This is a genomic window from Dyella japonica (genome assembly GCF_040545895.1).
GTDB classification, from domain to species: Bacteria; Pseudomonadota; Gammaproteobacteria; order Xanthomonadales; family Rhodanobacteraceae; genus Dyella; species Dyella japonica_D.
The window spans coordinates 1-112604 of the sequence record NZ_JBEPMU010000007.1 but is presented as its reverse complement, the minus strand read 5'-3'; the positions used below and the strand labels follow the sequence as shown (position 1 = coordinate 112604).

The window sequence follows — 112604 nt, the reverse complement described above, 5'->3', positions numbered from 1 at the left end:
CACCGACGCCATCGGCGACGAGTTGCAGCGTCGAGGCGTGCTCTACGCTCCCGACTACGCCGTGAACGCCGGTGGCGTGATGAACGTGTCGCTGGAAATCGACGGTTACAACCGCGAGCGCGCGATGCGCATGATGCGCACCATCTACTACAACCTGGGCCGCATCTTCGAGATCTCCAAGACCGAAGGCGTGCCGACCTACAAGGCGGCCGATCGCCTGGCTGAAGAGCGCATCGAAGCCATCGGCAAGATCAAGCTGCCGAGCATGGGCCACCACGGCCCGCGCTTCGCTGGCCGCATGCGCGGTCAGTAAGCAACCTTGTTCGTTCGACGAAAACGCCGGCCCTGGGCCGGCGTTTTCTTTTGCGGATGCCGCCATAACGAAGCCGTGCGTACCGACGGGAACGCGGCCATCGTATGCTCACACCATGCTCACTTCCCTCGCCTACCGCTGGCGCCGCCTGCGCGGCTCCGATCGCTACGCCGAATGCCTGCGCGTGCTGCTGGCCCTCGGCGGAGCCGTGGCATGGTGTTTCGGCACCGGCCGCATCGACGCGGTGGTTTCGGTGCTGCTCGGCATCATTGCCTGCGCGCTCGCCGAAACCGAGGACCACTGGCGCAACCGCCTCACCACGTTGCTGCTGACGCTGGCCTGCTTCGCCATCTCCGCGTTCTCGGTGCAATGGCTGTTTCCCTATCCAGCAGTCTTTGCCGTCGGCTTGACGCTATCGACCTTCGCGCTGGTGATGCTGGGCGCCGCCAGCGAGCGCTACGCGACCGTGGCAGGCGCCACGCTGCTGCTCGCCGTCTACACCATGATCGGCGCCGATCAGCCGCAGGTCGGCTCCTGGTGGTATCAGCCTTCGCTGCTGCTGGCCGGCGCAGCGTGGTATGGCGCGCTGTCGCTGTTGTGGAGCGTGCTGGCGCCGCAACAGGCCGTGCGCCTGTCGCTGGCGCGGCTGTTCGACGCGCTGGCCGATTACCTGGAAGGCAAGGCTGCGATGTTCACGCCGGTGCACGGCGTGGATCGCGAAGCCATGCAGTGGTCGCTGGCCATGCAGAACGAACGCGTGGTGGACGCACTCAACGACACGCGGCTGGTGCTGGTCGACCGCATCGGGGCCCGCCGCCCCCGTGGCGCCACCGCCGAACGCCTGCAGTTGTACCTGATTGCGCAGGACATCCACGAACGCATCAGCTCCGCGCATTACCCGTACGATGAACTGGCCGAAGCGCTGTTCCACAGCGACGTGTTGTTTCGCTGCGAACATCTGCTGCGGCTGGAAGCGCGTACCTGTCGCCAGCGTGCCGATGCGTTGCGCATGCACACCACGCCGGCCGCGAATGCCACCAGCGAGGCGACCATGGCCGACCTGAGCAGTGCGCTGGACGCCTTGCGCGAACAATCCCATCCGCCGGCGGCACACCTGCTGCGCGCGGTCGACGCCCTGGTGCGAAACATCGGCGCGATCCAACAGCAACTGGCGGGCCAGGTTCCGCACGAATGGCGCGGGCGGCAGGCCGGGCTGCTGCAAGACCCGGGCCCCCAATCGCTGCGCGATGGCTGGGATCGCATTCGTATCCAACTGACGCCACGCTCGTTCCGCTTCCGCCACGCGCTGCGTTTGTCATTGGCGCTGCTGGCGGGCTATGTCGTGCTGCACGTGATGCATCCACGGCACGGCTATTGGATACTCCTGACCACGCTACTGGTCTGCCAACCGAGTTACGGCGCGACGCGGCTGCGGCTGATGCAGCGCGTGGCAGGCACGGTGGCGGGACTCGTGCTCGGCTGGGTCACGCTCAAGCTGCTGCCGTTCGGCCCGTGGCAGATGCCGTTGGTGGTGTTCTCCGGCGTGGTGTTCTTCGCCGCGCGACACCGGCGCTACACCATCGCCACCGCCGCCATCACGCTGTTCGTGGTGCTGTGTTTCAACCAGGTGGGCAGCGGTTACGACGTGATGCTGCCGCGTCTGCTGGACACCTTGATCGGCACGGCCATTGCGGCGCTGGCCATGCGCCTGGTGCTGCCCGACTGGCAGGGCCGTCGTTTCGACGAGGTGCTGGCAGACACCGTGCGCAGCGACGCGCGCTATCTGGAACGCATCCTGGCCCAGTACACCACGGGACGCCGCGATGACCTGGACTATCGCATCGCCCGTCGCGACGCGCACAACGCGAACGCCGCACTGAGCGCCGTGCTCGCCAACATGTTGCGCGAACCTGGTCAGCATCAACGCGGCACGGAAACGCTGCTGCGTTTTCTTTCCGCCGCCCACGCGCTGCTGGGGCAACTTTCGGCGCTTGGCGCCAACCGCCAGGTCATTGCGTCTCCCGCGGCTCGCGATGCGGTGGCGCACGCGGGCACCGCCACCGTCAACGCGTTGGCCCAACTGGGTGATGCCCTGGCCAACGGTCTCACCGCACAAGCCACCACGGACGACACGGTGCTGCTGGAACCGTTTATCGCCAGCGCCGATGACGACACGGCCCGGCTCGTGCTGGGCCAGCTTTCGCAAATGCTGGTTCAACGTCACCGGCTTGCTGAACTGGCGAACGCGCTGAGCGCGTCCTGATCTTCCTCCCGCGGTTTTCGGGCCTTGTGCGTCGCGCAACGGCTTGTTAAGGCCTGCGCGGTACCATGGAGGCCTTCTGCATTGGTGGAGTTTGAAGGCATGCGTCCGTTCCCGCTGGGTGAAGAGATCGATCTGCTGCGCGACACCGTGCACGCGTTCGCCGAGAAGGAGATCGCTCCTCGCGCCGACCACATCGACCGTGAAAACCTGTTCCCGGCCGACCTGTGGCGCAAGTTCGGCGACATGGGCCTGCTCGGCATCACCATTCCGGAAGAGTACGGCGGCAGCAACATGGGTTTCCTCGCGCACCTGGTGGCGATGGAGGAAATCTCGCGCGCGTCCGGTTCGGTCGGCCTTTCCTACGGCGCGCATTCCAACCTGTGCGTGCAGAACATCTTCCACAACGGCAACGAAGCGCAGCGTCGCAAATACATTCCCAAGCTTTGCTCGGGCGAGTACGTCGGTGCGCTGGCGATGAGCGAACCCGGCGCCGGGTCTGACGTGGTCGGCTCGATGAGCTGCAAGGCGGAGAAGAAAGGCGACGTGTGGGTCGCCAACGGCTCCAAGATGTGGATCACCAACGGCCCGGATGCCGACGTGCTGCTGGTCTACATGCGCACCGCGCCGCGCGTGGCAGGCAGCCGCTGCATGACGGCCTTCATCGTCGAGAAAGGCATGAAGGGTTTCAGCACGGCGCAGAAACTCGACAAGCTTGGCATGCGCGGCTCCAACACCTGCGAACTGGTGTTCGAGGATTGCGAGATTCCCGAAGAGAACATCGTCGGCGAAGTCAACGAAGGCGTGCGCGTGCTGATGAGCGGCCTCGACACCGAGCGTCTGGTGCTGTCGGGCGGCCCCATCGGCCTGATGCAGGCCGCGCTGGATATTTCCCTGCCCTATGTGCGCGAACGCAAGCAGTTCAACGCGCCCATCGGCACCTTCGGCGTGATGCAGGCGAAGATCGCGGACATGTACACCGCGCTGCAGAGTTCGCGCGGCTTCGCGTACATGGTAGCGCAGCAGTTCGACAACAACGTGAAGTCACGCATCGACCCCGCCGCCTGCCTGCTCAATGCCTCGCAGAACGCGGTGAAGGTAGCGCTGGAAGCGATCCAGACGCTGGGCGGCAACGGCTACATCAACGAGTTTCCTGCGGGTCGCCTGCTACGTGATGCGAAGCTGTATGAGATTGGTGCAGGCACCAACGAGATCCGCCGCATGCTGATCGGTCGCGAGCTGTTTCACGGCAAGGCGTGATGGATCGCACTTCCGAAAAAGCAACGACGTACTTCTAACGCCAGTCGCAAGATTGGCCCTTCACCACCATCAAGGTGGCATTGCCCAAATCCTCCTCTCCCGTAGGAGAGAAGGAGAAGTGCTATGCAAAGAAAAGTGACTCGATCGGCGGCAGCCGATCGAAACGCCCGCCGCGCAGGGCCAGATCGCGAAAACGCGACTACTGAAGACCGATCAAGCTATGTCCCGGCCCTTACCTGAATAACTCGCGAAAGCAAGCTCAGAACGAGAGTCGATAAGCCAGCGTATCCATCTTCCCGTGCTCATGCTCGGCGACGTACTGATCCATGCCCAGCGACAAGCTGGAACGCCGCGATATCGTCCAGTCCAGGCTCAGCCCGGCCTCGCCGCCATAACGCGACAAGCCGATGCCGCTCACCGGCGCCCACTGGTTGAGCACCGCGAAGCTGGCGTCGAGCACATCGCCGCGCATGCTGAAGGCGCGTTGCCATAGCAGGTGGGCCTGCACGCTCAGATGGCTGCCACCGGAGAACGACCAGTCGCGGCCCGCGCGCAGGCCGGCGCCGCCTTGCCAGCGTTCGATGGACTGCGCATCGGCCTTCAATCCGAAACCGGCGCCGCCGAGTTCGTCGAATCCGTCAGTGCGGATGTTGGCGTACTGCAGGTTCACGTATGGCGTGATGTGCAGGCCGCCCCACTGCATGCGGTAGCCGCTTTCGCCATAGGCGATGTCGTAGGTGCCGTTGGTGTTGCTGGCCACGCTTTCCACGTCGCTGCCCAGTTCAAGGTGGCGACGCATGTCTTCGCGATACGAGCCCATGCCCAACCGGCCCATGGCGTACCACTGGTTCTGCACGATGCCGCCGTACAGCATGCCTTCCACGGCTCGGCTGCGTCCCTGGTCGGCGAATTCGTCCAGGCGTCCCAGATCCTGGCTCTGGCTGACCGCAAAGCCGATGACACCGTTGCCGCCCAGGCGGCGATCCTGTCCCACCATCCAGCCGTTGAGGTCGTAGCCCACGCTGTCGTAGCCGCTGCGATTCATGCTGCCGTAGCTGCCGAGCGTCTGCGTCCACCCGCCTGCGCCATACACGTCGCCCAACTGGTCGAAGCGCTTGGACAGCGCGCGCGTGCCGGCGTCCATGGCATCGAACGTCATAGCCGCGCTTGCGGCATGCAGCTGGCCCGACAGCGAACTCAACGACTGCTGCAGCGCACTCACTGTCGCCGTCTGCTGCAGGCTCGCTGCGCCGTTTATGAAGGATGTCGGCAACGGGCCACCCGTCACCGTCGTGCCCGAACCTATCTGGGTGTTGATCTGGTTGAACGCGCCGTCGATGCGCTGGGCCGCGCCGAACGATGCCGGCGTATACGTCATGCCCGTCACCGCCGAGGCCTGCACCTGGCTCACGTTCAACCAGGCCTCGGTGCTGCTGTAACCGAACGTCGCGCTAAGCAGCACACCCGTCGCCACGTTGAGCGAGGAAAACGTGCCCGAGAGTCCGGCGTTGGCCGTCAGCACATCGGTATGCGCATTGGCCGCGTAACCCTGGTTGATACCCGTGACGTAAAGGTCGCCGCCCGTGAGCGCCGCCGTGCCGTTGACACGCAAAACCGATCCCAGCGACACCGCAAGCCGACCCGCACCCTGCTGCGTGTAATTGCCGCCGACGGTGACATCGGCACCGGCCACCGCCAGCACGCCGGCGTTGGTCACCGATCCGCCGATCGACGGCGTGCCGCTCAGCACGCCCTGCGCGCCGATGCTCACGCTCGATGCCAGCGACTTGGCCACCAACATGCCGCCCTGTACCTGCGTCAATCCGGTGAAGCTCGATGGCTGCGTCAGCGTCAGCGTGCCGGTGCCTTGCTTGATCAGCCCGCCTGCGCCGGAGATGGGATTGTTCCAGCTGGAGCTGCCGCTGAAGCTGACGGTGACGTCGCCCCAGTTGAATTGCTCTGGTCCATTGACCGCCTTGCCGACATCGAGCTCGCCGTAGCCGAACGTGGGGTTGGGTTGCGAGCCGCCCAAAGGGTCAGCCGTACCCAGCAAGGTCTGACGCACCAGGTCGTTGGTGAAGTACGGATAGGCCTGCCACACCAGCGCTGCTGCGCCGGAAACCTGCGGCGCAGACAATGAGGTGCCCTCGACGATCCAGTAGGTTTCGTTGGCGGTGCTGGTGTCGCTCTTGCCGCTCACGATCACGTCGCCCGGTGCAGCCAGGCAATAGTTCATCGCGATGCCGCACTGGTTCGAATAGCTCTCCAGTTGCGTGGGTGCGTTGCTGTTGGTGGCCACCACGGTGAGCCAGCCCTTCTGCAGGTCGGGCGCCAGGCTCGGCAGCGCGGCGATGGTGCTGGGATTCACCTGCGAATCGTTGCCCGCGGCAAACACCACGAGGCCGCCCCAGCTGTTGATGAAGGGGCTGTATGCGTCGTGGAAACCCTTCGTGGTCGCTGTGTCGCTCGAACTCCAGCTGATGCCGCCCCACGAGTTGTTCATCACCTTCACGCCGCTGTTGATCAGGTCCGCGTTGACCTGGCCCAGCGGTACCGCGTCGGACGAGGTGACCGGCGCCGGCGGCGTGGAGCCGTTATCGTCCGGCGCGCTGTCGCTGATGATGCGCGCCGACACGATGTTCGCGCCGGTGGCGATGCCGCCCACGAACTGGCCGAACGGTTTGCCCGCCGCGATCTCGGCTACGTAAGTACCGTGGCCGTTGACGTCATCGACCTTGAGGTTGTTGGTGGTCGGATTGACGTAGGTCAGCTCCTGGATCACGCGCCCGGCCAGGGCTGGATGCGTGGAGGTGACGCCGGTATCGACGATGCCGATGGTGACGCCCGCACCGGTATAGCCAGCGCTGTGAGCGGCATTGGTGTTGGTGAGCGTCAGCTGGGCATCGATCGGCGGCGGAGGCACCGTGGACGATGACGGTGGCGGCGGCGGAGCCGGTGGTGGTGCCGGCGGTGGCGAGGGGCGGGTATTGCCTCCGCCGCCTCCCCCGCAGGCAGCGAGTCCCAGCGCCAACCATACCAATACCGCACCACGGCGGTACCGCAGACCTCGCATCACCGTATTCATTAGGCCCCCGCCCGTTGAACTGCACGCTTCATAACGGCCACGCGCGCGACTCCCCTGGCATCGGCCGCGCGCGCCTCCATATTTGCACAACGAAATCGCAACTAAATACCGCCAAGATCCTGCTGTAGGCGCAAAGGCGGCCGGTTTGCCCCGGTTGAGGGGGGGCTGCGATAATCGATGGACTAAACCGGGGCGTTGCCCCATCAAGTACTTGCGGAGATCTCCATGTCGGACGTCAGCGTTGTCATCGCCGGTGCCAAGCGCACCGCCATTGGCTCCTTCCTCGGCCAGTTCACCGGCGTACCCACCCCCACGCTGGGTGCCACCGCCATTCGCGCCGCGCTGGAGCAGTCCGGACTGGCTCCCACCGATGTAAGCGAAGTGATCATGGGCTGCGTGCTGCCCGCCAACCTCGGCCAGGCCCCTGCCCGCCAGGCCTCGCTCGGCGCCGGCCTGCCGGTCGCAGCCGGTTGCACCACCATCAACAAGGTGTGCGGTTCGGGCATGAAGGCCATCATGCTGGGCCATGACCTGATCAAGGCCGGTTCGGCCTCGGTGGTGGTTGCCGGCGGCATGGAGTCGATGACCAACGCGCCGCACATGGTCAATGCGCGCTCGGGCATTCGCTACGGCGACGGCACGCTGGTGGACCACATGGCGTGGGACGGCCTGACCAACCCGTACGACGGCAAGGCCATGGGCGTGTTCGGCGAACTGTGCGCGGACAAGTACCATTTCACCCGCGAAGAGCAGGACACCTACTCGAAGGAATCGGTGGACCGCGCCAAGGCCGCGCAGGAAAAGGGTGCGTTTGCCGACGAGATCGTTCCGGTCACCGTGTCCAGCCGCAAGGGCGACATCAAGGTCGACACGGACGAGCAGCCGGGCCGATCGGACACCAGCAAGATCTCCTCGCTGAAGCCCGCCTTCCGCAAGGAGAACGGCACCATCACGGCAGCCAGCTCCTCCAGCATTTCCGATGGCGCCGCCGCCCTGGTGTTGCTGTCGGCTGACGATGCCAAGAGCCGCGGCCTCCAGCCGCTGGCCCGCATCGTGGCGCACGCCACCCATTCGCAGGAGCCGGAGTGGTTCACCACGGCACCCGTGGGCGCACTGCACAAGGTGCTGGAGAAGGCCGGCTGGAAGGTGAGCGACGTCGACCTGTTCGAAGTCAACGAAGCCTTCGCCGTGGTGGCCATGGCCGCCATGCGCGAGCTGGACATTGCGCGCGACAAGATCAACGTCAATGGCGGCGCCTGCGCGCTTGGCCATCCGATCGGCGCCAGCGGCGCGCGCGTGGTGGTGACGCTGCTCAACGCACTGAAGACCCGCGGTCTCAAGCGTGGCGTGGCATCGCTGTGCATCGGCGGCGGCGAAGCCACGGCCGTGGCCATCGAACTGCTCTGATGCTATGGGTCGGCGGCCATCCATTGGCCGCCGATGAAAGCCGGGTTAACCGGTTTTTGGCCGTTTCAGACAAAGATGTGGCGCATTTCCCGCGAAAGCGCTATTAATACGCCCGCCAAACGGCATTCCACGGCAAAGGAGATTCAACATGAAGTTCACGCGTACCCTTCTCGCCTCTGCGCTCGTCGCGCTGCTGGCGGCTTGCAGCAACGGCGCGCAGGATTCCGCGCAGGACGCTCAGAAGTCGGCTGACCAGGCTCAGCAGGCTGCTGACCAGGCTCAGAAGGCTGCTGCTGCTCCGGCAGAGCAGGCTCCGGCCGCAGCTCCCGCTTCGACCGCTGCTGCTCCGGCCGAACAGCCGGCGCCGACCCCGGCTTCGACCGCTGCTGCTCCGGCTGCTGCTTCGACCGCTGGTCACTAAGTACCCTCGTGTACTTCTGAAAACCGGCCGCCTCTGGCGGCCGGTTTTTTTGTGCTCTTGAAAAACAGCGGCCTTCTCTGGAGGCCGGTTTTTTGTGCTCATGAAAAGCGGCGGCCTTCTCTGGAGGCCGGTTTTTTTGTGCTTATGAAAAGCGGCGGCCTTCTCTGGAGGCCGGTTTTTTTGTGCCTGTGAAAAGCAGCGACCGGCTCTGACTGCCAGTTTCACAGCCTCGATATGTTGCGACGCCGATTTAGCCCTCGATCACGGGCCGCTATCATCGACGCTCCCCACGAACGGCAGCCTTAGCCCATGAGTGTCATCGCGTCGCAGATCGATCCCCGCGCTACGGACTTCCAGGCCAGCAGCGCGCAGCTGAAGGGGCTGGTGGACGACCTGCACCGCGAACTGGCCCGCAGCGCCGAAGGCGGCGGCGAGAAGGCCCGCGAGAAACACACGGCCCGCGGCAAGCTGCTGCCACGCGAACGCATCCGCGCCCTGCTCGATCCCGGCTCGCCCTTCCTGGAACTGTCGCCGCTGGCCGCGCACGGCATGTACGACGACGCGGCGCCCGCGGCCGGCATCATCACCGGCATCGGTCGCGTCAACGGCATCGAGGTGGTGGTGGTCGCCAACGATGCCACCGTCAAGGGCGGCACCTATTTCCCGATCACGGTGAAGAAGCATTTGCGTGCGCAGGAAGTGGCGCTGGAGAATCGCCTTCCCTGCATCTACCTGGTCGATTCGGGCGGCGCCTTCCTGCCGTTGCAGGATGAGGTCTTTCCCGACAAGGAACACTTCGGCCGCATCTTCTACAACCAGGCGCGCATGTCCGGCCTGGGCATTCCGCAGATCGCCGTGGTGATGGGCTCGTGCACCGCCGGCGGCGCCTATGTGCCGGCGATGAGCGACGAGACCATCATCGTGCGCGACCAGGGCACCATCTTCCTGGGCGGCCCGCCGCTGGTGAAGGCCGCCACCGGCGAAGTGGTGGACGCCGAGGCGCTGGGCGGCGCGGACGTCCATACGTCCGTGTCGGGCGTGGCGGACCACTATGCCGAGAACGACGCACATGCGCTCTCCATCGCGCGCGACATCGTGGCCAGCCTCAACCGCAAGAAGGACATGCCATTGGCGCTGCGCGCCCCGTCCGAACCGCTGTACGCGGCTGAGGAACTGTACGGCGTGATTCCGCAGGACAACCGTCGCCCGTTCGACATCCGCGAGGTGATTGCGCGCATCGTCGACGGCTCGGAGTTCCACGAGTTCAAGGCGCGCTACGGCAAGACGCTGGTGTGCGGCTTTGCGCATATCCACGGTTACCCGGTGGGCATCATCGCCAACAACGGCATCCTGTTCTCAGAGTCCGCGCTCAAGGGCGCGCACTTCATCGAGCTGTGCAACCAGCGCAACGTGCCGCTGGTGTTCCTGCAGAACATCACCGGCTTCATGGTGGGCAAGAAGTACGAGAACGCCGGCATCGCCAAGGACGGTGCGAAGATGGTCACCGCCGTGGCCTGTTCGCACGTGCCCAAGTTCACCGTGGTGATCGGCGGCAGCTTCGGCGCCGGCAATTACGCCATGTGCGGCCGCGCCTACGGCGCGCGCTTCCTGTGGATGTGGCCCAACGCCCGCATCAGCGTGATGGGCGGCGAACAGGCTGCCTCGGTGCTGGCGACCGTGCGCCGCGACGGCATCGAGGCCAGCGGCAAGTCATGGAGCGCGGAGGACGAGGAAGCGTTCAAGGCGCCGATCCGCGACCAGTACGAACGCCAGGGCCACCCCTACTACGCCAGCGCGCGCCTGTGGGACGACGGCATCATCGATCCGGCCGATACGCGCCGGGTAGTCGGCCTGGCGATCTCTGCGTCGCTCAACGCCCCGATCGAGCCGCAGCGCTACGGTGTGTTCCGCATGTAAGCACAGGCGCTTCGCCTGTTCATACAGCCGAAGCGCTCAACCAGGGGAGTTCAGCGCGGAACGCGCAACGAGGACTCGCGCAATGCGGTCTCGTGATCCACCTCGTCGTGCCCGGCGATGTCGAGGGTGTCGGCCACGTTGTGGCCTGCCGGGTGGTGCACATGCGTGGGCGATGTGGTGACGTCGGAGAGATCGCCGTCGGGCACGGCCGTCTCGGTGTTGGGCGTGTGCTGCATGGGTGGCTCCTGTGGGATCGGCGGATTCTAGCCGCGAATCGTCTCAGCCGTGCTGGGCCAGCCCCGGGCAAGCGTGTCAATTCCGCGTGTACACTCCGGACAGATTTTCAGGGGCGTCAGGAATGATCGTCGGCATCGATTTGGGCACCACGCATTCGCTTATTGGTACCTATGGGGAAGACGGCCCGCGCCTGTTTCCCAACGCACTGGGAGAAAGCCTCACCCCCTCCGTGGTGAGCGTCGACGACGAAGGCCACGTCATCGTGGGCCGCGCCGCGCGCGACCGCATGGTCAGCCATCCCGAGAGCAGCGTGGCCACGTTCAAGCGCTGGATGGGCACGGCGCGCGAAACGCGCCTTGGCGAGCACACCTTCCGGCCCGAGGAACTCTCGGCGCTGATCCTGCGCTCGCTGATCGCCGACGCGGAAGCCGCGACCGGCGAGAAGGTGACCGAGGCCGTCATCAGCGTGCCTGCGTATTTTTCCGATGCGCAACGCAAAGCCACGCGCGCCGCCGGCGAACTGGCCGGCATCCGCGTCGAACGCCTGATCAACGAACCCACCGCTGCCGCCCTCGCCTACGGCCTGCAGGAAAATCGCGAAGGCTCACGCTTCCTCGTGTTCGATCTGGGCGGCGGCACCTTCGACGTGTCGGTGCTGGAAATGTTCGACGGCGTGGTGGAAGTGCATGCCAGTGCCGGCGACAACTTCCTTGGCGGCGAGGATTTCCTCGACGTGCTCCAGACGGCGTTCTGCGCCGAGCACCAGTTGTCCGCCGATGCGCTGACGCCGCAGGAGCGCGGGCAACTGCGCCGGCGCCTGGAACAGGCCAAGCGCGAGCTGGGCAGCCATGCCAGCGTCGCCGTCGAATGGCGGCAGGGCGAACGAACGCTGAGCTGGCAGATCGACGAGGAACACTTCGCGCGCCTGGCCGAACCGCTGGTGCACCGCATGCGCGCGCCGCTGGAACGCGCCATGCGCGACGCGCGCCTGCAGCCGACGCAGCTCGACGAGATCGTGCTGGTGGGCGGCGCCAGCCGCATGCCGCTGGTCGCGCGGCTGGTGTCGCGCATGTTCGGGCGGCTGCCGCTGCGGCATGTGAATCCCGACGAGGCCATCGCGCTGGGCGCGTGCGTCTCGGCCGGATTGAAAGCGCGCGACCAGCGCCTGGATGAAGTGATCCTGACCGATGTGTGTCCCTACACACTCGGTACGAAAGTGTCGCACCGCGATGAACAGGGACGGGAGCAGGCCGGTTTTTTCGCACCCATCATCCACCGCAATAGCACCGTGCCGGTGAGCCGCGAAGGAACGTTTCAGCCTTTCCGCGACAATCAGACCGAGCTCACGTTGGAGGTCTACCAGGGTGAACACCCCATGGCGAACCACAACATCAAGCTGGGCGAATTGCAGATTCCCCTCACACCGCATCGCCGCGCGAACGAAAATGCGGTGAGCTTGCGCTTCACCTACGACATCAATGGTGTGTTGCAGGTCGAGGCGACGATCCTGGCCACCCACGAGCGCCACGAGCTGGTGCTTGAACAGAATCCGGGATTGCTCTCGCCGGCGGAGATACGTTCGCGCTTGCAGTCGCTCGCAAGCATCAAGATTCACCCGCGCGAGAAGCATGAAAATATCGCCATGCTCGCGCGTGCCGAACGACTTTATGAGGAATACATCGCCGCACGTGCGCAATTGCAGCAATGGATCGCCAGGTTCCGCAGCGTGCTTGATACGCAGGATGATCACCTCATCCGCGAACATCGCCGCCAGTTGGGCGAGGCGCTCGACATGTTGGAAGCACAGGCATGATCACGCCACTGGCATGGTTCGGCCTGCCTGAAAATGCGGACGAAAATGCACTAAAGCGCGCCTATGCGAAACGACTGAGGGATACGCGCCCCGATATCGACCCCGAAGGCTTTCAGCATTTGCGGGAGCGATACGAGGAGGCACTCGCATTCTGCAGGCGTGATGTACCCCGTGACGTCACACCAACGACTGGCGTACAGACACCGCCTGCCGCAACGGCCGAGAAGGACATATCGCCTCCGCCCATCCCGCTCACCGACCCGGCGTGGCACGTCGTGCACTTCGACGAGGCACACGCTGCTGCCGTGCAGGCGCCTACACCATTCGACGCCGAAAACTTTGCGAGCGCGTGTCGCGATCTCGCCATGACCACGGACGCAGCGACCCTGTCCCTATGGCTACGCGAACAGCCCGAGCTGTGGTCGCTGAGCGTTCAGCAGGAAGCTGGACAGCAGGTGGTTCGGATGCTGTTCCGCGATCAACCGCCGGTCAGCGCTGATGGTTTCGACGCGATGCTTCAATTCTTCGGTCTTGACCACGCCTTGACTGGGCTCGATCCATTTCAGCTTCAACAGTTACGCAAGAGCCTCGACGAGCGGCATGCGCTGATAGCTAGGTTCGAGCCTGCTGTGGCTGCATGGAACACCGAGTCCGCGGACGTCAATGCCGAAACGGTTTTTCGATGGTTTTGCGCTTTTGCGCGCGACCATGCGCCTGAACCCGTCGTTGCCGCCCTTCACGCGCAACCGTCATTGCGGACCTGGAAGGTACGAGAGCAACTCGCACAAGAGCTGCTGGAACTGGTGGTGCGCGAACGACCACCGATACCTGCAGGCTCTGCCTTGACGCTGTTTCACTATTTCCGGCTTCCGGAATTGGCGGCAAGTCGAGGCGTTTCTTTGCAAGATCTGCCTAACCAGCTTGAAATTCGTTGGCTGATGCTCGCGGAGAATACGCCCAAGCTCGCCATGCGCGTGCGTGATGCCAAGAAGCCCTTTGGCGAAGTGAAGAAAGCCGAGCGGTACCTTCGCTGGGTACAGCGCCCCTTTCACGGGTGGTGGATCGTGCTTGCGTCACTGATGCCAGGCCTACCCACGGCGCTTGGCCTATTTCTATGGCGCCTGTCCGACGCCAGCCCGGCCCGACTTCCGCTAACTATCGATCCGAAACTCGTGCGCTTCTGCATCGCTGCAGCGAGTCGCCATCTCGTATCGGGTCCGCGCGTGCTAATCGGTGCCATCCGATGCGCGATCCTGCTGGTACTTGGCGCCTTGCTGGACGCGCTGTGGTTCGTCGTTCTTCAGGAACCCTATGGCGAACCGGGCTCAGCCAGTCTGCTCATAGCTGCGCTTGTTATCACTGCCACCTGGGCGGCCTACCTGCTTTTCGTCGCCCTCTTGCTCTGGCAACGCCAACCTGAAGAGCCAATGCAGCCGCGCCCGTGGCTCCGCCTGCTCTTCGTGCCAGGTTTTTGCGGCTTCGGGCTTCTCGTGTGGTGGGCTGGCGGCAGCTCTGTCGTAACAGTGTGCCTACTCTTGCCTGCAGCATCGCTCGCCTATGGCCGTTTTCGCGGCCGCAATCCATTGCCTTCCAAGCAGGAACGGTCACGCTGGTCTTCGGTGCCCGATACCATGTTTTTCATCGCCCTCTGGATATCGCTCCACTGGGCACCCTTGATGGCATTGCCCGCACTGGCCGCCTGGGTAGCAGACCTGTGGTGTCAACGTGAGCGACTGCGTCTGCGCCCGGCTCCTCGACCGACGCTCGCTTCCTCCCAGAATAGCTAAGGCATCATTTAACCGAACGGTTGACATTCATTGACCGGAAGCAGATATTCAACTACATGGTTGAATATCTGCCGCCCGCACTGGATACCGTTTTCCAGGCCCTCACCGACGCCACGCGCCGCGCCATGCTGCGCAGCCTGGCCGAGGGCGACCGCAATATCGGCGAACTGGCCGCGCCCTTTGCCATGTCCCTGGCGGCCGCCTCCAAGCACGTGAAGGTGCTGGAGCGCGCCGGACTGGTGCGTCGCCTGGTCAAGGGTCGCACCCACGTATGCCGCCTGGAGCCCGCCCCGCTCGCCGCCGCCGATGAATGGCTGCGTTTCTACGAGCACTTCTGGAACCGCAAACTCGATGCGCTGGACGCCCTGCTCAAGGCCGACGACGGCGCCCCCACCGAAGGCAAGCCGCGATGACCACCGCTCTCCGCTCCCTGCGCATCACCCGCCATTTCGACGCCAGCCCGGAACGCGTCTTCGACGCATGGCTCGACCCCGCCACCGCCGGCCGCTGGCTGTTTTCCGCGCCAAACGGCGAAATGGTGCGCGTGGACATCGACGCACGCGTGGGCGGCCGCTTCTGTTTTTCCGATCGGCGCGATGGTGAGGATGTCGATCACGTCGGCGAGTACCTGGAGATCGATCGTCCGCGGCGACTCGTCTTCACCTTTGCGGTGCCCAAGTATTCGGCGGCGACCACGCGCGTCAGCATCGACATCGTCCCGGCCGGTACCGGCTGCGACCTCACCCTGCTGCACGAAGACGTGCTGCCCGAATGGGCGGACGCCACGCAGGAAGGCTGGGGCGGCATCCTGGCGAATCTGGAACAGAAGCTGCAGCGCGCACCTGCGCGCCAACTGCTTGCCGCCGACACCGTGCGCTTCGAACGCCTGCTGCCTGGCCCACTCGAACGCGTGTGGTCGTTCCTCACCGAATCAGACAAGCGCGGCCAGTGGCTGGCCAGCGGTGCGATGGAGCAGCGCGTGGGCAGCGATTTCCAGTTGCACTTCCATCACACCGACCTGTCGCAGACGCCGACCTCGCCACCCGAACGATTCAAGGCGCTCGCGGATGGCAAGACCACGCATCACCGCGTCATCGCCTGCGAGCCACCGACGTTACTCGCGATCAGCTGGGGCGGCATGGATGAACCGTCGGAGGTCACCTTCGAACTCGCTCCCGTGAACGAGCAGGTGCGGCTCACCGTGACGCACCGCAGACTCAAGCCGGAGGATGTCGCCGGGGTCAGCGGCGGCTGGCACACCCACCTGAACATTCTTGCGGATCGTCTGGACGGCCATTTACCGCAAGCGTTCTGGCCGGTCTTCGGTCATCTTCTGGCACGGTACGAACAACTGCCGTCGCGTTGATACGGCGCACGAACCGACGGGGCGGCCCGTTTCCGGCTGGCTCCCTCGCAATTGCCCAGCGCCCGCATTGGGAGTAATTTCGTTTCGCTGCCTTACCCAAGCAGACGATGCGAGGTGTCGCCATGACCGTGCGAAATCACCTGATGCAGCTACCGTTGTATGCAATGTTGCTGGCCGGGTGGGCGTTCTGTCCCGCCCTCCAGGCCACGGACACCACGCTGCCGACCATACCCATCGACACGCAGTCGCCGCCGCCGAAAGTGGTGAGCTACAAGGCGACGCCGGACGTTCCCACCAGCCGTACCGATCCGTTCAACCGGCCCGAAGACGATGGGCGCCCGGGCGAATACTTTTTCTATCTCGGTGCGCTGGCCAACCAGAAGCACGATTACGAGCACGCCATCGCGATGTACAAGGTGTCGGCGTCATGGGCTTACAAGCCCGCCGAATACAACCTGGGCGTGATGTATCTCAATGGCCACGGCTCGCCGGTCGACTTGCCGCGTGCGATGGCCTGGTTCGCGCTGGCGGCCGAACGCAACGAGACCCAGTACGTGTACGCCAAGCAGCTGCTGTATGCGCATCTGACGCCAGAGCAGTTCGAGCAGGCGAACGTGATCTGGCGCGAGCTGCTGCCGACCTACGGCGATGCCACGGCGCTGGTCCGCGCCAAGGCACGCTGGCGCGAGGTGCTCATTTCCGCCACGGGTTCACGCGTGGGCTCGGCTGCGCCCCATCTCGTCGTGGGCGGCACCACCGGCAGGAACAGCCACGAGTCGCCCCTCAACTACGATGTCGGCATCGGCGGCATGCAGGCCTTCACCGCCGGTGAGATCACGGGCGTGCACCAGACCGATGGCGTCATTGCCTACCAGCAGCTGCGTGCCAGCGATAATCCCTACGATCCCAAATTCGAGTCGTACCTGCTCTCGGGCACGGTGACGGTGGGCATACTCACGCCGGTGAAGCCGGGCGATCCACAGATGCGCAAGATCAATCCGCCGATGGATCTGCCACCGTCGGATCGTCAGTAAGCCACTCGCGTCATTTGCCGCGCGGACGGAATTCCAGGGGATGCACGTCGCGCGCGGCCGCTGGCGGCTTCGGGCCGCAGGCACCGCAGGTGTCGCAGCCATCGCTGCAGTTGCCGGTGGCCTGCTTGGGTTGCAGGCGGTGCGCGAGCGAGCGCTGCCACGATGCACTGTCCTTGCGGTCAAGACGCAGCGCCAGCGACGCCAGCCAACGGCTGGTCAGCTTTGGTGCCAGCTTGCGCAGCGTGATCCACGCGCTGATCAGCACGATTACGCCGATGACCACGTACTGCAGGAGCAAGCCGTTACTCATACAAGCCAACTCGTGATCTGGTACGTGAGGAAGGAGGCGATGTACGCCACCACGAACATGTAACCGAACGAGATGCCCACGTTGCGCCACGAGTTGGTCTCGCGGCGGATCACCGCCAGCGTGGACATGCACTGCGGTGCAAACGCGAACCACACCAGCAACGACAACGCACTGGCCAGCGAGAAGTTGGCCGCCAGCGCCTGCGCCAGGCCCGCACCCTCGGCACCCTCACCGCCCACCGCATACACGGTAGCGAGCGCCGCCACGGCGGTTTCGCGCGCAGCGAACGCGGGAATCAGCGACACGCTGATCTGCCAGTTGAAGCCCAGCGGCGCGAAGATGAACTGCAGGCCGCGGCCCATGTAGCCGGCAAAGCTGTAATCGATGGCCGGGCCGGTGGCGCCGGCCGGCGGCGACGGAAAGGTGGAGAGGAACCACATCAGTACCGTCAGGCCGAGGATGATGCCGGTCAGTCGCTTGAGGAAAATCGTGCCGCGCTCCCACAGGCCGAGCGCAACGTCGCGCACCTTGGGCAGGCGATACGAGGGCAGCTCCATCAGCAGCGCGTGCTCGCTGCGATCGCGGCGCATCTTCTTCATCACCCAGCCCACGGCCATGGCGCCGAGCACGCCGGCCGCATAGAGCGCGAACAACACCAGGCCCTGCATGTTGAAGATGCCGAACACGCGCCGCGTGGGAATGAAGGCGCCGATCAGCAATGCGTACACCGGCAGACGCGCCGAACACGTCATCAACGGCGCCACCAGGATGGTCGAGAGGCGATCGCGCGGATCGGTGATGCTCCGCGTGCCCATGATGCCGGGGATGGCGCAGGCGAAGCTGGAAAGCAGCGGAATGAACGAGCGCCCGGTGAGGCCCACCGACACCATCAGGCGATCCAGCAGGAAGGCCGCACGTGGCAGGTAGCCCGATTCCTCCAGCACCAGGATGAAGAAGAACAGCACCAGGATTTCCGGCAGGAAGCCGATCACGGTACCCAGGCCACCGAACACGCCATCGACCAGCAGGCTCTGCAACGGCCCGGCCGGCATCCACGACGTGGCGTGCTCACCAAGCCAGCCGAAGCCGTCGCCGATCAGGTCGGTCATCGGCTTGCCGGCGGCATACACCGCCTGGAATACCAGGAACATCACCACGGCGAGAATCGCCAGGCCGAACACGGGATGCAGCGCCCAGCGATCGAGCGCGTCGTCGATCTCTGCCGTGGCACGCGGCATGGTTACGGTGGCCGCCATCAGCGCGCGAACTTGTGCGTGCAGATCAGCGCGGCTTTCGGCGTCATCGGCTTGCGCGGGAGAAGCCTGAGGAATCTCGCCGTCCACCTGGGCAATCAGCGCCTTCACGCCGTCGCGCTTCACCGCGATGGTTTCCACCACGGGAATGCCGAGGCGATGCGCCAGTTCCGGCACATCGATGACGATGCCGCGGCGACGCGCGGCATCCATCATGTTGAGCGCCAGCACCACCGGACGACCCAGCCGCTTCACTTCCAGCACGAAGCGCAAATGCAGTCGCAGGTTGGTGGCGTCGGCCACGCACACGATCAGGTCCGGCACGGCCTCGCCCGGATAATTGCCTTCCAGCACGTCGCGCGTGATCTGCTCGTCGGGACTGGTGGCATCGAAGCTGTACGTGCCCGGCAGGTCGAGCAGTTGCAGCACGCGTCCGGAAGGCGCCGTGAAACGGCCTTCCTTGCGCTCCACCGTCACGCCCGCGTAGTTCGCCACCTTCTGGCGACCGCCGGTGAGCTGGTTGAACAGTGCGGTCTTGCCGCAGTTGGGGTTGCCGACCAGGGCAATGCGCAGCGTGCCCGCACTCATCCAGCGTTCTCCGCGTTGACCTGTACGCGCTCCGCCTCTTTACGGCGCAACGCGAAGCGCGTCGAGCCGATCTGGATCAGCAAGGGATCCGCTCCCAGCGGGCCCTGCGCCACCACCCGAACCGGCTCGCCCGCCACGAAGCCCAGGTCGCGCAGGCGCTGCGCGATCGGGTCGGAAGCATGAGCATCGTCCACTCGGTCCACCACGGCAGTAGCCCCTTTCGGAAGATCGGACAGGCGCACTGGTCACCAACTCAAATAAGAATGGTTCGCATTGTACATGAGCCATCCAGGGACTGCAGCGCGACCTGATGCCGCCGCCGTGCTCCGGATACCGCAAGAACATGGAGCTGAACCGCCATCATCGCTGCCGCCTTGGAACTGACGGCAGGCGCCCCGATAGCAATCAGGCAGCCCATCGCAGGCCGCCCTGCGATGACCAACCCCATCGATACCGAGGTCCACATGGCTTTATTCGCCCGACACGCGAACGGGTTACGGCTCGAGCGCATGCAAGCGTCCGCGCAATACGGCGGCGAAAGCTTCGTCAACACCTATCCCTCCAGCACGCCACGCGCGGAAGACGACAAACCTTCGCTGGTCGACTTCATCTTCCGCGGCGAAGGACGCACGCCGCCCAAACCGCTGCCCTCCATCGACCCGCGCGCCGCCTGGACGCGCCCCGTCGATACCGGGCTGCGCACCACTTGGCTCGGCCATTCCACCGTGCTGTTGGAAATCGACGGCGTGCGCGTGCTTACCGATCCGGTATGGGGCGAACGCGCCTCGCCGTTCTCGTTCATGGGCCCCAAGCGCTTCCAGCCGGTGCCGGTGAACATCGCGGCACTGCCGCCGCTGGATGCCGTGCTGATCTCGCACGATCACTACGATCACCTGGACTATCCGAGCATCCGCGAACTGGCCAAGCTGCAGGTGCCTTTCATCACCTCGCTTGGCGTGGGCGTGCATCTGGAAGCGTGGGGCGTGCCGGCCGAGCGCATCGTCGAACTCGACTGGTGGGAAAGCCACACGCTGCCACGCGGACTCACCCTCACGGCCGCGCCTTCGCATCACTTCTCCGGCCGCAGCCTGCATGACCGCAACGCCACGCTGTGGTCGTCGTTCGTGTTGCGCGGCGAACGCCACTCGGTGTTCTTCAGCGGCGACACCGGCCTCTCGCCGCATTTCAGCGAGATCGGGCAGCGACTGGGTCCGTTCGACCTGGTGATGATCGAAGTGGGCGCATTCCATCCCTCGTGGGGCAGCGTGCACCTGGGCCCCGACAACGCCATCAGCGCGTGGCGCCAGCTGGGCAGCGGACGTTTCCTGCCGGTGCACTGGGGCACCTTCAACCTCGCCATGCATCCATGGGCCGAGCCTGCCGAAGTGTTGCTGGCCCGCGTGCCGGAAGGCCTGGTGATGCCACGCCTGGGCGAAGTGATCGAGCCGGCGCGATTCGAGAGCGTGGAACCGTGGTGGCGCGAGATAAGCGCCGAGCGCTCGAAGGGCTGCGCGCGGCAAGCCGCGGAATTCCTCGTGCTTCCTGCCAAGGACTGAGCACCGCATCCCCGGCGCGCGCCGCCGGGGATGGTTGGGTTTACGATGGCGCTCCCCAGCCGGAGCTTCCCATGACCCGCAGCATCCAGATCGCCGACCAGGGCAGCGTTCGACGCATCGCGCTCAATCGCCCGCAGGTGCACAACGCCTTCGATGACGGCCTGATCGCGGAACTCACCGCCGCACTGGAGCAGGCCGGCAAGGACAACGCGGTGCGCGCGGTGGTGCTCACCGGCGAAGGCGCCAGCTTTTCCGCCGGAGCCGATCTGAACTGGATGCGCGGCATGGCCAGCGCCAGCGAAGCAGAGAACCGTGAGGATTCATTGCGCCTCGCCACGCTCATGCGCACGCTGCAATACCTGCCCAAGCCCACCATCGCACGCGTCAATGGCGCCGCGTACGGCGGCGGCGTGGGGCTGGTGGCGTGCTGCGATATCGCCATCGGCGTGGAGTCGGCACGCTTTGGCCTCACCGAAGTGAAACTCGGCCTCGTGCCGGCCGTGATATCGCCGTACGTGATCCACGCCATCGGCCTGCGCCAGGCGCGCCGCCTGTTCGTTACCGGCGAATTGTTCGATGCGCCCACGGCATTGCAGATTGGCCTGTTGCATCAATGCGTGCCGGCGGAGCAATTGGATGACGCCGTCGATACCGCACTTGCCCTGCTCTCCAAGGCGGGCCCTGTAGCGCAGGCACAAGCCAAGCAACTGGCCTTGCGCATGGCCGGCGCCCACGAAACGCACGCCGAGGCAATCGATCGCGAGAACGCGGCGTTGATCGCGCGCCTGCGTGTATCGGAAGAAGGCCAGGAAGGGCTTGGCGCTTTCCTGTCCAAGCGTCCTGCGGCGTGGTCCACGGCGAGCTGATCGCACACACTTCACGGGGAGCGAAACGATGATCGACCACGTTGGATTATTGGTTTCCGGTTACGAACGCAGTCGCGAGTTCTATCGCACCGTGCTTGCACCGCTGGGCGGCGAACTGCTGATGGAAGTGACCGCCGAGCAAACCGGCGACGGTTCGCACGCCGGCTTCGGCATGAACGGCCGGCCCACGTTCTGGATCGACACCTCGCAGAACACTCACGCCAACGGCGCGGTGCACGTGGCGTTCACGGCGCCCGATCGGTCTGCCGTGAGGACATTTCATCGCCTCGCGCTCGAAGCCGGCGCCACGGACAACGGCGCGCCCGGCCTTCGTCCGCACTATCACCCGCACTACTACGGCGCCTTCGTGCTCGATCCGGACGGCCACAACATCGAAGCCGTCTGCCATTCGCCGGAATGATGCACGCCGCACGCGAATCCCACGCCACGGAGATCACGCCATGACGTATCCCATCATCAATATCGCCGATGTCGAATTGCAGCCGTTTCCGCCGGGCATGGGGCCCAGCGGCGAAACCGCCGAGCGTTTCGAGGCACACATGGGTCGCTTTTCCGCGCAGATCGGTGCGAAGAAGCTGGGCTACAACATCACCGTCGTGCCGCCGGGCAAGCGCGCGTTTCCGCTGCATTGCCATCGCGTGAACGAGGAGATGTTCTTCATCATCGAAGGCAGCGGCGACGTACGCATCGGTGAGGAACGCTACCCGATCCGTGCAGGCGACGTGATCGCCTGCCCGCCGGGCGGCCCGGAAAAAGCCCACCAGATCATCAACACCGGCACCACCCCGATGCGTTACCTCGCGGTGAGCACCAAGGAATCGCCCGAGATCTGCGAATACCCCGATACCGGCAAGATCGGCATTCTCGCCGAATACCCGCCGGCGGCCGACGGCTCGCCGCGTGGCTTCCGCATGGTGACGCGCACGGACATGCAAGTGGGCTACTGGGACGAGGAATAAGCCACCTGCGCCCGCGCCAAAATGCTGCGCCGCGCATCGGCGGCGGCGCGGCAATCTGCTAGTTTTGGCAGCTTCGCATCATCCCCGGAAGCCGCATGTTCGAGCGTGTACTCATTGCCAACCGTGGCGAGATCGCCTGCCGTGTCATCCGCACCTGCCGGCGCCTGGGGATCCACACCATCGCGGTGTATTCGGAGGCCGACGCCAACGCGCAGCACGTGCGTCTGGCCGATGAGGCATGGCCCATCGGCGGCCCGCGTCCCACCGAGTCGTACCTGCGTGGCGACGTCATCCTCGAGGTGGCGCGCAAGAGCGGCGCGCAGGCGATCCATCCCGGTTACGGATTTCTTTCCGAGAACACGGCCTTTGCGCGCGCCTGCGCCGGTGCCGGCATCGCCTTCATCGGCCCGCGCCCGGAAAGCATCGACGCGATGGGTTCGAAAGCCGCCGCCAAGGCGCTGATGGAACAACACCAGGTGCCGCTGGTGCCCGGCTATCACGGCGAAGACCAGGCCGCCGACGTGCTCGCCGAGCACGCGCGCCGCACGGGTTTCCCGCTGATGATCAAGGCTGCAGCCGGTGGTGGCGGCAAGGGCATGCGCATCGTGCGCAGCGACGCCGAATTTGCTGATGCGCTGGCGTCCGCGCAGCGTGAAGCGGCGAGTTCGTTCGGCGACACGCGAGTGATCCTCGAACGCTACGTGGAGCATCCACGCCACATCGAGTTCCAGGTGTTCGGCGATACGCAGGGCAACGTCATCCACCTCAACGAGCGCGAATGTTCGGCGCAACGTCGTTACCAGAAAGTGCTGGAGGAAACGCCCTCGCCTTTCCTTGACGATGCGCGCCGCGCGGCCATGGGCGCTGCCGCCGTCGCCGCTGCCAGGGCGGTGAGCTACGTCGGCGCGGGCACGGTGGAATTCATCGTCGCGCAGAACGGCGAGTTCTTCTTCATGGAGATGAACACGCGCCTGCAGGTGGAACATCCGGTCACCGAGGAAACGTTGGGCCTGGACCTGGTGGAATGGCAACTGCGCGTGGCCGCGGGCCTGCCGCTGCCGCTCGGGCAGGAGCAGATCAAGGCGCACGGCCACGCCATCGAAGTGCGCCTTTACGCGGAAGATCCCGATCAGAATTTCCTGCCCGGTTCCGGCAAGCTGGTGAAGCTGCGTTTGCCTGCGCCCTCGCGCCACGTGCGCCTCGATGGCGGCGTGATCGAAGGCGACACCGTCACCATCTTCTACGACCCGATGATCGCCAAGCTGATCGTGTGGGACGTCGATCGCCCACAGGCCTTGCAACGACTGCGCGATGCCTTGCAGGCCAGCGAGATCGTGGGGCCCAAATCCAACATCGCGTTCCTCGAACGCCTCTCGCGTCATCCCGTGGTGATCGAAGGCCGCATCGACACCGGCTACCTCGACCGTCACCTCGATGAGTTTCTCGCCGGCGACGCGGCACCCGCATCACAGGTGCTGTTTGCCGCCGCCGTCGCTTCGCTGATGCACGACGAGGGCAGCGTGACCTCCAGCGTCAGCGATCCGCATTCGCCGTGGTCGCGCGCCGATGCGTGGCGCGTGGGCCACGCGGGCAAGCGCATCGTGGCCTTGTCACTGCACGGCCAGCGCCACGAAGTGGAAGCGCATGGCCATGACGGCGACTACCAGCTTCGTTTCGGCGATACGTCCTGCCACGTGAGTGGCGCACGTCTCGATGGCGATGCCTTGAGCGCGCGATTCGATGGCGAAGCCCTGCGCGCGCCAGTGCGCATCGACACGGCGCGCGTCACCGTGCATGACGCACAAGGTTTCCGGCATACCTTCGAGCGTGCGCCCGCGTTCGCATGGGCATCGAAGGAAGCCGCTGGCGGCAACCAGATCGTGGCACCCATGCCTGGCCGCATCGTGCTGGTGAAAGCCCAGCCCGGCGACACCGTCGAGGAAGGCCAGGAACTGCTGGTGATGGAAGCGATGAAGATGGAGCTGGCGCTGAAGGCACCGCGCGGCGGCAGCATCGCCAGCGTTCACGCTACGCAGGGCGACTTCGTCGAAGCGGATACGGTGCTGCTGCGTTTCGCCGATTGAATGGCGGGATTGACGCCGCGTCCACAAGACAATCCCGACGCTTGACCCATCGCCCGGGCTGTTGCCCGGACCTGGGGAGAATCCATGCTCGCGCGTCTTCGCTCGTTGCAGTCGGCCATGTGGCTCACCCTTATCACCATCCCGCTACTCACCGCGTGCGGCAAGCACGCCGGTGACGAAACATCGGCAAGCGGACAGGAAAGCGCTCAGGCCGACGAGGCGAAGCTGGCGCAGGAAGAGGCCGAATCCACCGCCAAATGCGCCGACAATCCCCTCGCGCAGGCGCTGCCTCCCAAGGACGCCATTGCCGGCCTGCCGTTCCGTTCGTGGGACTGCACGCCTACCAGCATCCACGCCGTCTACGGCAACCGCGGCGGCAAGCAGGTCGACATCACCGTGACCGATACGCGTCCTTCCAACACGGGCGTGCAGCCGGGCATGGATGACGTCAATCGACGCACGCGCGACATGCAACGCTCCGTCACGCGATCGGCCATCGAACTGTTGACCACCATGACCGATCCCCTGCGAACCAACGCGGATTCCCTTCGCTCGCTCGGCGGCCCGGCTTATGCGCCCATCCTCGTGCCGACTTCCACGCCCGATGCGTTCGTCATCCATGTCACCGCCCAGAGCGAAGTGGGTCCTGCCGAAGCAGTTGCGCTGTTCGGCGACCGCCACGTCGTCACCCTGCAGTCCACTGACCATGGCAGCGCCCTCACCGGCCTCACCACGCCGCAGGCCCAGGCGCTCTACCTGCCCTTCATCCAGCAGTTCCATGCCGAGCGACTGCCGTAAACGGTGCGTTTGCGCCGTGCCTGGCGGTAACGCGCTATGCTGATCGGCATGAGCACGAACCATGTCCGCATTGTCGAAGTCGGTGCGCGCGACGGCCTGCAGAACGAAAAGACGCTGCTGCCCGCCGACGTGAAGATCGCGTTGATCGATCGCCTCTCCAGCACCGGCCTCAAGACCATCGAAGCCACCAGCTTCGTCAGCCCCAAATGGGTGCCGCAACTGGCCGACGCCGCCGAGGTATTCCAGGGCATCCGCAAAGTGCCTGGCGTGAGCTATCCGGTGCTGGTGCCGAACGAACAGGGCTACGAACGCGCGCGCGCTGTCGGCGTCAGCGAGATCGCCGTGTTCACCGCGGCATCCGAAGCGTTCAATCGCAAGAACATCAACGCGTCGATTGACGAATCCATCGAACGCTTCCTGCCGGTGATGAAGCGCGCCAGGGAAGACGGCGTGAAAGTGCGCGGCTATGTTTCCACCGTGCTGGGCTGTCCGTATCAGGGCGAGGTGCCGGTCAGCGACGTCGTGCGCGTCGCGCGCCGCCTGCACGAGGTGGGCTGCTATGAAGTGTCGCTGGGCGACACCATCGGCGTCGGTACACCGGCCAAGGCGCGCGCCATGCTGGAGGCCGTGGCGCAGGAAGTACCCATCGCTGCACTCGCCGTGCATTTCCACGATACCTACGGGCAGGCGTTGGCCAACATCCTCGCCTGTCTGGAAGAAGGCGTCCGCGTGGTCGACAGCGCCGTGTCCGGCACGGGCGGCTGTCCGTATGCCAAGGGCGCCACCGGCAACGTGGCCAGCGAAGATGTGGTCTACATGCTGCACGGGCTGGGCATGGAAACCGGCATCGAGCTGGACATGCTGGTGGCCACCGGCGCCTGGCTGGCCGGCCAGCTGCACAAGGAAACGGCCAGCCGCGTGACGCGCGCGCTCACCGCGGCCTGAGCCCTCGGCGCCCTCGCGGCGCCTGGACGGCCGATTTTCATCCCCGCCCCGGGCCGTTTCGTCGCCCGCAGGGCCGGTTCCGTCGAAAAACGCGCGCCAGCGGCAGACCGGCTGGTTATTCTCCGACGCATCCCACTCATGGATGTCCTCGTGATGAAGAGCGTGTTCTTCGTAGCCCGCCTGGTCGTGTTCTGGTTCTTCGTGCTGCTGTTCGTGGTGCTGCTGCTCGCCAACAGCCCGCCGCTGCGCTACAGGGACACGGCGTCGATGTTCGTGCTGATCATCTTCCTGATCCTGATGATGGTGGTGACCAGCGCGGTGACGCACCTGCGACGCGTGCGCCTGATCGCCGGCCATCTCGACGACAGCACCATGGGCAACCGCCAGCGGCGGCAGATCGAGATTCCGCTGGAAGCCGGAGAAGCGTTCGACCTGCTCGACGCCGCTATCCGCGAACTGCCGCGCAGCGAGGACGTGGAAAGCGCACGCGACAGCCTGCAGATCCGCGCCAAGGTGCAGCGTCCCAAGGCCTACGGCACCAATCCGTTCGAACGTCTCGACCCGTCGCTGTGGTTCGGCCACGTGCGCAACCAGATCTTCGCCACGGTGACGCCGCGCGAGGGTTCCGGCAGCGTCACCCTGATCTGCGAACCGGAAGCCGGCGCATGGACCGACTGGTTCCGCGTGGACGACGGCACCAACCTGGAGAACGCCGAAGCCATCACACGCGCCGTGACCCGCCGCATCGCCGAAAAGCGCCGACAGGAACAACGTCGCGCCGCGCAGACGGAAAGCGAAAAGGAACGCACCGTGGCACGCCTGAACCTGCTTCATGCGCAGGTGGAGCCGCACTTCCTCTACAACACGCTGGCCAGCGCGCAGTACCTCACGCGTACCGATCCGCTGCAGGCCGACCACATGCTCGGGCATCTGATCCATTACCTGCGCCATTCGCTGCCGCAACGCGACGATGCACTGTCGCTGCTGGGCGACGAGCTGGAACGCACCCGCGCCTATCTGGAAATCATGCGACTGCGCATGGGGCCGCGATTGTCGCTGCAGATCGACGTGCCCGATACGCTGCGCGCCATCGCCATGCCGCCGATGATGCTGCAGACGCTGGTGGAGAACGCCATCAAGCATGGCCTCGAACCCAAGCCCGGCGGCGGCACGGTGTGGATCCTCGCGCGCCGCGACGGCGACACCGTGGCCATCACGGTGGCCGACGACGGTCGCGGCTTCAACGACGCCGCCGGCGGCACCGGCATCGGCCTGAAGAATGTGCGCGAGCGGCTGCGCCTGATCTACGGCTCCGAGGCATCGCTTTCAGTCGTCAGCAACGCGCCGGAAGGCGTGGCCGCCACCATCACCATTCCCTTGCGCAACGACTCCACGGACAACGCGTCGTGACCACTGCCATCCTTGCCGAAGACGAAACCCTGCTGCGCACGGCGCTGCGCGATCTGCTCGCGCGCGTCTGGCCGGAACTGGAGATCGTCGCGGAATGCGACGACGGCGCAAGCGCGCTCGAAGCGATCAGCGAGCAACGGCCTGACGTGGCCTTCCTTGACATCCGCATGCCTGGCTTGAGCGGCCTGGAAGTCGCTGCCGCCGCGATCGAGGCAAGCCCCGAAACGCAAGTCGTGTTCACCACCGCCTACGACCAGTACGCCATCGATGCGTTCGAACATGGCGCGGTGGACTATCTGCTCAAGCCCATCACCGAAGCGCGCCTGGTCGCCACCATGCAGCGCCTGCAGACCCGCGCCGCACCGCGTGCGACCGATGCCGCCGCGCTGTCCCAGTTGCTGCGCGAAGTGATGCTGCATCCGGGCTCGCGCAGCGAACCGCTCACCTGGATCACCGCCAGCACGGGACGCGAGACGCGCTTGATCATGGTGGACGACGTCGCCTATTTCCGCGCCGACAGCAAATACACCGTCGCCATGACGGCCGAAGGCGAAGCGCTGTTGCGCAAGCCTATCCGCGAACTGGCGGCCATGCTCGATCCGAATGTGTTCAAGCAGATTCACCGCTCCACCATCGTCAACCTGCGCGCGGTGGCCTCCATCGTGCGCGACGACACCGGCAAGGGCACGCTGCGCCTCAAGCAGCGACCCGAGACGCTGGTGGTGAGCCAACCCTTCATGACGCTGTTCCGGAACATGTAAGCCCCGGAGTCACTCACCTGCCGAGCATCACAAGAGGTCACCATGGAAAAGCTGATCCTTTTGTTCTACCTGTTGCTGTCCCTTACGGGCTGCGAGCGAACCCAAACGGTGGTCACGCACGAGCTGGACAACGGCGTGGACCAGATCTACAGCAAGATCCAGATCACCGCCGAGTTGGCCACCTTCCGCTGCCTGCGCAGCCGCAGCGGCCTGTGCCACTACACCGTGCTGGAACGCTCGTGCAGCACCAGCCGCGTGAACTGCGATCCGCCGATCACCGTGTTCACCATGCGCCAGGGCGACACGCTGCTGCTGTCGCATCTTCCTGACGATTTCGCCACCTGCGTCACCTCGGTGTCGACGCCCGATGGCGCCTGCGCCCAGCAATTGGCCGGCACCGGACACCGCACGCCCTGAACCGCTCTCGCAGCCCGGCGCCGGGCCTCGCTAGAATCGGACGCATCGACGGCGGGAGAACGCGATGCGGTGGCAACAAGGCAAGACCTGGATCGGCATGCTGACGGCCCTGACCGTCGCCAGCGCCACGGCGGCGACGGTGCCAGCCAAGGGCGACGTGCTGCTGGTGCCCGACCGCGTATGGACGGCCGATGGCGATACCGCCCACGCCGGCTGGGCCGTTCTGGTGCATGACGGCGCCATCGCCGCAGCGGGACCGGTGGATAGCGTGAAAGCACCAGCCAACGCGCAGCGCATCGCCCTGCCCGGCGCCACGCTCACGCCGGGCCTGATCGACCTGCACTCCCATGTGTTCCTGCACCCGTATAACGAAGCCCTGTGGAACGACCAGGTGCTGAAGGAACCGCAGGACTACCGCACGCTCGAAGCCGCCGCGCACGCGCGTGCCACGCTCATGGCCGGCTTCACCACGCTGCGCGACCTGGGCACCGAAGGCGCCGGCTTCGCGGACGTGTCGATCAAGCGCGCCATCGACGAAGGCATGATTCCCGGCCCGCGCATGTTCGTGGCCACGCGCGCCATCGTGGCGACGGACAGCTACGGCCCCGGCCCGCGCGGCTTTCGACCCGACATCGACCTGCCCGGTGGCGCGCAGGAAATCAGCGGCGTGGACGAAGCCATCCACGCCACGCGCGAACAGGCAGGCCACGGCGCCGACTGGATCAAGCTCTACGCCGATTACCGCGTAGGCACGGATGGCAGTACGCAGCCCACGCTTTCGCTCGCCGAAATGAAAGCCATCGTGGATACCGCGCATCTTTCCGGCCGCCCGGTGGCCGCGCATGCCTCCAGCGACGAAGGCGTGAAGCTCGCGGTGGAAGCGGGCGTGGACAGCATCGAGCATGGCTACGGCGCCAGCGAAGCAACGTTCCGCCTGCTCAAGCAACACGGCACCGCGTACGAGCCCACGCTCACCGCAGTGGAAGCCACCGCGCAATATTTCGAACACTACGTACCAGGACAGAGCGAACCCACCGCACGCATGAAGGAAGCCGAGCGTGCGTTCCGCACGGCGTTGAAACTCGGCGTCACCATCGGCAACGGCAGCGACGTGGGCGTGTTCACGCACGGCGACAACTGGCGCGAGCCGGCCAACATGGTGCGCGACGGCATGACGCCGCCGCAGGCCCTGCACGCTGCCACCAATGTCGCGGCGCGCATCCTGCGTCAACAGGACAAGTTTGGCCGCATCGCCCCGGGCCTGCGGGCCGACCTCGCCGCGTTCACGGGCGACCCGAGCACGCACATCGACGATCTCCAGCATCCCGTCTTCGTCATGAAGGACGGCTCCATTTTCCGCACACCACAAGCCACGCCATGAACGATGTTCTGATTCGCCCCATCGAAGCACGCGACAACGCCGCCGTCGCCGACATCATCCGCACCGTGATGCCGGAGTTCGGCGCCGACGGCCCGGGCTTCGCCATTCATGACGCCGAAGTCGACGCCATGTACGAAGCCTATGCCCGTCCACGCAGTGCGTACTTCGTGGTGGAACGCGGCGGCAAGGTAATCGGCGGCGGCGGCATAGCGCCGCTGGAAAACGGCGAGGCGGACGTGTGCGAGCTGCGCAAGATGTATTTCCTGCCCGAGGCACGCGGCATCGGCGCAGGCAGCGCCATGATGCTGCGCTGCCTCGATGCAGCCCGCGAACGCGGTTTCCATCGCTGTTACCTGGAAACGCTCACCGGCATGGATGCGGCGCAAGCGCTCTATCGTCGCCATGGTTTCCGCGCGATCTGTGCACCCATGGGCGGCACCGGACATTTCAGTTGCGACCAGTTCTATCTGCGCGATTTGTAGGAGCACGTCATGGCCCGCGATCACCGCATCGATGCCTACATCCTCGAGGCGCCGCCATTCGCCCAGCCCATCCTCGAACATCTGCGCGATCTTGTGCACGAGGGTTGCCCGGAGGTGGAGGAAGGCATCAAGTGGAGCATGCCGTTCTTCAGCGTCAACGGCTCGCCCATGTGCCAGATGGCGGCGTTCAAGCAGCATTGCGCGTTCGGTTTCTGGCGCCACAAGGAAGTGACGGGCAGCGACCGGCGAGACGGCATGGGCCAGTTCGGCAAGCTCAGCTCGCTGAAGGACGTGCCGCCGAAGAAGACGCTCATCGCGCTGATCCGCAAGGCCAAGGCCTTGAACGAAAGCGGCGTGAAGGTGGCCCGCCCCAAGGCCGCGCCCAAACCCGCGCCGACGCTGCCGGACGATGTCGCCGCGTTGTTGGCCATGAAGAAGCACGCAGCCGCCCGCAAGACCTACGAGGGCTTTCCACCCAGCGCGCAACGCGACTACGTCGAGTGGATCACCGAGGCGAAAACCGAGGCCACGCGGCAGAAACGCATCGCCAGCACGCTGGAATGGCTCGCCGAAGGCAAGCGACGAAACTGGAAGTACGAATCATGCTGAAGGCCCCTGCCCTGCACTTCGAGATCGACGATCCCGAAGCACCCGAGGTAGCGCCGCTGCTGTTGCAACTGGACGGCTATCTGGCCGAGCTCTATCCCACCGGCAACATCCAGCCGGTACCGCTGGCGGAACTGAAGCAACCGAACGTGACCTTCCTCACCGCGCGTGTCGACGGCAAGCCCGTGGCCTGCGGCGCCTTCGTGCGTCATCGCGACTATGTGGAAGTGAAGCGCATGTACGTGCTGCCGGCATGTCGCGGACTGGGCCTGGGCAAGCAATTGCTTGAGGCGCTGGAGGCGGAAGTGGCGCGCAGCGGCGGCACGCTCGTCCGCCTGGAAACCGGCACGGCGCAGGCCGAAGCGCTGGAACTCTACGAGCGCGCTGGTTATCGTCGCTGCCCGCCCTTCGGCGAACACTCATCCAACCCGCGCAGCATCTGCATGGAGAAAGTTCTCGCATGATCCGTATTGCCCATGCCGACGATGCCACGGCCGTCCACGAGATCTACACGCCCTCGGTATTGCACGGCGTGGAAACATTCGAAACCGAACTTCCCGGCGTGGATACGATGCGCGAGCGCATGCTCACGCGCCTGCGCCATTACCCGTGGATCGTCTGGGAGGAACACGGCCGCGTGCTGGCCTATGCGTACGCCAGCCGTTTCCGCGAACGCGCGGCGTACGACTGGATCGCCGAAACCTCCATCTACGTGCACACCGACGCGCGCCGCCGCGGCATCGCCCGCAAGCTCTACGGCACGCTGCTCGATGCGATGCGCCTGCAAGGCATCAACCAGGCGGTGGGCGTGATCACCCTGCCCGGCCACAGCAGCGTGACCATGCATGAGGCCATGGGCTTCACGCCGGCCGGCGTGTGGCGCAGCTCGGGTTACAAGCTCGATGCGTGGTGGGACGTGGGCGTGTGGCAGTTGGAGCTGCAGCCGCCGGAAAACCCGCCCCGGCGCGTGCTGCCGTTCGCGGAACTGCGTGAGACGGGTGGCTGGGCCGCCTTGTTGCAACGCGCCAACGCCTGAGCCATTCCGCCCCTCGCCCAGGCCCGCGCGGCCGGGCCCCGTCCTCGGCTACCATTCCGTTTTTGGCATTACCGAGGACGTTCCATGCAGCTCAATCAGGTCAAGGCGATCATCACCGGCGGCGCCTCCGGTCTCGGCCATGCGGTGGCACAGCACATCGTCGCCAACGGCGGCCAGGTGTCCCTGTTCGACGTGAACGAGGACAAGGGCCAGGAAGCCGCCAAGGCACTGAAGGGGCATTTCTTCCGCACCGACGTAACCTCCGAGGAAGGCGTCTCCGCCAACGTCGCTGCCGCGCGCGATGCGATGGGCGGCCTGAACGTGGTGGTGAACTGCGCCGGCATCCTGGGCGCGGGCCGCATGCTCGGCAAGGACGGCCCGATGCCGCTCAACACCTTCGCCACCACGGTGATGGTGAACCTGGTGGGCAGCTTCAACGTCGCCAAGGCCGGCGCAGCGCTGATGCAGACCAACGACGCCGGCGAAGACGGCGAGCGCGGCGTGATCATCAACACCGCGTCCGTCGCTGCGTTCGAAGGCCAGATCGGCCAGGCCGCGTATTCGGCCTCCAAGGGCGGCGTGGTCGGCATGACACTGCCGATGGCGCGCGAGCTGTCGCGCTTCGGCATCCGCGTGGCCACCATCGCGCCGGGCATCTTCTGGACGCCGATGGTGGATGGCATGCCGCCGCAGGTGCAGGAATCGCTGTCGGCTTCGATCCCGTTCCCGTCACGCCTGGGCAAGCCGGAGGAGTTCGCCAACACGGTGGGTTTCATACTCGGCAATGTCTACATCAACGGCGAAACCATCCGCCTCGATGGCGCGGTGCGTTTGCAGCCCAAGTAAAAGAACAGGAGATAGTGGAGAGTAGTGAGGAGTGAGAAATGCTCCCCGCTCTCCGCTCTCCGCTCTCCGCTCTCTCTCACTCCTCACTCCTACTCACTCACTCCTGACCCTATGAAAGCTTCCGACGTCAAGAAAGGCAACGTGGTTGAACACGACGGCACCGTCTACCAGGTGCGCGACATCGAGCGCAGCTCGCCGACGGCGCGTGGCGGCAACGTCACGTTCCGCTTCACCATGTATTCGATCCCAGGCGGCCGCAAGTTCGACCTGAGCCTGCGCGCCGACGACGATCTCAAGGAAATGGACCTGGTTCGCCGCGCGGCGAACTTCTCGTACATGGACGGCGAAGCGTTCGTGTTCATGGACAACGAGGATTACACCCAGTACCTGCTCTCGTCGGAACTGGTGGGCGACAACGCCGGCTATATCGTGGAAGGCGTCGAGGGCTACTACGTGCAGCTGATCGACGACGCGCCGGTCGGCCTACAGGTGCCCACCAGCGTAACGCTCACGGTGGTGGACACCGCGCCGGAACTGAAGGGCGCCAGCGCCACCAAGCGCACCAAGCCGGCCAAGCTCAACACCGGCATCGAAATCCAGGTGCCGGAATACATCACCAACGAAGAGAAGGTGTGGGTGAACACGCTGACCGGCGAGTTCGCCGGCCGCGCCTGATCGCTGCCGCAGGTTCGTCACGAAAGCGCCGGGGAAACCCGGCGCTTTTTGTTTGGTTTCCGGCGGTGGCAAGGTGCCGGGTTTTCGCTTCTTCCTGTCCTGGCAATGAAAGCAAGCCCAGGCACCAAAGACCGCGGCGTCGCAGAAGGAACCGCAGTGATGTTCTACTCCTGGCCGACTCACCCCTCCTATGTCCCGCTTGCCACATAAAAATGTCGGTCGCCGCGGTCGCCGCTACACTCGCTCCAATGAATGCGCTATCTCGCCCACCTGCGGCACGCCTCCCTAGCGATGACGGCGTGAAGTTTTCTCCGAGATCCCTGGCCGTGCTATGGGTCGTATTCTGGCTACTCATGATCAGCGTCTCGTCCCAGGAGAATTTCCGCAATCCGCTCACCCGCTGGTGGGAGCCTGTCTTGTGGGAAGGAAGTTCCGCACTGGTGGCGACAGGATGGCTGTTGCTCGCTGTACGAATTCGCAAGCGCCATGCGCTGTATCTGGACAGGCCTTTGGTCTGGTTCGGCACCTATCTGCGATGGCTGCCAGTGATCATCATCACGTGGATCGCGGGGGCTTACTCCATACGACATGGCGTTTACGCCTTCGTTGGCCGTGCCTACGAGCACCCAAGCTGGGGCTTCGTCGCCGTGTATGAGAGCGTCAAACTGACGATTTTCGTAGGATTGTGGCTCGGCATCCTGTTTGGCATCGACTCCCATGGGCAATGGCAGCGCCAGCAGCAACGCTTGCTGGAAATGCAGAGGGCGCTGGCCTCGGCGCAACTTGCACACCTGCAGGGACAGCTACGGCCGCATTTCTTGTTCAATGCGCTCAACACTGTATCGGCCCTGATGCATACCGACGTCGCACGAGCCGATCGCCTGGTGGCGGCGCTTGGCGATTTGCTGCGTATCAGTCTTCGGTCCAGCGAAGGAGAAATGACGTCGCTCGCTCAGGAACTCCGCACGCTTGAGCTATATGCAGACATCATGCGCGAACGGTTCCGGGATCGTGTAGCGCTGACATGGCAGGTCGACCCGGCGCTCCTCGACATTCCCATTCCCGCTTTATTGCTGCAGCCCCTGCTGGAAAATGTGTTCAAGCACGGCGTCGAACGTACGGTGGCGCGTGTACGCATCAACATCGGTGCACGATGTGAAGACAGGAATCTGGAAATCGTCGTGAGCAACTCGGGCTCCCTGTTGACACCGGGACATCATGATGGGGTGGGACTGCGCAACTGCCGGGACCGACTGCGCATCGTCTACGGCAACGCGGCGTCCCTGATTGTCCATGAGGAAGGCGATGGCGTTGCTGCGCGCGTTTCCATACCACTGGCGGGCACCACTCCATGATCCGCGCCGTGATTGCCGACGACGAGGCACCCGCCCGCGAAAAGCTCGAACGCTGGGTGGCGGAGCAACCGGACATGAAAGTGGTCGGATCGGCCGAAGACGGATTGTCCGCGGCTCAATGCATCGAACGACTCCGCCCGGAAGTGGCCTTTCTCGATGTCCAGATGCCGGCATTGTCCGGGCTACAGGTTGCGGCACAGCTTGAACTATCGCGTGCGCCGCTGATCGTGTTCGTCACCGCCTATGACGAGCACGCGGTGAAAGCATTCGACCTCAATGCAATCGATTATCTGCTCAAGCCTTACGACAGCGATCGATTCGCGCGCACGGTGCAACGTGTGCGGGAGAGACTGCATTCCCATGAGTCCGGGGCCAAAGCAGTAGCCATTGGGAGGTCGCGGGATGTCTCCTGCGAGCGCCTGCTCGTGCCGGATCACGAACGACTTCAGCTGATCGACTCTGCATCGATCGAATGGCTTGAAGCTGACGGCAACTATGTCCACGTACACACCGCTGTGCGCACTTATCTCTTGCGCAGGACATTGCAGGATCTGCTATCCCAACTGGGCGAACTGCGCTTCATGAGAATACACAGGTCGATAGCAGTGAACCTGAGTTGTATCGCTTCGCTCACCTCACTCTTCAAGGGTGACTACGAAGTCCATCTTCGCAACGGCCGCATTCTCCGGCTCAGCCGACGATATCGAGAAGCTTTGTTCGCCCGCATGGGGCGCTAACGTCCGCCTCACCACGGCGACGTCCCGTTCCACCCCAAATCAGCTGCCAGTCGACCGCCGATCGATCACGCTCTTCCTGTCAACGAGATAGGAGACTTGAGTCATGCTTGCTGCTGACGGAGCGCGTGAGCGCTACGACTTTCTGGACTGGTTGCGTGTTATCGCCATCTTCGTGCTGTTCTTCTTTCACACGGGAATGATCTTCGTCGGCTGGGGCTGGCATATCGTCAACAGTCAGACCATTCCCTCCCTGGAATGGCCGATGGATATTGCCCACCGTCTGCGCATGCCGTTGCTGTTCGTCATTGCTGGCGCGGGCATGTGGTTCGCGCTGCAACGACGCAGCGCCGGAAGATTCCTGAAGGAACGAACGATCAAGCTGCTCCTGCCCCTTATCGTCGGCATGTTCCTTATCGTGCCACCGCAGATCTACTACGAACGACTGCTCAGGGGGCAATGGTTCGGTAGCTATCAGGCGTTCTATGCAAAACGAGTGCTGAATTTCATCCCCTACTCGACGGGTGACTTCAGTTGGCATCACCTGTGGTTCATCCTGTATCTCTACCTGTACGTCCTATTGCTACTACCCGCCATGCTGTGGTGGAAACGAGATACGCCGCGTCTGGTGCCAGGGATATGGCTATGCCTGCTCGGGGTTCCCCTTGGCATCAACGAAGCGCTGCTGAAGCCGTTGTTCCCGGAAACCCATGCCCTCGTCGGCGATTGGTACATCTTCAATCACTATCTGCTTCTGACTGCCTATGGATACGTGATGGCTTCCATGACCGGCGTTTGGAAATGGCTTTCCGACGTTCGACGATGGTCGCTTATCGCAGGGATCGCGTCTTTCGCGCTGCTGATCTCGCTGTTCAACACCGGCGTGATCGCTCGCGGATCGGCGGCCGATGGGATCGGAGCCAACATCTTCACATGGCTCTGGATGATGGTGTTTCTGGGCTATGGCTATCGCTACCTTTCCTTCGTGAACCCGTTGCTCGTTTGGGCGAGAGAGGCCAGCTATCCCTTTTACATCCTGCACCAGACGGTAATCGTGGCGATCGGGTACTACATCATCCAGTGTTCGTGGGCGCCGTGGACGAAGTACTTCGTCATCCTGATGCTCAGCATGAGTGCATGCGTTGTGATCTACGAGGGATGCATACGGAGGTTTCCAGTGCTTCGTCTCGTCTTCGGAATGAAGAATGCGCCCTCACATGCGCCTCTTTCCTCGGCACCTGCTCAGCGCGCCGCAGGCGACGATATTCAGTAGATGATCGCTAAAGCGCACTCACCGAAGTGCCGCGCCCAGGGCCATAGCGCCTCAAGACCCGACCCATGGGCGTACCCAAGCTAATGAAAACGCGGGCGGCAGGATTGAACACCGCTCTGCATTCATTGGTGGACCGATCTCCGACGTTCCTGGTTATCTGAGCTCGCCCAGTGCGGATCCAGTGACCCTCGAGCTCACGCCTGCTCCGGCCCACCCCGGAGATTCTCTGGATCGATCTCGATATAGTGTGGGAGCACGCAGCGCAATCCTTGTCTCCCCATTCGGTGAAGAAACCGCGAAACGTGCTTTCTTCACTTTGTACGACAGAGCGACATAGTCGAGAAAATCAGGCAACTTGTTGAGCTACCGCTTCTATTATCAGGAATGAATGCCGTGTCGCGTCCCCACGCCCCGCATGCTCGTTTCTTTCGTGCTCGCCACCTGCTGACGCCGCTGCTGCTCGTACTGGCGCTTTCCGCGTGCGCGCCGGCGCCGGTGCACAACCCCATCGCGCAATGGGTGCCTTCGCCCAACTTCGACGCGCGCCGTCCGGTGCTCATCGTCATTCACTTCACCAACGAGCATTCCGCCGAACAGGCCCTCCACACGCTGCGCACGGCCAATAGCGGCGGGCCGGTGAGTTCGCATTACCTGGTCGGCAACGATGGCCGCATCTACCAGTTGGTGGCCGACAGCGAACGCGCGTGGCATGCGGGCGCGGGACACTGGGGCACGATCACCGACGTGAACTCCGCTTCCATCGGCATCGAGCTGGACAACGATGGCGACTCGCCCTTTACGCAGGTGCAGATCGACAGCCTGCTGCGCCTGCTCGCCGACCTCACCGATCGCTTCCGCATTCCGCGCACGCAGATCATCGGCCACGAAGACCTCGCGCCCGGACGCAAGGACGATCCCGGCCCGCGCTTCCCGTGGCAGCAACTGGCGCAGGCCGGCTTCGGCCTGTGGCCGCGCGTGGCGCTGGTCGATCCGCCGCCGGGGTTCGATCCGTGGTCGGCACTCGGCCTGATCGGCTATCCGCTGGACGACCGCTCGGCCACCGTGCGCTCGTTCCACCACCACTTCCGCGGCATGGACGGCGACACGCTGGACGACCAGGACCTACGCATCCTGTTTGCGCTGTCGCGGCAGCTGGGTGCGACGGGCGGCACCACGCCATCCGGCGGCTGAGCGTCGTGCCGTCGCATTCGCTTCAGGCGGACTGAGGCAGAATCACCGTATTGCCAAGGAGCTTTGCGCGTCATGTCCTCGACGGGTTATTCGCTGCGCGCCACGGTCGTCGACAGCCTGCTCACCGCCAAGCGGCCGGACGTACCGGTGCGCGTGGTCTTGCGCAACACCGCGGCGGTCATCCTGCCGCTTGGCATTGGCATCGCCACCGGCCATCCCGGCATTGGCCTGGGCATTGGCGCCGGCGCGCTGGATACCATGTTCTCGGACCAGCCCGGTCCGTATCGCCAGCGCATGACGCGCCTGCTGCTGGCCTCGCTCGCCGCGGGCCTGGCGTCGCTGATTGGCTTCCTGATTGGCGACCAGCTGATTCCCATACTGTTCGCCACGGCGGCGTTCGGTTTCTTCGGCGGGCTGCTGGTGGTGTTCGGTCCCGACATGGCCCGCGTGGGCATGACCAGCATGATCCTGCTGGTGGTCACCGCCGCCACGCCGCGTCCCTTGAACGAAGCGCTGGGCGCTTCCGCGCTGATCTTCGCCGGCGGACTCCTGCTGACGCTGTTCTCGGTGGCGGCGTGGCCGCTGCAACGCTATCGACCCGAGCGGCATGCGCTGGCGGCGGTGTATCGCGGCCTGTCGACGCTCGCGCGCCAGCAGGAACACGACGACGCCGACGTGCCCGCGCTCACCGATGCCATGACCACGCTGCAACACACGCTGCTGGGGCGGCATCACGCACGCGGTCGTGCGATGGAAGCCTTCGGCGTGCTGCTGGAACTGGCCGAGCGCATCCGCCTCGAACTCACCGCCATGGCGGAGCTGCGCGCCAACCCCACCATCCATGCGATGTTCCGCGGCGACGCGGCGCGCGTGCTGGCCGCCATCGCGGATGCACTGGAAGCGGCCGAGTCGCCGCAGCAGGCGGAACACGCCTTGCAGACATTGCAGGCGAGCGAGAACGCCTTGCTCGGCGATGGCGGCAATGCCGACGGTCTGGCCACGCACATCCACGCGCTGTCCGGCCAGTTGGCCGCTGCGGTACGTAATGCGAACTGGGCAGGCAGCCGCGGTGAATTGCGCGCAGCGGACGCGGAAACGCCCCTGCCGGCGGCGCTGCGCAGCAGCTCGACGCGCGCCACGCTGCGCGCCAACCTCACGCCGCATTCGGTGGCGTTCCGCCATGCCGTGCGCAGCGCGGTCACGCTCACCGCCACGTTGTTCGTGTCGCGCGAGCTTGGCCTTCCCCATGGCTACTGGCTGCCGATGACGGCGGCCATCGTGCTGCGTCCGGATTTCGCCGCCACCTTCAACTTCGGCCTGCTGCGCGTCGTCGGCACCATCCTGGGCCTGGTGCTCACCACCGCCTTGCTGCACTTCACGCCGCACGATGCGTGGGCGCACCTCGCGTTGATGGCGGTGCTGTGCATGGGCTTTCGCTATCTGGCCACCGCGCACTATGGCGTGGCGGTAGCGGCGCTCACCGGCACGGTGGTGATCCTGCTGTCGTTCGAGGGCGTGAACTCCAGCGACGCGGTGCTCGATCGCGTGATCAACACCGCGCTGGGCAGCGGCATGGCCTTGATCGCCTATGTGCTGTGGCCCACCTGGGAACGTGCGCGTGCACGCGTGGCGCTATCGGACATGCTCGACGCCTACGCCGATTACCTCAGCGCGCTGGCCCATCCCGAACGCCGCGACGGCCGCCGTGAGGCACGCACCGCCGCGCGCACGGCACGCAGCAACGCACAGGCTTCACTCGATCGCATGCGCGCCGAACCGGCCACGCCGGCCACGCTGCTGGAACTGGCCAATGCGCTGTTCGCCAACAGCAATCGCCTGGCGCGCACGGCCATGACCCTGGAAGCGCTTATCGACGACCACCACGACCTGCCCGAGACGGCGGAAATGTGCGCGTTCGTGGATCACTCCGCCACGGCCATGCATCAAATCGCCGCCGCGTTGCGCGCGCAACGCACGCCGGAACAGTTGCCCGACCTGCGCGGCCTGCAACGCACCCTGGCGACGCTGCTCAACATGGCCGAGGACCGCCAGGCCGCCGAACTGCTCACGCGCATCAGCGACCGCCTGGTGGACAATGTGAACACGCTGGCCCACATCACCGGCCGCAGCCACAGCAAGTCCGCGGCAACGGCCTGAAGGGTTCAGCGAGGGTCAGGCGCCGACACTGCGACGCACGGCGTCGATGTCGCGCACGGCGCGTACTTCGATGCGGCCGGTACGTGCCCACGGAAATTCCGCAGCGATGCGCACGGCCTCGTCCATGTCGGCCGCTTCTATCAGGTTGAAGCCGCCGAGGTATTCCTTGGCTTCCGCGAAAGGACCGTCCATCACGCTCATCTTGTTGTCGCGCATGCGCAGCGACTTGGCCTGCGCGGGCGATTCGAGCTGCATGGAGTCGAGCAGGCAGCCCTCGGCACGCAATTCGTCGGCGTGCACGAAGCAGCCGTGCATCATCGTGTCGAACTCACCCGGCGGCAGGGCCTCGAGCAGGGTGTCGTCGTTGTAGATCATGACCAGGAACTTCATGTTGCCTCCCATGGCAAACGGACGCCGTTGCGCCCGCCATGATGCCGGTAAAACGTTGCGGGATGCACGTTCGGCGTGGCGCCGGTTCATGGGTCGGCCGGGGGAATCTCGCCATAGCTGAGCCAGGCGGCCAGCGGCGCCGGTTTACGCTGCACCGCGCCGAGACGGCACCCCGCCCCTGACTTACACTCGGGGCATGCTCAAAATCGACACGCACGCCCATATCCTCCCGCGCGACTGGCCCAACCTTGCCGCCAAGTTCGGCGACGAGCGTTTTCCCGTGATGATCCACAACGACGGGCGCCATCGCATCTACAAGGACGGCAAGTTCTTCAGGGAGGTGTGGGACTCGGCGTTCGACCCGCAACAGCGCATCGACGACTACGCGCGCTTCGATGTGAGCGTGCAGGTGGTGTCCACCGTGCCGGTGCTTTTCTCGTACTGGGCGCCGGGCTACCAGGCGCTGGAGCTGCACCGCCATCTGAACGACGAGACGGCGCGCATCTGCAACGACTACCCGCGCCACTACGCCGGCATCGGCACGGTGCCGTTGCAGTCGCCCGATCTGGCCATCCGCGAACTGGAACGCTGCATCGACGAACTCGGCCTGCAGGGCGTGCAGGTCGGTTCGCACTGCAACGACTGGAACCTCGATGCCCCCGAGCTGTTTCCGTTCTTCGAAGCGGCGGCGGATCTGGGCGCAGCGGTGATGGTCCACCCGTGGGACATGATGGGCACGGCTTCCATGCCCAAGTACTGGCTGCCCTGGCTGGTGGGCATGCCGGCCGAGCAATCGCGCGCCGCGTGCTGCCTGGTGTTCGGCGGCGTGCTGGAACGCCTGCCCAAGCTGCGCGTGATGCTGGCGCACGGCGGCGGCAGCTTCCCGTGGACCATCGGCCGCATCGAACACGGCTTCCGCATGCGCCCGGACCTGGTGGCCACCGACAACCCGCGCAACCCGCGCGAGTACCTGCAGCGCCTGTATTTCGACTCCTGCGTGCACGACCCGGCCGCCCTGCGCTATCTCCTGGATGTGACAGGGGTCGAGCGCGTGATGCTGGGGACCGACTATCCTTTCCCGCTGGGGGAACAGCATCCTGGCAGCGGCATCGAGTCACTCGGGCTCGACGACGTGGCCCGCGCGCGGCTCTTCCATGGCACCGCCCTGGAATGGCTGGGGCTGCCGCTCAACCGTTTCGAACCTCACACCCTTGCACAGGAAAAGGCATGAGCGTCTTCCGCAACATGATCATCGCCGCCGCCCTGGCGCTGACCGGAGCCGCGCACGCCGCCGACGTCAGCATGGCCGGCGGCAGCGTCACCTTCAGCACGCCCGACCAGTGGATGGGCATCATGGAAACGCAGGGCGACCCTGAGGTACGCGTGTTCCAGGTACCCGACCCCTCGCCCAGCGGCAGCAGCAGCCTGGCCCGCGTCACCATCACGGTGAAGCAGGTGGGCAGTGCCGGCGAGTTCCAGCAATATGTTTCCGGCGCCATGGGCAAGGCCAAGGCGCTTACCGGCTACCAGGCCGCCAGCGGCGGCGCGCCGGACAACTTCGTTTACACGGCGCAGGAAAACGGCGCGCCATACAGCTACAGCGAGCGTTACTGGTTCAAGGACAACCACGCCATCCAGTTGCGTTGCGTGCGTCCGGCACAGGGCCAGGCCGGCGCCGCGTGGCGTACCTCCTTCGACAAGGGCTGCGATGCCATCGCCGCGCGCCTGAAGTAAGTCGTCATCCACGTCGTGCCCCGCTGCGGGCACGACGCTTCTGCAAGAGATTCCCGATGTCCGCTCCGTTCGAAGCCACCCTCGCCTGGGCGCAGTCCCAGGATGCCGCCGATCCGCTGCGCGGCTTTCGCGATGAATTCCTGATCCCGAAGCACGAGGGTCGCGACGTCCATTACTTCTGCGGCAACTCGCTGGGTTTGCAGCCGCGCGCAGTGCGGCCAGCCTTGAGCGCCGAACTCGATTCGTGGGCGGACCAGGCGGTGGAAGGCCACTTCCGCGGCGACCTGCCATGGATGGATTACCACGAGTTCGTGCGCGACGACCTCGCCACCGTGGTGGGCGCGCAGCCATCCGAAGTGGTGGCGATGAATACGCTGGGCGTGAACCTGCACCTGATGATGGTGAGCTTCTATCGCCCCACGCCGGAGCGTCACGCCATCCTGATCGAAGCCGGTTCGTTCCCCACCGATCGCTACGCCGTGGAATCGCAGGTGCGCTTCCACGGCTACGACCCGGCCACGTCGCTGATCGAACTGCAGGGTGACGAAGCGAACGGCACGATCTCGATGGAAGCCGTCGAACGCGTGCTGGCCGAACACGGTTCGCGCATTGCGCTGGTGATGTTGCCGGGCGTGCAGTACCGCACGGGCCAGGCATTCGACCTGGCCGCCATCACGCGACTGGCCAGTCGCCACGGCTGCATGGTGGGTTTCGACCTGGCGCACGCGGTGGGCAATCTGCCGCTGCAACTGCATGACGTGGGCGCGGACTTCGCCATCTGGTGCAGCTACAAGTACCTCAACAGCGGTCCGGGCGCGGTGGGTGGCGCCTTCGTGCATGAGCGCCATGCACGCACCACGCTGCCGCGCTTCGCGGGCTGGTGGGGCCACGATAAGACCAGCCGCTTCCAGATGGGTCCGCAATTCGTGCCCACGTATGGCGCGGACGGCTGGCAGCTCAGCAATCCGCCGATTCTCGCGCTCGCGCCGCTGCGCGTGTCGCTGGAGATCTTCCGTCGTGCCGGCATGTCCAAGCTGCGCGAGAAATCGCTACGCCTCACCAGCTATCTGGAATGGCTGGTGCAAACGCAGCTGGGCGACGTGCTGGAAGTGGTGACGCCGAGCGATCCCGCGCGTCGCGGTTCGCAGCTCTCCATTCGCGTGCTTGGCGGCCGCGAGCGTGGCCGCGCGCTGTTCGACGACCTGGTGGAACACGGCGTCATCGGCGACTGGCGCGAGCCCGACGTCATCCGTATTTCGCCCACGCCGCTGTACAACCGCTACGCCGACTGCGTGGCCTTCGTGGAAGCTACGCGGCGCTGGGCGCAACGCGGCTGATCAAACGGCGCGGTTCACACCGCGCCGCGCCATTGCATCCACCACGAAGGCGAGTCCGCAGAGCGCAAGACCGACGGCGCATACGCCCGTCCACCCCGCGGCAGCCCATGCACTACCGGCCGCCACGGCGCCCGCGCCACCGCCGATGAAGAACACGCCGACGAAGAGTCCGTTGAGTCGGCTGCGCGCGGCCGGATCGAGCATGTTGATCGCGCGCCGTCCCAGTGTCTGGTCGCCAACCGCGCCGGCATCGATCACGATGGCGGCCGCTACAAGCAAGCCCAGCGCCACGTGCGAATGCCGCGCGATGTCGAGGCCGAACCAGCCCGCGCCAGCCACGCCCGCCAGCACGAAGCCCAGCGTCGCCACCACATGCGCGATAGGCATGCCCACCACGCTGTAGCCACGATCGCCTGCCCTTCCCGCCAATGGCGCCACCACCGTACCGGCCACACCGGCGAGCGCGAACCAGGCCAGGCTGCGGCTATCCAACGAAAACGGCGCCTGCACCAGACGCAGCGCAACGCCAGTCCAGAAGGCACTGAACGCCGCCATCACGATGGCTGCCGAAATGGCGTAGCGACGCAGCACGGGTTCATCGCGCCATAGCGTCCACAGCGACGCGATCAATCCACGATAAGACGTGTGCACCGGCGGCTGCCGACGCGGCAAGGCAAACCACAACATCACGGCGAGCAACGCATCGAATACGCCGAGCAACCCGTAACAGGCGCGCCATCCCCACGTTCCTTCGACCAGGCTGGCGAACGGACGCGACAGCAGGATGCCCAGCATCACGCCGCTCATGACATTGCCTACGGCGCTGCCGCGATGCTCCGGCTTGGCCATGGCCGCCGCCAGCGGCACCAGGATCTGGATCGCGCACGAGGTCGCACCCGCCACGCACACCGCAAGCAACAACCACCATGCCTGTTGCGCCACCGACGCCGCGCACAGCGCCAGCGCACAGGCGAGCAACGTGATGGTGGTCAGGCGCCGGTTTTCGAACAGGTCGGCCAGCGGCACCACGAAAAGCATGCCCACGGCGTAACCCAGCTGCGGCAGCATCGCCACCAGGCCCGTGAGCGACGACGGCAGGTGCATGGCGCGAGCCACCGGGCCCGCCAGCGGCTGCGCGGCGGTGAGGTTGATGATGATCACGCCCACGGCAAACGCGAACAGCAGCGTCAGCGGCGTGGTCAGCTCGGCCTGCACCTCGTCAGCGACGGCGTCGATGCGGTGGCGGGAGGGATAGCGCATGGGTAGGCCTTGCCAATCGGTAGGCCAGCGATGCTAAATAGCCGATCATCATGATGACAGTGAATAATCATCATAGTTTTCATGCGTACCTCGCATGACATGCCGGACGATGGAATCATGAATACGCGAGATGTGAGGGCCTTCATTGCCGTGGTGGACACGGGCTCCATCGTGCAGGCCGCGACGCAGCTGCATCTCACCCAGCCGGGCGTGACACGTCGCGTGCAAAGCCTGGAGGCCTTGCTGGGCGTGGAGCTGCTGGACCGGCAGTCCAAGCCGTTGCGCCCCACCGCCGCGGGGCGCGAGATCTACCAGAAGGGCCGCGACCTGCTGCACGCGGAAGCCGATCTGCTGGCCTTTGCGCGTACCGATATCGAGCCGGGCGGCGAATTGCGTCTGGGCATGCCGCCGTTCCTGGCCGACCGCGCGCTCACCACGCCCATCGACGCGCTGCGCTCGCGCTATCCAAACCTCGCGCTGCGCATTCTTGCGGCGTGGTCGCTCGGGTTGGTGGAGCAGGTTGAAAGCGGCCTGCTTGATGCGGCGGCGGTGGTGCTCTCCGAACACACGCCGCCGCCGGTGAACATGACCTCGCACGCGTTCGATCGGCAACCCCTGCGCATCGTGGCCGCGCCTTCGCTGGGCCTGCGCGCGCGGGCCACGCTCAAGGATCTCGCTGCGTTCCCGTGGGTGCTCAGCCAGAACGGTTGCGGCATGCGTTCCACATTGCGGCGAGCCATGGAAGAACGCGGCCTGCCCTGCAACGTAGGCGTGGAGGCCTTCGGCGCCGATCTTCAGCTTTCCTTGGTGGCGCGCGGTGCCGGCATCGGCGTCATCACGCCCGACCTGCTTGCCGCCAGCAGTTATCGCAGCCAGCTGAAACTCGTCACCGTCACCGACTTCCAGATGGACATGATTGCCTGGCTCATCCACCGCGCATTGCCGCCGCGCTTGGAAGCCCCGGTCGCCATGCTGCTGGATCAGCTCAAGGCCGTGATGTCGAAACGGCCACGGTCGCGCCAAGCGTCTTGAATGGACGTCCATCCGCCGGGCGACGCGTGCGCAACGGGCAGGCTTGCCCCATGATGGACGCACCCAAGACAAGGAATGGCCATGCGCAACGCACTGCTTGCCCGACTGACCTGCCTGATCGCCCTGCCGTTCGCCGCTTGCCTGGCACATGCCGAAACACCTGCCGCCATTCCAAGCGGCGATGAATTGACCCGTACCATTGCGTCGCTCGACACCAAGGTGTTCGACGCCTACAACCACTGCGACCTGAAGACCTTCGGCGAATACTTCAGTACCGACGTGGAGTTCTATCACGACAAGGGCGGGCTGATGACCTCGCGCGACGCCGTGGTGGAGGCCACGCGTCGCAACATCTGCCACAAGGTGCGCCGCGAACGGGTGGGCAACATCGAGGTGTATCCGATCAAGGATTACGGCGCCATCGAGATCGGCACGCACAAGTTCTGCCAGATCGACACAGGCAAGTGCGAAGGCATGGGCAAGTTCTTCCACATCTGGCGCTACCAGAACGGCCAGTGGCAGCTCACGCGCGTGATGAGTTACGACCATCACCCGATACCGCCCGCCAAATAATCACGCTCGTGTTGCAGGTGCCCCTTAATCCAGGCGACTTTCCGGGTGGCGCACCTGCCCTGCTCCACGCACCACGAAGCGCTCGATGGTGAGCGATTCCGCACCCATGGGCCCGTAGGCATGCAGGCGCGTGGTGGAAATGCCGATCTCCGCACCCAGCCCCAGCTGGCCGCCGTCGGAAAACCGCGATGAGGCGTTGACCATCACCACCGCTGACCGCAGCGACTGCACGAATCGCTGCGCCGTCAACTCATCGCTGGTGGCGATGACCTCGGTGTGATCGGAGCCGTAGCGGCGGATGTGTGCGATGGCGTCTTCGACGCTATCCACCACGCGAATGGCGATGATCAGGTCGAGGAACTCGGCGGCGTAGTCGTCTTCGTCGGCGGCGCTTGCTTCGGGCACCAGCGCCCGCGTTGCCTCGTCGCCGCGCAACGCCACGCCACGCTCGCCGAGCGCCGCAGCAGCTCGCGGCAGGAAGCTCGCCGCCACGTCGCGATGAACCAGTAGCGTTTCCAACGCGTTGCAGACGCCTGGGCGCGACGTCTTGCCGTCGATCAGCAGATTCAACGCCAAGCCCAGGTCGGCGGCGCGATCCACATACAGATGGCACACACCCTTGTAGTGCTTGATCACCGGCACGCGCGCATGTTCCGTCACGAAGCGGATCAACCCTTCCCCACCACGCGGAATGGCCAGATCGATGATGTCGCTCAATTGCAGCAAGGCCACCATGGCCTCGCGGCTGAGATCCTCCACCAACGTGACGGCTGCCTCGGGCAAGCCGTGCGCGCGCAGTGCCTCATGGAGCGCCGCAGCAATGGCGCGATTGGAATGAATGGCCTCCGACCCGCCGCGCAGCATCACCGCATTGCCCGCCATCAGGCACAGTGCCGCGGCATCGGCAGTCACGTTGGGGCGCGCTTCGTAGATCATCGCCACCACGCCGAGCGGAATGCGCACGCGTTCCACCAGCACACCATTGGCGAGCGTTTCGCTCCGGGTGACGACGCCGACAGGATCGGGCAGCCCAGCCACCTCGCGCAAAGCTTGGGCGATGGAAGCCACTCGGGCATCATCCAGTCGCAGACGATCCAGCATGGCGCCCTGCACGCCCTTGTCTTTCGCTTCCTGCATGTCACGGGCGTTCGCGGCGAGTACGTTGTTGACACGCCGTTGCAGGGAATCGGCCATATCGCGAAGCAACGCACGCTTGGCCGAGGTATCGAGCGTGGCCAGCAGCGGCACGGCATCGCGACAGGCCAGCGCCAACGAACGGATGTCGCTCATGCGTCGATATCTCCGATGGCCTCGATGTCGGCCATGGTGGCCAGATCATCGCGATGCACGATCTCGGCGCCGTAGCTGTAACCCAGCACCGCGTCGATGTCGCGGCTGTGGCGTCCGGCCAGGCGCTTCACTTCACCAGCGCCGTACTGGCTGATGCCGCGCGCCACCGGACGGCCCGATCCCTCGATGATTTCCACCAGGTCGCCGCGATGGAATTCACCACTGACGGTGAGCACGCCACCGGGCAACAACGAGGCTTTGCCGCTGGCAAGCGCGCGCACGGCACCTGCATCCACCTCGATGTGTCCCGGGGCCGCCGGTGCATGACGAAGCCAGTATTTGCGCGCCTGCATGCGGGTGCGGGCTACCGCGAAGAACGTGCCGTGCAGTTCGCCCTGCACGAGGGCACTGACGGCCACATCATTCCTTCCGCTGAACAGTGCCGTGGGAATGCCCGCCGCAGCGGCCTTGGACGCCGCCTCCAGCTTGGTGCGCATGCCACCCGTACCAACGGCGCTGCCGCTGCCGCCGGCCATGGCCAGCACCTCGGCGGTCAACGATTCCACGCGACCGATCGGAACGGCGTTCGGATCGCGGCGCGGGTCGGCGGTATAGAGCGCGTCGATGTCGGAAGCGATCAGCAGCACATCGGCATCGACCAAGGCCGCGACGATGGCTGCGAGGTTGTCGTTGTCGCCGAGCTTCAACTCGTCGACGGCCACCGTGTCGTTCTCGTTCACCACCGGCAACACGCCCAGCAGCAACAACTCGCGCAACGTGGCGCGTGCATTGAGGTAGCGGCGTCGATTGCGCAGGTCGTCATGGGTCAGCAGCACCTGCGCCACGGGGCGAGGAACCAGCGACTGCCATAACGCGATCATCGGCGCCTGACCCAGTGCCGCCAGCGCCTGGCGTGCCGCAAGGTCGCCGCCACCGGGCGCATGGGCGCGCAACTGCGCACGCCCTGCTGCTACCGCACCGGACGACACCAGCACCACTTGCCTGCCGGCCTCGTGGCTCGCCTGCATGAAGTGCGCGAGGGCGGTGGCATAGCGCGGCGTCAAACCGCCGCCGTCGGCAGCCAGTAGGTTGCTGCCCACCTTCAGCACGGCACGTCGCCAGAGGGGCAGCGCCTGCGCAGGGGCGAGATGCGAGCGCTGCCCTTCCGTCATACGCGGGCGCCCTGTAGTGCTTCGGCGCGATCCACGTGATGACGGGTCGAAAAAAACATCAGCATGCGGAGATCGCCATCGTGGCCGCGCTGGCAAGGTTCGGCACTACGCTTACTGACGGTCCCCATGCCGGTCTCCGTTTAGCCGTCCAGATGGCTGAGTCTGTCGCGCAATAGATCCAGGCGCAAATCATTGCCGGAACCAGGCGACACGCGGGCCGCCAGGCTGCCCTCGGGCGTGCGTCCCTCGCCTGCCGACGCCGCGGCATCGGCTGCCGCGCGATACGCGTCGCGGAATGGTACGCCCGCCGCCGCCTGCTCGATGGCCACGTCGGTGGCGTACATGGCCGGCTCGATGGCCGCACGCATGGCCGGTTCGTTCCACGCCATGCGGGCCAGCAGGTCGGGCACCAGCTCCAATGCCGCCAGACCATGACGGCAGCCGTGGAACAGCGAACCCTTGGAGAACTGCAGGTCACGCTGGTAGCCGGAAGGCAACGAAAGCAATTGCTCGATCTCGGTGCGCGCCGCCGCCACGCTAGCGTAGCTGGCACGCAGCAGTTCGACCACGTCCGGGTTGCGCTTGTTCGGCATGATGGAGCTGCCGGTCGTGTATTCGGACGGCAGCTTCACGAAGTTGAATTCCGCCGTGGTGAACAGCGAGAGATCCCACGCCAGTCGGCGAACGTCCAGCAGCGCGCCGGCGATCGCTTCCAGTACGGCCATTTCAAACTTTCCGCGCGAGAGCTGCGCGTAGATCGGCGATACCTGCATGCGGGCAAAGCCAAGCGCCTGCGTGGTGTGCTCTCGATCCAGCCTGAGGTTCACGCCGTAGCCGGCTGCGGTGCCCAGCGGATTGGCGTCGATCAGCAACGCGGTCTGCTGCGCGCGCAGCGCGTTGTCGATGAAACCTTCGGCGAAGCCCGCAAACCACATGCCGGTGGACGACACCACTGCGCGCTGGAGATGCGTATAGCCCGGCAGCGGAATGGCCGGCTGGGCCGCTCGATCAAGGCATACCTGGGCGATGGCGCGGCAATGCTGTTCGAGCGCGGCCAACTGTTCCTTCAGCCACAGGCGCGTGGCCACCAGGATCTGGTCGTTGCGGCTGCGGCCCGTGTGCACGCGGCGGCCTGCGTCGCCAAGACGTTCGGTAAGGCGTGCCTCGATGGCCGAGTGACCATCTTCATAGCGGTCGTCGAGCACGAAGCTGCCGGCACGGAAATCATCGGCCAGTGTGTCGAGTTCGCGCTTGAGGGCGGCGGCTTCGTCGGCGCTGACCACGCCGATATTGGCGAGGCCTTCCACGTGCGCCTTGCTGGCGGTGATGTCATGCAGGAAGAATTCGCGGTCCAGCAGCACGTCGTCGCCGGCGAGAAACGCCATGATGCGCGCGTCGATCTTGATGTCGGATTTTTGCCAGAGGGGTTGGGTCATATGAAAATCCTTGGAGAAGTACGGATCTAGAAGTGAGAGAAAAGAGAAGGCCAGAACAGGCACTCTCACTACTCACTCCTCTTCACTCACTCCTCGCGTCTAGACGGGAATCGCGGTGTACTCGTCCACGCCAATGGCGCGATTGATGTTCTGCATCGCCTGCGTCGCCGCACCCTTCAACAGGTTGTCCAGCGTCGCCACCACAACCACGCGCTTGCCGTCGTTGGATACCGCAAACCCGCCGATATCGACGTGATGCTTGTGCGCGATATGGCTGACCCACGGCGCCTCGTCCACGACGTGCACCAGCTTCTCGCCCTCGTACGCGCCGTTGAAGCGCTGGACGATCTCCTCGCGCTTCACGGGACGGGCAAGGTAGAGGTTGGTGGTGACGGTGAGGCCGCGGAAGTGCGGCGCCACGTGCGGCATGAATTCCACTGGCAGGTTGAGATGCCGGCTGGCTTCCTTCTCGTGCGTGTGACCGGTGAGCGAATACGGCATCAGGTTGTCGCGCAGCTTTTCCGGGTTGTTCTTGTCCGACGGCGTGGTGCCTGCCCCCGAATAACCCGATACACCGAAGCTCACCGGCGGCGCCGCCAACAGATCCTTCAGCGGCGCGATGGAAAGCTGGATCGCCGTGGCGTAGCAGCCCGGATTGCTGATGCGCTTTTCGCCGCGCCACAACTGGCGGGTGAGTTCGGGCAGACCGTAGTACCACTTTTCGTTGAAGCGGTAATCGGCGGAAAGGTCGACGATGATCGTTTCGGGCTTGGCCTTATCGATCGCCTCGACATACGGCTCAGCCTTCCCATTGGGGAGCGCGAGCACGACGACGTCCGCCCGCTGGGCGGCCACGGCGTCGGCATCGAGGCTGGCATAGCGCAGTTCGCCGGTGAAGCCGTCGACGTTGTCGGCGACACGCTGTCCATCCAGCTCACGCGAAGAGACAAACGCCAACTCCAGCGCCGGATGCGCTGCCACCAGGCGGATGAGTTCGGCGCCGGTATGGCCGCGTGCGCCGACAATGCCGATGCGTTGTTTGGTCGTGCTCATGTCTCAGTCCACCAGGGTCGGCTGGCGCTGCGCGCAATGCGCGACGCAGCGGGCAATCGTGTCGAAATCTTCAAGTCCGTACCAGAACACTTTCCAGCGCGGCTGCTTGAGGCAGCCATCCGATTCGGCATAGTAGAAATGATTCACCGTATTGCCGTGGCGGGAGCGCCAGAACAGCTGCGGGTTCTCCTCGCGCATCACCTGCCATACGGCGCGGCCAAGGCCTTCGCCTTGCGCGTCGTCCAGCACGGCAAACTTGTCGAGATACGGCAGGCCATCTTCCATGGTGAGGATCATCGCGGTGCGATAGTTCTCGCTCACATAGACGCGGAACGGCTTGGTGCGCTCGAAGTAGTCCGGCACCAGCGTGCGGCCGAAGCTGGACTCGATCAGCTCGCGCATGCGCGCCAGGTCGATGCCTTCCCACGATTCGAAGCGCTTCACCTTCTCGCCGCGGCGCACCAGCGTGCCCGAGCCCTTGTGCGTGAACAGCTCCTTCGCCAGCTCCGAGGGCTTGGTGATGGACACCGACGAGGTGAGCGGAAGATCGTTCAGCAGGTCGGCGATCTGCTCGATCTTCAGGCGCATGCCGCCGTTGATCCACGGCTGCGACATCAGGTGTTCGAACTCGGTGCTGAGGTTGATCGAGTCGATGATCTTGCCCTGGTCATCGAGCAGGCCACCCGTGCCGGTGAGGAACACGATCTTGTACGGCTGCAACACGCGCACCAGCTCGTTGGCGGCGAAGTCGGCGTTGACGTTGAGGATCTGGCCCTCGTCCGTTTCGCCCAGGCTGGCGATCACCGGAATGGAGCCCGCACGCAGGCTGGCCTCGATGGGCGCAAGATTGATGCTGCTGACCTTGCCGACCAGGCCATAGGTGTCGCGGTCCAGGTAGCTGGCCGTGAACACGCCCGAGGGCACCGACGTGGCGCGCGTATCCATGGTCTGCAGTGCTTCGACAAGGCGCAGGTTCTGCTCCTGGAACACCTTGCGCACGATGGACAGCGCCTTGGGCGTGGTCACGCGCAAGCCGTTCACCGTGTGCTTCTCGATGCCGGCGGCCGAAAGTTCTTCGTCCAGCTGCGGGCCGGCGCCGTGCAGCACGATGGGCGTCAGGCCCACCTGCTGCAGGAAGGTGAGCGACGAGGTGAGCGCCGGCAGATCGTCGCGCAGCACCGCGCCACCGACCTTCACCACGGCGAAGCGCTTGGCGTCGAGCTGCGAGAAGCGCTTGAGGTATTGCTGGATTTCCTTCGCGCTCCCCATGCTCGAAAGCAGGCGGACGATGGTTTTCCGGGTGTGCTTGTGGGCTTCCATCATTATCCTTTGCGCTCATCCATGATCGCGAGAGTCAAAAATCGGCCTTCCCTGGCCGCACTTTTCATCGATGATGCGGTAGATGGTGTCGGCGTAGTGCTGCAATTGTTCGAGCGAGACCCACTCGTCGGCGGTATGCGCCTGCGCGATGTCGCCGGGGCCGTAGACGAAGCTGATGTAGCCGGCTGCGGAAAACAGCGCCGCTTCCGTCCAGAAGTCCACGGCGTTGCCGATGGGGATGTTCAGCTCGTCGGCCAAGTCGCGTGCGGCGAGGCGGCGCGCTTCGGCGGTGGCGGTGTCGCCGGCCGGCAGCGAATCGCCGCGGAACAGTTCCTCGAACTCCACCGGCTGCGGTTCCACCAGCGTGCGGAAGGTGTGCAGCAGCTCGTTCGGCGCCATGGTCGGCAGCGGACGGAAGCCGAAGCGCACCTCCGCCGACGGCGCGATCATGTTGGCCTTAATGCCACCATCGACGCGACCGATGTTGAAGCGCAAACCGGTCAGCCCGCCAAAGCGCTCATGAGCCTGCTTCTCGACATAGTCGAGCGCCGCTGCGCCCCAGCGCACGGCCTGGTGCACGGCGCTGTCGCTGGGCTTCTGCTCACCCGACGCGTGGCCCGCACTGCCCTTGAAACGCATCTGCACCGAATGGATGCCGCGATGCGCGAGCACGGCTTCACCCTTGGTCGGTTCGGCCACGATGATGGCGTCGTACGCTGGCTTGTCCTTGAGAAAGCCGGCGATGCAACGCGGATCGTTCGCCTCTTCATCGGTGGACAACAGCAGCGCCATGTCGCCGCTGGTGACGTTCGCCACTGCCACCAGTGCGGCTGCAGCGCCCTTGATGTCGCATGCGCCCAGGCCGATGGCGCGGTCTTCCGTCACGCGCAGCTCATGCGGGCTGGCCGTCCAGTGCGGCGAGTCGGGCACCGTATCCAGATGCACGTTGAACAACACCTTCGGCGTACCGCGCACGGCATACAAGGTCACGGCGCCCGCGCCGTAGTCGGTCACGGTGACGTCGAAACCCGGCAGGTTGTCGCGCAGGTAGTCGAAGATGCCGCCCGTGCCGATTTCGCGCGGCGGATTGCGCGTGTCAAAGCTGACCAGTGCGCGGAGATGTCGAAGGGTGTCGTCGAGAAGGGCGCTCATGCGATCCGGATGGTGAAGGGTTGCGTCAAGATTTCCTGAATCGTCATCCCCGCGCAGGCGGGGATCCAGTGACTTTCGCCGTGACGCCACTAAGGCGCTGGATTCCCGCCTGCGCGGGAATGACGAGCAAAAGGAATCAGCGATTGATCTCAGCCCACAGCGTGCTGCTCATGCCGAACAGCTTGATGAAGCCCTCGGCTTCCTCCACGCCCCAGTCGGCCGATTGCGCGTACGTCGCGCCCTTGGCGTTGAGGATGTGTGGCGAGCGCACTTCCACGGCGGTGACCTGCGCGCCGGAGGTTTCCAGCACCACTTCGCCGTTGACCTGGCTCTGGCTGGAGCTCAGGTAGGCTTCCAGGTCGGTCTTGATCGGATCGTGGAAGAAGCCTTCGTACACCACTTCCACCCACTTGCGTGCCACTTCCGGCTTGAAGCGGTTCTGCTGCTTGGTGAGCACTGCTTCTTCCAGCGCACGGTGCGCGGCAAGCAACGAAATCAGGCCCGGTGCTTCATACACGATGCGGCCCTTCAAGCCGATGGTGGTGTCGCCGGTATACATGCCGCGACCCACGCCATACGGTGCAAACAGCTCGTTGAGTTTGGCCAGCAACTTGGCGCCCGGCAGCTTCTCGCCATTGAGCGACACCGCCTCGCCCTTCTCGAAACCGAGCGTGACGGTGAGCTTTTCGGACGGCCATTCGGCGCGCGGCTTGCACCAGCCGCGCGCGCCCTCGCCCGGCGTCTTCCAGTGGTCGATCTCACCGCCGGACAGCGTCACGCCCAGCAGGTTCTCGTTGATGGTGTAGCTCTTCTGCTTGGCGCGCACGTCGAAGCCACGCTCTTCCAGGTACGCCTGCTCGTAGGCGCGCGTCTGCGTGTGTTCCTTCTGGATCTCGCGGATCGGCGCCACGATCCGGTAATCGCCCAGCGCCTTCACGGCCAGGTCGAAACGCACCTGGTCGTTGCCCATGCCGGTGCAACCGTGCGCAATCGCCTTGGTGCCAAGCTCCTTGGCGCGCGCGATGGCTGCGTCCACGATCAGGTAGCGGTCGGACACCAGCAGCGGATACTGGCCCTGGTAGGCCTCGCCTGCCTGCACGAACGGCTTCACGAAACCGTTCCAGATCGCCGGGCCGCCGTCGACGGTGACATGGCTGGCCACGCCCAGCTCCTTGGCGCGCTGTTCGATGTAGGCGCGCTCTTCGGCGTCCACGCCACCGGTATCGGCAAACACGGTATGCACGGCCCAGCCGCGCTCCTTGAGGTAAGGCACGCAAAAGCTGGTGTCGAGGCCACCGGAGAAGGCGAGAACGATGTCTTTGCTCATGACTTGCGGATCCTGAAATGGATGGCTAAACGGATAGAAGTTTAATGCGATTCAACCACGATGCGCGGTTCCACGCGTACCGGGAAATTCACGGAATTGGCAATGAAGCAGCCGTGGTGCGCAGGATCGTGCGCCACTTGGGCCTTGGCCGGGTCGCTGTCGGCCGTGATGGTGACCACCGGATGCAGCACCACTTCGGTGAAGTGGCCGCCATGCACATCGGTTTCCATGCTGCCTTCGGCGCTGTCGGTATAGGCCGTCACCACCACGCCCGCGAGCACCGCCTGATGCAGGTACGACAGCATGTGGCAGGTCGAGAGCGCCGTGACCAGCATGTCCTCCGGGTTGTACTTGCTGGCATCGCCGCGAAACATCGGATCGGACGAGCCTTCCAGCATCGGCTTGCCCTCTATGCGGATCTCATGGCCACGGCCATAACCCTGATACGTCTTCGTGCCGGTACCCTGGTTGCCGGTCCAGGTGACGTCGACCTTGTAGTGGTGCTGATGCGTATGGCTCACGATGCGCCCTCTTCCTTCGACATGAGATCGGCCAACTCGGCATCGCCGCGACCGGCGCGCTGACCCAGGCCCACCACCACGCCCGCACGATTCGCCACGGGGTGGTTCTGGTTCAACTTGAACTTGCCTTCGATGCGGTCGATGGAAATTTCCAGCCCGGAGATGACACGCAGCATCTTCTCGATGTGCTCTTCCGGCGCATCGGAGACATGCCACGGAACCGGCTGGCCGGCTTCGTGGCGATCCGTGAGGCGCTCCAACAACTGGCGCAACCACGCGGCGTCTTCGATCACGCGCAGGCGGCCGTGCACATGCACCACGGCGTAGTTCCAGGTGGGCACTTCGCGATGGGTTTCCTGCTTGCTGGGATACCAGTTCGGACTGATATAACCGTCCGGACCGCGGAAGATCACCATCACCTCGGCGCCGTCCATGCGCGACAGTTCATTGCCGCGCGCGACGTGTCCGTGAAGCTTTCCGTCGACCAGTTCCAACGGCAGGTGATTGGCATCCAGTCCGGCTGCGCCCTGCACCACCACGGTGGCGAACGGATACGCACGCATCAGTGCGTGCAGCTTCGCGCTGTCCGTCTCCTTGAAGTGCGCGGGCTGGTACATGGTCAGCGCTGGCCGATCAGCGAGGCCATCACCGCCTTCTGCACGTGCAGGCGGTTCTCGGCTTCGTCGATGGCAATGCAGGCGGGCGAATCCATCACCGCATCGGTGGCCTTCACATTGCGACGCAGCGGCAGGCAATGGCTGAAGAGACCGTTGTTGGTCAGCGCCATCTTGGCTTCGTCCACGATGAAGTGCTTGTTGGCCTCGCGCGTCGGCTTTTCCTGCTCCCAGCGGCCGAAGAACGGCAGCGCGCCCCAGCTCTTGGCATACACCACATCGGCGCCGCGATAGGCTTCCTCGATGTTGTGGCTCACCTTCAGCGAGCCGCCGTTTTCCTTGGCGTTCTGGTAGCCGAACTCCATGTAGCGCTCATCGAGCACGTAGTCGGGCGTGGGGCACAGCAGGGTCACGTCCATGCCCATCTTGGTGGCAATCAGTAGCGCGGAGTTGGCAACCGCCGTGTTGAGCGGCTTGGGGTGGTACGTCCAGGTGAGCACGTACTTCTTGTTCTGCAGATTGCCCAGGTGTTCCTTCAGCGCCATCGCGTGCGCCAGTTCCTGGCACGGATGGGTGATGGTTTCCATGTTGATCACCGGCACCGTGGCGTACTTGGCGAACGCCTTGATGACGTTGTCCTCGCGGTCCACCGACCAGTCCTGGAACTTCGGGAAAGCGCGCACGGCGATCAGGTCCACATAGCGCGACAGCACGCGGGCGACTTCGGCGATGTGCTCTTCCGTATCGCCGTCCATCACGGTGCCCACTTCGAATTCGATGGGCCACGCGTCCTTGCCGGGCGCCAGCACGATGGCGTGGCCGCCCATATGGAACGCGCCCAGTTCGAAACTGGTGCGCGTGCGCATCGAGGGATTGAAGAACATCAGCGCCACCGACTTGCCAGCCAGCTGCTGTCCGCGCGGGGAGCGCTTGAAAGCGGCGGCCTGCTCGAGCAGCGCGTCGATCTCGGCGCGGCTGTAATCCTGGGTGGTCAGAAAGTGGCGAAGCGTCATGATGAAAATTGCCCTTGTCGAATCGTCGGAATCCGGAAACAAAAAAACCCGGCTGCTAGCCGGGTTTTGTCGTCGATACACATGAAACGCGTGCGACAGCCTACCCGGCCATAAAGCGGCACAGCGGTCGGCGAGCACGCGACGTCATCCCAGCGGCCATGCGGGCGCTAGTGAGGACAGTGGCGGTATAGACGGCTGCGGACATGGGTGTTCCGGGTGGTTGAACTTCAATCATGACGGGAATTTCGCTGCCATGCAACAAGGAACGATCCAAACGGCAGCCTGGATAGCAGGTCGCCGCCCGAAGGCGGCGATCTGGGGCAATCTCAATCGGCGGGAGAAACACTGACCCGCACGCGCAGGCGTTCGCCGGGATCGTAATTGAGGCGCGAGAGGTACACCTCGCCCCGATAACGGTATTCCACGTCGTAGCCCATGATGCGGCGCTGCTCGCTTACCGCGGCCACCTGGCGGCAGTGCGTTTCGGTGGTTTCGTATTCGCCGCCGCCCGACTGGGTGGCGCTGTTGCCCACGGCGCCGCCAGCCACCGCACCGGCGACCGTGGCCGCCGTACGGCCATTGCCGTGGCCCACCGTGCTGCCGAGCACGCCGCCCACGACGGCACCCAGGATCGTGCCCGCCGCCGAGCCCTGGCTCGGTGCCTGGCGCACCACCTGCTGGTCATAGCATTCCTGCCGCGGCACTTCGGTGCGTGCCACGCCATAGACGGGATCGACGCGCAGCACATCCGCCCATCCATAGTGGGTGTTGTCGTCGTTTTGATTCTGATACCGCGCATCCTGCGCAAACACGCCAGTGGTCATCACGGACAGCACCAGCGGGAACAACCATTTGGTCATTACGACCTCCGCAGGAAGCAAGTCGGGCGCATCTCTGCGCCAGATACCATCCATTGCAACAAATTCACACTGAATCGACGCTTAGAACTTTTCCTAAAGTCGCTCGATCGGTGGCCGTTATTCATCCATCTGGCAGCCTTCTGGTTGCCAACCGGCCCGGCCGACCCCGGACGCCTGCGGAGCTTCCTGCGGCTTGTTAAGATGCGCGACCGGCTTGCGCCCGCCCGGCGCCTGCTCCCACCGTCCGGACCCTCTGACCGATGCCGATTTCGCTCCACAACAGCCTGACGCGCCGCGTAGAAACGTTCACCCCGCTCGACCCCGACCGGGTCACCATGTATCTGTGCGGGCCGACCGTCTACAACTACGTGCACATCGGCAACGCGCGCGGCCCGGTGGTGTTCGACGTGCTGGTCAAGCTGCTGCGTCGTCATTATCCCAACGTGGTCTACGCCCGCAACATCACGGACGTGGATGACAAGATCAATACCGCGGCCCAGCAGCTGGGCGTGGGCATCGAGAGCATCACCAACCGCTACGCCCAGGCGTACCGCGAAGACATGGCGGCGCTGGGCATTGCCGCACCGGATGTGGAGCCGCACGCCACGGACCATATTCCGCAGATCATTGCGATGATCGAGCGCCTGATCGCCAGCGGGCATGCCTATGCGGCCGAAGGCCACGTGCTGTTCGAGGTGGATTCGTATGCCGCCTATGGCGAACTGTCGGGCCGCGATCCGGAAGAACTCATCGCCGGCGCCCGCGTCGAAGTGGCACCGTACAAGAAGCATCCTGGCGACTTCGTGCTGTGGAAGCCCTCCACACCCGAACTGCCTGGCTGGGACAGCCCCTGGGGCCGCGGCCGCCCGGGCTGGCATATCGAATGCTCGGCGATGAGCGAAGCGCATCTGGGCGACACCATCGACATCCACGCCGGTGGCGTGGACCTGCAGTTCCCGCATCACGAGAACGAGATTGCCCAGAGCACCTGCGCGCACGGCGGCAAGGTGTTCGCGCGCTACTGGCTGCACAACGGCATGCTCACCTTCAGCGGCCGCAAGATGTCCAAGTCGCTGGGCAATGTGATGCTGGTGCACGAGCTGCTGAAGGAACATCCGCCCGAGGCACTGCGCCTGCTGTTGCTGCGCGGCCACTACCGCCAGCCGCTGGATTGGTCCGACACCGCCATCACGCAGGCCATCAGCACGCTCGACGGCTGGTACCGTGTGCTGCGAGACCTGGTCAACGTCGAGGTGGACATCGATGCCCTGCCCGTTCCAGCCACCGTCGAAACGGCCTTGAGCGACGACCTCAATACGCCGCAGGCGCTCGCGGAGCTCTCCCAGCTAGCCGATGCCGCACGCCAGGCCGGCAGCGACGAAGAACGCCGCACGGCCAAGGCCACGCTGCTCGGCGCTGGCGCCGTCCTTGGCCTGCTGCAACAGCATCCCGAAGCCTGGTTCAAGCAGGCCGGCGGCGCCACGGAAGTCGACGCATCGCGTGTCGAAGCATTGCTGGAAGAACGCCGCACCGCCCGCGCCGCCAAGGACTTCAAGCGCGCCGACGCCATCCGCGAAGAACTCACGGCAATGGGCGTGGCCATTGAAGACGGTGCGCAGGGCACGCGGTGGAGTGTGGTGAAGGGGTGAGATTGGGCTTCGTTTCCCCATCCGCTTCGTAGCAGTCCAGCCGCGAGCCCCCCCATCCCGACCTTCTCCCCGCAGGGGAGAAGGAGAAGTGCAGCGTACGGGGTGCGCTATTAAAACCGAAGCCAAAGCAAAGGCCGATGCGAAGCGAGGCTCCGCTTTAAGTCCTCAGCGATTCGGGCGCGTTGCGTAGCGCTTCGGAGTACGCGCTATCTGGCCTCCCATGGGTGTCCCGCCACAACCATCCTCAAGCGTTCGGGCTTATCCCAGCACAATGCTGCGAGCCCTTCTTGCTCTGAAGGCCATTCTCTTTGGGTTACTTTTCTCTTGGGCCAGCAAGAGAAAAGTGACTCGAGCGGCGGCAGCCGATCGAAACGCCCGCCGCGTAGGCGGCCAGATCGCAGCAGCGCGACAACCGAGCGATACAGCTATTGGATCCCGGCCTGCGCCGGGATGACGACCTGGAGCCGAACCCCGACAACCAGCGTCGATAGCGCAAACGCGCGATAATCCCCCACATGAATGCCACCGCCCCCTCCACCGCCGAACAGGCGCAACAAGAAATCGTCGACGAATTTGCCTTCTTCAGCGACTGGACCGAGCGCTACCAGTACCTGATCGACCTGGGCAAACAACTCCCGGCATTCCCGGAAGAGCTGAAGATCGAGGAATACCGCGTGCACGGCTGCCAGTCCATGGTGTGGCTGGTGCCTAGCGGCAATGCGGACAACCTGCATTTCCAGGCCACCAGCGACTCGGCCATCGTGTCCGGCCTGATCGCGCTGGTACTGCGCGTGTACTCCGACCGCTCGGCCCGCGACATCGTCGCCACCGAACCCCGCTACATCGAGGCCATCGGCCTGGCGAAGCACCTCTCGCCCACGCGTTCCAACGGTCTGGCAGCGATGCTGGCGAAGATCAAGGCGTATGCAGCGGCGGCCTTGAAGCCCTGACACGCTGACTGGCACCAAACCGGGCGCGTGAGCCGGAACCAGGGATGCCGACGAGGCCTCGGCACCGAGAGGCAAGCTCAAACGACAAAAACAAAGCCCCGCTCAAGGCGGGGCTTCGTCTTGATCAGGCGCCATGTGGCGAAGGATCAGTCGCCCATCTGCTTCTGCAGATGTTCGCGACGTTCCTGGGCATCCAGCGACAGCGTGGCGATCGGGCGGGCGTCGAGACGCTCCAGGCCGATTTCCTCGTCGGTTTCCTCGCAGTAGCCGTAACGGCCTTCTTCGATGCGACGAAGTGCCTTGTCGATCTTGGAGATCAGCTTGCGATAGCGGTCGCGCGTGCGCAGTTCCAGCGAGTTTTCGGTCTCGCGGGTGGCGCGCTCGGCCTCATCGCCCACGTCACGCACCTCGTCACGCAGGTTCTCCATCGTCTGGCGCGACTCTTCCACCAGCTGCTCGCGCCACTCACGCAACTTGTTGCGGAAGTACGCGAGGTGCTTGGGGCTCATGTACTCCTCGTTGTCGTTGTTCGAGGGGCGATAACCCTTGGGCAGGTCGATCAGAGTCGTGGAAGGCAGCGCATAGCGACCGTCTTCGCGGGTGATGCCATTGTCGAGAGTTGCAGATTTATTCATCGAGGACTGCTGGGCTTTCTGAGTTTTGATAGGGGTATGACGAGCGGTCGCGCTGGCCACCTTGCCCGTGAAGGGCGATGAGACCGGCTTGCTCGGCTCCTTGTGGGGAACCGCGACCGCCTTGGGGGCCGGCGTCGCCTGCTTGGCAGCCGTGGGCTGCTTGGCGGGCGCGGCGCTGGCAACCGGCTTGGCGGGTGCTGCCTTGGCGGCCGTCTTGGCCGGTGCGGGAGCCGGCTTCACCGGCTTGGCGACCGACTTGGGCGGCTGCTTCTTGGCGGGCGCCGCCACCTTCTTGGCGACCGGTTTCTCGATTTTCTTGGCGACCGCCGGCTTTTTCACCGGCGCCGTCTTCTTGGCTTGTGGCTTGGGAGCAACCTTCTTGGCCGCGCTCTTGGCAGGGGCCTTGGCGACGACCTTCTTGGCGGCAGGCTTGCTGGCGGCAACGACCTTCTTCGCCGGCGCCTTCTTGGCGGCCGGTTTCTTCGCAGCAGCGGCCTTGGCCGGAGCCGCACTCCGCCCGGCGGCAACCTTCTTGCCGGCCTTGGCGTCTTTCACCTTACCAGCAGGCTTTCCTTTCTGCGGCTTGGTGGCTGAAGCACTACGCGTCGTTTTCGCCATTTCCCTTCACCATTTTGGCCTTGGCGGCCCGGTGTTATAGCCCATGCGGCTTACACCGGCAACCGTGCTTCTGGAATACTTGCGACACTACAAGCCGCAAGCTGTTTCGGCAGCGTCAAACCGTCGTGACCCGACTGATACTTTTACTGCTTGGCTTCTACAAGCGCTGGCTAAGCCCCCTGCTGGGTCAGCGCTGCCGCTTCCATCCCAGCTGTTCCGATTATGCACGGATTGCGGTTGTGCGCTTCGGTCCGATCAAGGGTGGCGCACTCACCGGCTGGCGTCTATTGCGCTGTCAGCCATTGTGCGAGGGCGGTGAAGATCCCGTTCCGGAGCACTTCACTTTCCGTCGTTGCCGCACTCCAGGAGAAGAACCCCATGTCCACTGACTGGCTGATCAAGAACGCCGAACTGGTCAACGAAGGCCGCCGTTTCCACGCGGACGTACGCGTGAAGCAGGGCCGCATCGACGCCATCGCCGGCGATCTGGATGCCCGCCCTGGCGAAAAAGTGGTCGATGCCAGCGGCCTGTGGCTGTTTCCCGGCATGATCGACGACCAGGTGCACTTTCGGGAACCTGGCCTGACCCAAAAAGCCGATATTGCCCACGAATCGCGCGCCTGCGCCACCGGCGGCATCACCAGCTTCATGGAGATGCCCAACACCAAGCCGCCTGCGCTCGACCGCGACACGCTGGAAGCCAAGTACGCGCTGGGTGCGCAAAACTCGGCCGTGAACTACGCCTTCTACATGGGCGCCAGCAACGACAACCTGGAGGCCATCAAGAGCCTCGACCCGCTCGCCGCACCAGGCATCAAGGTGTTCATGGGCGCCTCCACCGGCAACATGCTGGTGGACAACCCCGAGGTGCTGGACGGCATCTTCAAGTACGCGCCCACGCCGATCATCACGCACTGTGAAGACACCCCGATGATCGATGCGAACCTGGCCAAGGCGCACGCGAAGTACGGCGACGCCATTCCGGCCTGGGAACACCCGCTGATCCGCTCGCGCGAGGCCTGCATCAAGTCCACGCGCCTGGCCATCGAACTGGCCCGTCGCCACAACAGCCGACTGCACGTGCTGCACATCTCCACCGCCGACGAGCTGGCGCTGTTCGAGCCGGGCCCGCTCAAGGGCAAGCGCATTACCGCGGAAACCTGCGTGCACTTCCTGCACTTCGACGATCGCGACTACGAGCGCCTGGGCTTCCTGATCAAGTGCAACCCGGCCATCAAGACCTCGGCCGACCGCGAAGCGATCATCAAGGCGCTGGCCGAAGGCCGCCTCGACGTGCTCGCCACGGATCACGCGCCGCACCTTCTCGAAGAAAAGGAGCAGCTGTACGACAAGGCGCCGAGCGGCCTGCCGCTGGTGCAGTACGCGCTCCAGGCTGCGTTGCAGCGCGTGTTCGAAGGCAAGCTGACGCTGGAACGCGTGGTGGAAGCGGTGACACATGCGCCGGCCACGCTGTTCGACGTGAAGGAGCGTGGTTACCTGCGCGAAGGCTATGCCGCTGACCTCGTGCTGGTCGATCCGAACAAGCCGCATACCGTGCGCAAGGAAGAAGTGCTGTCCAAGTGCGGCTGGACGCCGTTCGAAGGCTACACCTTCAACACCTCGATCGCGGCGACCTTCGTCAACGGCCAGCGCGTGTGGGACGGCAGCAGCGTGGATCCCAGCGTGCGCGGCCAGCGGCTCGGCTTCGCTCGATAACGCGAATCGGCGCGATAACAGGCAAGGATGAAACGATGACATGGATGACGCGAGCGGGCGCCGTGCTCGCTCTGTGCGTGGCCGCCCTGCCGTTGGCGGCGGCCACCTTGCCGCAAGGCATATCCCAGGGTGGCCTGGTGATCGCCACCGTGCCGGCAGGCGCCAGCGCCACGGTGAATGGCAAGCCCGTGCGCGTCGGCGCCGATGGCACGCTCGCCTTCGGCGCGGGCCGTGATGAAAAAGGACCGCTGACCGTGGTACTCACCCTGCCCGACGGGCGTCGCGAGACCACGCGCATCGCCGTGACCCCGCGCGCATGGCCGATGGAACGCGTCAATGGCGTGCCGCCCAAGACAGTGAATCCTCCGCCCGACGTCGCCGCGCGCATCCAGCGCGAGCAGGCGGAAGTAGCTGCGGCGCGCAAGCGCGACGATGACCGCGAAGGTTTCACGCACGGCTTCATCTGGCCTGTCGCCGGTCGCATCAGCGGCCGTTTCGGCAGCCAGCGCATCTTCAATGGCACGCCCAAATCGCCGCATCCGGGCATGGATATCGCCGTTCCCGAAGGCACGCCGGTGAAGGCACCGGCCGATGGCATCGTGACCTTCGCCAAGCCCGACCTCTATCTCACGTGCTGATCGATCACGGTTACGGTCTCAGCTCGAATTTCCTGCACCTCTCGCGGCTCGACGTGAAGGTCGGTCAGCGCGTGCAACAGGGCGACGTGATCGGCGCCACCGGCATGACCGGTCGCGCGACCGGGCCGCACGTGCACTGGGGCTTCAACTGGTTCGAGGTGCGGCTGGATCCCATGTTGTTGCCGGGGATCGAGGGGACGAGTCCGCATTGAGCTGATTTAGGAATACCGCGCTCGGCATTGAGTTCGAGCGGCCATTTCCCCTCACCGTCATTCCGGCGCAGGCCGGATTCCAGTGACTTCTGTACCGGGCTTTCGCGAAGCCTTTCGAGACCGAAAGCTATCGCGACGACTCGACGTGTTCGCTACTGGATTCCGGCCTGCGCCGGAATGACGATCAAAGGCTTACGGCATGGCCTTGAGCGTGATGCTCACCGGGCCGTTCTCGCCCGAACGACCGAGCACACTGGTTCGCGTGTCATTGATGGCAAGCAGCTTGTCACCCTGCTGCAGGCGCACGCCAATGGCGAAATCCACGCTATCCTTCAACTCGGCGGGGTCGTAGCTCAGCATGAAATCCACCGGCGACGCGCCCACGGGCTGGATGCGGTCTTCCGAGATCGTGCGGGCCGGTGCGTCCTGGCGGCTGACATCGACAAGAGTGACGATCAACACGGCATCGGCCGGTACCGCTTGCGGCAAGTCGTAACGCACGTCGCCCACGAGGGTGCGCATCAACGCCTGGTGCACGGGAGCCGCCGGTGCAGTCGTCGCGGCGGGCGCGTCTTCCTTGTGGTGGTGCGAGAACATCGAGCAGGCCGACAGCGCGAACACGGCGACGGCCAGCAAAGGAAGACGGAACGACATGCGAATCTCCATGGGGAAAGCCCTGCGACGGGCTTCCGCCATGCTATCAGGCCGCCGTTAAAGCGAAGCTCAGGCGCAGCCCTTGCCGCCGTAGCCACCTTCGACACCCTTGCTGGCATAGGCCACGGCGTCGTGCGGATGGAGGCTTTCCTGATGCTCCACGCGAATGTGGAAATCGCTCAGTGCCTTGTCGGCATCCAGGGCCTTCTGGATGCGACGCGCGGCATCCTCGCAGAACATCAGGTTGCTGCCGTTGGCGAGCGCGAAAGCCTGTTCGTCCTCGCGCTTCACCGCGGTCTGCACCGGCGTGCCCAGCGCGTGCTCGGTGACATCGATCAGGTCGATGAGGTTGAACCCGGCGCCTTGCGCCGGACGAACGCGCAGGCGCGCCACGCTGCGCTGCGCATGCGGCGTGGCGACGATGCCTTTCTCGCTGCCCAGCCATGCCAGCACGGCGGCGTGATCGACCGGCTTGCCGGCCTCGAAATCCTTGGCGAACTGGTCCTGGATCAACTGGCGCGACAGCGCTGCGGAGGCAGGACAGGTGGACGAATAGACGATCTCGGTGCCGAACTCGAGCAAAAACTCGTCACCCACCATGCTCGCTTCGATGGTCACCGGATACGAACGCCAGCCGCTGTTTGCGCTGCGCAGGGCGGGACGGCGTACGAGGTGCTCGAAACGGATGCTGACGCAGGCGCGATCGGAGAGATCCTTGTGCGATTCCAGGAAACCGCGCAGCAGGTCGCGCAGCGTGTCGGTGCCGAGCGTCTTCGTGCTCAGCGCTTCTTCCACCTGCAGATAGAGGCGCGACATGTGGATGCCGCGCTTGTCCGGACGGCGCAGGTTGACGAAAGCGCCGACGCGCGCGCTGGCGCGCTGCACATCACCGTCGCCGGCATCGAAACGCACCGGCACCTCGATGCCGTCCATGCCTACCCAATCCAGCTCGCCGACGAGATGCGGCTGGGCGTGGACTGCCACGTCGGGCAGCAGGCGGGCGGTGTTTTCCTCGGTGTACATGGGTCAATCCTAGGGTCCGACCGGCGGTCTCGCCGCCTTGAAGACCTCAATTTTGGGGCACCATCGGCGCCTCGCAATAGTGGCGCGCGGGAAACGCTGCGTCCCTGCCGGCTGATTCAACCGATCTGGCGTTGCCAGGCACGCGCGGCCTGCCAGGCCTGCCAGGTCACGCCCAGACCCTGCCTGCCTTGTCCCTGACGCAGCACGTCCAGCGGATGGGCTGCCTTGCGCGCCTTGGCGACCAAGGCACGCCCCTGGCGCGATTCCAGCCCACGGAAGGCACTCAACGGGCCCGGCAAGCGCTCGGCTTCGCGCCAGGCGTCGTGCAGATCGTCCAGCTGCGCGCGGATGGCGTCGTTGCGCACCTCGGTGGCTTCGCGCAATTCGTTGCGGCTCAGGCCGAACTTGGCCAGGCGCGACATGGGCAGCGCGAGGCGGTCGCGGTCGGCGTCTTCTTCCAGGCGCAGCAGCGCATACAGCAGATGCGAAAGCGTGGCCACGCGCGCCGCGCGCGTGCTGTCGGCCTTGTCGCCAAACCACCACGCCGTTTCCAGATCGGCAATGGCCCCGTGCAACAACGAGCCTGCCGCCATCTGTGCGGGAAAATCCGCCGCCGTGCCTTCTTCCAACTGGCCCATGGCGGCAAGCACCGGCGCGACCCAGCGCTCGGCGGCAATCTCGTGCGCGCGGTCGCTGTCGAACAGTACCTGCGTCAGCGGATGACGCCCGCCGCTGGCCGCTGCACCCGACAATTCTTCGGCCCACCAGTTGAGCTTGGTGGCCGCCACATGCGGTTCGCGAATGCCATAGGCGGCCGCGAGCAGTTCCTGCTCCAGCGCCGCCAGCGCGATATGGCCGGGATAGGTGTTCTGATCGACGAACGCCAGGGCAATGCGCTGCTGCGGCTGCACGGCCAGCCACTTGTCGATGTAACTCTGCAGCGCCGTGCCACTCATGCCGTCACCTTCAGGCGACCGGTGAGATCGGACGGATGATCGACCACCAGGTCCGCGTTCCACTCGGACGGATCGCCACCATCGAGGTAACCCCAGCGCACGGCCACGGTGTACAAGCCGGCTGCGGCGCCAGCCAGCACGTCGCGCCTGTCGTCGCCCACGAACAGGCAACGCGACGGATCGAGACCGGCCTGCTCGCACGCCAGCAGTACCGGTGCGGGATCGGGCTTCTTCACCGGCAAGGTATCGCCGGACACCACCGCCGCCGCGCGCGGCGCCCAGCCAATGCGCACCAGCAGATCGTCGGTGAGGAAACCCGGCTTGTTGGTGACCACGCCCCAGCGAATACCCTGCGATTCCAGCGACGCGAGCAATTCGTCCACGCCATCGAACGGGCGCGTGTGCTCGGCCATCACCACCTGGTAAAGCTCGAGATAGCGCGGCACCAGCGCGGCCAGCGTCGCATCGTCAACGTCAGGAAACGCGCAACGCAGAATGGCGCGCGAGCCGCGCGACACGACCTCGCGCACCATCGCATACGGCGGCGCGGGCACCTGCATTTCTTCGCATTGTGCCTTCAGTGCGCCGTAGAGATCGGGAGCAGTGTCGAGCAAGGTGCCGTCGAGATCGAACAGCACGCCCTGGATGTTTTCCGGAAAGGACGTCATGCCGGCTTGCGTGCGCTGATCAGATAGTTCACCGCGGTGAAGCGGCTCAGCCATGCTTTGCGGCTGATGGGGTTGTAGCCGAGGCCGGAAACGTCATCGACTTCGAGCCCGGCATGGCGCATCAGTCGTCCCAGTTCCGACGGCTTGAGGAACTGCGCGTAATGATGCGTGCCGCGCGGCAACATGCGCGTGATGTATTCCGCACCGAGGATGGCGGCGCCGAACGCAGCCGGCGTGCGATTGAGCGTGGACATCACCACCACGCCGCCCGGCTTCACCATGCGTACCAGGTCGCCGACCAGCGCGGCCGGATCGGGCACGTGCTCGATCAATTCCATGCAGCACACAGCGTCGAAGCTTTCCGCTTCGGCGGCCGCCAGATGGGCCGAGGACTGCACGCGGTAGTCGATGTCGAGGCTAGGCGTTTCCAGCCGCGACTCGTGCATGTGCAGTTGCGCGATCTCGATCACCTTCTCGCCTAGGTCGATGCCGGTAACGCGCGCACCCGCCTTGGCCAGCGCCTCGCTGAGCAGGCCGCCGCCGCAACCGACGTCGGCGACACGCGCACCGCGCAGATCCAGCCGGTCGGCCACATAGGCCGCGCGCACGGGATTGAGGTCGTGCAGCGGACGCGATTCGCCATCCGGATCCCACCAGCGCGCGGCGAGCTTGCCGAAGCGGGCGATTTCCTCGGGACTGACATTGGTTGCGGCTTGCATCGGGAGATCCTTGAAGACTGAGAGCGAAGCTTAGCGCGCGTCCCATTCGTAGACGGTGATGTCCCAGCCGCCACTGGTATGGGCCGGGTCTTGATGAGCGATGGAAAGCGCTTCGCCCATGTCGGCGGCGCGCATGAGATAGGCACCGCCGGATTTGTCGCCGAACGGACCGGTCATTTCGAGCCGACCGCCCGCGCGCAGGCCCTCAAGGAAATCCTTGTGTGCCTGCACTACGGCCGGATCGAAATGCGGGCGGCGCATGACCATCACGAGATAGCGGTTCATCGCGATGATCTCAGCCTGCGTCGATGGCGGCGATGCGCTCGCGCCAGGCATGCGTCTTGGCGAGCACGGCATCGGTGTCGATGTCGGTGAGGATGCGGCCGGCGAGCTTGCGCACGCCGTTGATCCACACGTCGGTGACCTGATGACGGCCCGTGGCGTACGCGAGCTGCGAAGCGATGTGGAACAACGGCTGCGTTTCCAGGTCGGACAGGCGAACGGCGGCCAGATCGGCCTGCTTGCCCGCCTCGATGGAACCGATGCGATCTTCCAGACCCATCGCGCGTGCACCATTGAGCGTGGCGGCGCGCAGTGCATAGGCGGCATCGAACGCGGCCGCGTCATTGGCCACGGCTTTGGCGAGCAGCGCAGCGGTACGCATTTCGCCGAACATGTCCAGGTCGTTGTTCGATGCGCAGCCATCCGTGCCCAGTGCCACGTTCACGCCGGCCCGGCGCAGCTTCTCCGCCGGGCAGAAGCCCGAGGCGAGCTTGAGGTTGGATTCGGGGCAATGCACCACGGAAACGCCCGCTTCCGCACAGGCTTCGATTTCCGCGTCGGTGAGCTGGGTCATGTGCACGGCGATCAGGCGGTCGTTGACCAGACCAAGCTGCTGCAATCGCTGGAACGGACGCAGGCCAGTCTTGGCCTTTTCCTCTTCCACTTCATGCGCGGTTTCGTGCGTGTGCAGATGCACCTGGATGTCGAGCTGGTCGGCCAGCACGCGGATGCGCTCGAAGCTTTCGTCCGACACGGTGTACGGTGCATGCGGCGCGAACGAGGTGCTCACCAGCGCGTCGCCGAGGAAGCTGTCGTGCACTTCGATGGCGCGGTCGAAATATTCGTCTTGCGTCTTCGCCCAGGCCGTGGGGAACTCGATCACCGGCAGACCCACCACGGCGCGGAAACCCATGCGGCGATACGTGGCGCCAATGACGTCGGGAAAGAAATAGTTTTCGTTGGCGCAGGTGGTGCCGCCGCGGATCATTTCCGCCACCGCCAATTCGACGCCGTCGCGCACGAACTCAGGCCCGATCACCTGGCCTTCCACCGGCCAGATGTGCTTCTGCAGCCATACCATCAGCGGCAGATCATCGGCGAGGCCGCGCAGCAGCGTCATCGGATTGTGCGTGTGCGTGTTGATGAGGCCCGGGATCAGCACGTGCTCGCCCAGCTCCACGCGCTCGCGCGGTGCATAGGCGGTGCGTGCATCGGCGATGGGCAGCAGGGCCACGATGGCGCCTTGATTCACCGCCACGGCGTGGTGTTCGAGCACGACGGCATGCGGCTCCACCGGCACGACCCAGCGCGCTTCGATCAGGAGGTCGACGGTTTGCGGGGCGGTCTGGCTCATCCGTTGGCTCACTTTTTCAATATTGGATACGACATGGGGCGGATCACCTCGCGGTGGCCGCCCCATGGTTCACTATCGGCATGACGATTTTTCGCTCGTCATTCCAGCGGAAGCTGGAATCCAGTGACTTTGCTTTACGGAGTGCGAAAACGAAAGGAGTGCTTCGCACTACGTGTTTCACTGGATCCCGGCGTTCGCCGGGATGACGAACTGGCGCGCGGGCTGCGCCCGCGCGCCAGTTCGTCACTTGCCGACGCGGCTGACGTATTCGCCCGTGCGGGTGTCGACCTTGATCACTTCGTCGGTGCCGACGAACAGCGGCACGCGGACCACGGCGCCGGTTTCCAGCGTAGCCGGCTTGCCGCCACCGCCCGAGGTGTCGCCACGCACGCCCGGATCGGTCTCGGTGATCTTCAGTTCGACGAAGTTCGGTGCCTGCACCGAGATGATTTCGCCGTTGAACAGCGTCACCACGCACTCTTCCTCGCCCTTGAGCCACTTCACGGCATCACCCATGCCAGCCTTGTTGGCCTGATGCTGTTCGAAGGTTTCCTGCTGCATGAAGTGCCAGAACTCGCCATCGGAATAGAGGTACTGCATGTCGGTATCGACCACGTCGGCGACTTCGAAGCTGTCGCTGGACTTCATGGTCGACTCGCTGGTGCGGCCGTTCTTCAGGTTGCGGATGAAGATGCGGGTGAACGCCTGACCCTTGCCGGGCTTGATGAAATCGGCGTCGGTAATGACCCAGGGATCATTGTTGTGAAGGATCTTCATTCCCTTCTTGACGTCGTTGAGACCGGCGGTGGCCATGCTGAACTCCAGATGTGACGCCGCCGACAGGCAGCTAGAATAGGTGGATTCCCGGGCCCTGAGCCCGATTCAAGACCCATTATGATAACCGCAAGCCATGCCGCCCGCCTATCTCCGCCCGTCGCTGACTGGCGCACGCTATGGCGCGAGGCCGTTACCGACCCTCGTGAACTGCTTGATCTGGTGGACCTGGGACACCTGGCCGGCCGCCTTCCGGCCGACAACGCCGGTTTTTCGGTGCGCGTTCCGCGCGGTTTCGTGGCCCGCATGCGCCAAAGCGATCCGCAGGACCCACTACTCCTGCAGACCCTGCCCCAGTTGGCCGAGACGGACGAGGTGCCCGGGTTCGGCGTGGACGCGGTGGGCGACATGGACGCCCGGTCCGCCCAGGGCGTGCTGCACAAGTACGAAGGCCGGGCCCTGCTGATCGCCAGCGGCAGCTGCGCCATCAACTGCCGCTACTGCTTCCGCCGCCACTTCCCGTATGGCGACGAGATGGCCGCGGCCGGCCAATGGCGCAAGGCGCTGGACCATGTACGCGGCGACAGCTCCATCAGCGAGCTGATCCTCTCCGGCGGCGATCCGCTCTCGCTCGCCACGGCCAAGCTGGAAGAACTCGCCCGTGGGCTGGCCGAGATTCCGCATGTGACCCGCCTGCGCATCCACACGCGCCTGCCGGTGGTACTGCCCGAGCGCGTCGATGAAGCCTTCGGCGGCTGGCTGGGCGAGCTGCCGCTGCAGAAGGTGATCGTGCTGCACGCCAACCACGCCAACGAATTCGATACGGCAGTGGACGACGCCTGCGCGCGCATGCGCGAAGCCGGCGCCACGCTGCTCAACCAGTCGGTGCTGCTGCGTGGGATCAACGACGATGCCAATACGCTGGTCGATCTATCTGAGCGGCTATTCGCCGCGGGCGTGCTGCCCTACTACCTGCACCAGCTGGATCGCGTGCAGGGAGCGGCGCATTTCGAGGTGGACGACGCCCGGGCCGTCGCCCTGGTGGACACCATCCGTCAACGCCTGCCGGGCTACCTCGTTCCCAAGCTGGTCCGCGAAGTGGGCGGCGAAGCCTCGAAGCGGCCGGTGTAACAGAACCGCGGCACAGTTGTGGGCCGCGTCACTACCGGAACATTTCTGCTGGCAGTGACCGGAAGAATCCGTTACAACCACGGATGGCACGCGCCCTGCTGTCACGGCAGGTACCAACAGCAGCGGCGAACAACGGATAGCTCGACGAGCCCATGAAAACCGACCAGGTCATAAAGATCCTTTTCATCGAGAAGTCAGTCGAAGACGCGGAACAGATCATCAGCCTGCTGCGCAACAGCGGCATCGCCGTCCGACCGGCTCGCGCCACCAGCACCGAGCAAATCACCGCCGCACTCGACGAACTGGGGCCGGACATCGTCCTGTTCGATCCGTCCGTGGGCACGCTCGAACTGCGCGAAGTGTCGCGCATGCTCGACGCGCATGGTCGCGATCTCTCGCTGATCGCGCTCGTTGGCCAGGTGGACAACGCCACCATCACCGAACTGTTCGTCAACGGCGCCCGCAGCGTGGCCTTGCGCCCGCAGCCCAAGCAACTGATGGCGGTGATCCAGCGCGAATTCGACGCGCTCAACGCACGCCGCCAGCTGCGCCGCCTGGAAGCCGCGCTGCGCGAATCGGAGCGCCGCTGCGATGCGCTGCTCGATTCGTCCACCGACGCCATCGCCTATGTGCACGAAGGCATGCACGTGCGCGCCAACCAGGCCTACCTCGATACCTTCGGCTACACCGAGTTCGATGACCTGCTCGGCCTGCCCGTGCTGGACATGATCGGCGCGAACGACGCCGATGAATTCAAGAACACGCTGAAGGGTCTTTCCAAGGGCGAAAAACCCAGCGGCGCCATCGAACTGCAGGCGCGTCGCGCCGATGCCAGCACCTTCAAGGCCAGCGTGGAATTCGCCCACGCCACCTTCGAGGGCGAGTCGTGCCTGCAGGTGGTGTTCCGCCGCCAGATGGTGGACGCCAACGTCATCGAACAACTGCAGCGCGACCCGGTAACCGGCCTGTTCAACCGCGCCCGCATGCTCGAATGCATCGACGAAGCCGTGGCGGCGGCTACCCAGGGCACCAAGGGCCAGTCGCTGTTGCTGATCGAGCCGGACAACTGGCAGACCATCGTGGCCGGCGTGGGCCTGGCCAAGGCCGACGAACTACTGGCGGCATTCGCCAACCGCGTCGAAAGCCAGCTCACCGCCCAGGACACCGCCGGCCTGCTGGCCGAGCACACCGTGGGCGTGCTGCTGCATACACGCAACGACGAAGGCATCAAGCAGTGGATCGCCGGTTTGCAGCAGGCCATTGCGGGCGGCATCTTCGATCTCGGATCGCGCTCCCTCACCATCACCTCCAGTATCGGCGGCAGCCTGCTGGGCGAACGCAACGCCAATACCGAACTGCTGCTCAACCAGGCCAGCCAGGCACTGCGCAACGCACAGAGCCAGGGCGGCAACCGCAGCGACCTGCATGACCCTGCTGCTCGCGAAAAGGCCGACGAGGAGCGCGAGCGTTACTGGAAGGGCGTGATCAACCAGGCGCTGCTGCAGAACGAGTTCGTGCTGTATCACCAGCAGACCATCAGCCTGCAGGATGCCGAAGGCGAGTTCTCCGAAATCCTGCTGCGCCTCAACGGCCCGCAGGGCGAAGTACTTCCCGGCTTCTTCATGCCGATCGCCGAAAAGCACAACCTCACCCCGGCCATCGACCGCTGGGTGTTGAACCAGGCCATCGAACACCTGCGCACGCGCGATCGCATGGGCATGCCCACCACCTTCTTCGTCAAGCTCACCTCGGGCTCGCTGGAAGACAAGGACCTGCTGCCCTGGCTGGGCGAACGCCTGCGCCAGGCCGCGCTCAAGCATGGCCAGCTCGTGCTGGAAATGACCGAGAGCAAGGTGGTGACCGCGCTGCGCCCGGCCCAGGAATTCATCCAGGCCTGGCAGAAGATGGGTGGCCAGTTCGCACTCGAACAGTTCGGCTCCGGCCTCAGCTCGTTCCAGTTGCTCAACCACATCAACGCTGATTACCTGAAGATCGACCGCAGCTACATGGCCGACCTGCCGCAACAGCAGGAAAGCCAGAAGAAGGTGGCCGACATCTGCCGCCAGGCGCGCGAGCTCAAGAAGCAGACCATCGCGGAATGGGTCGAGGATGCAGCGAGCACGTCGCTGCTGTTCGCCTGTGGCGTGGACTTCGTGCAGGGTAACTTCCTGCAGGAGCCGCAGCGGTTGGCTTGATGGCTTTGGGTTCTCTCTCCTGCGGGGAGAGAGCTGGGGCATTACCACCTTTACGGTGGCATTGGCACCTTCGTGGTGCTGAAGGGCTTTATCTTGTGTGGCCACTCCTATGGAGCGGCTTTTTGTTTGCTTGGGATATGAAGATATCGCTCGATTGCTGCGATGTCGCAACCTGGCTCGCCTGCCGCGGGCTTCCGAACCGCTACCGCGGTCCGGGTCACTTTCTCTTGCTTGCCCAAGAGAAAGTAACCACCGAGATGGTGGCAATGCCAAAGAGAAAGGCACCCCGGATGACGCGCCTTCCGTCCGCTGGACGGAAGGTACGCGTGCGGGTTACGGGGTTTTTCGACAGGACGTCCCTGTCCTGTCGAAAAACTGGCCGCATCCATGCGGCCACCCTACGGGCTTTCCTCCACCCGCCCGCCGCTGTCATACGGGGACCCCGTAGAGTCAAGAGCAAAAGCTCGACTTCGCCACGCTGCCGCGAGCATCCGTCCCTCACCACTGTAAAGGTGGCAATGCCCCAACTCTCTCCCTAATGGAAAGAGAAGTGCAGTGCACCGGAATAACTTTGAAGATCGATGCCAGGCACAGGCCGATGCGAAAGCGATGCTCCGCTTTAAGCCCTCTTCGCTTCGGCGCGTGGCGGTGTAGCCATACCGCTGATTAGAGAGATCGTGTCGTTCCGAGCTCCGAAAACTCCAAGGCTCGTATCCCACAGAACGCTATGAGCCTATCGCTCTAAAGGCCATTTTCTTTGGGTTACTTTTCTTTTGGGCCAGCAAAAGAAAAGTGACTCGAGCGGCGGCAGCCGATCGAAACGCCCGCCGCGCAGGCGGCCAGGTCGCGGTAGCACCGCATAAGAGCGAGCAAAGGAATCGCGACAACCAAGAGCAAAGTCACTGGATTCCTGCCTTCGCAGGAATGACGAGCAGTAGGTCTTCGGCTGTTGAAAAGCGCCTCCGGCCTTCGCCGGGATGACGAGCCGGGAGGTCTTCGGCTACCGAAGGACGCCTCCTGCTCCAACCTCCTTTGGGAGTTCGCAGCAAAACCCAGGACTCAGCCTGCATCGGGACAACAAACATCCCATCCACACGCCCCGCGCAACCAACACAAACAAAAACCCCGCGGATCGCTCCACGGGGTCTCGTCGAACCAGAACTAGCGCCGCGATTACTCGGCAGCAGCAGCCTTCTTCGCAGCCTTGGCGGCCGACACGGCAGCCACGTCTTCCTTGATGCGGGCAGCCTTGCCTTCCAGGTTGCGCAGGTAGTACAGCTTCGCGCCGCGAACCTTGCCCTTGCGCTTCACTTCCAGCGAGTCGATGGCCGGGCTGTGCGCCTGGAACACGCGCTCCACGCCGGTGCCGTGCGAGATCTTGCGCACGGTGAAGGCCGAATGCAGGCCGCGGCTGCGCTTGGCGATGACGACACCCTCGAACGCCTGGACGCGCTCGCGGTTACCTTCCTTCACCTTCACGTTGACCACCACGGTGTCACCAGGGCCGAATTCCGGCAGCTGGCGGGTGATCTGCTCGGCTTCGAACTGTTCGATGATCTTGTTCATGGCAACACCTGTCTAATTTCTGCGCCCTTAATGGGCCGTATCGTCGTGCCGCGTCTGCTGAGCATGCTCGCGGCGGAATTCATCCAACAGCGCTCGGGATTCTGCATCCAGCGCGCGCTGCGCCAAAAGATCGGGACGTCGCAACCAGGTTCGTCCCAGTGATTGCTTCAGGCGCCAGCGGCGAATGGCCGCGTGATCGCCGGAAAGCAAAACCTCCGGCACGTCTCCCAGTGTGTCATGCACCGGTTTTGCATAGTGCGGGCAATCCAGCAGGCCATCCGAAAACGAATCCTGCTGCGCCGACTGCGCGTCGTTCAACGCACCGTCCTGCAAGCGGCCCACGGCATCGATGATCACCGCGGCGCCAAGCTCACCGCCGGACAGCACATAATCGCCGATAGAAAGCTCTTCGTCGACCTCGTGCGCCAGCAGACGCTCGTCCACACCTTCGTAACGCCCGCAGAGCAAGGCGATGCGCGGCATCTTGGCCAGCGCTTCCACCCTACCCTGCGTCAACCTCGCGCCTTGCGGGCTGAGGTAAACCACATGCACCGGCTCCGGTGCGGCCTCGCGCACTGCCTTCAAGGCATCGCGCAAAGGCTGAATCAGCATCACCATCCCGGGCCCGCCGCCGCAGGTGCGGCCGTCCACGGTGCGGTAATTGTCGGTGGCGAAATCGCGCGGGTTCCAGGTTTCCACCTGCAGCAGCTCACGCTGCTGGGCCCGCCCCACCACGCCAACGGAGGCGCACTGACGCATGAAGTCGGGAAACAACGTGACGACATCGATGCGCATGATCCTCAACCCTTGATGCAGCGCGTGGCGCGCTCAGAATTCAGGATCCCAGTCCACCACCATGCGCCCGCCGGACAAGTCCACCGAACGCACATAAGATCCCTGGATGAAAGGCACCAGCCGCTCGCGCGTGCCGTCCTTCACCACCACGACATCGTTGGCGCCGGTTGCGAACAGATGACTGACTCGCCCCAGTGCCACGCCTTCCGTGGTGACGACCTCGAGGCCTTCGAGATCGACCCAGTAATACTCATCCTTGCCGGGAGGTGGCAGCAATTCGCGGGAGACGTGAATGTCCTGGCCCACCAATGCTGCTGCCGCGTCGCGGTCATCCACGCCAGGGAACTGGGCGACGAGCCCCTTGCCCTGCGGACGACCCTTCACTCCCGCGATCTCCGTTTCCGCACCCGGCGCCGAACTCAGCAGCCAGGGTTGGTACGTGAAGATCTTCGTGCGGGGCTCGGTCCAGGATTCAATCTTGACCCAGCCCTGCACGCCGTATAGCCCGACGATGCGTCCTACCAGGACGCGCCGACCGGCTGCCGTCATGCTCAGGCAGCCTGCTGCTTGCCGGCTTCCTTGACGAGGGCGGCGACCTTGTCGGTCAGCTGCGCACCCTTGCCAACCCATTCCTGCACGCGGGCAACGTTCAGCTCAAGGCGCTTGTCCTTGCCCGAGGCAACCGGGTTGTAGAAACCCACGTTTTCGATGCTGCGGCCATCGCGCTTGCTGCGCTGGTCGGTGACAACGATGTGGTAGAACGGACGGCCCTTGGCGCCGCCGCGCGAAAGACGAATCTTGACCATAAGTAAAAGCTCCAGAGTTGCCGGGATGCCGGCAGCACGCACTCAGCGGTGCGCGGTGAACGCAGCATTTTAATGAATTTTGAGGAAAAAGGAAGAGCTGGCAGGCAAATCCGGCCAGATTGACCGACCGGACCGTTCAGCCTCAGCGCATCGGGGGAAAACCGCCGCCCATGCCGCCCATGCCCTTCATGGCACCGCGCATCTGGCGCAGCAGGCCCTTGCTGCCGCCCTTGGACAGCTTGGACATCATCTTTTCCATCTGCATGTACTGCTTGAGCAGACGATTGACGTCGGCCGGCTGGGTGCCCGAACCGCGCGCCACGCGGGCACGACGGGAGCCATTCAACAGGTCGGGATGACGGCGTTCTTTCTTGGTCATCGACTGGATGATCGCGACCATGCGCTTGATCTCACCGTCGTTGACCTTGGATTTCACGTTCTCCGGCAGCGCGGAAACGCCAGGCAGCTTGTCCATGAGGCCGGCCAGGCCGCCCATGTTGCTCATCTGCTCCAGCTGGTCGCGCATGTCGTTGAGATCGAAGCGCTTGCCCTTGATCACCTTCTCGGCAAGCTTCTGCGCCTTTTCCTGATCGACCTTGCGCTCCACTTCCTCGACCAGCGACAGCACGTCGCCCATGCCGAGGATGCGCTGCGCCACGCGATCGGGATGGAACGGTTCCAGCGCGTCGGTCTTTTCGCCGGCGCCGAGGAACTTGATGGGACGGCCGGTGACATAGCGCACCGAGAGTGCCGCACCGCCGCGGGCGTCACCGTCGGTCTTGGTGAGCACCACGCCGGTGAGCGGCAGCGCTTCGGCGAACGCCTTGGCGGTGTTGGCCGCGTCCTGGCCCGTCATGGAGTCGACCACGAACAGCGTTTCGATGGGCGTGATCGCGGCGTGCAGCGCCTTGATCTCGGCCATCATCGCCTGGTCCACGTGCAGGCGGCCGGCGGTGTCGACCAGCAGCACGTCCACCACTTCGCGGCGCGCGGCAGCGATGGCGTTCTTGGCGATGTCGACCGGGTTCTGGCCCGCTTCCGACGGGAAGAACTTAACGCCCACCTGCTCGGCCAGCGTACGCAACTGCTCGATGGCGGCCGGACGATAGACGTCGCAGCTCACCACCATCACCTTCTTCTTTTTGCGCTCGGTGAGGAAGCGCGCGAGCTTGGCCACGGTGGTGGTCTTGCCCGCACCCTGCAGGCCCGCCATGAGCACCACGGCCGGCGGTTGCTGGGCAAGATTGAGTTCGGTATTGGCGGTGCCCATCACCACCGTCAGCTCGTCGCTGACCACCTTCACCAGCGCCTGGCCCGGTGACAGGCTCTTCATCACTTCCTGGCCGACCGCACGCACCTTCACGCGCTCGATCAGCGCCTGCACCACCGGCAGGGCCACGTCGGCCTCCAGCAGAGCAATGCGCACCTCGCGCAACGATTCGCGGATGTTCTCCTCGGTCAGGCGACCACGGCCGCGCAGGCGGTTGACGGTGGCGGAGAGGCGTTGGCTGAGGGACTCGAACATGGATCAGGCCGGTAGGCGGAAAGAGAGCGATTATAGCCGGGGTTTGGCGCCGGGTCGTGCGGCGCTCCGCGCGTGGCCATCTGTGGCCGATTCCAAGCCATGGCGTGACGGGTCCGACACCGCGTCGCTTCACCCCTCCCGCCACTTCCGGGCCTATGCCACACTCGGCCGCTATGGCCGCCATCGTCCTCTTTGCCCTGCTCGCCATCGTGCTTTACCTCACCGCCGCGACGGCCTTGGCCCGACCGCTGCTGGGTGGCGGACAGCCGCTGAACCGCTCCGCGCTGTTGCTGGCGGGCGGTGCCGTGGCGATCCACGCGGGAACCCTGCTCACCGTGCACCGCGGTTCGCTGGACCTGCATTTCTTCTCCTCGCTGTCGCTGGTGGCGTGCGTGGTTTCCGCGCTCACGCTGGTGGTGAACATCTGGCGGCCGGTAGCCGCGCTCGGCGTCATCGTGTTTCCGCTGACAGCGCTGCTGCTTGCACTGGATGTGTTCGCGGCACCCACCACCGCGCCCTTGCCGCTGGAATGGCAAATCAAGCTGCACGTGACCGTGGCGCTGCTCGCCTTCAGCGTGCTGTCCATCGCCGCCGTGCTGGCCATTCTTCTCGCCGTGCAGGAACGCGCGCTGCGCCATCGCCAGGTGGGCTCATGGATGCGCGCGCTGCCGCCGTTGACGCTGACGGAAACGCTGCTGTTCCGTCTCATTGGCGCCGGCTTCCTGCTGCTCACGCTGACGCTGCTCACCGGCATCCTGTTCGTGGACAACCTGTTCGGGCAGCACCTGATCCACAAGACCGTGCTGTCGATCATTGCCTGGCTGGTGTTCGGCACGCTGCTGATCGGCCGCTGGCGACGCGGTTGGCGTGGACGCAGCGCCGTCAATCTCACGCTGGTGGGCATGGGCGTGCTGCTGCTTGCCTTCTTCGGCACCAAGGCGGTGCTGGAACTTATCCTTCATCGCACGCCATAGATCTCACGCCATGATCATTCCCGGCCAGTTCGTCCTGACACTCTCCTGTCCTGACCGCGCTGGCATCGTGGCGGCGGTGTCCAATCACCTCGCCGCACAGGGCGGCAACATCATCGAAGCGCAGCAATTTGGCGATGCCGAAACAGGCCGCTTCTTCATGCGCCTGGTGTTCGAAGATACCGAACGCGACCTGGATGCGCTGAAGCAAGGCTTCGACGCCTTCGCCCAAACCCTGGCCATGCAGTGGACGCTACGCAACCGAGCGCAGCGCCGGCGCGTGATGCTGCTGGTGTCGAAGTTCGACCACTGCCTCGCCGACATCCTCTATCGCTGGCGCATCGGCGAGCTGCCGATGGATATCGCCGGCGTCATCGCCAACCATCCGCGCGAGACGTATCGCCATATCGACCTGGACGGCATCCCCTTCCATTACCTGCCTGTGGACCGCAACAGCCGGGCCGACCAGGAAGGCGTGCTGGAGGCATTGATCGAGCAATCGGGCACGGACCTGGTCGTGCTTGCGCGCTACATGCAGATTCTTTCCAACGATCTCGCGCGCAAGCTGGCCGGTCGCTGCATCAACATCCACCATTCGTTCCTGCCCGGCTTCAAGGGCGCGCGGCCTTATCACCAGGCGTATCGCCGGGGCGTCAAGCTGATTGGCGCCACCGCACACTTCGTGACGGCCGAGCTCGATGAAGGCCCGATCATCGAGCAGGACATCGAACGCGTCACCCACGCCGACACGCCGGAAGACCTGATCCGCATCGGCCGCGACATCGAACGCCGCGTGCTTGCACGCACGTTGCGCCTCTACCTCGACGACCGCGTATTGCTCAACGGCAGCAAGACCGTCGTCTTCCATTCCTGACGGAGGTTTTCGTGGAACTGATCGGCATGCTCGATTCGCCCTACGTGCGCCGCGCGGCGATCTCGCTGCGCCTGCTCGGCATCCCGTTCGAGCATCGCTCGATGTCCGTCTTCCGGCATTTCGACGAATTCCAGCGCATCAACCCGCTGGTGAAGGCTCCCACGCTGGTGCTGGACGATGGCTGCATGCTCACCGAATCGGGCCTGATCATCGACTGGGCGCAAACAAAGAGCGACCGCCCCGCCCTGATGCCGACCGACGCCGCGCACCGACAACGCGCACTCCGCCTCACCGGCATCGCCCTGGCCGCCAGCGAAAAGAGCGTACAGCTCGTGTATGAAGACAAGCGCACGCCAGACAAGCGCGATGAAGGCTGGATCGCCCGCGTGCAAGGACAATTGCACGCCGCGTACGATCTGCTGGAACGCGAACTGCACGGCGTGAACGGCTGGCTATTCGGAGCCTCGCCGACGCAAGCGGACGTATCCATCGCCGTCGCCTGGGGCTTCACGCAACTCGTCGTGGCCGACGTTATCGATGCAAAAGCTTATCCGCACCTCGCTGCGTTCTCGCAACGAGCGGAACAACACCCGGACTTTGCAGCGCTACCACCGGTGTAACGCACCAAGCGAAGCCCCGCCTTAAGTCCTCAGCACCGCCTTACTCGCGACGTAGCCATACCGTGGATTGGGAAGATCGTGACGATCCGGGCTCCAAATCCTCCAGGCTCGTATACCGCAGTCAGTGTGAGTTCTTGAGGCCATTTTCTTTGGGTTACTTTCGACGCGAAGCTAGTCCCCGTGGGATCTTTTGGGCCAGCAAAAGAAAAGTGACTCGAGCGGCGGCAGCCGATCGAAACGCCCGCTGCGTAAGCGGCCAGGTCGCGGTAGCGCGGCACAAACGCGATCAAACGCACCGCGAAAACCACGCGCAAAGTCACTGGATCCCGGCCTGCGCCGGGATGACGGTGAAGTGGTAACGAAGGATGTCGCAAGAACAAACAAAGAAAACCTGAGGCGAGCACCCACCCGCTCACCTCCAACCCTCTCCTCAGCGGGGAGCGTAAGCAAAACTAACTAGCGACAAGCGTCGATAGCCTGCGACAAGCGCTCCACCGCCACAATTTCCATCTCCCCCACCTTCGCCTTCTTGGGCGCATTCGCCTTCGGCACAATCGCCTTCTGAAACCCGTGGTGCGCCGCCTCTTTCAAGCGTTCCTCACCATTGGGCACCGGCCGAATCTCCCCCGACAAACCCACCTCGCCGAACGCGATGGTCTTCTCCGGCAGCGGCCGATCACGCAGCGACGAAAGCACCGCCAGTAGCACCGGGAGATCAGCCGCAGTCTCCTGCACGCGAATGCCACCCACCACGTTGACGAACACGTCCTGGTCGTACGCGGCCACGCCGCCATGACGATGCAACACGGCCAACAGCATGGCCAGGCGGTTCTGCTCCAGGCCCAGCGCAACGCGACGGGGATTGCCCAGCGAGGACTGATCCACCAGCGCCTGCACTTCCACCAGCAAGGGGCGCGTGCCTTCGCGCGTCACCATCACCGCGCTACCGGACGTCGGACCGCTGTGCGCCGAAAGAAAGATTGCCGATGGATTGGGCACTTCGCGCAAGCCCTTTTCCGACATCGCGAACACGCCCAACTCGTTCACCGCACCGAAGCGATTCTTGAAAGCACGCAGCACCCGGAAGCGGCTGCCGGATTCGCCTTCGAAATACAGCACGGCGTCCACCATGTGTTCGAGCACGCGCGGGCCGGCGATGCCGCCCTCTTTCGTCACATGTCCTACCAGGAACACCGATGTGCCGGTTTCCTTGGCGAAGCGCGTGAGTTTGGCGGCCGATTCGCGCACCTGGCTCACCGAACCCGGTGCGGCGGTCAGCAGTTCGGTCCAGATCGTCTGGATGGAGTCGATCACGAGCACGCGCGGACGGCTGCTGAGTGCCTGTTCGATGATGCGTTCGATGCAGGTTTCCGCCAGTGCATGCAGCGGCGCCAGCGGCAGGTCCAGTCGCTGCGCACGCGAAGCCACCTGGCCGAGCGATTCCTCACCCGTCACGTACACGCTGGGAATCTGGGTGCCCAGCGTGCCCAGCATCTGCAATAGCAGCGTCGATTTGCCGATGCCTGGGTCGCCGCCGATCAAGACGACCGAGCCATCGACCAGGCCGCCGCCCAGCACGCGATCCAGTTCGCCGATGCCGGTCAGCGTGCGTGTTTCAGCATGCTGGGCAACCGCCGTCAACGGCGTCACCTTGGGCGAGCCGGCAGCAGCGCCCGCGTAACCGCTGGTGCTGCGCGCCGCACCCGCCGACTTCACCGCTGGTTGCAGCACGATTTCGCTCAACGTGTTCCACACGCCGCAGTCCACGCATTGGCCCTGCCATTTGGAATGTTCCGCGCCGCAATCGGTGCAGACATAGGCGGTCTTGGCTTTGGCCATGCGGATTTCCTGAAAGGGTGGCGCGAACGAGTGGCCAAGCTTAGCGGGCCTGCATCGCATACCGCGAGACATTCACCCGCCGCCGATGGAGCGACTTCAGCCCGCCAAGCGCAGGACGGCGCTGACGAGCATCCGCTCAGTCGTCGTCTTCCACGAACAGCACGCGCCTGGTCATGCCGCAGGTGAGGTCGTAGGAGATCGTGCCGGCTTGCGCGGCAATCTGCTCCACGGGCAACTCCGGGCCCCACAGCGTCACGCGGTCACCGACCTTCGCATGGGGCGCACCGCGAAGATCCAGCGTGATTAGATCCATCGACACGCGACCGATCAAAGGCACGCTGCGATCGCCCACCAGCACGGGCGTGCCGGCGACCGCGCTGCGCGGATAACCATCGCCGTAGCCCACGGCCGCAACGCCCACGGGCATGTCTTCCGGGCACGTCCACGTGCCGTTGTAGCCGATGCGCTCGCCCTTGCCGATGCGATTGACGGCGATCAAGCGCGTGCTCAGGGTCATGGCCGGACGAAAGCCGAAGTCCGCACCGGTCTTGCCATCGACCACGGACAACCCATAGAGCAAACCGCCGGTGCGCACCCAATCGCCGCGCGCCTCGGTCCAACCGAGAACGGCCGCGGAGTTCGACAACGAACGCGGACCGAGCAGGCCATGCGTGGCGTCGTTGAAGCGGGCGATTTGAGCCGGCGTCTCCTTCCCGTCGAACACTTCCGATTCGGCGAAGTGCGTGAGCAGGCCGATCTCCGGATCGATGCCCGGCATCGCCGCCAGCTGGCCGTGCACGAAAGCCACCGCTTCCGGCGCAAAGCCCAGTCGATGCATGCCACTGTCCACCTTCAGCCATACACGCAGCGGGCCACGCGACGGCGAGGCTTCCTTCAACCACTGCAGTTGGTCTTCGTGATGGATGGCCGCATCGAGATTCAAGCGCTGCATCTCGGCGATGTCGCTGGCGCGATCCGGACCGGACAACACCACGATGCGCTGGCGATGTCCTGCTGCGCGCAGGCGCAAGCCATCGCCCAGTGCGGCCACGGCGAACGCGTCGGCGTCGCCATCGAGCGCGCGCGCTACACGTTCGAGACCGTGACCATAGGCATCCGCCTTGACGACGGCCATGACCTTGGCCGACGCAGACATCTGCTTGATGCGGCCCAGGTTGTGGCGCAAGGCGCCCAGATGGATGGTGGCGACGGTAGTACGACTCATGCCTGCTTGGCGCCCGCATGGGCGCGGTGAGGAAGGGCGGAAAAGATGGGCCGGATGGCCTAAGGACTTCGGCTGGAAGCTTACCAGTCTTGTCCGGTCATCCGGCCCGATGTGCCCAACCTAACCTTCCGGCCCGACACTCCCGGGGCGCTCCCGTGGCATTCCCCGGGCAATGGCTACCCTCACCAGTAGCCGTACCCAACTCAGTGGTTGTCGCGGGATTGGCAGCGCTCCACGGCGACGCGGCGCGCCTTGTCGTACTCGTGCTGGGTCATCGCTCCGGAGGCCAGCGCATCTTGCAGGTCCGTCATCTGCTTGCCGCAGGTGTCGTTGTTCTGCACGACGCGAGTGGTACTGCCGCAACCGGCCAAGGCCAGGCACGCGACGATCAGCGACGCGGGAATCATGGTTCGTTTCATGGCATCACCCTCACAGAACGCCCAGTACCAGCAACACGATGAGGATGATCAGGATCAGGCCGAGTCCGCCGCTGGGGCCATAACCCCAGGCACGGCTATACGGCCAGGTCGGCAGAGCGCCGAGTAAAAGCAACACGATGATGAGCAGAAGGATGAGCGACATGTGCAGTGCCTCGTCCGAAAAACCGATGACGAGGTTGCGCTGCCGCATGTGAATCCCGCACGGGATTCATGTGCACTTGGTGCATAGGACCGGCGCGGTACAGGTACCGTTCCTGTAACGGAACGAAACCTGTACGCGCCACGTGGTCGCTTATTCGAATGCGCCGACGAACGAATCGGGCGCGTAGTTCTCGAACTTAGTGTAGTGGCCGAGGAAGGTCAGCTTCACCGTGTCGGTCGGGCCGTTACGCTGCTTGCCGATGATGATTTCGGCCAGGCCCTTATCGGGCGATTCTTTGTTGTAGTACTCGTCGCGGTAGATGAACATGATCACGTCCGCGTCCTGCTCGATAGCGCCCGACTCGCGAAGATCGGACATCATCGGGCGCTTGTCGGCGCGCTGTTCCAGCGAGCGGTTCAACTGCGACAGGGCGATCACCGGGCAGTTGAGTTCCTTGGCAAGACCCTTCAGCGAACGCGAGATCTCCGAGATTTCCGTGGCGCGGTTTTCCTTCATGCCCGGCACCTGCATCAGCTGCAGGTAGTCGATCACGATAAGGCCCAGACCGCCGTGTTCGCGATGCAGTCGACGCGAACGCGAACGCAGTTCCACCGGCGACAGGCCCGGCGTGTCGTCGATGAAGATCTTCGCCTCGGAAAGCAGTGCGATGGCATTGGTGACGCGCGGCCAGTCTTCTTCGGCCAAATCGCCATTGCGCAGATGCTGCGCGTGGATGCGGCCCACCGAGGAAATCATACGGAAGGCCAGCTGCGATGCCGACATTTCCATCGAGAAAATGGCCACTGCTTTCTTGCCACGCATGGCCGCCGATTCGGCGATGTTCACCGAGAACGCGGTCTTGCCCATCGAGGGACGCGCCGCGACGATGATCAGGTCGGACGGCTGCAGGCCCGAGGTGAGTTCATCAAGATCGGAGAAGCCGGTGGAGATGCCGGTGAGCTGGCCCTTGTTCTCGAAGCGCTCGGAGAGAATGCGAAACGCATCCTTCACCGCCTCGCGCATCGACACCGTGTCTTTCTTGCCACGCGCACCGGACTCGGCGATCTTGAAGACCGCCTGCTCGGCGCGCTCCAGCACTTCCTGCACGCCCATGCCGTCGGGCTGGTAGCCGTCTTCGGTGATGCCGGTGCCGGCGTCGATCAGCTGACGCAGTACCGACTTCTCACGCACGATTTCCGCATAGGCGGCAATGTTCGCGGCACTCGGCGTGGTGTTGGCCAGTTCGATCAGGTACGAGGCGCCGCCCACCATGTCGGCGAGGCCATTGGCGTCGAACCAGTCTCCCAGGGTCACCGCATCGCACGGCATGCCCTTGCCCGCCAGCTCGGTGATGGCGCGCCAGATCAGGCGGTGATCCTTGCGGTAGAAGTCCTGTTCGCTGAGGCGGTCGGCCACCTTGTCCAGCGAGTCCGGCGCCAGCATGAGGCCGCCCAGCACGGCCTGCTCCGCGTCGATCGAATTGGGCGGCACGCGCAGCGCATCGATGCTGGATGGAGGTTTGCGCTCGGAACGACCGCGGCGCTCGGGGCGGTCGGAACGATCGGAAACGAAGGACATCGCGATTCCTCGCAGCGATTGGCTGCATTGCCGGCGGCGGACGTTGGATACAGAGCATACGCGGCGCCATCTCAGGCGACGAGACCATAACTCTGTGGATAAGCTGTGGTTAGTTGTGGATAAGCACGCGGCGAACCCGGAAAAACAAACGGGCGCCCGGAGGCGCCCGTCTGGGACTTGCGGGCGATGGGGCGGCTTACTTTTCGCCGACCACGATCACCTTGATCTGGGTCTGCACGTCAGCGTGCAGCGCGATCACCACGTCGAATTCGCCGGTATGACGGATCGGGCCTTCGCCCTGGATCACTTCGCCCTTGTGCACGTCATGACCGGCGGCCTCGAGGGCCTCGGAGATTTCGCGCGGACCGACCGAACCGTACAGCTTGCCTTCCGGGCTGGCATTGGCGGCGATGGTCACCGTCACGCCTTCCAGCTTGGCCTTGCGGCCTTCGGCGCCGGACAGCTGCGAGGCAGCCTTGGCTTCGTACTCGGCGCGGCGCTTCTCGAAAGCTTCGAGGTTGGCGGCGGTGACCGGCACGGCCTTGCCCTGCGGCAGCAGGTAGTTACGGCCGTAACCCGGCTTGACCTTGACCTTGTCGCCCAGGTTGCCGAGGTTGCGGACTTTCTCGAGAAGAATCAGTTCCATGGGTATTCCTTTTCGTTAGCACCGGTTGGGCCCGGCGCAGCCGTGGACGGTTGTCCGAAGAGTTGACGATGCGCCGGGCGTTGCCACCCGGCGCACGCCACGACTTAGACGTCGTGGTTGTCGGTGTACGGCAACAGGGCCAGGAAGCGAGCGCGCTTGATGGCGGTCGCCAGCTGACGCTGGTAGCGAGCCTTGGTGCCGGTGATGCGCGACGGAACGATCTTGCCGTTCTCGGTCACGTACTGGCGCAGCGTGTTGAGATCCTTGTAATCGATCTCTTTGACGTTTTCGGCCGTGAAGCGGCAGAACTTGCGGCGGCGGAAGAACTTGGACATGTGTGTGCTCCTGATCAGTCGTCGCTGTCGCGATCGTTGTCGTCACGCGCATCGTCATCGCGGCGGCGCGAGGACTTGGCGTCATCCTTTTCCTTGGACTTCAGGATGAAGGACTGCTCGGTATCGGCCTCGTCACGCTTGATGACCAGGTGGCGCAGCACGGCGTCGTTGAAACGGAAGCCCGACTCGAGCTCGTTCAGCGCGTTCTGGCTCACTTCGATGTTGAGCATGACGTAGTGAGCCTTGGCCAGGTTCACGATCGGGTACGCCAGCTGGCGGCGGCCCCAGTCTTCCAGGCGGTGGATCTTGCCGCCGTCGGTCTCGATCAGCGCCTTGTAGCGCTCGATCATCGCCGGGACCTGCTCGCTCTGGTCAGGGTGGACCAGGAACACGACTTCGTAATGTCGCAGGGACATCGTGTGGTAACTCCTTGTGGATGCGGCCTTTTAGGGCCTGGCAGCCTCCCGCACTATGCGGTGAGGCAAGGTTCCATCTACGCCTTTTGGGCGTGGACAGAAGCGGAAGTGTAAGGGATTTCAGGGATTTGGGGCAAGCGGATGACCAAACGCTCGCTCGGGCCCGGTCTCAGCCGACGGTGAAACTCTCCCCGCAACCGCATTCGCCCGTGGCGTTGGGGTTGTGGAAGACGAAGCTGGCGTTGAGGCCCTGGCGCTGGAAGTCGATCACCGTACCGTCGATCAGCGGCAGGCTCTTGCCGTCGACAATCAGGGTGACGCCGTCCACATCGATGGTCTCGTCGCCCTCGCCCACCGCCTGGGCCATGTCGACCACGTAGCCGAAACCGGAGCAGCCGGTCTTCTTCACGCCAAAGCGCACGCCTGCAGCGCCGGGAGTACCGGCAAGGAAGGAGCGCATGCGTTCGCTGGCGGCGGGCGTGATGGTGATCGTCATGGGGATTGCAACTACTTGGGGCTACCAATGGTCCGAAATCGGACATGAAGGGTCGAACCTGAACGATGCCTACATTATCATGGTCCGTTCGACTTACGTGCCGATATGCGGCACCCAGCAGGAGTTTCAATCCATGGCGGTGGTTAGTGTCAAGCAGGCTCTCTCCGGTTCTATCGTTGCCGGCAGCGTCGTCACGGTGCGCGGTTGGGTGCGCACGATCCGCGATTCCAAGGGTGGCCTCTCCTTCGTCAATGTCACGGACGGCTCCTGCTTCGACCCGATCCAGGCCGTGGTCACCGACAAGGTGGCCAACTACGAAAGCGAGGTGAAGCACCTCACCACCGGCGCCGGCCTGATCGTGACCGGTACGCTGGTGCCGTCGCAGGGCAAGGGCCAGCGCTTCGAGATCCAGGCTGAGACGGTGGAAGTCACCGGCTTCGTCGACGATCCGCTGACCTATCCGATCCAGCCCAAGCCGCACACCATGGAGTTCCTGCGCGAAGTGGCGCACCTGCGCCCGCGCACCAACCTGTTCGGCGCCGTGACGCGCGTGCGCCACACCATGATGACGGCGATCCATCGCTGGCTCACCGAGCAGGGCTTCTTCTGGATCAACACGCCCATCATCACCACCTCCGATGCCGAAGGCGCGGGCGACATGTTCCGCCTGTCCACGCTGGACCTGGCCAACCTGCCGCGTACGCCCGACGGCAAGATCGATTTCCGCAAGGATTTCTTCGGCCGCGAAGCTTTCCTCACCGTGTCCGGCCAGCTCAACGTCGAGGCCTACTGCCTGGCGATGAGCAAGGTCTACACCTTCGGCCCCACCTTCCGCGCTGAGAACTCCAACACGCCGCGCCACCTGGCCGAGTTCTGGATGGTGGAACCGGAAATCGCGTTTGCCGACCTCAACGCCAACGCCGATTGCGCCGAAGGTTTCCTCAAGGCCATCTTCAAGGCTGTGCTGGAAGAGCGCGCGGACGACATGGCGTTCTTCGCCGAACGCGTGCAGCCCGATGCGATCAGCCGTCTGGAAGCCTTTATCGCCGAACCGTTCGAGCGCATCGATTACACCGAGGCTGTCGACATCCTCAAGAAGTCCGGCCAGAAGTTCGAATTCCCGGTGGCCTGGGGCATCGACCTGCAGACCGAACACGAGCGCTATCTCGCCGAGAAGCACGTGGGTCGCCCGGTGGTGGTGATGAACTACCCCGAGCAGATCAAGGCGTTCTACATGCGTTTGAACGACGACGGCAAAACCGTCGCGGCGATGGACGTCCTGGCGCCGGGCATCGGCGAGATCATCGGCGGCGCCCAGCGCGAAGAGCGCCTGGATTACCTCGACCGACGCATGCAGCAATTCGGCCTCGACCCTGCCACCTACGATTGGTACCGTGACCTGCGCCGTTACGGCACGGTGCCGCACGCAGGCTTTGGCCTCGGCTTCGAACGCCTGCTCGTTTACGTGTGCGGCCTTTCCAACATCCGCGATGCCATTCCCTATCCGCGTGCGGCGGGGACGGCCGAATTCTGATCCACGGGTCCAACCATGCGCTCTCGACTGATCATCGCCACTGCCCTGCTTGCGTTCACCGTGCTGGTGAGCGGTTGCCACAGCGTGAAAGCGCTGGTGCCGCCGAACCTGCGTGCGCCCGAAGACAGCAGCGGCGGACTCAATCAGGCCAAGCAGGCGCTGCAGCAGGCCACGCCGTGCTGCACCACCTTTGCTGACTTCTCCTACCAGGACGCCCTGCCCTGGCAGCCCAAGAAGTTCGCGCTCGGCCCGGGCAGCATGGTGGCAAACCTCAACGGCGACCGCAGCTACTTCCTCAGCTTCAGCCTGCCGCGTGAATCGCAGGTGCCGTATCGCGTTGCGGTGAAGTCGGAATTGAATGGGCGCTGGCTGCGCGCCAGCTACCTGTTCGCGCCGACCGTGGTGGTGCTGGATGAAGCCTTCCAGCCCATCGACAGCAAGGACGTGGGCCTGTGCGAACACATGGGCTGGACCGACGCCACCAGCGGTGCGTTCGGCAGCGTGGACATCACCGACAAGCGCGCGCGCTACCTCGTGCTGTACAGCTCGGCCAAGCAGCAGTCCAGCAGCACCTATTGGGAGCAGTCGCCTGCCGCCTTCTCGGCCGAAGCGCCGGTGAAGATGGCTGCGGCCGGCTCGTTCAAGGTGCCGCACGGCCCGGATGGCACGGTCTGGATCGGCATGATGGACAAGAGCTTCCAGGACGCCGTGAACAACGCGATCTGCGCCAAGCCCGAACAGGGCAATGGCGTGCTGAGCACGCTGCGCGAGGCGATCCCGCTGCCGGGCCTGGGCAACAATGCCAGCAAGTCCGATGCGACCAAGGCCACGGCCTCGCCCACCAATTCCACCAACAACGACGCTACGCCGCCGGCGACCACTTCGGCCAAGGGCTAAGTTCGCGTCGGCAGTGCGTCACCAACCCACAGGCACGGCATGCTCCAGTTCTATCTTTCGCTCCTTCTCGCCGGCATCGTCTGTTTCCTGCTGCATTTCGGCTCGCAGTACCGCATTGCGTCGCTGCTGCGCCGCCGGCATCCGAACGAGTGGAAGATCATCTCCGAGGCCGACGGCGAGCCCACCAATGCGATACGCACCTGGATGCGCCTTCAGCTGGCGCTGCGTTCGCCGGTGCTGCCCGCGCTGGAAGACAACGCCGTCACGCGCTGGCGAATGACTTGGCGCTACAGTCTGTGGGCGGCATGGTTGTGCTGGTTCGGCGCGCTCGCTGTGCAGTACACCGCCCGCTAATTCCAACGCCACTCAAGGAGCGTGTCATGCAGCTGGATTTGAGCGGACGTCATGCTCTGGTGTGCGGCGCCTCGCAGGGCATCGGGCGCGCCAGCGCCATCGAGCTCGCCGAGCTGGGCGCCAGCGTCACCCTGCTCTCGCGTTCGGCCGATGCCCTCAAAACGGCTGCGGACGAGCTGCCGCGCAAACACGGCCAGCGACATGACTGGGTGGCGGTGGACATGGCGCAGACCGAGCGCCTGCACGAAGCGCTGGCGGACATCGTGGCGGCGCATCCGTTCGAGATCCTGATCAACAACACCGGCGGCCCGCCGGGCGGCCCCGCCCACACGGCGACCGAGGAAGCGTTCGAAACCGCGTTCCGCCAGCACCTGCTCGCGGGCCAGGTACTGGTGCAGGCACTGCTGCCGGGCATGCGCGCGAGCGGTTATGGCCGCATCGTCAATGTCATTTCCACTTCGGTGAAGGAACCCATCGTCGGCCTGGGCGTGTCCAACACCGTGCGCGGCGCGGTGGCCAGCTGGGCGAAGACCTTGTCCGGCGAGCTGGCCGGCGACGGCATCACCGTCAACAACGTGCTGCCCGGCTACACGCGCACGGCGCGCCTGGACAGCCTGCTCGCCGCCCAGGTACGCAGTGGCCGCAGCGAGGACGAAATCGCCAAGGGCATGCTCGCCAGCGTGCCTGCGCGCCGTTTCGGTGAAGCGGCCGAAGTCGCCGCGGTGATCGCCTTCCTGTGCACGCCGGCTGCGGCCTACGTCAACGGCGTCAGCATCGCGGTGGATGGCGGCCGCACGCGCTCGCTGAGCTGACGATGTCGCGCGGCGTCACGCCGCGCATACGGCCGCGTCCGGTGCAATTGCAGGCCCCAGGCCTTAAGCTTGCGCAGATGCCTACCTTGCGCCTCGCCAACCTGATCGACGGCCGCCTTCAGGCGCCGCGTCTTGATCGCTGGCTGGACGTGTTCGAACCGGCCACCGGCCAGGTGTTCGCACACTGTCCCGACTCCACGTCCGATGATGTTGCCGATGCCGTGGCCGCCGCGCGCCGCGCCGCCGCCGGCTGGGCTGCGACGCCGGCCGAACAGCGCGCGAACCTGCTGCATCGCCTTGCCAACCTGGTCGAAGCGCGCATGGATGAGTTCGTGGCGCTGGAATCGCGCGACAGCGGCAAGCCGCTGAGCCAGGCGCGCAACCTCGACATTCCGCGCGCCGTTTCCAACCTGCGCTTCTTCGCCGCCGCCATCATGGGCTGGAGCAGCGAATCGCACGCCATGGAAACCGGCGCCATCAATTACACGCTGCGTCAGCCGCTGGGCGTCGTCGGCTGCATCAGCCCGTGGAACCTGCCGCTGTATCTATTCACGTGGAAGATTGCTCCGGCGCTCGCCGCAGGCAACACGGTGGTGGCCAAACCCTCGGAAATCACGCCGTGCACGGCGGCGCTGCTGGGCGAACTGAGCATCGAGGCCGGCTTTCCGGCGGGCGTGTTCAACATCGTGCAAGGCCGTGGCCCCACCGTGGGGCAGGCCATCGTGGAGCACGCCGCGGTGAAGGCGGTTTCGTTCACCGGCAGCACGCGCACCGGTGCGCAGATCGCTGCGGTAGCCGCGCCACAGTTCAAGAAGGTGTCGCTGGAACTGGGCGGCAAGAATCCCGCCGTGGTATTCGAAGACGCCGACCTGAGCGACGCCAACCTCGACACCATCGTGCGCTCGGGCTTCGCCAATCAGGGCGAAATCTGCCTGTGCGGCTCGCGCCTGCTGGTGCAGCGATCCATCTACGAGAGCTTCCGCGAACGTTATCTCGCACGCGTGAAGGCGTTGCGCGTGGGCGATCCCAACGACAGCGGCAGCGACCTCGGCGCGCTGGTGTCGCGCGAACACTTCGACAAGGTGATGGGCTGCATCGCGACCGCGCGCGACGAAGGCGGAAGCATTCTCTGCGGCGGCGAGCCCGTGAACGTGGGCGGCCGCTGCGCCGATGGCTGGTTCGTGGCGCCGACGATCATCGAAGGCCTGGGCAGCGATGCCACCACCAATCAGCAAGAGATCTTCGGACCCGTGGTCAGCCTGATTCCGTTCGAGGACGAGGCGGAAGCACTCGCCATCGCCAACGGCACGGGCTATGGCCTCGCCGCCTCGGTGTGGACGCGCGACCTGTCGCGCGCGCACCGCTTCGGCGCCCAACTGGATTTCGGCATCGTGTGGACCAATTGCTGGCTGCTGCGCGACCTGCGCACGCCCTTTGGCGGCACCAAACAATCGGGCCTCGGCCGCGAAGGCGGCGCGGAAGCGCTGCGCTTCTTCACCGAGCCCAAGAACATTTGCATTCGTTATTGACGTGAGAGCGCCATCGTGAAAAGTCCCCTGCAGAATCTGCTCGACAGCAATCGCCAATGGTCCGCCGCCATGGTCGAGCAGGACCCGCGATTCTTCGAACGTCTCGCCCAGCAGCAGGCACCGAAGTACCTGTGGATCGGCTGTTCCGATTCGCGCGTGCCCGCCACGCAGATCGTGGACTTGCCGCCCGGCGACATCTTCGTGCAGCGCAATGTCGCCAACGTGGTGTCGCACACCGACCTCAATTGCCTGAGCACCATCCAGTTCGCGGTTGACGTGCTCAAGGTCGAGCACATCCTCGTGGTGGGCCACTATGGTTGCGGCGGCGTGCAGGCGGTGCTCGACGATCGCCGCCTTGGCCTGGTCGACAACTGGCTGCGCCATGTCGGCGACGTGGCGCAGAAGCACAAGCAGCTGCTTACCTCGATCGACCTGATGAACCTGCGCAACGCGCGTCTGTGCGAACTCAACGCGATGGAACAGGTGGTCAACGTGTGCCACACCACCATGGTGATGGACGCATGGGAGCGAGGCCAGAAACTCTCCGTGCACGCCTGGTGCTACAGCCTGTTCGACGGGCACGTGAACGATCTGGGCATGCACGTGAGCTCGCGCGAGGGGCTGAAGCCCGCGTACGAACACGCGATGCAGCGCCTGGGCACGATCCCCGAGTTCAATCGATGAGTCACGTCGTACGTACCGATCAGGCGCCGGCGCCGGTGGGCGCGTATCCGCATGCGCGCCGCGTGGGCGACTTGCTGTTTCTCTCCGGTGTCGGCCCGCGCACGCCGGGCAGCAATGCCATCCCGGGCAACGTCTACGACGACAACGGCAAGCTGGTGAGCTACGACATCGAGGCGCAATGCCGGCAGGTGTTCGCCAACGTGCGCGCCGTGCTCGAGGCCAGCGGTGCACGCTGGGAAGACCTGGTCGATGTGACGGTGTTTCTCACCGACATGGCGCGCGATTTTGCCGCGTACAACAAACTCTATGCGGAATATTTCGCAGGCGTCGATGCGTGCCGCACCACGCTGGGCATCACGGCCTTGCCTACGCCCATCGCCATCGAACTGAAGTGCATTGCTGCGCTGAAGAGCTGACACGACGCATCACGCGCGCATGAAAAAAGCCCCGGCATGCGAATGCCGGGGCTTTCTTGCAAAGGCAGCTTAGTGGCTGGCTTCGGTCTGCGGCAGCGTGGACTTGGCCGTACGCTTGGCGGACTTGCTGCCCTTGGGCTTGGGCTGGCCGTTGTTGGTGGACTTGTTCTTCTTGTGCTTGTGCGACGAGCTGGTCGCCGGTGCCGGCGTGGCCGACGCGGGCTTGGCCGCCGCGGGAGCAGCAGGCGCAGGCTGCGGGGCTGCGTCCTGAGCCAACAGGGAACCGGTGAAAGCCATACCCGCTACGAGCAGGGAAGCGATCGCGAACTTGCGCATGTGTGTGAGCCTCGACGTAAAGAGCTTGTTTCGTGCCGCGCCCCCCATCGGAACAGCCCGATGCGAGCGGTGCGACGACTAAAACATCGCACGTTTGATGGCAGCCCGAAACCGGATTTTTCCCGCGCGCAGGCGAGATTTCCGGGCTGCGCGTCTTGACATTGCAAGACCCTAACAAGGGTCGAATGTTCTTGCGCCTACGCCACGCAGAGCGCCAGCAGTCGCGCGATGGTTTCCTGCACCTGCACGGCGCTGGCCTCGGCATACGCGAAGCTGTCTTCGTCCATGTAGTTGATCTGCGACAGCTCCAGTTGCACCGCCTGCACGCCCGTATCGGGCTGGCCGTAATGACGCGTGATGTAGCCGCCCTTGAAGCGGCCATTGACCACGAAGCTGTAGCGCGACCGGGTTTCCAGCACATCCTTGAGCTTCTGCTGCAAGGCCGCCGAACAACTCGCACCCTCGGCAGTGCCAAGATTGAAGTCGGGCAACTGGCCCTCGAACAACATGGGCACGCGACTGCGGATGGAATGCCCGTCCCACAACACGACGCGGCCGTGTTCGGCGCGCAGGCGTTCAAGTTCTTGCGACAAGGCATCGTGGTACGGACGCCAATACGCGTTTACCCGACGTTGTATTTCTTCCGCAGTCGGTTCAGCGCCATCCAGGTAAAGCGGCTCGCCATCGAAGCCGATGGTGGAGACGAGCCCGGTTTCACGCTTGCCCGGATACAGCGCGTGACCATCGGCCGGACGATTGAGATCGACCACGTAACGCGATGCCACCGGGCGAATCACGCTGGCGCCCAGCGCCTTCGCCAACGGTTCGTAGAGGCGCCCCACATGCCAGTCGGTATCCACCGAACGCCGTGCATCCGGACGCATGCGCGCAGCGATGTCATCGGGAATGAAACTGCCGTCGTGCGGCAGGCTGATGAGCAACGGCGCGGTGCCGCGATGAAGCGTGTAGGTGGCGGTCATGCGTGAAGTTTACCGTGGCGCGGGAAAGCCGACGTTGGCCCGCTCAGTTGATCAACACCAGTTCTTCGGCCGAACTCGGATGAATGGCGATGGTGTCTTCCAGATCCCGCTTGCGCAGGCCCATTTTCAGCGCGACCGCAAAGCCCTGCAGCATTTCATCTGCGCCTGTGCCGAGCACGTGGATACCCACCACGCGCTCGTCGTCGCCTTCGGTGACGACCTTCATCAGGGTCGGATGCTTTCGCCCGGCCACACCCCATTTCATCGGCGTGAATTTCGCACGGTGCACGTGCACCCGGTCGCCATGGAATTGGCGCGCCTGCGCTTCGGTGAGGCCCACGATCGCCAGCGGCGGCTCGGCGAAGACCACGCTGGGAATATTGTCGTAGTCGAGCCGACTGTCGGGCTTGCCGCCGAACAGCCGATCGGCCAGTCGCCGTCCCGCGGCCACCGCCACCGGCGTGAGTTCGGGACGCTCGGTGACATCGCCGACCGCGAAGATGCCTTCGACATTGGTGGCCTGCCACGCGTCGGTGACGATGTGGCCTCCGTCGTCGACGTTGACGCCCGCGGCATCGAGATCCAACCGATCGCTGTTGGGTACACGGCCGATCGCCCACAACACGGCGTCATACGGACCGCATGGACCATTGACGTCGTCGTCGATCATCAGATTATCGCCATCGCGATGCAGGCCCGTCACTTTCACCTGGTTGGTGATGCGGATGCCTGCGTCGCACATGTGCTGCTCCAGTGCGTCGACCAGTTCCGCATCGAAGCTGGTGAGCATGCGATTGCGCACGTGCAGCGTCACCTCGCTGCCCAGCGCGTTGAGCAGTCCCGCGAATTCGATGGCGATGTAGCCGGCGCCAATCACGGCGATGCGCTTGGGCAAGGTGCGCAACTCGAAGATGTCATCGGACACCATGCCCAGATCAAAGCCGGGTATGTCCAGTCGATGCGGACGACCGCCTGTGGCAATCACGATCTGCGGCGCGCGCAATTCTTCCCCGGCGGAGGTGGCTACCGTGTTGGCGGACACGAACCGCCCCGTTTCGGTGAACACCTGGATGCCGCCCTCTTCCAGGCCCATCGCGTAACGACGACGGATGCCATCGATGTAATGCTGGCGCAACTGGCGGAAATGTTCCCAGTCGAGCGCGCCGGGGGCGGACGCAAAACCATAGTCGACTGCCAGCCGTTGTTCCTGCGCCAGCTGGCCGGCAAACCAGAGTGCCTTCTTGGGTACGCAGCCGACATTGACGCAGGTGCCGCCTAGCGCATTGGGTTCCAGCAACGCGACGCGCGCGCCGTGACGGGCGGCGCGGAATGCGGTTGCCAATCCACCCGAGCCACCACCCAATACGATCAGATCAAACGTTTCCGCCATGCCGCTCTCCAGGTTGCGCCATTCAACTTAAGCGAACCTGCGAGCAGGCCGCGTCAAGATCACACGCCAAAACGCGCCGGCGCATAAGGCGCAGGATCGATGGCCGGCGTGTCACCACGCAGCATCGATGCCACCAGCTCTCCCGTGGCCGCCGACATGCTCACGCCAAGCATGCCGTGCGCCGTGGCCAGCATGAGGTTGGACCATAGCGAACTCGGGCCGATGATGGGCACTTCGTCCACGCTCATCGGCCGCCAGCCCCACCACTCTTCCTTCAGCTCCGGTCCCTCGGGCACGTGCAGCCCTTGCGCGGCGCCGCGACGCAGGGCATCGAGGCGCGTGCGATTGAGGCCTTCCGCATAGCCAGAGAACTCCATGGTGCTGCCCAATCGGAACCCGCTTTCCCAGGTGGTCACGCACACCGCCGCTTCGCGCAATACCAGCGCATGGCGTGGCGCCAGCGCGGGTCGCGAATAGGTGATCGAATAACCCTTGCCCGGTTGCATGGGCAGGCGCAGGCCCAGCGGCTTTGCCACCAGTGGCGACCACGCGCCCAGCGCCATCACCACACGGTCGCCGCGAAACACGCCGCGCGTGGTGCGCACGTGGTCGATGCGATCGCCCTGCATGCCGAACTGGTCGATGCGCGCGCCCGACTCGATCGTTCCCCCCATGGCCAACACGCGTTGCGCGAGTTCCGCGGCATAGCGATCCGGCCGCAGCCGCGCATCGCCCGGATGGAACAGGCCGCCGGCGACGCCGGGTTTCAAGGCGGGCTCGCGTGCTTCCACCTCGTCGCCGCGCAGGCGTTCCACCGCCACGCCGAGGCGATCGAGCACCTGCGCGTGATGGCGTTCGTCGGCCCGGAAGGCCTTGTCGTTGCGGTAGACGTAGAGCTCGCCTTCTTCGCCAAACTCGCAGTCGAATTGTTCATCGCGTACGAGGCCAGCCAGCAAGCCGCGCGAACGTTGCAGGATGGCCGACCGCGCATGCGCCGCGCGCTCGAAGTCGCGCCAGTTGCAGCGCCGCGCAAAGCCCAGCAGCCATCGAAAGCGCGGCCCGTCCAGGCGTGGATTGAGGTAGAGCGGCGCGTCCGCGCGCAGCATCGAGCGCAACGCGACGCCCAGCATGCCCGGCATCGCCAGGGGCGCCGCGTGGCTTGGGGTGATCGTTCCACAATTGCCGTGCGAACTGCCGCAGCCCGGGGTACCCTGCTCCAAAATGCGCACGGTAGCTCCGGACTTCAGCAGGTAGTAGGCACAGGCCAGGCCGATGACGCCGCCGCCGAGAATCAGCACATCACTGCGTGAAGCATCCATCCGGCTATTGTAGCGTTGCCACGGCTCGCTCCTAACCTCGAGGGATTAGTGCGATGGGAACGTCAGAGCAGTCCAGCAGGATGTTGGTCCAGTGGCGTTCCGCGATGGTGTTCGCGGCCATGCTGGCGGTTTGCGCATCGGCCACGCAGGCACAGGAGGTAAAGCGCCCGGCGCCCGCGCAAAGCGCGCCGACGCCTGAGCGTCCGGCCACGGCATCGTCCGCCACGGCGGTGGATCGCGATCTTTTCTCCGAAACGGCGCATATCAAGACCGACCTGGCGCGCTACTTGTATCTGCGCGAAGTGATGCCGCAACTCACCAAGGAAGACCGCCTGATCGACCAGCAATTGCTGGCCACCGTGGAAGACGAGCTGGGCCTGTACGACGAGGCCATCTTCGACTTTCCGTTCGACAATCGCGTGCAGACCTCGGTCACCCTGCCTGCTGCCGCCGACTGGGTACCCGCCGACGCCGCGACCGAGATCGCCAAGCTGGCCACCAACCGGCGCATCGTGATGATCAACGAAGCGCACCACGACGCGCATACGCGCGAACTCACCCTGAGCCTGCTGCCGAAACTGCGCGCGGAAGGGTTCACTTATTTCGCGGCGGAAGCGCTGGTCAACAACGACACCCAACTCATGTCGCGCGGCTACCCCGTCGCCACCAGCGGCAGCGAGTACCTGCACGAGCCGCTGTACGGGCAGATCATTCGCGAAGCCATCCGCCTCGGGTTCAAGGTGGTGGCCTATGAATCGGAAGCCGATGCCCTGGCCGATCGCGAGTCCGGTCAGGCGCAGCTGCTCTACCGCCAGGTGTTCAAGAACGATCCCAAGGCGCGCTTGTTCGTGCATGCGGGATATGCGCATATCGACAAGGCCATCGGCAATCTTGGCAAGACCATCAAGCCGATGGCCATGCAGCTCAAGGAACTGACCGGCTTCGATCCGCTGTCCATCGACCAGACGCGCTGGCGCGATATCGGCCCGATGCCGAAGACGGACCTGTACAACCATCTGTCCGCCGCGTTCCCGGTGGACAAGCCGTCGGTGCTGCTCAGCCGGCAGAACGGCAGCGTCTGGGCGTCCGATCCCGATCGCCACGACGTCGACGTGATCCTCCCGCGCTCCGGCCACCAGCGCCGGCCGCACTGGCTGGAACTGGGTGGCGCCCGGCAGACGCGCGTGATTTCCAGTGAGATGTGCCAGCGTCAGTTCCCCTGCGTGGTGGAGGCGCGCTACGCCAACGAAAGCGATGACGCCATTCCCGTGGATCGCTACGTGCTGCTTGCCGACAACACCATCAACACGCTCTATCTGTGGCCCGGTGAATACAAGATCAGCAGCCGCGACCGCGAAGGCCGCAAGCTCAGCGAGCGCCGCGTGACGGTGGACAAGCCCGACTCATGAGCGCCGGAGACTTCACCTCCAGCAATCACTGAGAACTTTCTTCCAACTTATTGATTTGATAACCTCGGGCTCGTCTCAAGCAACGGGGGATAGAGATGCGCCTGAAGTTCGCCGATCCTTCCGACCACCGGTTGGCGTTCTGGCGTACCGCGCGCCATCTACTGCTCGTTGCCGTCGCACTCTCGTTGGCGGCCTGCGCGAGCAACAGCCGCCGCCCCGAGCCCACCTACAAGGATTCCCGCTCGTCGCTGGCCAATCTGCCTGCCCGTGCGCCCACGGGTGCCACGGGCACGGCCAACGACGTGCTGTTTCGCGCCATCGCCCTGGTCGGTACGCCGTATCGCTGGGGTGGCAATACGCCGGATGGCGGCTTCGATTGCAGCGGGCTGGTCGACTACATCTATCGCAACGCGGCCGGCCTGAGCCTGCCCCACAGCTCCCGCGAAATGTCGCAAATGAGCGGCTCGCGGGTGCGTCAGATGACCGACCTGATCAGCGGCGACCTGGTCTTCTTCGGTGGCTCGGGCGGCATCAGCCACGTGGGGGTCTACGTGGGCAAGGGGCGCTTCGTGCACGCACCCAACAGCGGCGGCACGGTGCGGCTTGACGACATCGACGGCCCGTACTGGCGCGATCATTTCGAGTTCGGCAAACGCCTGCTCGACTGATCCGGGCGGGCCCCGCCTGCCTCAATCTCTTTCACGCAGCGCACGCCCGCGGGCCTCTTAGGCTCCGTCTATCGTCACGATCAGAAAATTGAATTGTACACAATTTAATTTTGCGCTTAGGATTTACCCCATGAAGCGGCAACCCACTCCCGACCAACTCCTGCTCGACCAGCAACTGTGCTTTGCGCTGTATGCCGCGTCACGTTCGGTGACGGGTCTGTATCGGCCGCTGCTGGAACCGCTGGGCCTTACCTATCCGCAGTACCTGGTGATGCTGGTGCTGTGGGAACAGGACGGGCTGACCGTCCGCGAACTGGGCCAGCGCCTGCAACTCGATTCCGGAACGCTCACCCCGCTGCTCAAGCGCCTGCAGGCGGCCGGTCTTGTCACCCGCCAGCGCCGCAAGCAAGACGAGCGCGAAGTGGACATCCGCCTTACCGACGCCGGCCTGGCCCTGCGAGACCAAGCCAGCGGCATCCCCGAATGTCTCGCGCAGTGCATGCAATTGCCGCTCGACCAAATGCAATCGCTGCGCGATGAACTGAAGCGACTTACCCAACTGATCCAACACTCCCCAAACGAGGACTGACCCATGAACATCAGCAAGATTCTCTACACCGCTACCGCCACCGTTCACGGCGGCCGCGAAGGCCACGCCAAGAGCGACGACGGCGTGCTCGATCTGCAGTTGGTCGTGCCCAAGGGCCTCGGTGGTCCGGGCGGCAACGGCAGCAATCCGGAACAGCTGTTCGCCGCGGGTTATGCGGCCTGCTTCGAAGGCGCCGTGCGCTTCGTCGCCCGCCAGCAGAACGTGACGTTGAAGGACGCTTCGGTGACCGCGCATGTGGGCATCGGTCCGCGCGAGCCGACGGGTTTCGGTATCGCAGTGAAGCTGGAAGTGAATCTGCCGGGCATCGACCGCGCCGTGGCGCAGGAGCTGGTGGATACCGCGCATCGTGACATCTGCCCGTATTCGCATGCGACGCGTGGCAATGTGGATGTGGAGATTACGTTGGTCTGATGTTGGTTCAGACGGTTGGAATGGCAACGGCACCGTGAGGTGCCGTTGTTGTTTGTGTGTTGGTGATGCGCAGGCGGAGCGCGCGGGTGCGATGGTTTTGCCCGAGTTCGTCATTCCTGCGAATTCCTGAAGGAGGCAAGAGCACGCGGCGCCTTTCAGTACCCAAAGGCCTTCTTGCTCGTCATTCCGGCGGAGGCCGGAGGCGCTTTTCAACAGCCGAAGGCTGGTCATCCAGTGACTTTGCACTTGGTTATCGCGAGTCCGTTGCTCGCTCTTATGCGGCGATCTCGCCAGCGTGCCGCTTACGCAGCGGGCGTTTCGATCGGCTGCCGCCGCTCGAGTCACTTTTCTTTTGCTGGCCCAAAAGAAAAGTAACCCAAAGAAAATGGCCTTTAGAGCGATAGGCTCATAGCGTTCTGTGGGATACGAGCTTTGAAGGTTTTGGAGCCCGGAACGTCACGATCTCTCTAATCAGCGGTACGGCTACACCGCCACGCATCGATGCGAAGAGGACTTAAAGCGGACTGCAGCAGGTCGGAAGCCCGCCGCAGGCGAGCCAGGCCGCGGTAGCGCCATAACCGAGCGAACAGTCACTGGATGACCAGCCATTCGGCTGTTGAAAAGCTCCTTCTTTCGCAGGAATGACAAACAAAAAAGCCGCTCCGTTTGGAGCGGCTTTTTTGCAACTTGCCTCACGGCACTCCCCTTCCCCTTCCCCAACGGAGAAGGGAACCAAGGCAAGTCAGTGCGCGTCCGCACCCGGCGGATGCGCATGACCATGCGCAATCTCTTCCTCGGTGCCATCGCGCACTTCATTGATGGTCACATCGAAATTCAGCGTCTTGCCCGCCATCGGGTGGTTGAGATCCACGTCGACGGTGGTCATGCCCACCTTCTCCACCACTACGACGCGGTGACCGCCTTCCTTCAGCGCCAGCACCGTGCTCATGCCGGGCTTGAGCTTGGCGGCCTGCTGGAAGTACTTCTTCGGCACGCGCTGGGTCATGCCCGGCTGGCGCTCGCCGTAGCCTTCGCCCGGGGCCACTTCGACCTGCAGGTTCTCACCTGCCTCGTGGTCTTCCAGCGCCTTTTCCAGGCCCGGGATCAGCTGGCCGTGGCCGAGCAGAACCCACAGCGGTTCGTTGCGGTCGAGGGAGCTCTCGACCTTTTCACCGTCCACCGTCAGCGTGTAGTGGAGCGAGATGACCTTGTCCTTGCCAGCCTTCATTGCGTGTCTCGTGATGGATCAAACGTTGAATTCTAGCAGCCTGCCCGGCTACTCGCCCGTGCCCGGCTGAGGGCGGCCGAACCGGGCCCCGCGGGCCTCGGGACCGGCCCAGGCCAGCACGGCCAGCAGCACGGCGACGGCGGCGATCCAGGCGGACATGGCGAACGCCAGGCTGCCGCCATGCTGCTTGGCGATCCACAGCTGGGCGTTGGCGGTGACCGCCGCCAGCAGGTTGCCGGTCTGGTAGGCGAAGCCGGGCAGTGTGCCGCGCATGCCCTCGGGCGCCAGTTCGTTCAGGTGCGTGGGCACCACGCCCCAGGCGCCCTGCACCATCACCTGGATCAGGAAGGCGCCCAGCGCGAGCAGCGGCAAAGTGCTGCCGTACATCCACAAGGGAATCACCGGAATGGAAAGCAAGGCCGCGAGGATGATGGCCTTGCGCCTCCCAATGCGCTCGGACAGCGCGCCGAAGAACAGGCCGCCCACCAGCGCGCCAAGGTTGAGCATCGCCACCAGCATGAAGGCCGTGCCCGAACCGGTGGGCAGGTGCAGGCTCTCTTCCTCGAACGTGTGGTACAGGTCCTGCGAGCCGTGGCTGAACATGTTGAACGCCATCATCAGCAGCATGAGATAGATGGCGAGTTTCCAGTGGCCGCGCATGGATTCGAGCAGGCCCTTCTTGTCCTTGGCCGCGCGTTCCTGTTGCCACACTTCCGACTCGGGCACGGTGCGGCGGATGTACAGCACCAGCAAGGCCGGCAAGGCGCCGACGATAAACAAACCGCGCCAGCCGATGTGATCCACCAGCAGCCAGTTCACCAAGGCGCCGAGAAAGAAGCCGACGGGATAGCCACTCTGCAGCAGGCCGGACACCACGCCGCGGGCCTTCGGCGGAATCGATTCCATCGCCAGCGAGGCGCCGATGCCCCATTCGCCGCCCATCGCCACGCCAAACAGGAAACGCAGCACCAGCAGCATGGTGAGCGAGGTGGAAAAGGCCGTGGCCAGCTCGAACAGCGAAAACAGAATCACGTCGAGCATCAGGATCGGGCGTCGGCCATAACGATCGGCCAGCCGTCCAAACAGCAGCGCACCCAGCGGACGCGCCGCCAGCGTGAGCAGCAGGCCGAACGCCACCTCTTGCTTGCCGACGTGGAATTCCTGCGCCACGCCCACGATCACGAAGGTCAGCAGGAAATAGTCGAAGGCATCCAGCGTCCAGCCCAGGAAGCTGGCCAGCACGGTATGCCGCTGGGTGGTGGTGAGTTCCCGAAAGGGCGCGAACGGCGACATGTGCAACTCCATCCAGACCAAGGGTGACCGCCCGCGCGGCACGCAGGGCGCCAAGCGAACCATCACCGCCGCCGCAGCGCAAGCCGGGAGTGGCGTTCACCGATGTTTGAATGCATGCTCGCCTTCACATCACGCAGCCATGGAGTGGGCTCACATGTCGAACATGGATGCCGCCATGTACCGCATCGCCAACTCGTATGAGCACTGGCTCCAGCGCCGCTATGTGAAGGGCAAGCTGGCGATGGACCCTGCCTACGCGGCAACGGCGGCGCTGATCAAGCATCGGCCGATGCCACTGCTGGACATCGGCTGCGGCATTGGCTTGCTTGGCCAGTACCTGCATGCGCGAGGCATCGTGACGCGCTACCTGGGCGTGGACAGCGATCCGCGCAAGATCGAGGCGGGTAACCGCGCGCTACGCCAGGCGGGGCTGGATGGCGTACTGCAACTTCGCCAGACCGATGGCACATCACAACAACCGATACGCGGCCACGTGGCCCTGCTCGACGTGCTGCACTACCTGCCCCGCGACGGCCAGCACGCGCTGCTGGACAACGCCATCGCCCATCTCGCACCGGGCGGCCTGCTGGTGATCCGCAACGTGCTGCGCGAGCGCAGCTGGCGTTATGCCTATACGCGTGTCTCGGAGTTCTTCCTGAGCGCCAGCGGCTGGATGCGCGTGGGCGCGCAGCATTATCCCAGCGCCGATGAACTGCGCAGGCAGCTCGAAACGGCCGGTCTCACGGTCACCATCCGCTCCCTGCATGGAAAGACGCTGTTCGATAGCTATCTGCTGGTGGCAGCGCGGCCCAAATAGGCCAAATGCCTTGCTGTGGAAGGCTTCGCGCCGGGTTTCCGATGCCATCGATTGGCAAACCCGGCAGGTAATTCATATTTGCGCTATACTCCCCTGTCACGACATTCCGTCGTGCCTCCCCCATTTGATACTGCAACGCGGTTCGATTCGAACGCTCCGGGTTGCTCTGGAGCTTCCATGACTTTCGAATCGCTGGGCCTTGCGCCCGCGTTGTTGCGCGCGCTTGCCGACCAAGGCTACGCCGAACCCACTCCCATCCAGGCCTCGGCCATTCCCGTAGTGCTGGAAGGTGGCGACCTGCTCGCCGCCGCCCAGACCGGTACCGGCAAGACCGCGGCGTTCGCGCTGCCGCTCTTGCAGCACCTCTCCACGGCTGGCGCCACCATGACCCGTCGCCCCCGCGCCCTCGTGCTCACGCCCACGCGTGAACTGGCGGCGCAGGTGCATGACAACCTGCGTGACTACGGCAAGTACCTGCGCGTGAGCAGCACCACCATCTTTGGTGGCGTGAGCATGGGCCCGCAGATGCAGGCGCTGCGTCGCGGCGTGGACGTGGTCATCGCCACGCCGGGCCGCCTGATCGATCACATGCAGCAGCGCTCGGTGGATCTTTCCGGCGTGGAAGTGCTGATCCTGGACGAAGCCGACCGCATGCTCGACATGGGCTTCCTGCCGGCGCTCAAGCGCATCCTGTCCGCGCTGCCCAAGCAGCGTCAGACGCTGCTGTTCTCGGCCACGTTCGCGGGCCCGATCAAGGCACTGGCGATGCAGTTCATGCATAACCCGCGCGAAGTGTCGGTGACCCCGGCCAATAGCGTGGCCACCACCGTCACGCATCACGTGCATCCGGTGGATGCCGCCAAGAAGCGCGACCTGCTGCTGCACGTGCTGTCGCAGGACAGCCGCCGCCAGACGCTGGTGTTCAGCCGCACCAAGCACGGCGCCGACAAGCTGGTGACCTTCCTGGGCGCTGCCGGCATGCGTGCCGCCGCGATCCACGGCAACAAGAGCCAGAACGCGCGCACGCGTGCACTGAGCGATTTCAAGACGGGCCGCGTGACCGTGCTGGTGGCCACCGATATCGCCGCGCGCGGCATCGACATCGACCAGTTGCCCATCGTGATCAACTTCGACCTGCCGATGGTTGCCGAAGATTACGTGCATCGCATTGGCCGCACGGGCCGCGCCGGTGCCGACGGCATGGCCGTGTCGCTGGTGAGCCACGACGAGTCGGGCCTGCTGCGCGACATTCGCAAGCTGCTCAAGCAGGACATTGCCGTCAGCGACGTGCCGGGCTTTGAGCCTTCGCATCCGTTGCGTACCGATGCCAATGCGCCCAAGCCGGTGCAGGGCCAGCGCCAGGCGCGTCCGGCTCGCCCGCAGGGCGGTCGTCCGCAGGGCTCGCATCGTCCGCATGGCCACGCCGGCCATGGTTTTGGCGGCGGCGATCGTCCGGCCGAAGGCAACCGCAAGCGCCAGCGCCGCGGTCGTCCCGCAGCCAAGGCGTAAGCCTCATCGTGAGGCCTCGCGTTCAAAAACGTCGAGGCCTCGCGAATATTTGAATCATCGAGTTTCCTGAACCGTGATCTGCGACGCCGGTCCTTGGCGTCGATGAAGTGTGCGAAGGTGTAGGCCGCCGCGCTGCGGTGAGACCGCCCTAGCGCTTTGACAAGTCTCTCACTCGCTGGCCACGAGATTTGTCCAACCATCGTCACGGCAAAGGAGAAACGAGATGCGAGGCGAACGTTCCCGGCCTGTCATGATCGGTCTTGCGCTGCTCGCCATCGTGGCAGTGGTCGCCACCATCGCCATTCCCACCTGGCGCAATCACCGCGTTGCCGAACACCTCGATGAGGCGCTGCAGTCGGGCGAAGCGGCGAAACTGGTCGTGATGGAAGCCGCCACCGTGCGCGGCGGACTGAGCCAGCTCAAGCCCGGCGACCTTACCTTCAACGCCGCATCCTCGCTCAACGCCTATGTGTCGAAGATCGACGTGTCCGAAAGCGGCCGCGTCACCATCGCAACACGCAACACCGGTGCTGCGCCCGACCCCGTCTTCCTGCTCACGCCATTGGACAACTCGGCCACCGGCGGCAACGCACCGTTGATCTGGAGTTGCGACATCATCGCCGGCAACACCCAGCGGATGCCGACGCGCTGCGTGCGTCCCGCACTGCCCGCGCCGGCAACGACCATCAAGGGCTGAAACGTTCTGCCCTGTCGCAGCTACGGCTCGCGGATGCGAGACGTGAGCACGTGGTCCTCCCACACGCCGGCAATCTGCAGGTAGCCCTTGGCGTAGCCTTCGCGCTCGAAGCCCAGGCGTTCCAGCAAACGGCCGCTGCGTTCGTTGCGCGGCATGTAGTTCGCCATCACGCGATGCATGTCCAACTTATGGAACGCCCAGGGAAGCGCCGTTTCCAGCACTTCCTGCATCAGCCCCTGCCCCTGCCGCCGCAACGCGACGCTGTAACCCAGATGACAGGCCTGGAATGCGCCGCGCACGACGTTGGCGAAGGTGAAGCAGGCAAGGATTTCCTGGCCTGACAAATCCATCGCGAAGAACGGATAAGCACGATCCAGCCGTACCGCTTCGCGTGATTCGGCCAACGTCTGCACGCAGTGGTCGAGCGTGTAGTACGCCTCGTCGCGCAGCGGCTCCCACGGCGCCAGATGCTCGCGATTGTGCTCGCGATAGCGCAGCAGCTTCCACGCATCGGCCACTTCCACCAGACGCAACACGGTGCGTTGCGTAGTAATGGGATGGAACACGTTCACAGCCGGCCCAGCGCCTCGGCGTGATGACGAAGATGGTCGTCGATGAAGCTGGTGATGAAGTAGTAGCTGTGGTCGTAACCCGCGTGTCGCCGCAACAGCAGCGCCTGGCCGCCTTCGGCGCAGGCCTGGTCGAACAGTTCGGGTTTCAGCTGCGTGGTGAGGAAACCGTCGGCTTCGCCCTGATCGATCAGGATGGTGCCGTCGAAAGTCCGCCGGCGCACGAGTTCGCAGGCGTCGTATTCCGCCCAGGTCGCCGTATCGTCGCCCAGGTAGCGCGGGAACGCTTTCTGTCCCCACGGCACCTGGCTCGGCGCGACGATGGGAGCGAAGGCCGACACGGAGCGGTACTTGTCGCGATGGCGCAAGGCGATGGTGAGCGCGCCGTGCCCGCCCATCGAATGACCGGTGATGCCGCTGCGCGCGATGTCCGCCGGAAAATGCTGCGCAACGAGCGCCGGCAACTCATCGACCACGTAGCTGTGCATGCGGAAACGCGACGACCATGGCGACTGCGTCGCGTCGAGATAGAAGCCCGCACCTTCGCCGAACTCCCAATCGCCCGTCGCGCCGTCGAAGCCGGTCTGGCGCGGGCTGGTATCGGGCATCACCAGGATCAAGCCCAACTCCGCCGCGAGACGCTGGGCGCCAGCCTTGATGGTGGCGGTCTCCTCGGTGCAGGTGAGGCCCGCAAGGAAATACAGCACCGGGCAGGCTTCCTGCGCCGCTTGCGGCGGCTGGAACAATGCAAAGCGCATTGGTCCGCCGCAGTTGTCCGAGTGATGCCGGTAGAACCCCTGCACGCCGCCGTGGCAACGCTGCTCGGCGATCGTTTCTATCCCTGCCATGGTGATTCCTTCTGCCAAACCTGAACCCGCCAATGATAGTGCGACTGGCTCAGCGTTCCTGGTCGGTCGGGCGCATCAGCAATTCGTTGATGTTCACGTGCGCCGGACGCGACACGCAGAACACGATGGCATCGGCCACGTCCACCGATTGAAGCTGGCGCATGCTGTCGGCCCAGGCGTTGAGGTTGTCCTTGGTCGTCGCGTGGCCGATGTGATCGCGCAATTCGGTTTCCACCACGCCCGGCTCGATCACCGTGACGCGGATGTTGTGCTGGTAAACCTCGCGCCTTAGCGCTTCGGAAAACGCCACCACGCCGAACTTGGTCGCTGAATACGCCGCAGCATTGGGATTGGCCACGCGCCCCGCCGTCGACGAGATGTTCACGATGTGGCCGTCGCGACGCTGGCGCATGCCGGGCAATGCAGCCTGCGTGGATGCGATGAGGCTGAGCACGTTGAGTTCCAGCATGCGACGCCAACGCCCCAGATCGGCCTCTTCCACCGGCTCCAGGTACATCACGCCGGCATTGTTCACCAGGATGTCCAGGCGCCCGTAGCGCGCCTCGGTTTCCGCCACGATGCGCTTGGCCTCGTTCTCGTCGGCGAGATCGGCCACCAGCACGGTGGGGTCGGCGCCCAACGCCTGCAGCTTTGCCGCCAATGCTTCGAGCCTATCGCGCCGGCGCGCTGCAATGGCGACCTTGGCGCCCGCCTCGGCCAGGCCCAGCGCCGTGGCTTCACCAATACCCGACGACGCGCCGGTAACCAGCGCGACACGACCATCAAGACGTCCAGACATGAATAATCCTCTCGATTGAGCCATCAGCTGGCACAAAAATCCCAGTGGGGCCGGGCCAGCCTGTTACAATAGCGGCATTCTCCCGCATGCCGTCGTGCATGCCATGTCGAGGTTCCCCATGTCCTCCCCGTCTTCCGATTCCCAGCCGGCAGCCGTCGGCTTTGCTGCGCTTGGCCTTCATCCGGAGTTGCTGCGCGCACTCACCGACGTCGGCTACGAATCGCCCTCGCCGATCCAGGCCGCCACCATTCCGCCGCTGCTGGAAGGCCGCGACGTGCTTGGCCAGGCGCAGACCGGCACCGGCAAAACCGCCGCGTTCGCGCTGCCCATTCTTTCGCGCATCGACCTGAAGCCCGGCAAGCCGCAGGCGCTGGTACTCGCGCCGACGCGCGAACTGGCCATCCAGGTGGCCGAAGCGTTCCAGCGTTACGCCACCTACATGCCGGGCCTGCAGGTGCTGCCGATCTACGGCGGCCAGAGCTACGGCCCGCAGCTGCACTCGCTCAAGCGCGGTGTGCAGATCGTGGTGGGTACGCCGGGCCGCGTGATCGACCATCTCGATCGCGGCACGCTCGATCTCTCGGAGCTGAAGTTCCTGGTGCTCGACGAAGCCGACGAAATGCTGCGCATGGGCTTCATCGACGACGTGGAGAAAGTGCTGCAGGCCACGCCGCCGGAACGCCAGGTGGCGCTGTTCTCCGCCACCATGCCGGCACCGATCCGCAAGATCGCGCAGCACCACCTGAAGGATCCGCGCGAAGTCACGATCAAGTCGTCCACCACCACGGCGGCGAACATCCGCCAGCGCTACTGGTTCGTGAGCGGCATGCACAAGCTCGACGCGATGACGCGCATCCTCGAAGCCGAGCCGTTCGACGCGATGATCATCTTCGCGCGCACCAAGTCGGCCACCGAAGAGCTTGCCGAAAAGTTGCAGGCGCGAGGCCTCGCGGCCGCCGCCATCAATGGCGACATCGCGCAGCAGCAGCGCGAGCGCGTGATCCAGCAGCTGAAGGACGGCAAGCTCGACATTCTCGTGGCCACCGACGTGGCCGCGCGTGGCCTGGACGTGGAACGCATCAGCCACGTGATGAACTACGACATCCCGTACGACACGGAAAGCTACGTGCACCGCATCGGCCGCACCGGCCGAGCGGGTCGCAGCGGCGAAGCCATCCTGTTCGTCACGCCGCGCGAAAAGGGCATGCTGCGCGCCATCGAGCGTGCCACGCGCCAGCCCATCGAAGAGATGAAGCTGCCGACGGTGGAAGCGGTGAACGACGTGCGTATCGCCAAGTTCAAGCAGCGCATCAGCGACACCATCGCCGTGGGCGAACTGGAACTGTTCCAGCAGCTCATCGAACAGTACGAGCAGGAACACAACATCCCCGCCGTGGAGATTGCCGCCGCGCTGGCGCGCATCGCCCAGGGCAACCAGCCGCTGCTGCTGACCCCGCCGCCCAAGCGCGAGTTCGCGCCGCGCGAGCACGGCCGCGACCGTGAGCACGGCCACGAGCGTGGCGATCGTGATCACCGCGGCGAGCGTGAGCATCGCCCGCGCGACCGCGATGCCGCTCCGCGCGATTTCACCCCGCGTCCGGTGCGCGCGCACCACACGGAAGAAGGCAAGCGCACCTATCGCGTGGAAGTGGGCCATGAGCACGGCGTGAAGCCGGGCAACATCATCGGCGCCATCGCCAACGAGGCAGGCCTGGAAAGCGGCCACATCGGTCGCCTGAGCATCCGTGGCGAATACAGCCTGATCGACCTTCCCGACGGCATGCCAGCCGAAGTGTTCCAGCACCTGCAGAAGGTGTGGGTGAGCCAGCAGCAGCTGCGCATCAAGGAATGGGATGGCGATGACAGTGGCGCTGCCGATTCGGCACCGCGTCGTCCGGGTGGCTTCCGCCCTGGTTTCAAGAAGCCGGGTGGTGGCGGTGGAAAGCCGCGGCCGCATGGGCATAGTGGTGGCGGGAACAAGGGGCCGCGTCGCGGGAAGTAAGCGCGGCGTTGGTGCTATCGCACCTCGCTGCATGGTGGTCCTTGCGTAATCGGGGGACCCTGCTTCCGCATCGCTTGATTTTCGCGTTCTCGCGATCTAGCTCGCCTGCGGCGGGCTTCCGAACCGCTGCCGCGGTCCGGGTCACTTTCTCTTGCTTGCCCAAGAGAAAGTAACCACCGAGATGGTGGCAATGCCAAAGAGAAAGGCACCCCGGATGACGCGCCTTCCGGGCCTGCGGCCCTCCAGGTTCGCGGGCGGGCTTCGGGGTTTTTCGACAGGACATCCGTGTCCTGTCGAAAAACTGGCCGCATCCCTGCGGCCACCCTACGGGCTTTCCTCCACCCGCCCGCCGCTGTC

General features: G+C 64.7%; 112 protein-coding genes and 1 pseudogene (1 of these 113 running past the window's edge). 63 read left to right on the top strand and 50 right to left on the bottom strand.

Translation table 11 applies throughout. From position 1 onward, the window contains the following. From ABIC75_RS21235 to ABIC75_RS21225, 3 genes are all read left to right on the top strand, one after another. Positions 1-313, top strand: partial view of a Glu/Leu/Phe/Val dehydrogenase dimerization domain-containing protein gene (locus tag ABIC75_RS21235; protein WP_354015891.1) — the end only. It extends 791 nt beyond the left edge of the window; only the last 313 of its 1104 coding nucleotides appear in the window; its start codon lies off the left edge, out of view; the stop codon is at positions 311-313. Positions 314-428: 115 nt separating this feature from the next. After that, on the top strand, positions 429-2576 hold the full coding sequence (gene yccS, locus ABIC75_RS21230) for a YccS family putative transporter (RefSeq protein WP_354015890.1): 2148 nt from the start codon (positions 429-431) through the stop codon (positions 2574-2576). A gap of 99 nt (positions 2577-2675) precedes the next feature. Beyond that, positions 2676-3833 carry an isovaleryl-CoA dehydrogenase gene (locus ABIC75_RS21225; RefSeq protein ID WP_354015889.1) on the top strand — a complete coding sequence of 386 codons (1158 nt, stop codon included), beginning with the start codon at positions 2676-2678 and terminating at the stop codon, positions 3831-3833. A 259-nt stretch (positions 3834-4092) separates the two neighbouring features. Here the strand turns inward: ABIC75_RS21225 and ABIC75_RS21220 are convergent, their stop codons facing one another. Then, positions 4093-6918, bottom strand: coding sequence for an autotransporter domain-containing protein (locus tag ABIC75_RS21220; RefSeq protein ID WP_354015888.1), 2826 nt, complete (start codon positions 6916-6918; stop codon positions 4093-4095). A 225-nt stretch (positions 6919-7143) separates the two neighbouring features. Here ABIC75_RS21220 and ABIC75_RS21215 point away from each other — a divergent pair, with 225 nt between their 5' ends. The 3 genes from ABIC75_RS21215 to ABIC75_RS21205 all read left to right on the top strand — a co-directional run bounded on the left by ABIC75_RS21215 (position 7144) and on the right by ABIC75_RS21205 (position 10663). Beyond that, entirely contained in the window at positions 7144-8325 is a 1182-nt protein-coding gene (locus tag ABIC75_RS21215) for an acetyl-CoA C-acyltransferase (RefSeq protein ID WP_354015887.1), read from the top strand. Positions 8326-8473: 148 nt separating this feature from the next. Next, the gene (locus ABIC75_RS21210) at positions 8474-8746 is read left to right on the top strand and encodes a hypothetical protein (RefSeq protein WP_436407963.1); all 273 of its coding nucleotides are present in this window, start codon (positions 8474-8476) and stop codon (positions 8744-8746) included. A gap of 309 nt (positions 8747-9055) precedes the next feature. Continuing rightward, positions 9056-10663 (top strand): carboxyl transferase domain-containing protein, encoded by a 1608-nt coding sequence (locus ABIC75_RS21205; RefSeq protein ID WP_354015886.1) that lies wholly within the window; start codon positions 9056-9058, stop codon positions 10661-10663. Positions 10664-10713: 50 nt separating this feature from the next. Here the strand turns inward: ABIC75_RS21205 and ABIC75_RS21200 are convergent, their stop codons facing one another. After that, positions 10714-10899 (bottom strand): hypothetical protein, encoded by a 186-nt coding sequence (locus tag ABIC75_RS21200; RefSeq protein ID WP_354015885.1) that lies wholly within the window; start codon positions 10897-10899, stop codon positions 10714-10716. Positions 10900-11021: 122 nt separating this feature from the next. Between ABIC75_RS21200 and ABIC75_RS21195 the strand changes: the two genes are divergently transcribed. The 5 genes from ABIC75_RS21195 (at position 11022) to ABIC75_RS21175 (ending at position 16900) form a co-directional block, all read left to right on the top strand. Further along, on the top strand, positions 11022-12713 hold the full coding sequence (locus ABIC75_RS21195; RefSeq protein ID WP_354015884.1) for a molecular chaperone HscC: 1692 nt from the start codon (positions 11022-11024) through the stop codon (positions 12711-12713). Beyond that, complete coding sequence (locus tag ABIC75_RS21190) at positions 12710-14500, top strand: hypothetical protein (RefSeq protein WP_354015883.1); 1791 nt, start codon at positions 12710-12712, stop codon at positions 14498-14500. The genes ABIC75_RS21195 and ABIC75_RS21190 overlap by 4 nt, the downstream gene beginning before the upstream one ends. 56 nt (positions 14501-14556) lie before the next feature. Continuing rightward, a complete protein-coding gene (locus tag ABIC75_RS21185; RefSeq protein ID WP_354015882.1) occupies positions 14557-14913 on the top strand; it encodes an ArsR/SmtB family transcription factor in 357 nt (118 codons plus the stop codon). Continuing rightward, positions 14910-15866, top strand: a complete 957-nt coding sequence (locus tag ABIC75_RS21180; RefSeq protein ID WP_354015881.1) for an SRPBCC domain-containing protein — start codon at positions 14910-14912, stop codon at positions 15864-15866. The genes ABIC75_RS21185 and ABIC75_RS21180 overlap by 4 nt, the downstream gene beginning before the upstream one ends. A 122-nt stretch (positions 15867-15988) precedes the next feature. Then, positions 15989-16900: a tetratricopeptide repeat protein gene (locus tag ABIC75_RS21175; RefSeq protein WP_354015880.1), complete on the top strand. Its 912-nt coding sequence runs from the start codon at positions 15989-15991 to the stop codon at positions 16898-16900. 10 nt (positions 16901-16910) lie between these two features. Here the strand turns inward: ABIC75_RS21175 and ABIC75_RS21170 are convergent, their stop codons facing one another. The 3 genes from ABIC75_RS21170 to ABIC75_RS21160 are packed head-to-tail and all read right to left on the bottom strand — an operon-like array spanning position 16911 to position 19293. Continuing rightward, entirely contained in the window at positions 16911-17210 is a 300-nt protein-coding gene (locus ABIC75_RS21170) for a DUF6587 family protein (RefSeq protein ID WP_354015879.1), read from the bottom strand. Further along, positions 17207-19051, bottom strand: coding sequence for a ferrous iron transporter B (gene feoB / locus ABIC75_RS21165; RefSeq protein WP_354015878.1), 1845 nt, complete (start codon positions 19049-19051; stop codon positions 17207-17209). The genes ABIC75_RS21170 and feoB overlap by 4 nt, the downstream gene beginning before the upstream one ends. Next, positions 19048-19293 carry a FeoA family protein gene (locus ABIC75_RS21160; RefSeq protein ID WP_354015877.1) on the bottom strand — a complete coding sequence of 82 codons (246 nt, stop codon included), beginning with the start codon at positions 19291-19293 and terminating at the stop codon, positions 19048-19050. Before ABIC75_RS21160 ends, feoB begins: the two co-directional genes overlap by 4 nt. 267 nt (positions 19294-19560) lie before the next feature. Here ABIC75_RS21160 and ABIC75_RS21155 point away from each other — a divergent pair, with 267 nt between their 5' ends. The 22 genes from ABIC75_RS21155 (at position 19561) to ABIC75_RS21050 (ending at position 40604) form a co-directional block, all read left to right on the top strand. Beyond that, positions 19561-20607, top strand: a complete 1047-nt coding sequence (locus ABIC75_RS21155; protein WP_354015876.1) for an MBL fold metallo-hydrolase — start codon at positions 19561-19563, stop codon at positions 20605-20607. Between the two features lie 71 nt (positions 20608-20678). Continuing rightward, positions 20679-21473 (top strand): enoyl-CoA hydratase/isomerase family protein, encoded by a 795-nt coding sequence (locus ABIC75_RS21150; RefSeq protein WP_354015875.1) that lies wholly within the window; start codon positions 20679-20681, stop codon positions 21471-21473. Between the two features lie 28 nt (positions 21474-21501). Further along, on the top strand, positions 21502-21894 hold the full coding sequence (locus tag ABIC75_RS21145) for a VOC family protein (protein WP_354015874.1): 393 nt from the start codon (positions 21502-21504) through the stop codon (positions 21892-21894). Between the two features lie 40 nt (positions 21895-21934). Continuing rightward, positions 21935-22453, top strand: a complete 519-nt coding sequence (locus ABIC75_RS21140) for a cupin domain-containing protein (RefSeq protein ID WP_354015873.1) — start codon at positions 21935-21937, stop codon at positions 22451-22453. A 95-nt stretch (positions 22454-22548) separates the two neighbouring features. Beyond that, on the top strand, positions 22549-24537 hold the full coding sequence (locus ABIC75_RS21135; protein WP_354015872.1) for an acetyl/propionyl/methylcrotonyl-CoA carboxylase subunit alpha: 1989 nt from the start codon (positions 22549-22551) through the stop codon (positions 24535-24537). An 84-nt stretch (positions 24538-24621) separates the two neighbouring features. Beyond that, on the top strand, positions 24622-25335 hold the full coding sequence (locus ABIC75_RS21130; protein WP_354015871.1) for a hypothetical protein: 714 nt from the start codon (positions 24622-24624) through the stop codon (positions 25333-25335). A 48-nt stretch (positions 25336-25383) separates the two neighbouring features. Beyond that, a complete protein-coding gene (locus tag ABIC75_RS21125) occupies positions 25384-26280 on the top strand; it encodes a hydroxymethylglutaryl-CoA lyase (protein ID WP_354015870.1) in 897 nt (298 codons plus the stop codon). Positions 26281-26418: 138 nt separating this feature from the next. Then, positions 26419-27690 carry a sensor histidine kinase gene (locus ABIC75_RS21120; RefSeq protein ID WP_354015869.1) on the top strand — a complete coding sequence of 424 codons (1272 nt, stop codon included), beginning with the start codon at positions 26419-26421 and terminating at the stop codon, positions 27688-27690. After that, positions 27687-28451, top strand: coding sequence for a LytR/AlgR family response regulator transcription factor (locus ABIC75_RS21115; protein WP_354015868.1), 765 nt, complete (start codon positions 27687-27689; stop codon positions 28449-28451). Before ABIC75_RS21120 ends, ABIC75_RS21115 begins: the two co-directional genes overlap by 4 nt. Before the next feature lie 42 nt (positions 28452-28493). Next, positions 28494-28868, top strand: coding sequence for a hypothetical protein (locus ABIC75_RS21110; RefSeq protein ID WP_354015867.1), 375 nt, complete (start codon positions 28494-28496; stop codon positions 28866-28868). Positions 28869-28965: 97 nt separating this feature from the next. Further along, positions 28966-30249 (top strand): metal-dependent hydrolase family protein, encoded by a 1284-nt coding sequence (locus ABIC75_RS21105; protein ID WP_354015961.1) that lies wholly within the window; start codon positions 28966-28968, stop codon positions 30247-30249. Beyond that, positions 30246-30731, top strand: coding sequence for a GNAT family N-acetyltransferase (locus ABIC75_RS21100; RefSeq protein ID WP_354015866.1), 486 nt, complete (start codon positions 30246-30248; stop codon positions 30729-30731). Before ABIC75_RS21105 ends, ABIC75_RS21100 begins: the two co-directional genes overlap by 4 nt. Positions 30732-30740: 9 nt before the next feature. Further along, a complete protein-coding gene (locus ABIC75_RS21095; RefSeq protein WP_354015865.1) occupies positions 30741-31340 on the top strand; it encodes a YdeI/OmpD-associated family protein in 600 nt (199 codons plus the stop codon). After that, positions 31334-31801, top strand: a complete 468-nt coding sequence (locus tag ABIC75_RS21090) for a GNAT family N-acetyltransferase (RefSeq protein ID WP_354015864.1) — start codon at positions 31334-31336, stop codon at positions 31799-31801. The genes ABIC75_RS21095 and ABIC75_RS21090 overlap by 7 nt, the downstream gene beginning before the upstream one ends. Next, positions 31798-32373: a GNAT family N-acetyltransferase gene (locus ABIC75_RS21085; protein WP_354015863.1), complete on the top strand. Its 576-nt coding sequence runs from the start codon at positions 31798-31800 to the stop codon at positions 32371-32373. Before ABIC75_RS21090 ends, ABIC75_RS21085 begins: the two co-directional genes overlap by 4 nt. 84 nt (positions 32374-32457) lie before the next feature. After that, on the top strand, positions 32458-33219 hold the full coding sequence (locus tag ABIC75_RS21080; protein WP_354015862.1) for an SDR family NAD(P)-dependent oxidoreductase: 762 nt from the start codon (positions 32458-32460) through the stop codon (positions 33217-33219). A 111-nt stretch (positions 33220-33330) separates the two neighbouring features. Continuing rightward, a complete protein-coding gene (gene efpL / locus ABIC75_RS21075; protein ID WP_354015861.1) occupies positions 33331-33894 on the top strand; it encodes an elongation factor P-like protein EfpL in 564 nt (187 codons plus the stop codon). A 353-nt stretch (positions 33895-34247) separates the two neighbouring features. Continuing rightward, positions 34248-35249: a sensor histidine kinase gene (locus ABIC75_RS21070; RefSeq protein ID WP_354015860.1), complete on the top strand. Its 1002-nt coding sequence runs from the start codon at positions 34248-34250 to the stop codon at positions 35247-35249. Further along, complete coding sequence (locus ABIC75_RS21065; RefSeq protein WP_354015859.1) at positions 35246-35986, top strand: LytR/AlgR family response regulator transcription factor; 741 nt, start codon at positions 35246-35248, stop codon at positions 35984-35986. The genes ABIC75_RS21070 and ABIC75_RS21065 overlap by 4 nt, the downstream gene beginning before the upstream one ends. Positions 35987-36089: 103 nt before the next feature. Further along, a complete protein-coding gene (locus ABIC75_RS21060; protein WP_354015858.1) occupies positions 36090-37256 on the top strand; it encodes an acyltransferase family protein in 1167 nt (388 codons plus the stop codon). Between the two features lie 393 nt (positions 37257-37649). After that, positions 37650-38447, top strand: a complete 798-nt coding sequence (locus tag ABIC75_RS21055; RefSeq protein ID WP_354015857.1) for an N-acetylmuramoyl-L-alanine amidase — start codon at positions 37650-37652, stop codon at positions 38445-38447. Between the two features lie 72 nt (positions 38448-38519). Further along, positions 38520-40604: an FUSC family protein gene (locus ABIC75_RS21050; RefSeq protein ID WP_354015856.1), complete on the top strand. Its 2085-nt coding sequence runs from the start codon at positions 38520-38522 to the stop codon at positions 40602-40604. Positions 40605-40619: 15 nt separating this feature from the next. Here ABIC75_RS21050 and ABIC75_RS21045 read toward each other — a convergent pair whose 3' ends face one another. Then, positions 40620-40994: a YciI family protein gene (locus tag ABIC75_RS21045; protein WP_354015855.1), complete on the bottom strand. Its 375-nt coding sequence runs from the start codon at positions 40992-40994 to the stop codon at positions 40620-40622. Positions 40995-41190: 196 nt separating this feature from the next. Between ABIC75_RS21045 and ABIC75_RS21040 the strand changes: the two genes are divergently transcribed. Genes ABIC75_RS21040 through kynU form a run of 3 tightly spaced genes read left to right on the top strand, consistent with a single transcriptional unit; the run spans position 41191 to position 44065 of the window. Next, a complete protein-coding gene (locus tag ABIC75_RS21040; protein WP_354015854.1) occupies positions 41191-42225 on the top strand; it encodes an amidohydrolase family protein in 1035 nt (344 codons plus the stop codon). Then, the gene (locus ABIC75_RS21035) at positions 42222-42728 is read left to right on the top strand and encodes a hypothetical protein (RefSeq protein ID WP_354015853.1); all 507 of its coding nucleotides are present in this window, start codon (positions 42222-42224) and stop codon (positions 42726-42728) included. Before ABIC75_RS21040 ends, ABIC75_RS21035 begins: the two co-directional genes overlap by 4 nt. Before the next feature lie 56 nt (positions 42729-42784). Further along, the gene (kynU, locus tag ABIC75_RS21030) at positions 42785-44065 is read left to right on the top strand and encodes a kynureninase (protein ID WP_354015852.1); all 1281 of its coding nucleotides are present in this window, start codon (positions 42785-42787) and stop codon (positions 44063-44065) included. Here kynU and ABIC75_RS21025 read toward each other — a convergent pair whose 3' ends face one another. Beyond that, a complete protein-coding gene (locus tag ABIC75_RS21025) occupies positions 44066-45325 on the bottom strand; it encodes an MFS transporter (protein WP_354015851.1) in 1260 nt (419 codons plus the stop codon). It abuts the gene before it with no gap. A 117-nt stretch (positions 45326-45442) separates the two neighbouring features. Here ABIC75_RS21025 and ABIC75_RS21020 point away from each other — a divergent pair, with 117 nt between their 5' ends. Both ABIC75_RS21020 and ABIC75_RS21015 read left to right on the top strand, forming a co-directional pair. Beyond that, entirely contained in the window at positions 45443-46357 is a 915-nt protein-coding gene (locus tag ABIC75_RS21020) for a LysR family transcriptional regulator (protein ID WP_354015850.1), read from the top strand. An 81-nt stretch (positions 46358-46438) separates the two neighbouring features. Then, positions 46439-46930: a nuclear transport factor 2 family protein gene (locus ABIC75_RS21015; protein WP_354015849.1), complete on the top strand. Its 492-nt coding sequence runs from the start codon at positions 46439-46441 to the stop codon at positions 46928-46930. A 24-nt stretch (positions 46931-46954) separates the two neighbouring features. Here the strand turns inward: ABIC75_RS21015 and ABIC75_RS21010 are convergent, their stop codons facing one another. The 11 genes from ABIC75_RS21010 to ABIC75_RS20960 all read right to left on the bottom strand — a co-directional run bounded on the left by ABIC75_RS21010 (position 46955) and on the right by ABIC75_RS20960 (position 58688). Next, positions 46955-48220, bottom strand: coding sequence for a glutamate-5-semialdehyde dehydrogenase (locus ABIC75_RS21010; RefSeq protein ID WP_354015848.1), 1266 nt, complete (start codon positions 48218-48220; stop codon positions 46955-46957). After that, positions 48217-49392 (bottom strand): glutamate 5-kinase, encoded by a 1176-nt coding sequence (gene proB, locus ABIC75_RS21005; protein WP_354015847.1) that lies wholly within the window; start codon positions 49390-49392, stop codon positions 48217-48219. Before proB ends, ABIC75_RS21010 begins: the two co-directional genes overlap by 4 nt. A 140-nt stretch (positions 49393-49532) precedes the next feature. Next, positions 49533-50828, bottom strand: coding sequence for an argininosuccinate lyase (gene argH, locus ABIC75_RS21000; RefSeq protein WP_354015846.1), 1296 nt, complete (start codon positions 50826-50828; stop codon positions 49533-49535). Positions 50829-50927: 99 nt separating this feature from the next. Next, the gene (gene argC / locus ABIC75_RS20995; protein WP_354015845.1) at positions 50928-51881 is read right to left on the bottom strand and encodes an N-acetyl-gamma-glutamyl-phosphate reductase; all 954 of its coding nucleotides are present in this window, start codon (positions 51879-51881) and stop codon (positions 50928-50930) included. A gap of 3 nt (positions 51882-51884) precedes the next feature. Beyond that, positions 51885-53201 (bottom strand): acetylglutamate kinase, encoded by a 1317-nt coding sequence (locus ABIC75_RS20990; protein WP_354015844.1) that lies wholly within the window; start codon positions 53199-53201, stop codon positions 51885-51887. A gap of 15 nt (positions 53202-53216) precedes the next feature. Beyond that, on the bottom strand, positions 53217-54353 hold the full coding sequence (locus tag ABIC75_RS20985; protein ID WP_354015843.1) for an acetylornithine deacetylase: 1137 nt from the start codon (positions 54351-54353) through the stop codon (positions 53217-53219). 136 nt (positions 54354-54489) lie between these two features. After that, entirely contained in the window at positions 54490-55680 is a 1191-nt protein-coding gene (locus tag ABIC75_RS20980) for an argininosuccinate synthase (protein ID WP_354015842.1), read from the bottom strand. A 41-nt stretch (positions 55681-55721) separates the two neighbouring features. Beyond that, entirely contained in the window at positions 55722-56201 is a 480-nt protein-coding gene (locus ABIC75_RS20975; RefSeq protein WP_354015841.1) for an OsmC family protein, read from the bottom strand. Then, on the bottom strand, positions 56198-56818 hold the full coding sequence (locus ABIC75_RS20970) for an FMN-binding negative transcriptional regulator (RefSeq protein ID WP_354015840.1): 621 nt from the start codon (positions 56816-56818) through the stop codon (positions 56198-56200). Before ABIC75_RS20970 ends, ABIC75_RS20975 begins: the two co-directional genes overlap by 4 nt. Positions 56819-56820: 2 nt before the next feature. After that, positions 56821-57828 (bottom strand): N-acetylornithine carbamoyltransferase, encoded by a 1008-nt coding sequence (locus tag ABIC75_RS20965; protein WP_354015839.1) that lies wholly within the window; start codon positions 57826-57828, stop codon positions 56821-56823. A 326-nt stretch (positions 57829-58154) separates the two neighbouring features. Continuing rightward, the gene (locus ABIC75_RS20960; protein WP_354015838.1) at positions 58155-58688 is read right to left on the bottom strand and encodes a glycine zipper 2TM domain-containing protein; all 534 of its coding nucleotides are present in this window, start codon (positions 58686-58688) and stop codon (positions 58155-58157) included. Positions 58689-58948: 260 nt separating this feature from the next. On the opposite strand from ABIC75_RS20960, the gene cysS reads away from it, so the two are divergent. Together cysS and ABIC75_RS20950 are read left to right on the top strand one after the other, a co-directional pair. Then, positions 58949-60337: a cysteine--tRNA ligase gene (gene cysS / locus ABIC75_RS20955; protein ID WP_354015837.1), complete on the top strand. Its 1389-nt coding sequence runs from the start codon at positions 58949-58951 to the stop codon at positions 60335-60337. A gap of 515 nt (positions 60338-60852) precedes the next feature. Further along, positions 60853-61287, top strand: coding sequence for a SufE family protein (locus ABIC75_RS20950; RefSeq protein ID WP_354015836.1), 435 nt, complete (start codon positions 60853-60855; stop codon positions 61285-61287). A 146-nt stretch (positions 61288-61433) separates the two neighbouring features. Here the strand turns inward: ABIC75_RS20950 and dksA are convergent, their stop codons facing one another. Next, positions 61434-62540 carry an RNA polymerase-binding protein DksA gene (gene dksA, locus ABIC75_RS20945; protein WP_436407961.1) on the bottom strand — a complete coding sequence of 369 codons (1107 nt, stop codon included), beginning with the start codon at positions 62538-62540 and terminating at the stop codon, positions 61434-61436. A gap of 125 nt (positions 62541-62665) precedes the next feature. Between dksA and yidD the strand changes: the two genes are divergently transcribed. The 3 genes and pseudogenes from yidD (at position 62666) to ABIC75_RS20930 (ending at position 65106) form a co-directional block, all read left to right on the top strand. Then, positions 62666-62929, top strand: coding sequence for a membrane protein insertion efficiency factor YidD (gene yidD / locus ABIC75_RS20940; protein WP_354015834.1), 264 nt, complete (start codon positions 62666-62668; stop codon positions 62927-62929). Then, complete coding sequence (locus ABIC75_RS20935; RefSeq protein WP_354015833.1) at positions 62919-64256, top strand: dihydroorotase; 1338 nt, start codon at positions 62919-62921, stop codon at positions 64254-64256. The genes yidD and ABIC75_RS20935 overlap by 11 nt, the downstream gene beginning before the upstream one ends. A gap of 35 nt (positions 64257-64291) precedes the next feature. After that, positions 64292-65106, top strand: a pseudogene (locus ABIC75_RS20930) (M23 family metallopeptidase). Between the two features lie 192 nt (positions 65107-65298). Here the strand turns inward: ABIC75_RS20930 and ABIC75_RS20925 are convergent. The 8 genes from ABIC75_RS20925 to efp all read right to left on the bottom strand — a co-directional run bounded on the left by ABIC75_RS20925 (position 65299) and on the right by efp (position 71575). After that, on the bottom strand, positions 65299-65760 hold the full coding sequence (locus tag ABIC75_RS20925; RefSeq protein WP_354015832.1) for a YbaY family lipoprotein: 462 nt from the start codon (positions 65758-65760) through the stop codon (positions 65299-65301). A gap of 69 nt (positions 65761-65829) precedes the next feature. Next, entirely contained in the window at positions 65830-66783 is a 954-nt protein-coding gene (gene folE2 / locus ABIC75_RS20920) for a GTP cyclohydrolase FolE2 (RefSeq protein ID WP_354015831.1), read from the bottom strand. A gap of 116 nt (positions 66784-66899) precedes the next feature. Continuing rightward, positions 66900-67739, bottom strand: coding sequence for a squalene/phytoene synthase family protein (locus tag ABIC75_RS20915; RefSeq protein WP_354015830.1), 840 nt, complete (start codon positions 67737-67739; stop codon positions 66900-66902). Continuing rightward, positions 67736-68407, bottom strand: a complete 672-nt coding sequence (locus ABIC75_RS20910; protein ID WP_354015829.1) for an HAD family hydrolase — start codon at positions 68405-68407, stop codon at positions 67736-67738. The genes ABIC75_RS20915 and ABIC75_RS20910 overlap by 4 nt, the downstream gene beginning before the upstream one ends. Next, a complete protein-coding gene (gene ubiG, locus ABIC75_RS20905) occupies positions 68404-69126 on the bottom strand; it encodes a bifunctional 2-polyprenyl-6-hydroxyphenol methylase/3-demethylubiquinol 3-O-methyltransferase UbiG (protein WP_354015828.1) in 723 nt (240 codons plus the stop codon). The genes ABIC75_RS20910 and ubiG overlap by 4 nt, the downstream gene beginning before the upstream one ends. Positions 69127-69156: 30 nt before the next feature. Next, a complete protein-coding gene (locus tag ABIC75_RS20900) occupies positions 69157-69411 on the bottom strand; it encodes a YciI family protein (RefSeq protein WP_354015827.1) in 255 nt (84 codons plus the stop codon). A gap of 10 nt (positions 69412-69421) precedes the next feature. After that, positions 69422-70762: a TRZ/ATZ family hydrolase gene (locus ABIC75_RS20895; protein WP_354015826.1), complete on the bottom strand. Its 1341-nt coding sequence runs from the start codon at positions 70760-70762 to the stop codon at positions 69422-69424. Positions 70763-71005: 243 nt separating this feature from the next. Then, the gene (efp, locus tag ABIC75_RS20890) at positions 71006-71575 is read right to left on the bottom strand and encodes an elongation factor P (RefSeq protein WP_354015825.1); all 570 of its coding nucleotides are present in this window, start codon (positions 71573-71575) and stop codon (positions 71006-71008) included. Positions 71576-71656: 81 nt separating this feature from the next. On the opposite strand from efp, the gene epmB reads away from it, so the two are divergent. Beyond that, positions 71657-72667: an EF-P beta-lysylation protein EpmB gene (gene epmB / locus ABIC75_RS20885; RefSeq protein WP_354015824.1), complete on the top strand. Its 1011-nt coding sequence runs from the start codon at positions 71657-71659 to the stop codon at positions 72665-72667. Between the two features lie 152 nt (positions 72668-72819). Then, positions 72820-74862, top strand: coding sequence for an EAL domain-containing response regulator (locus ABIC75_RS20880; RefSeq protein WP_354015823.1), 2043 nt, complete (start codon positions 72820-72822; stop codon positions 74860-74862). Between the two features lie 1173 nt (positions 74863-76035). Here ABIC75_RS20880 and rplS read toward each other — a convergent pair. The 5 genes from rplS to ffh all read right to left on the bottom strand — a co-directional run bounded on the left by rplS (position 76036) and on the right by ffh (position 79554). Continuing rightward, the gene (gene rplS / locus ABIC75_RS20875) at positions 76036-76428 is read right to left on the bottom strand and encodes a 50S ribosomal protein L19 (RefSeq protein ID WP_074552164.1); all 393 of its coding nucleotides are present in this window, start codon (positions 76426-76428) and stop codon (positions 76036-76038) included. Positions 76429-76455: 27 nt separating this feature from the next. Next, a complete protein-coding gene (gene trmD, locus ABIC75_RS20870; RefSeq protein WP_354015822.1) occupies positions 76456-77223 on the bottom strand; it encodes a tRNA (guanosine(37)-N1)-methyltransferase TrmD in 768 nt (255 codons plus the stop codon). Between the two features lie 33 nt (positions 77224-77256). Next, complete coding sequence (gene rimM, locus ABIC75_RS20865; protein ID WP_354015821.1) at positions 77257-77772, bottom strand: ribosome maturation factor RimM; 516 nt, start codon at positions 77770-77772, stop codon at positions 77257-77259. 2 nt (positions 77773-77774) lie between these two features. Continuing rightward, positions 77775-78029 (bottom strand): 30S ribosomal protein S16, encoded by a 255-nt coding sequence (gene rpsP / locus ABIC75_RS20860; RefSeq protein WP_354015820.1) that lies wholly within the window; start codon positions 78027-78029, stop codon positions 77775-77777. A gap of 142 nt (positions 78030-78171) precedes the next feature. Further along, positions 78172-79554 (bottom strand): signal recognition particle protein, encoded by a 1383-nt coding sequence (ffh, locus tag ABIC75_RS20855; RefSeq protein WP_354015819.1) that lies wholly within the window; start codon positions 79552-79554, stop codon positions 78172-78174. 173 nt (positions 79555-79727) lie between these two features. Here ffh and ABIC75_RS20850 point away from each other — a divergent pair, with 173 nt between their 5' ends. From ABIC75_RS20850 to ABIC75_RS20840, 3 genes are read left to right on the top strand one after another with little or no spacing between them, the layout of a single operon-like run. After that, complete coding sequence (locus tag ABIC75_RS20850) at positions 79728-80528, top strand: cytochrome C assembly family protein (RefSeq protein WP_354015818.1); 801 nt, start codon at positions 79728-79730, stop codon at positions 80526-80528. A 10-nt stretch (positions 80529-80538) separates the two neighbouring features. Beyond that, entirely contained in the window at positions 80539-81399 is an 861-nt protein-coding gene (gene purU / locus ABIC75_RS20845) for a formyltetrahydrofolate deformylase (protein ID WP_354015817.1), read from the top strand. Between the two features lie 11 nt (positions 81400-81410). Further along, positions 81411-82019, top strand: a complete 609-nt coding sequence (locus ABIC75_RS20840) for a glutathione S-transferase family protein (RefSeq protein ID WP_354015816.1) — start codon at positions 81411-81413, stop codon at positions 82017-82019. A 456-nt stretch (positions 82020-82475) separates the two neighbouring features. On the opposite strand, the gene radA is transcribed toward ABIC75_RS20840, so the two are convergent. The 9 genes from radA to ABIC75_RS20795 all read right to left on the bottom strand — a co-directional run bounded on the left by radA (position 82476) and on the right by ABIC75_RS20795 (position 89136). After that, positions 82476-83858, bottom strand: coding sequence for a DNA repair protein RadA (gene radA, locus ABIC75_RS20835; RefSeq protein WP_354015815.1), 1383 nt, complete (start codon positions 83856-83858; stop codon positions 82476-82478). Positions 83859-83994: 136 nt separating this feature from the next. Beyond that, positions 83995-85083 (bottom strand): alanine racemase, encoded by a 1089-nt coding sequence (gene alr / locus ABIC75_RS20830; RefSeq protein WP_354015814.1) that lies wholly within the window; start codon positions 85081-85083, stop codon positions 83995-83997. A gap of 203 nt (positions 85084-85286) precedes the next feature. Next, positions 85287-85502 (bottom strand): hypothetical protein, encoded by a 216-nt coding sequence (locus tag ABIC75_RS20825; RefSeq protein WP_354015813.1) that lies wholly within the window; start codon positions 85500-85502, stop codon positions 85287-85289. 10 nt (positions 85503-85512) lie between these two features. Then, positions 85513-85713 (bottom strand): DUF3309 family protein, encoded by a 201-nt coding sequence (locus tag ABIC75_RS20820; protein WP_436407960.1) that lies wholly within the window; start codon positions 85711-85713, stop codon positions 85513-85515. A 102-nt stretch (positions 85714-85815) separates the two neighbouring features. Beyond that, positions 85816-87243, bottom strand: a complete 1428-nt coding sequence (locus ABIC75_RS20815) for a replicative DNA helicase (RefSeq protein WP_354015812.1) — start codon at positions 87241-87243, stop codon at positions 85816-85818. A gap of 196 nt (positions 87244-87439) precedes the next feature. Next, positions 87440-87889 carry a 50S ribosomal protein L9 gene (gene rplI, locus ABIC75_RS20810; RefSeq protein WP_354015811.1) on the bottom strand — a complete coding sequence of 150 codons (450 nt, stop codon included), beginning with the start codon at positions 87887-87889 and terminating at the stop codon, positions 87440-87442. Positions 87890-87993: 104 nt separating this feature from the next. Further along, positions 87994-88224: a 30S ribosomal protein S18 gene (rpsR, locus tag ABIC75_RS20805; protein ID WP_111983860.1), complete on the bottom strand. Its 231-nt coding sequence runs from the start codon at positions 88222-88224 to the stop codon at positions 87994-87996. Positions 88225-88238: 14 nt separating this feature from the next. Beyond that, the gene (gene rpsF / locus ABIC75_RS20800; RefSeq protein WP_354015810.1) at positions 88239-88640 is read right to left on the bottom strand and encodes a 30S ribosomal protein S6; all 402 of its coding nucleotides are present in this window, start codon (positions 88638-88640) and stop codon (positions 88239-88241) included. Between the two features lie 169 nt (positions 88641-88809). Beyond that, positions 88810-89136, bottom strand: coding sequence for a HesB/IscA family protein (locus ABIC75_RS20795; RefSeq protein ID WP_354015809.1), 327 nt, complete (start codon positions 89134-89136; stop codon positions 88810-88812). A gap of 133 nt (positions 89137-89269) precedes the next feature. Here ABIC75_RS20795 and asnS point away from each other — a divergent pair, with 133 nt between their 5' ends. The 7 genes from asnS to ABIC75_RS20760 all read left to right on the top strand — a co-directional run bounded on the left by asnS (position 89270) and on the right by ABIC75_RS20760 (position 95362). Further along, positions 89270-90670: an asparagine--tRNA ligase gene (gene asnS / locus ABIC75_RS20790; protein WP_354015808.1), complete on the top strand. Its 1401-nt coding sequence runs from the start codon at positions 89270-89272 to the stop codon at positions 90668-90670. A gap of 15 nt (positions 90671-90685) precedes the next feature. Then, on the top strand, positions 90686-91567 hold the full coding sequence (locus tag ABIC75_RS20785; protein ID WP_354015807.1) for a MalM family protein: 882 nt from the start codon (positions 90686-90688) through the stop codon (positions 91565-91567). Between the two features lie 39 nt (positions 91568-91606). Further along, positions 91607-91921: a hypothetical protein gene (locus ABIC75_RS20780; protein ID WP_354015806.1), complete on the top strand. Its 315-nt coding sequence runs from the start codon at positions 91607-91609 to the stop codon at positions 91919-91921. A 26-nt stretch (positions 91922-91947) separates the two neighbouring features. Beyond that, the gene (locus ABIC75_RS20775) at positions 91948-92733 is read left to right on the top strand and encodes an SDR family oxidoreductase (RefSeq protein ID WP_354015805.1); all 786 of its coding nucleotides are present in this window, start codon (positions 91948-91950) and stop codon (positions 92731-92733) included. 77 nt (positions 92734-92810) lie between these two features. Next, entirely contained in the window at positions 92811-94262 is a 1452-nt protein-coding gene (locus ABIC75_RS20770) for an aldehyde dehydrogenase (protein WP_354015960.1), read from the top strand. Between the two features lie 15 nt (positions 94263-94277). Beyond that, positions 94278-94946: a carbonate dehydratase gene (gene can, locus ABIC75_RS20765; protein ID WP_204635212.1), complete on the top strand. Its 669-nt coding sequence runs from the start codon at positions 94278-94280 to the stop codon at positions 94944-94946. Further along, the gene (locus ABIC75_RS20760; RefSeq protein WP_354015804.1) at positions 94943-95362 is read left to right on the top strand and encodes a RidA family protein; all 420 of its coding nucleotides are present in this window, start codon (positions 94943-94945) and stop codon (positions 95360-95362) included. Before can ends, ABIC75_RS20760 begins: the two co-directional genes overlap by 4 nt. A 69-nt stretch (positions 95363-95431) precedes the next feature. Here ABIC75_RS20760 and ABIC75_RS20755 read toward each other — a convergent pair whose 3' ends face one another. From ABIC75_RS20755 to ABIC75_RS20740, 4 genes are all read right to left on the bottom strand, one after another. After that, positions 95432-95698, bottom strand: coding sequence for a hypothetical protein (locus ABIC75_RS20755; protein WP_354015803.1), 267 nt, complete (start codon positions 95696-95698; stop codon positions 95432-95434). Positions 95699-95895: 197 nt separating this feature from the next. Beyond that, positions 95896-96678, bottom strand: a complete 783-nt coding sequence (gene hutG / locus ABIC75_RS20750; RefSeq protein ID WP_354015802.1) for an N-formylglutamate deformylase — start codon at positions 96676-96678, stop codon at positions 95896-95898. 43 nt (positions 96679-96721) lie between these two features. Continuing rightward, positions 96722-98068 (bottom strand): glutathione-disulfide reductase, encoded by a 1347-nt coding sequence (gene gorA, locus ABIC75_RS20745; RefSeq protein ID WP_354015801.1) that lies wholly within the window; start codon positions 98066-98068, stop codon positions 96722-96724. Positions 98069-98127: 59 nt separating this feature from the next. After that, positions 98128-99387 (bottom strand): NAD(P)/FAD-dependent oxidoreductase, encoded by a 1260-nt coding sequence (locus ABIC75_RS20740; protein ID WP_354015800.1) that lies wholly within the window; start codon positions 99385-99387, stop codon positions 98128-98130. Positions 99388-99467: 80 nt separating this feature from the next. On the opposite strand from ABIC75_RS20740, the gene ABIC75_RS20735 reads away from it, so the two are divergent. The 4 genes from ABIC75_RS20735 (at position 99468) to ABIC75_RS20720 (ending at position 102485) form a co-directional block, all read left to right on the top strand. Then, a complete protein-coding gene (locus ABIC75_RS20735) occupies positions 99468-100796 on the top strand; it encodes a hypothetical protein (RefSeq protein WP_354015799.1) in 1329 nt (442 codons plus the stop codon). Between the two features lie 95 nt (positions 100797-100891). Then, on the top strand, positions 100892-101464 hold the full coding sequence (locus tag ABIC75_RS20730) for a C40 family peptidase (RefSeq protein WP_354015798.1): 573 nt from the start codon (positions 100892-100894) through the stop codon (positions 101462-101464). Between the two features lie 130 nt (positions 101465-101594). Continuing rightward, entirely contained in the window at positions 101595-102053 is a 459-nt protein-coding gene (locus ABIC75_RS20725; protein WP_354015797.1) for a MarR family winged helix-turn-helix transcriptional regulator, read from the top strand. 3 nt (positions 102054-102056) lie between these two features. After that, on the top strand, positions 102057-102485 hold the full coding sequence (locus tag ABIC75_RS20720; RefSeq protein WP_121878512.1) for an organic hydroperoxide resistance protein: 429 nt from the start codon (positions 102057-102059) through the stop codon (positions 102483-102485). A 742-nt stretch (positions 102486-103227) separates the two neighbouring features. Here the strand turns inward: ABIC75_RS20720 and ABIC75_RS20715 are convergent. Together ABIC75_RS20715 and ABIC75_RS20710 are read right to left on the bottom strand one after the other, a co-directional pair. Further along, positions 103228-103713 carry an FKBP-type peptidyl-prolyl cis-trans isomerase gene (locus ABIC75_RS20715; protein WP_354015796.1) on the bottom strand — a complete coding sequence of 162 codons (486 nt, stop codon included), beginning with the start codon at positions 103711-103713 and terminating at the stop codon, positions 103228-103230. Between the two features lie 48 nt (positions 103714-103761). Continuing rightward, positions 103762-105006 carry an MFS transporter gene (locus ABIC75_RS20710; RefSeq protein WP_354015795.1) on the bottom strand — a complete coding sequence of 415 codons (1245 nt, stop codon included), beginning with the start codon at positions 105004-105006 and terminating at the stop codon, positions 103762-103764. A 154-nt stretch (positions 105007-105160) separates the two neighbouring features. Between ABIC75_RS20710 and ABIC75_RS20705 the strand changes: the two genes are divergently transcribed. From ABIC75_RS20705 to ABIC75_RS20695, 3 genes are all read left to right on the top strand, one after another. Continuing rightward, positions 105161-105823 carry a class I SAM-dependent methyltransferase gene (locus ABIC75_RS20705; protein WP_354015794.1) on the top strand — a complete coding sequence of 221 codons (663 nt, stop codon included), beginning with the start codon at positions 105161-105163 and terminating at the stop codon, positions 105821-105823. A gap of 177 nt (positions 105824-106000) precedes the next feature. Continuing rightward, complete coding sequence (locus ABIC75_RS20700) at positions 106001-107332, top strand: DEAD/DEAH box helicase (protein WP_354015793.1); 1332 nt, start codon at positions 106001-106003, stop codon at positions 107330-107332. A 250-nt stretch (positions 107333-107582) separates the two neighbouring features. Beyond that, positions 107583-108029: a hypothetical protein gene (locus ABIC75_RS20695; protein WP_354015792.1), complete on the top strand. Its 447-nt coding sequence runs from the start codon at positions 107583-107585 to the stop codon at positions 108027-108029. A 20-nt stretch (positions 108030-108049) separates the two neighbouring features. Here the strand turns inward: ABIC75_RS20695 and rimJ are convergent, their stop codons facing one another. Genes rimJ through ABIC75_RS20680 form a run of 3 tightly spaced genes read right to left on the bottom strand, consistent with a single transcriptional unit; the run spans position 108050 to position 110245 of the window. Further along, positions 108050-108595, bottom strand: coding sequence for a ribosomal protein S5-alanine N-acetyltransferase (rimJ, locus tag ABIC75_RS20690; RefSeq protein WP_354015791.1), 546 nt, complete (start codon positions 108593-108595; stop codon positions 108050-108052). Between the two features lie 2 nt (positions 108596-108597). Next, positions 108598-109446 (bottom strand): S-formylglutathione hydrolase, encoded by an 849-nt coding sequence (gene fghA / locus ABIC75_RS20685; protein WP_354015790.1) that lies wholly within the window; start codon positions 109444-109446, stop codon positions 108598-108600. A gap of 49 nt (positions 109447-109495) precedes the next feature. Further along, the gene (locus ABIC75_RS20680) at positions 109496-110245 is read right to left on the bottom strand and encodes an SDR family NAD(P)-dependent oxidoreductase (RefSeq protein ID WP_354015789.1); all 750 of its coding nucleotides are present in this window, start codon (positions 110243-110245) and stop codon (positions 109496-109498) included. 118 nt (positions 110246-110363) lie between these two features. Between ABIC75_RS20680 and ABIC75_RS20675 the strand changes: the two genes are divergently transcribed. Then, positions 110364-112247 (top strand): DEAD/DEAH box helicase, encoded by a 1884-nt coding sequence (locus ABIC75_RS20675; protein WP_354015788.1) that lies wholly within the window; start codon positions 110364-110366, stop codon positions 112245-112247. Positions 112248-112604: the final 357 nt, after the last annotated feature.

Coding starts and splice junctions, on each gene's coding strand:
- yccS (WP_354015890.1), top strand. CDS start 429: ATGCTCACTTCCCTCGCCTACCGCTGGCGCCGCCTGCGCGGCTCCGAT.
- ABIC75_RS21225 (WP_354015889.1), top strand. CDS start 2,676: ATGCGTCCGTTCCCGCTGGGTGAAGAGATCGATCTGCTGCGCGACACC.
- ABIC75_RS21220 (WP_354015888.1), bottom strand. CDS start 6,918: ATGAATACGGTGATGCGAGGTCTGCGGTACCGCCGTGGTGCGGTATTG.
- ABIC75_RS21215 (WP_354015887.1), top strand. CDS start 7,144: ATGTCGGACGTCAGCGTTGTCATCGCCGGTGCCAAGCGCACCGCCATT.
- ABIC75_RS21210 (WP_436407963.1), top strand. CDS start 8,474: ATGAAGTTCACGCGTACCCTTCTCGCCTCTGCGCTCGTCGCGCTGCTG.
- ABIC75_RS21205 (WP_354015886.1), top strand. CDS start 9,056: ATGAGTGTCATCGCGTCGCAGATCGATCCCCGCGCTACGGACTTCCAG.
- ABIC75_RS21200 (WP_354015885.1), bottom strand. CDS start 10,899: ATGCAGCACACGCCCAACACCGAGACGGCCGTGCCCGACGGCGATCTC.
- ABIC75_RS21195 (WP_354015884.1), top strand. CDS start 11,022: ATGATCGTCGGCATCGATTTGGGCACCACGCATTCGCTTATTGGTACC.
- ABIC75_RS21190 (WP_354015883.1), top strand. CDS start 12,710: ATGATCACGCCACTGGCATGGTTCGGCCTGCCTGAAAATGCGGACGAA.
- ABIC75_RS21185 (WP_354015882.1), top strand. CDS start 14,557: ATGGTTGAATATCTGCCGCCCGCACTGGATACCGTTTTCCAGGCCCTC.
- ABIC75_RS21180 (WP_354015881.1), top strand. CDS start 14,910: ATGACCACCGCTCTCCGCTCCCTGCGCATCACCCGCCATTTCGACGCC.
- ABIC75_RS21175 (WP_354015880.1), top strand. CDS start 15,989: ATGACCGTGCGAAATCACCTGATGCAGCTACCGTTGTATGCAATGTTG.
- ABIC75_RS21170 (WP_354015879.1), bottom strand. CDS start 17,210: ATGAGTAACGGCTTGCTCCTGCAGTACGTGGTCATCGGCGTAATCGTG.
- feoB (WP_354015878.1), bottom strand. CDS start 19,051: ATGAGTGCGGGCACGCTGCGCATTGCCCTGGTCGGCAACCCCAACTGC.
- ABIC75_RS21155 (WP_354015876.1), top strand. CDS start 19,561: ATGCAAGCGTCCGCGCAATACGGCGGCGAAAGCTTCGTCAACACCTAT.
- ABIC75_RS21150 (WP_354015875.1), top strand. CDS start 20,679: ATGACCCGCAGCATCCAGATCGCCGACCAGGGCAGCGTTCGACGCATC.
- ABIC75_RS21145 (WP_354015874.1), top strand. CDS start 21,502: ATGATCGACCACGTTGGATTATTGGTTTCCGGTTACGAACGCAGTCGC.
- ABIC75_RS21140 (WP_354015873.1), top strand. CDS start 21,935: ATGACGTATCCCATCATCAATATCGCCGATGTCGAATTGCAGCCGTTT.
- ABIC75_RS21135 (WP_354015872.1), top strand. CDS start 22,549: ATGTTCGAGCGTGTACTCATTGCCAACCGTGGCGAGATCGCCTGCCGT.
- ABIC75_RS21130 (WP_354015871.1), top strand. CDS start 24,622: ATGCTCGCGCGTCTTCGCTCGTTGCAGTCGGCCATGTGGCTCACCCTT.
- ABIC75_RS21125 (WP_354015870.1), top strand. CDS start 25,384: ATGAGCACGAACCATGTCCGCATTGTCGAAGTCGGTGCGCGCGACGGC.
- ABIC75_RS21120 (WP_354015869.1), top strand. CDS start 26,419: ATGGATGTCCTCGTGATGAAGAGCGTGTTCTTCGTAGCCCGCCTGGTC.
- ABIC75_RS21110 (WP_354015867.1), top strand. CDS start 28,494: ATGGAAAAGCTGATCCTTTTGTTCTACCTGTTGCTGTCCCTTACGGGC.
- ABIC75_RS21105 (WP_354015961.1), top strand. CDS start 28,966: ATGCTGACGGCCCTGACCGTCGCCAGCGCCACGGCGGCGACGGTGCCA.
- ABIC75_RS21100 (WP_354015866.1), top strand. CDS start 30,246: ATGAACGATGTTCTGATTCGCCCCATCGAAGCACGCGACAACGCCGCC.
- ABIC75_RS21095 (WP_354015865.1), top strand. CDS start 30,741: ATGGCCCGCGATCACCGCATCGATGCCTACATCCTCGAGGCGCCGCCA.
- ABIC75_RS21090 (WP_354015864.1), top strand. CDS start 31,334: ATGCTGAAGGCCCCTGCCCTGCACTTCGAGATCGACGATCCCGAAGCA.
- ABIC75_RS21085 (WP_354015863.1), top strand. CDS start 31,798: ATGATCCGTATTGCCCATGCCGACGATGCCACGGCCGTCCACGAGATC.
- ABIC75_RS21080 (WP_354015862.1), top strand. CDS start 32,458: ATGCAGCTCAATCAGGTCAAGGCGATCATCACCGGCGGCGCCTCCGGT.
- efpL (WP_354015861.1), top strand. CDS start 33,331: ATGAAAGCTTCCGACGTCAAGAAAGGCAACGTGGTTGAACACGACGGC.
- ABIC75_RS21070 (WP_354015860.1), top strand. CDS start 34,248: ATGATCAGCGTCTCGTCCCAGGAGAATTTCCGCAATCCGCTCACCCGC.
- ABIC75_RS21065 (WP_354015859.1), top strand. CDS start 35,246: ATGATCCGCGCCGTGATTGCCGACGACGAGGCACCCGCCCGCGAAAAG.
- ABIC75_RS21060 (WP_354015858.1), top strand. CDS start 36,090: ATGCTTGCTGCTGACGGAGCGCGTGAGCGCTACGACTTTCTGGACTGG.
- ABIC75_RS21050 (WP_354015856.1), top strand. CDS start 38,520: ATGTCCTCGACGGGTTATTCGCTGCGCGCCACGGTCGTCGACAGCCTG.
- ABIC75_RS21045 (WP_354015855.1), bottom strand. CDS start 40,994: ATGAAGTTCCTGGTCATGATCTACAACGACGACACCCTGCTCGAGGCC.
- ABIC75_RS21040 (WP_354015854.1), top strand. CDS start 41,191: ATGCTCAAAATCGACACGCACGCCCATATCCTCCCGCGCGACTGGCCC.
- ABIC75_RS21035 (WP_354015853.1), top strand. CDS start 42,222: ATGAGCGTCTTCCGCAACATGATCATCGCCGCCGCCCTGGCGCTGACC.
- kynU (WP_354015852.1), top strand. CDS start 42,785: ATGTCCGCTCCGTTCGAAGCCACCCTCGCCTGGGCGCAGTCCCAGGAT.
- ABIC75_RS21025 (WP_354015851.1), bottom strand. CDS start 45,325: ATGCGCTATCCCTCCCGCCACCGCATCGACGCCGTCGCTGACGAGGTG.
- ABIC75_RS21020 (WP_354015850.1), top strand. CDS start 45,443: ATGAATACGCGAGATGTGAGGGCCTTCATTGCCGTGGTGGACACGGGC.
- ABIC75_RS21015 (WP_354015849.1), top strand. CDS start 46,439: ATGCGCAACGCACTGCTTGCCCGACTGACCTGCCTGATCGCCCTGCCG.
- ABIC75_RS21010 (WP_354015848.1), bottom strand. CDS start 48,220: ATGAGCGACATCCGTTCGTTGGCGCTGGCCTGTCGCGATGCCGTGCCG.
- proB (WP_354015847.1), bottom strand. CDS start 49,392: ATGACGGAAGGGCAGCGCTCGCATCTCGCCCCTGCGCAGGCGCTGCCC.
- argH (WP_354015846.1), bottom strand. CDS start 50,828: ATGACCCAACCCCTCTGGCAAAAATCCGACATCAAGATCGACGCGCGC.
- argC (WP_354015845.1), bottom strand. CDS start 51,881: ATGAGCACGACCAAACAACGCATCGGCATTGTCGGCGCACGCGGCCAT.
- ABIC75_RS20990 (WP_354015844.1), bottom strand. CDS start 53,201: ATGGAAGCCCACAAGCACACCCGGAAAACCATCGTCCGCCTGCTTTCG.
- ABIC75_RS20985 (WP_354015843.1), bottom strand. CDS start 54,353: ATGAGCGCCCTTCTCGACGACACCCTTCGACATCTCCGCGCACTGGTC.
- ABIC75_RS20980 (WP_354015842.1), bottom strand. CDS start 55,680: ATGAGCAAAGACATCGTTCTCGCCTTCTCCGGTGGCCTCGACACCAGC.
- ABIC75_RS20970 (WP_354015840.1), bottom strand. CDS start 56,818: ATGTACCAGCCCGCGCACTTCAAGGAGACGGACAGCGCGAAGCTGCAC.
- ABIC75_RS20965 (WP_354015839.1), bottom strand. CDS start 57,828: ATGACGCTTCGCCACTTTCTGACCACCCAGGATTACAGCCGCGCCGAG.
- ABIC75_RS20960 (WP_354015838.1), bottom strand. CDS start 58,688: ATGACCAAATGGTTGTTCCCGCTGGTGCTGTCCGTGATGACCACTGGC.
- cysS (WP_354015837.1), top strand. CDS start 58,949: ATGCCGATTTCGCTCCACAACAGCCTGACGCGCCGCGTAGAAACGTTC.
- ABIC75_RS20950 (WP_354015836.1), top strand. CDS start 60,853: ATGAATGCCACCGCCCCCTCCACCGCCGAACAGGCGCAACAAGAAATC.
- dksA (WP_436407961.1), bottom strand. CDS start 62,540: ATGGCGAAAACGACGCGTAGTGCTTCAGCCACCAAGCCGCAGAAAGGA.
- ABIC75_RS20935 (WP_354015833.1), top strand. CDS start 62,919: ATGTCCACTGACTGGCTGATCAAGAACGCCGAACTGGTCAACGAAGGC.
- ABIC75_RS20925 (WP_354015832.1), bottom strand. CDS start 65,760: ATGTCGTTCCGTCTTCCTTTGCTGGCCGTCGCCGTGTTCGCGCTGTCG.
- folE2 (WP_354015831.1), bottom strand. CDS start 66,783: ATGTACACCGAGGAAAACACCGCCCGCCTGCTGCCCGACGTGGCAGTC.
- ABIC75_RS20915 (WP_354015830.1), bottom strand. CDS start 67,739: ATGAGTGGCACGGCGCTGCAGAGTTACATCGACAAGTGGCTGGCCGTG.
- ABIC75_RS20910 (WP_354015829.1), bottom strand. CDS start 68,407: ATGACGTCCTTTCCGGAAAACATCCAGGGCGTGCTGTTCGATCTCGAC.
- ubiG (WP_354015828.1), bottom strand. CDS start 69,126: ATGCAAGCCGCAACCAATGTCAGTCCCGAGGAAATCGCCCGCTTCGGC.
- ABIC75_RS20900 (WP_354015827.1), bottom strand. CDS start 69,411: ATGAACCGCTATCTCGTGATGGTCATGCGCCGCCCGCATTTCGATCCG.
- ABIC75_RS20895 (WP_354015826.1), bottom strand. CDS start 70,762: ATGAGCCAGACCGCCCCGCAAACCGTCGACCTCCTGATCGAAGCGCGC.
- efp (WP_354015825.1), bottom strand. CDS start 71,575: ATGGCCACCGCCGGTCTCAACGACGTCAAGAAGGGAATGAAGATCCTT.
- epmB (WP_354015824.1), top strand. CDS start 71,657: ATGATAACCGCAAGCCATGCCGCCCGCCTATCTCCGCCCGTCGCTGAC.
- ABIC75_RS20880 (WP_354015823.1), top strand. CDS start 72,820: ATGAAAACCGACCAGGTCATAAAGATCCTTTTCATCGAGAAGTCAGTC.
- rplS (WP_074552164.1), bottom strand. CDS start 76,428: ATGAACAAGATCATCGAACAGTTCGAAGCCGAGCAGATCACCCGCCAG.
- trmD (WP_354015822.1), bottom strand. CDS start 77,223: ATGCGCATCGATGTCGTCACGTTGTTTCCCGACTTCATGCGTCAGTGC.
- rimM (WP_354015821.1), bottom strand. CDS start 77,772: ATGACGGCAGCCGGTCGGCGCGTCCTGGTAGGACGCATCGTCGGGCTA.
- rpsP (WP_354015820.1), bottom strand. CDS start 78,029: ATGGTCAAGATTCGTCTTTCGCGCGGCGGCGCCAAGGGCCGTCCGTTC.
- ffh (WP_354015819.1), bottom strand. CDS start 79,554: ATGTTCGAGTCCCTCAGCCAACGCCTCTCCGCCACCGTCAACCGCCTG.
- ABIC75_RS20850 (WP_354015818.1), top strand. CDS start 79,728: ATGGCCGCCATCGTCCTCTTTGCCCTGCTCGCCATCGTGCTTTACCTC.
- purU (WP_354015817.1), top strand. CDS start 80,539: ATGATCATTCCCGGCCAGTTCGTCCTGACACTCTCCTGTCCTGACCGC.
- radA (WP_354015815.1), bottom strand. CDS start 83,858: ATGGCCAAAGCCAAGACCGCCTATGTCTGCACCGATTGCGGCGCGGAA.
- alr (WP_354015814.1), bottom strand. CDS start 85,083: ATGAGTCGTACTACCGTCGCCACCATCCATCTGGGCGCCTTGCGCCAC.
- ABIC75_RS20825 (WP_354015813.1), bottom strand. CDS start 85,502: ATGAAACGAACCATGATTCCCGCGTCGCTGATCGTCGCGTGCCTGGCC.
- ABIC75_RS20820 (WP_436407960.1), bottom strand. CDS start 85,713: ATGCGGCAGCGCAACCTCGTCATCGGTTTTTCGGACGAGGCACTGCAC.
- ABIC75_RS20815 (WP_354015812.1), bottom strand. CDS start 87,243: ATGTCCTTCGTTTCCGATCGTTCCGACCGCCCCGAGCGCCGCGGTCGT.
- rplI (WP_354015811.1), bottom strand. CDS start 87,889: ATGGAACTGATTCTTCTCGAGAAAGTCCGCAACCTCGGCAACCTGGGC.
- rpsR (WP_111983860.1), bottom strand. CDS start 88,224: ATGTCCAAGTTCTTCCGCCGCCGCAAGTTCTGCCGCTTCACGGCCGAA.
- rpsF (WP_354015810.1), bottom strand. CDS start 88,640: ATGTCCCTGCGACATTACGAAGTCGTGTTCCTGGTCCACCCTGACCAG.
- ABIC75_RS20795 (WP_354015809.1), bottom strand. CDS start 89,136: ATGACGATCACCATCACGCCCGCCGCCAGCGAACGCATGCGCTCCTTC.
- asnS (WP_354015808.1), top strand. CDS start 89,270: ATGGCGGTGGTTAGTGTCAAGCAGGCTCTCTCCGGTTCTATCGTTGCC.
- ABIC75_RS20785 (WP_354015807.1), top strand. CDS start 90,686: ATGCGCTCTCGACTGATCATCGCCACTGCCCTGCTTGCGTTCACCGTG.
- ABIC75_RS20780 (WP_354015806.1), top strand. CDS start 91,607: ATGCTCCAGTTCTATCTTTCGCTCCTTCTCGCCGGCATCGTCTGTTTC.
- ABIC75_RS20775 (WP_354015805.1), top strand. CDS start 91,948: ATGCAGCTGGATTTGAGCGGACGTCATGCTCTGGTGTGCGGCGCCTCG.
- ABIC75_RS20770 (WP_354015960.1), top strand. CDS start 92,811: ATGCCTACCTTGCGCCTCGCCAACCTGATCGACGGCCGCCTTCAGGCG.
- ABIC75_RS20760 (WP_354015804.1), top strand. CDS start 94,943: ATGAGTCACGTCGTACGTACCGATCAGGCGCCGGCGCCGGTGGGCGCG.
- ABIC75_RS20755 (WP_354015803.1), bottom strand. CDS start 95,698: ATGCGCAAGTTCGCGATCGCTTCCCTGCTCGTAGCGGGTATGGCTTTC.
- hutG (WP_354015802.1), bottom strand. CDS start 96,678: ATGACCGCCACCTACACGCTTCATCGCGGCACCGCGCCGTTGCTCATC.
- gorA (WP_354015801.1), bottom strand. CDS start 98,068: ATGGCGGAAACGTTTGATCTGATCGTATTGGGTGGTGGCTCGGGTGGA.
- ABIC75_RS20740 (WP_354015800.1), bottom strand. CDS start 99,387: ATGGATGCTTCACGCAGTGATGTGCTGATTCTCGGCGGCGGCGTCATC.
- ABIC75_RS20735 (WP_354015799.1), top strand. CDS start 99,468: ATGTTGGTCCAGTGGCGTTCCGCGATGGTGTTCGCGGCCATGCTGGCG.
- ABIC75_RS20730 (WP_354015798.1), top strand. CDS start 100,892: ATGCGCCTGAAGTTCGCCGATCCTTCCGACCACCGGTTGGCGTTCTGG.
- ABIC75_RS20725 (WP_354015797.1), top strand. CDS start 101,595: ATGAAGCGGCAACCCACTCCCGACCAACTCCTGCTCGACCAGCAACTG.
- ABIC75_RS20720 (WP_121878512.1), top strand. CDS start 102,057: ATGAACATCAGCAAGATTCTCTACACCGCTACCGCCACCGTTCACGGC.
- ABIC75_RS20715 (WP_354015796.1), bottom strand. CDS start 103,713: ATGAAGGCTGGCAAGGACAAGGTCATCTCGCTCCACTACACGCTGACG.
- ABIC75_RS20710 (WP_354015795.1), bottom strand. CDS start 105,006: ATGTCGCCGTTCGCGCCCTTTCGGGAACTCACCACCACCCAGCGGCAT.
- ABIC75_RS20705 (WP_354015794.1), top strand. CDS start 105,161: ATGTCGAACATGGATGCCGCCATGTACCGCATCGCCAACTCGTATGAG.
- ABIC75_RS20700 (WP_354015793.1), top strand. CDS start 106,001: ATGACTTTCGAATCGCTGGGCCTTGCGCCCGCGTTGTTGCGCGCGCTT.
- ABIC75_RS20695 (WP_354015792.1), top strand. CDS start 107,583: ATGATCGGTCTTGCGCTGCTCGCCATCGTGGCAGTGGTCGCCACCATC.
- fghA (WP_354015790.1), bottom strand. CDS start 109,446: ATGGCAGGGATAGAAACGATCGCCGAGCAGCGTTGCCACGGCGGCGTG.
- ABIC75_RS20680 (WP_354015789.1), bottom strand. CDS start 110,245: ATGTCTGGACGTCTTGATGGTCGTGTCGCGCTGGTTACCGGCGCGTCG.
- ABIC75_RS20675 (WP_354015788.1), top strand. CDS start 110,364: ATGTCCTCCCCGTCTTCCGATTCCCAGCCGGCAGCCGTCGGCTTTGCT.